Origin of the sequence: Antarctobacter aquimaris (assembly GCF_900184945.1) — a bacterium.
GTDB lineage: Bacteria > Pseudomonadota > Alphaproteobacteria > Rhodobacterales > Rhodobacteraceae > Maliponia > Maliponia aquimaris.
This window is the reverse complement of the sequence record NZ_FXYF01000009.1, coordinates 1-110,977: the sequence shown is the minus strand read 5'-3', so window position 1 is coordinate 110,977 and position 110,977 is coordinate 1. Positions and strand designations below refer to the sequence as shown.

The following is a 110,977-nucleotide window of genomic DNA, read 5'->3' as shown; positions in this document are numbered from 1 at the left end:
CAGGTTGCCGTCGCAGGAGCCACCGCCGCCATCCGCGATGCCGAACTTGACGGTGTTGACCGCGCCCCGGATGAGCGCTGCCGTCAGCGCGACGGAGAACCCGGCACTGACCGGGTTCAGGGACACTTCGAACGGGACCACGCCCTGCATCGCCAGCGTGTTACCCTCCGGCACGAGGGTCTCCTTGCCGACGACAGCATCAAGGGTCCGCTGCCCGGAATCCTCGGTCAGAGTTTCATCGCCTGACGTTTTGTGCACGGTCCTCGTGCCGGCGGCGGCATTGACCTTTGCCAGGCCGCTGGTGCCTCTCATCGCCTTGCCGGTGGACAGGATGACAGCGCTGTCCGAAGGCGTCGGATCCGGCGCGACGGTGCCTCCTTGGCTCTGGATGGCATAAGCCGACCCAATACCGGAGTCGTTGGCCGAAACGCCCTCGAAACCGCTGCGGACCATGGTCTCGGTCTAGTTCTTTGCCGCGGCGGTGGTGTCCACTTGGAGTTTGCCTGCCATGGTTCGGACCTTTGCGCCGTTCTGGCGCGCGCTTGGCACGAACCGTCGAGGAAAGGTTTGTGAGCCGTGGTTATCTCGTTGGCCAATTTCGCCGATCCCGGGGGTCTTTCCGATCGCGGGGTCTATGGCATGTCCACCGATCAAGGCGCGTCATCCTCCAGACCGGTGGCCCGCCGGCAAACCGCGTTGGTCTGCGCACAAAGGCTTCGTGGGGCGGAACGGGTGGTGCAACGGGTCCTGCGAATGGTCCTGTCACCAACGCGCAGACCCGGGTGCTGTAGGAAGCGCGCATTTCGAGACCGCTTGGGGCTGGGCGATGTGAACCGCGACCGAGGTGCAAAGCCGCAGGAAAATGACGCCAGACCAAAGGTTGGTTGGCGTCTCCAACCGCGATGCATTTCTCCCGTTCCGGTATGCCTGCATCCCCCGGGTCAAGACGCGACGCAGTTGTCGGCTTGGCGAGCAGATAGGATATGTCGCGCGATCCACGCGCGCGAAGGCACGGCCAAGGTCTTGATCCGGAAAGCGAATGCGCTCGGTTCGCCGCGCGGCGTCAATGGCTTGGGGACGCACCTCGTCTTGGGACAACGCCACGTTTTTTCGCCTTGTATTTCCAAGGATCGGGCAGGTATACCGATCAGCGGAGACGTGGCCGAGTGGTCGAAGGCACACCCCTGCTAAGGGTGCAGACGGGAAACCGTCTCGAGGGTTCGAATCCCTTCGTCTCCGCCACTTGCCCTCGCGAAAGCGTTCTCCCGATCCGGATGCGGCCAGATTTTCCCGTTGTTTTCGAGGGTTATGCGGGACGGGCAGTTAACCGGCCCCGGTGCCAAGAGCCTCGGAAGCAGTCTCTCAGGGCCAATATTCTCCGGACCTATTAACCGCGCGAGGTTCGGTTCAGAGCGCCATGCTACTGAAATCATTAGGCTTAGAGTGGGGGCTCACTGGGCGGGGTTCGCAGTTCCGTTCGCTAAGCCGCTGGAACCCGGATCGAACGATCAGCGAACGGCCCTAGGCCGCCTGCGCGAAGCCACCGTTCACGGCCTGCTGCCACACATGGGCGTAGACGCTTGCCGCAAGCGCTTTCTTTTCATCGGGCGTGAACGGCGGTGACGGCAAACTTGCGAAGACTTCGTCCAAGATGAAGACCTCGACGTCTGCCTTGGTCTGTTCCTTCTCCCAGAAGCGATCGAGCTCAGCCAGGCGCGCCTTTATGGATGCCAAGAGGTCGCGGCTCGCCTGCTTCACCCGCTCACGAGACGTCTTGTCCAGGTTATCCTTGAGCAGCAGGTCGAAGAGCGCGAGTTCATCCTCGCCAAGCCCCTCCTTCGTTGCGCGCTTCTGTTCCTCGTCCAGACTGTTCACGAGCTCGACCAGTCGACGGAATGTCTCCTCGATGGTGGTTCGGTCTTTCTCCCGATTGTAGTCGGCGATGATTGCCTCGTACTTCACCTGATAGTCCATTCTTGCGGGATTGCGCGCCAGCATCTCGGCGAGTTTCTGTTCGACGATGTCTCGAATGTCCTGAAGCGCGGTCGCTTTGCGTCTGACCTTCTTTGCGAATTCATCACGCAGCTTCTCAAGATCGATCTGACTGAGGTCGAAGGTCAGTCCCTCGGCTTGGTCGTCTCCTGGCGCCTGCGTCCGGATGGCTTCGTTGACGATCCGGTGCAACTCCTTCAACAGCTCTGTCACGTCAGCCGTGTCGCGCCGCTCGGTCAGCTTCTTGTAGATTGCTTCGATGTTGTCGTGTCGTTCGGCGTATGCCCAAGCGCTGGGTTCCATCAGCAGCGCCTTGAAGCGAATGAACACCTGCCGTGCGAGAATCTCGAAGCGCCGCTTGGACTCATCCGTCGAATAGACGGCTTCCACGGCGTCCTTCAGACCCCTGATGCGCACAAAGCCCTTCGAGCCGAGCAGAACGCTTGGGTCGAAGCCGAGGCTCCTCAGATGCGCCTCGGTCGCCTCGATAGCTTCGAGCAGTGCCTGCACCCTCTCCTCGATGGGGGCGATGATCTCTTCTCCGCCTGTGCCATCATCACCGAGCGCGTACTGCGCGAGCGCTGCTCGCAGGCTGGCGAGCATTCCATTGTAGTCGACAATCAGGCCGAAATCCTTTCCAGGATACACCCTGTTCGCGCGCGCTATGGCCTGCATCAGCGTGTGGGCCTTCATCGGCTTGTCGATATAGAGCGTCGACAGGCATTCCACGTCGAAGCCGGTCAGCCACATCGCACAGACGATTGCGACGCGGAACGGGTGCTTGGGGTTCTTAAATGCCGTCTCGACATCGATCCGTTCGCCATTCCCGGTATCGAAACCCTGCTTCATCAGGGCACGGTGCGGGATGATGTCGAACCCCCATTTCTTGAAGTCCGCGACCTCGTTCTGCGCTTCGCTAATGATGATCTCGACGATGGTTTCCTGGAGCCACGTTGCCTGCGCATCCAGTACTTGCGCCTCCTCCGCGAGGACAGCGCGCATGGTTTCGTCGGCCGTGGTATCCGCCTCGGCTTGCTTGGCATCGGCTGCCGCCCTGACTTCTGCAGCCTTCGCCTGCCATCGCGGTATGATCATCTGGTGCATCCGGGCGCAGGTGATCTTGTCGATACAAACGAAGAGGGATTTTCCGGATTCCCACCTCGTTGCGCAGTGGTCCACGAAATCGGCTGCGATCTTGTCGAGCCGCTCATCAGCGGTGATGACCTCGTAATCCTTTCCGAGCAGCTTATCGAGGAGCGCCGCCTGATCCGGGTCGAGTTCCGCCTCCTCGATCTTCTCGGCGATCCGGTCGTTCAGATCCGTCTTGGCGACACCCAGCTTCTCGCCCCGGTTCTCGTAGACCAGCTTGACGGTAGCGCCGTCCTCCTCGGATCGCTTGAAGTCGTAGCGCGAGACATATTCGCCGAAGATGCGCTTGGTGATTTCGTCCTGCTTGAACAGCGGCGTGCCGGTGAAGCCGATGAAGGCGGCATTGGGCAGCGCAAGGCGCATGTTGCGGGCCAACCGCCCTGCCTGCGTGCGGTGCGCCTCGTCCGAGATCACGATGATGTCGTCGCGCTCGCTGTAGGGCTTCTTCGGGTCCACGTCCTTGTTGAACTTGTGGATCAGGCTGAAGACGTACTGGTTGTTCTCCTTCAGGATCCGTTCCAGATCATCGCCGGAGGCCGCGCGCGGGGTATCGTTCCCGGCAATGCCGCAGCCCACGAAGGTCTTGTAGATCTGGCTGTCGAGATCGTTCCGGTCGGTCATCAGCAGGAAGGTGAAATTACCCGGCACCTTGCGCCGCACCTTCTCGGCGAAGAAGGCCATGGAATAGGACTTGCCGCTGCCCTGCGTGTGCCAGAACACGCCCAACCGGCCGAGGTCGGGGTGCGCCCGCTCGATTATGTCGACCGGACCTTCGGGGATGAAAGACGGCAGCGCCGTTTCCGCCGTCACAAGCGCCTGCTCGCCTTTCCTGCGCTTCGTCGGCGCTTTTCGCTCCAGCGGCAACTCGACAACGCGGTGCCGCAGGCGTTCTCCGGGCGGGATGTCGGCCTTGATCGCCTCCTGCCGTGCGACCGAGGCCACGGCACGGTTAACGCCCAGCACCTGATGGTTCCTCGCCACCACCTTGCGCGCGGCGCCCGCCTTGCTTTCGTCGAACAGGATGAAGTTTTCGACCAGATCGAGCAGACGGTCATGCGCCAGCATGCCATTCAGCAGACGCTCCGCATCGACGCTGCCTTCATCCGCCTCCTCGAGCCGCTTCCATTCGTTGAAATGCTCCCACGCGCTGGTGATCGAGCCGTAGCGGGCGCGGTCGCCGTTCGACACGATCAGGAAGGCGTTGTGATGGAACGCATGGGCGATCACGTTTTCGTCCATGTAGTCGCGCAGGTTGCCGTCGAACCCCGCCCGGATGTTCTTGTAGACGGCCTTCAGCTCGATGAAGACCAGCGGCAGGCCGTTCACGAAGCAGACCAGATCGGCGCGGCGGTTGTAGTTGGGCGTCCGGATCCCGGTCAGCTTCAACTCGCGCACGGCGAGGAAGCGGTTGGCCCCGGGGGCATTGTCGAAGTCGATCACCCTGGCGCGGGCGGATTTCTGGCGTCCTTGCGCGTCGCGATAGGTGACGGGCACGCCGCCGCGCAGCATTCGGTAGAAATCGCGGTTGTGCTGCACCATGGAGCGGCTGACGTCGTAGACGGTCAGCGCGCGGATCGCGTCTTCGATGGCTGGTTCCGGCAAGTCGGGGTTGAGTCGGTGGAGGCCCGCGCGCAGGTCGCGCGTCAGGACCGCCTCGGTCGTGTCCTTGCGCCCCAGCGTGCCCTCCGGCCCGAGCACCTCCTGATTGTAGGCGTAGACGTTTTCCCAGCCCAGCACCGTTTCGAGATGCTCGGCGAAGGTGGCCTGAACCAGTCGATCCTCGCTGTTTATCCCCGTTACCGCCATCCAATGTCCCTCATCAAATCACCCGCCACGCTCCTTCAAATACCGGCCAGTGCCGTCGATGATGCCGTCGACCGTAGTCACGCAGTGGGTGCAGAACTGTGGCGACATGTAAAACAGCCATGGCTTGTCGTTCCTCTCCGCGATCTCGAACCAGCCTTCCGGCCATTTCGATCTCTCGGCCGCAAAGCTCTCGATCTTGCCATCAGGCCACTCAAAGCCGTTGTGGAACATGTTGTTGCGGTAGCGGAAAAGCGCTTCCAGCGTCATCTCGGTTTGGGGTGGCAGGTGCGGCTCGAGGCCCGTCGCCTCCGACAACTGCATGATCCCTTTCAGCAGGTCGGTCCGGGCAGCCTTACTGCCTTGATAGATCCGCGGATTCCAGTGCTCTTTCTCGTTCAGGGTCAAGCGCGGGTGGCCGGCCGGAAGCGCCACCCGGTCCCTCAATCCGGCGAAGATCGCAACGAACAGGGACTCGATGAATGGGGCGAGCATCCCCACAGCCGACATGCTGTGCGCGGACGCCTGGAACGTCAGGTGCCAGAACGCCTCCTCACGCCGCGCCTCCAGCCCGCCGTCGAACTCCCCTCTCCAGCGCGGGTCCGTATCCAGAATTTCGAACTGGTGGCCTGTCCCCTCCCGCTCGGCTTCGTGATTGCGCACAACCGCCTTGATGGCGTCGAGCTGCTGGTCGAGCAGGGTGTGGCGGAGCAGCTTCTTCGTGCGGTCTCGGGGCGTTGTCATGGCCGCCAACCCGGCCTTCAGGGCGGCAGGGTCGAAATCGCGGGGACCTTTGAAGAAGCCGCCTGTCACACCGCGATCTCCCCGTTCATCAAGCGCGGCAGGAGGAGGTCGCGGGCTTGGGCGAGCTTCTGGTTCTGCTGATCGAGGTTGCCGATCTGGGCGAACATGCCACCCACCGCCTCGTCAAACAGCGTCGAGAGGACTTGAGGCGGGATTGGCACAAGATAACGGTCGAAGCAGCTCGGCTGGACGCGCTGCCTTCCCGATGAGCCGATCATGCTTCGAATCGCGTTCTCCCTGAAATCATGTTGTCGCGCGGTCAGATAGACGATGTAGTTGCTGACGCGCCGGCCACGCAGGACGATGAATTCGGTCGAGCCACAGGCAACCTCGTCTTCCGCGAGGAGCTGCACATATCCCGTTTTGCCATTCTCAAGGCACGGGGTGATGCGGGCGAGCAGAGTGTCGCCGTTCCGGAACCGGACGCTCGTGGATTTATCGCGGTCTTCCACTGGCCCGCGGTCGATGACCATTCCTGTCTCTGACAGCGCGGACATCGGTATATAGCGGATTACACCGTCGTCATTTCGGCTGGTCTTCGGATTTACTTCAAAGGCTTCTGCCGCTGGCACCCGCTCCCAGCCCTCGGGGAGGCCGTCGGTGAGAGGGGCGTGTTCATGGCCGGGGAAGCGGAAGTGGACGAACCACTCCCGGTAGAGCAGCAGCGCCGCCTCCTCCAGCAGCGCAATGCGTCGCCGGTTGTTCTCGATCAGGTCATCATAGGCGGAGAGGATGTCGGCGATTGCCGCCTGCTCGTTTTCACCGGGTAGCCTGAACTTGAACGCCTTGATCTGCGCGCCGCTAATGTGCGGGACATTCGTGCCGCCCATGATGTTTCGGACATAATCGGAGAACTGCGTAGAGGCGATCACATAGGTGAGATAATCTTGGCGCATGCCCGGTTTAGCTCGAAGCCGCGCCACCCGTTGCACTAGCAGGCTCGGCGGATCGTGTGGCCTGAGGCGCGCCCACTTCAAGCCCGCCGTGATCCAAGGCCGGTCCATTGCTAAGACGATGTCGCCTGCGCCGAGGCCGAACCGTTCGTAGCCCTCTGTGTCGTTTGCGGGCCAATACTTCGACTTGTCCCAAGCAATGTAGCCTTGGGCGACGTTCTCGCCCTTTATCAAGGGCACGTCGGAAGGATTGTCCGTGAATTGCGCGCTCTTGAACGCGGGGCCGCTGACGACTTCCACGCACTCGCCGATTTCAGCAGTGCGTGCCATCACACCCCCAACTCCTCAAAGTTCCGGGCGATCCGCGCCGCCAGCGCCTCGGCCTCCTCGTTCAGCCCCTTCAGGTCGATGTGGATCGATCGCAGCGCCTCCTCGAAATCGAAATCCTCGTCCACCTCCTCGGGTGCCACGCCGACATAGCGGCCGGGCGTCAGGCTGTGGTCCTGGGCCGCGATCTCGGCGCGGCTGATTCGTTTCACCAGCCCCTCGACATCGCGCAGCACGGCATCGGGGAACCGCTCCTGCAGCCAGTCGGCCTGTTTCACGAAGTACCGCGCTGACCGCAGCGCCTCGACCGCCGCGGCCCGCGCGCCCTCTAGCGCCTTGCGGGCGCGCGTCACCTCGGCATTGGGCCAGAGGGTATGGTCGCGGGCGTCCAGTTCTTTGATGGCTGTATCCACCACCCGCCCGGCCAGCTTGGCGGCTAGGTCTATCTGCTTGGTCATGTCACGACAGCGGTCCGCCATGGGGTGCAGCCCGGTGCGCGCCGTATGCAGCCCGGCATTGTCGCGGGCGGCACCCAGCCAGCCCGCTGCCCGCGCCGCCACCTCGGCGTCAAACCCGGCGATATCCCCCGCCAGCGTTGCCCGCGCGCCGGTCAGTTCGCCCCAGGTCTCCGCCAGCGGATCCGGATCGCGCTTTTCGGTGACGAAGGGCTGCACCAGATCGATCAGCTTGCCGAGCGCCTGTTCATAGTCTGCCAACGGTTCCGCCGCCGCCTCGCCCTCGGCGATGGCCTGCGCGATGTAGCTTTCGACGAGTTTCAGGAAGCGGTCCGTCTGGCCGCGATAGAGCCAGACGATGGCGGCGATATTCTTCTGTTGCTCGGGCGCGAAGTCATAGATGGCCCGCGACACCTTGCGGTAGATGTTGCGCGCATCGAGCATCAAGACGTGATCGGCGCGCTCGGGGTCACGCTCCATCGCCCGGTCGAAGAACCACAGCTGACAGGGCACGGTGCGCGTGTAGAAGAAGTTGCCGCGGATATCGATCATCACGTCGACGGCGCCGGTCTCGACCAGCTTCTGGCGCACCACCGCCTCGTCCCGCCCGGCGCTGGATGCCTGGCTGGACATGACGACCCCGGCGCGGCCGTTCTCGTTCAGGTAGCTGTAGAAGTATGACATCCACAGGTAGTTGGCGTTCGAGACCTTCTTGGCCTTGTTCACGCCCGGCAGGCCGAAGGGAAGCCGCTTGTCACCCTTGACCTTGTCGGCGTCGACCTCGTCCACGTTGAAGGGCGGATTGGCCATGACGAAGTCGCACTTGCCGACGAGTTCGTGCGGGTCCTTGTAGTAGGTGATCGCTTCATTCCCGGCTCGGATCGTACCCTGCAAGCCGTGAACAGCCAGGTTGATCTGGGCGAGCTTGGCAGTCGTCTCGTTCTTTTCGTGGCCGTAGAAGGTGACGCGCTTCATCGTGTCCTGGCCCGCGTCCTCGATGAAGTGGCTGGACTGCACGAACATGCCGCCCGAGCCGCACGCTGGGTCGAAAACGATGCCGTGGTCTGGCTCGATCACATTGACGATGGTCTGGACGATGGAGGGCGGCGTGAAGAATTCGCCGTTGTCGTGCGCGCCTTGCTTGGAGAACTCGGCGAGGAAGTATTCATAGATGCGGCCGAAGACGTCGCCGGAAGCATTGCGCAGGGCCTCGGTGTCGAACTTGCGCATCATGCTTTCGAGCAGGTCATCGTCGAAGCGCTCGTAGTCCTTCGGCAACTGGCCAGCGAGCGGCGGGAAATGCTTCTCCACCTCCTCCATGGCGGCGGTGAGCGCAGCGCCAAGCTGACCGCCCTTGGGCATGTCGAGGATCACGTCGTAACGTGCCGCCTCGGGCAGCAGCATTGCGCGGCGGCGGCGGAAGTCGGCGTCGACCAGCGGTCGATCCGGCATCTTGCCGGCGGCCTTGTCCGCCTCGATCGCAGCGAGAGCAGCATAGTAGCGGTTCGTGGCTTGGCGCAGGAAAAGGAGCCCCATGATTGGCATGAAGTACTCGTTCGATGCGAGACCGGAGTTGGCCCGCAGGTCGTCGGCCATCTTCCATAGGTCCGCGCCAAACTGTTCGATTCCGGTCAGGTGGTCTGCAATCATTCGCTCGTTTTCTTTCCTGCGTTTTGTTCACCCGGACTGATGCCAGGCTTGTCCAGCGCCTTCAGCCGCTCGTATTCCTCGACTGCCAGCACGACGACAACGGGGCGTCCATGCTTCGCCACCGCGACAGGCTCGGCTCGGGCGAGATCAATCAGCCGCCCGAAGCCGTACTTCGCGTCTTTCGCGGTCAGGATCTGCATCTGACTCTCCGCTCTTGCATGGCTTACTTTGGCCAAATTGGCTAAAAAGCACAAGCCATCCATCGAGTCAGGCGTGTTCACCAAGTGCTTGCGGAATTCAAAGTCGCAGCAATGCGCGCTGACTGTTCCAATCCATGGGAAACTGCGCCCGCAGCGACTCAAGCGTCAGGTCGGGCGGCTGTCTTCCCTCAAGGATGGCCTCGACAATCTCCGGTGAAAGCTGGGTGAGACGCAGGAGCCGGGTCAAGTAAGGGGCTGCGATGCGTTCGTGTGCTGCCAAGTCGGCAATGGTGGCGAACTCGCCCGAGTCGAGCAACCGCTGCCATCGAAATGCACGCGCTATGGCTTTGATCATGGTGTTGTCGAAACGCGCACGGGGGGCCGACTCTCCCGAAGGCAGTTGCATCTCCTTCCGCCCGCCGCGCTTCACGATACGGAACGGGACATGGAGCGTCACGGTCTCGGGGATTGGAGTCCCTCGGGTCATGCGGCAGCCTCGATTCCGCCGGCCAGCATCTCGCGCGCGAGGCTGCCGAGGCCATCGACGCGCAGGCGCACGTTGAGCCCGTCCGTGCCGATGTCGACGCGTTCGACCAGCAGCGCAACGATGCGCGCCTGCTCGGCAGGGAACAGCTCGTCCCACAACGGGTCGAGCTGCTGCAGGGCCGCGCGGGCGTCGGCCTCAGTGATGTCGTCGACGTGGACGCGTGCTGCTTTCCACGTCCCCGCCACGATCTCGGGCTGGCGAAACACCGCCCGCAGCTGGTCGATGACGGCGGCCTCGATCTCGCCCGCGGGTACGCGGCCGACCGGGCAGGACCCGGCGCCGTGTTTCAGCACCGTCTGGCTGACGTAGTAGCGGTACAGCCGGTCGCCCTTACGCGTATGGGTCGGCGAGAACGCCGCGCCGTCGGGTCCGTACAACAGGCCCTTCAGCAGCGCGGGCGTGTCGGCGCGTGTGCGGGCCGCGCGCTTGCGCGGGCTCTCCTGCAGGATGGCGTGGACTCGGTCCCACATCTCGCGGTCGATGATGGCGTCGTGTTCGCCGGGATAGCTCTCGCCCTTGTGGACCGCCTCGCCGATGTAGGCGCGGTTGCTGAGCATCCGGTAGATGTATTTCTTGTCGATCCTGTTCCCGCGCGGCGTGCGGATGCCGCGTGCGCCAACCTCTCGTGCCAGCTCCGTGCAGGACCCAATCTCGAGGAAGCGGGCGAAGATCCAGCGGACACGCGCGGCGATGTCTTCGTCGACCAACAGCTTCCGGTTCTCGACCCGGTAGCCGTAGGGCGGGACGCCTCCCATCCACATCCCCTTCTTCCGGCTGGCGGCGACCTTGTCGCGGATGCGCTCGGCCGTCACCTCGCGTTCGAACTGGGCGAACGAGAGCAGAATGTTCAGCGTCAGCCGCCCCATCGACGTGGTCGTGTTGAACGACTGGGTGACGGAGACGAACGTCACCCCGTTACGGTCGAACACCTCCACCAGCTTTGCGAAGTCGGCCAGCGAGCGGCTAAGGCGGTCGATCTTGTAGACGACGACCACGTCGACGAGCCCGTCCTCGATGTCCTCCAGCAGTCGCTTCAGGCCGGCCCGTTCCAGAGTCCCACCCGAGATCCCGCCGTCGTCATATTGATCGCGGACCTGCACCCAGCCCTCGGAGCGCTGGCTGGCGATGAATGCTTCGCAGGCCTCGCGCTGGGCGTGGAGCGAGTTGAACTCCTGCTCAAGCCCTTCCTCGGACGACTTGCGCGTGTAGATCGCGCAGCGCTGTTTCCGGATCATTCCTGGTTTCGAGGGGGCCTTCGTCATGTCCGCGCCCTCCGGTTCTTCAGCCCAAAGAACACCCATCCGTTCCAGCGCGTGCCGGTGATGGCGCGGGCAATGGCCGACAGCGACTTGTAGGGCCGCCCCTGCCATTCAAAGCCGTCGGCGGCGACGGTGACGACATGTTCGACGCCCTGCCACTCGCGGATCAGCCGCGTGCCGGCGATGGGCATGGCGTCCGCGCGGATCCGGCTCTTCTTCCGGTCGCCGCCGTCGAGTTCCTCGCCCAGCCGCTCCAGCCGCCGGATCGTCTCGGGCTTCAGCCCACCGTAGGCCAGTTCCTGGATGCGGTAGGCCAGCCGGCTCTCGAGGTAGCGGCGGTTGAACGGCGGCGGGTCGCTGTCGAACAGGTCGCGCCATTGCGCCTTCAGCTCCGGCGTCGTCGCGGTCTTCAGCGCGGCCAGGCGCGCGGGAATTGGATCGTGGGTCGTCATGCGGTTCTCCGGTGAGTTGGAGTTGCATGACGGCATTGGTCGGCCGGAGAGTGTAGGAGAATTTCTCCAGTTTCGTCAGCAGGTTCGCCGCGCTCGCGCAGTCGCATCCGGACCAGCCCCAGCGCCAGCAGGTCGCACAACTCTGCGCGGCGCTCGGCAGGAGTCATCTGGTCGGGTGGCAGCGGGTTCGATCCCAGCCGCGGATATGTCGGCGCGTTTCGCATGGGAGAAACGCTATCCGCGCGCGCCCCGAAAACAATTACTTTCAGATGCTTATGGGACTTCTGCGTAAGCCTGCGGTCTTCTTGGGATGCGCTATCCTAAGCGATGGACGACGAACAGCTCCTCGAAGAATGACTTCACAAGCTTGTCGACAGATTCCTGCATCGAACCCTTGGGGTTAGAGAATTCCGAGCCCCCGAACCGAAACACCTCGTAGCCGCGAAGGCGAAGGTTGCGATCAGCCGCAACCATTTCCGCGTACAGGCCGGGATCGGCGCGCTCGCCTTTCGCATAGTGGTGCTTGCCGTCAATCTCGAGGACGACCCTCTGTCGGCCCGGCAACAGCACCAGGAAGTCCATGCGCTGCCGGAACAGAATTCGTTTGTCAGGGAGACGCCTCGCGATCTCCGGATCATAGTGCAGGTAGACCTGCGGGATGAGCGCCGGCAGCCGGTCTCCAAGTCGTTCAGCGAAATTGCGGAAGTACGCCTTGAAGAACTCCTGCTCAGGGCCGTCGTCAAGCGAGGCAAGTAGACGCCGCCCGAGGCTGGTGCGTGCTTCGGCGAGGTCGGCGATCCCTCTCTGATCCATCCACCAACGGACCAGGTCGAGCCATGACAATCCATTGCCGATGGGGCGCTCGTAAACGAGGCAGCTGTCGGCATGCTCTAGCACGACGACTTCGTTGTCGATCGCATCCGAGAACCCGAGCCTCGGCTTTGGTCCGTTGGACGCGAAGATCAGATTCTTCGGCCGCCCATCCACGCCGCGGCGAATGGGGCGTACCGAGAACGTTGCGCGGCCCGAGACCTCTCCTGTCTGAGCAACCTCGTAGCCATCGAGTTGCAGGATGCGGGTCAAGTCCGCTGCCAGCATGGTCTGTTCGTCGGCATCGCGAAACCGAGGATCCAGAGCGGTCTCGATCAGCTGCGCGAACCTCCTCGAAGGACATTTTATTGCCCCGATGGCTTCGAAAACATCCTTCGCGTTCCACAACGGGGCCGCGCCAGTCGCGTGTTGTCGGAGCTCTTCGATCTTGGTGGGGCTATCGAAGAAGTCGGCAGGCGAACTCAGATCGAAAAGCCCCTCGATCACGCCCAGACGAATGCCTTGTCCATGGATCCCGGCACCAAGGCGATCGGCCACTCGGTCGCGAGTGATCGCAGAGATCTCCGGTTGGTCCTTGTCTTGCAGGAGGTAAACCCTGTCCTGCAGGCCGATATTCCGCCGTTCTCGTGCAAACTCGAGGACCAGATCCAGCGCCTTTGCTCGCGAAAGGCTTGCGAGCGTATTCTGGGCAACCGTCTTCTTGCTGGTCCCTTCTGCAAGTGGGATGTCGCGTCTGGAGAAGAACGCCTCGATATCGACGGCCCTCATGGCATCCCGAAAGCAGCAGCCCGCCAGCTCGAGAAGATCGTCCAACTCCTCTTCAGCCGCCACTACTAAATCTCCCGTGCGAACCAGCGGATACGGCCGACGATGTGGATCTCGTCGGCCGTTCTTTCGTATTCGGGGTAGTGCTTGTTGTCGGAGATGACGCGCACCCCGGGCGGGTCGCTGTTGGGGATGTGCTCGAGCCGCTTGGCGACCAGCCCCATCCCGTCGTCCAGCACGAAGATGCCGGGCGGGTTGGGCGCGCGGCGGGTCATGTCGACCAGCACCGCGTCACCGCTCAGGAGCGTCGGCGCCATGCTGTCGCCCTCGACGTGCATGATGCGCAGCTGCGACGGGCTGGCCTTCAGGCTGTTCCGGATCCAGGAGCGGCGGAAGTGATAGACGCGGCCGGGCGTGTCGCCGTCCTCTGTCACGACCGCGCCGCCGCCCATTGCCGGGCGCGGGGTGGCGTGGGCGATGGCCACAAAGGCGTCGTCAGGATTGTCCAAGAAGGGGGGCTTCCCTTCCACCTCGCCGATGCCATGGATCAGCCAGTCGCGATCCACCTTCAGCACGCGGGCGACCTCGGCCAGCCGGTCTATACCAGGGCGGGCTGAACGGCCACGGAGGATGTCGTAGACGAACGAACGGTTCACGCCGGCCATCTCGGCGACGTGGGCGGGACTGATGCCGAGCTGGTTGGCCCGGGCTCTGAGGCGGTCGGAAAGCGTGTGGTGCTCGGTCATGTCATCCCCACCCATCTGTGGATGAAATAGGATAAAATCGGATTGATCGAAGCCGGTCAAGCGAATAAGAACAGAAGGTAAACATCTTACACGGGAATCGGCGCGGAGGGCAGTGAATGCACATCGACAAATTGTACTTCACGCTCCCCGAGATCCTTGAGCGGTGGCAGATCACCGAGGCCGACCTGATCTACCTCGCGGAGAACGACAAGCTGCGTCTGTCCGTGCGCGTGTTCGGCGCGCCCATGGAGTTCGGCGACATCGAGGAGGACGATCGAGGCGAGCCATACAAGGTGCCATGGGAGCAAGGCTACCATAGCGGTCTGCTCGATCTCCACGCCCGCGATGTGTTCCAGCTCTTCCGGTGTGGTGAGGTTCATCTCGCGAGTTTTCGGACGCCGAGCGCCGACTACGCGGAGACCTGGGGCGATGCGCAGCCCGTCCTCGTCATGATCGGCGACCTGCTGCTAAGGCGCGATGAACGCGACCGTTTCGAGGTCGAGACCGGGTTCTCGCCCGGCGGCCAGCCGATGGAGGAAGCCACCTTCATCCACTCGGCCGACTATTTCGAGGTCCGCTGCAACGGATGCCGGTTCAAGCTGGGCCCGATCCAGGCGGAAGTCGTGCGCGCGCTGCACGAGGCGGTGCAGGCAGGCGCGCCCTGGCAGAACGGCAAGGCGATCCTGTCGCGCGCCGGCTCCAAGAGCCTGCGAATGGCCGACGTCTTCAAGTCGCAGAAGGACTGGCGACAGCTGATCCGGTCCGACCGCCGAGGCGGCTACCGTCTGAATCTCGACTGACCGATCCCCTTCCGCCCCATCCGTGTGGGATCGGGAGGGGGATGGGTGATGGATGGTGGGGGATGATGGTGCCCCACCCGCGGTCAGAACCCTGTCCCGCAAGGGCCGACTGATCCCCCTCCGCATCCCCCGCCAGTCCCCACGACATCCCACACCGTAATTGCGCACTGTCTCCTCGACGACGACACGAGAGGAGACACCGATGCTGCAGAGGCATTGCCTGAACCAGAAGGAGCTGGCCCGGCGCTGGGGGATCTCCCACCGGACGCTGGAACGCTGGCGCTACAACGGCCAGGGACCGGCCTTCCTCAAGCTCGGCGGACGCGTGCTCTACCGGCTCGCCGATATCGAAGCCTTCGAGCAGAGCCAGCTGCAGCGTGCCCTGAAAATCAGCGAGGCGGTCGCGCGCGTCGGTCATTCGCCCCGTCGGCTGACCGCGGACCCCGCGCGGGCCGCACGGGTATGCTGATGGTCGCCGCAACCCCGATCGTCGCCCGCGTGGCGACGCCGAAGCTCACCGATGTCGAGCTCTACGCCTGGATCGCACAGGCCGAGGCTGGCGCCCGGATCGAGTATCACCGCGGCTTTCTCGGGATCGACGTCACGCCGGTGATCTCGACCCTGCCGGAGCCCGAGCGCCGCCAGCTCGCCGACCTCGGTCAGGCCGCGCTGGGCGCCTTTGAGAAGGGCCTCGTCCACCTCGTGCAGGAGCGCGTGGGCCCCGACCGCTTCGCCTACATCGCCGTCGCCCGGCCCAGACCCAGAGCCGCCAACGCCTCGCTCTCGGCGCTGCTCCTCGAAGAGCGCGCCGCGTGATGGCTTTGCCATTCCCTTCCAACGGAGACCCCGCCATGCCGCACCCCGACAATGCCCCCCGCCTCATTGATCTCGAAGGTCTCGCCCTCGGCGACATCGCGGCGCTGCCGCCTGAGATGCTGCTGGATCTGCAGACGACGGCGCTCGCCGAGACCGCCCGCGTGAAGCGGCTGCGGGACCGGCTCGAGGCCGGCATCGCGCAGCGCTACGAGGCCGCCGCCGCGGCCGAGCGGGCCGCGCAGGGCAAGACCAGCGGCACCGTGCGGGTCGAGGACGAGGGCGTCGTCATCGTCGCCGACCTGCCGAAGAAGGTCTCCTGGGATCAGGACCGCCTCGCCGCGATGGCCGAGCGCATCCGCGCCGCCGGCGACGATCCGACCGAGTATCTCGAGGTCGCCTACCGCGTGCCCGAGCGGCGCTTCGGCGCCTGGCCCGCGGCGATGCGCGAGGGCTTCGCGGACGCGCGCAGCGAGACCACCGGCAAACCTGTCTTCCGGCTCGAGGCTCGAGACCGGTGACGCGCGGCGGCGGGACGCCCGGTCGGCAACGCCGGGCAGGTTCCCCTTCGGCACCCGGTCACCCCCGCCGCCGCGCACCCTGAACGCAACTTCCGGAGAACCCCATGGCCTTCCGCATCATCACCGCCGACGAACGGCTCTCGGCTGCCGAGAACAAGACGTCCCTCGCCATCTTCGGCCCGCCCGGCGTCGGCAAGACGACGCTCCTGAAGACGCTGCCCGCCGAGGAGACGGTCTGCCTCGACCTCGAGGCCGGCATGAAGTCGGTGCAGGACTGGCGCGGGGACTCGATCCCGGTGCGCAGCTTCACCGATTTCCGCGACCTCGCCGTACTGATCGGCGGGCACGATCCGGCCCAGCATCCGAAGTCCTGGTACGGCGCCGAGTATCACGCCTGGCTGCAGCAGCAGTATCTCGGCACCGGCATCGAGGACTTTCTCGCCCGGAAACGGATCGTCTTCGTCGACTCGATCACCGACCTGACGCGGCAGGCCATGGCCTATGCCCGCCAGCAGCCCGAGGCCTTCTCAGAGCGGACCGGCAAGCCGGATGTCCGCGGCGCCTACGGGCTCCTGGGCCGCGAGGTGATCCAGGCGCTGAAGCACCTGCAGCACGCCCGCGGCAAGACGGTGATCTTCGTCGGAGTGCTCGAGAAGGTGACCGACGAGTTCGGCACGGCGACCTGGCAGCCGCAGATGGAGGGCACCAAGGCCGGGCGCGAGTTGCCGGGCATCGTCGATCAGGTGGTCTCGATGCAACTCTTCGGCCGCGACGCCAAGGGCGACTGGACGCTCGACGAAAACTCCGCCGAGCGACGCCTCGTTTGCCGCTCCGGCAATCCCTGGGGCGTTCCCGCCAAGGACCGCTCCGGCCGCCTCGATGTGACCGAGGCGCCCGATCTCGGCGCGCTGATCGCCAAGATCGACGGCCGTGCACCCGCCCACACCGCCACCCCTTCCTGATCCAGACGCAAAGGACAGATCCATGAGCTACGATCTTAACGACGCCCAGCCGCAGATGGCCCCCATCGGCGAGCTGATCCCCGACGGCACCTTCGCCAAGGTCCGCCTGACCGTGCGCCCCGGCGGCGTGGACGGCGCCACCCCGATGGACGCGAAGCTCCTGAAGGCATCGCAGTCGAGCGACGCGAAGATGCTGGACTGCGAGTTCACCATCCTCGAGGGGCCCCATGCCCGGCGGAAGTTCTGGCAGAGCTTCACCGTTGCGGGCGGCAAGGTCGACGAGAAGGGCCAGTCGATCGGTTGGAAGATCTCGAAATCCACCTTTCGGGCGATGGTCGACAGCGCTCTCGGGCTCGATCCCAGGGACGAAAGCCCCGACGCCAAGGCCAAGCGGGTGCTGCCTGGTCTCAAGCATCTCGACGGCATCGTCTTCGCCGCGCGGATCATGGTGGAACCCGCCTCCAACCCGCAATACCGCGACCAGAACCGGATCGCGAACGTCGTTCTGCCCGACGAACCGCAGCACGCTCCGATCATGCGTGGCGAAACCGTTCCCTCGGAGCCCGTCAACGCCCCGCCGCGCAAGGCCGCGAGCGCGCCGGCACCGGGCTGGCAGGCACCCACGCCGGCATGGGGCGCGCAGCCGCAAGCGCCGTCCGCTGCCCCGGCCTGGGGCGCGCAGGCGCCGGCTCCGCAGCAACCGCCCGCCCAGCAGCCGCCCGCCGCCCAGCAACCGGCAGCGGCCCCGCCGTCCCCGCCGAGCGGGGCGCCGGCGACCGGCATGCCCGCCTGGCTCAATGGGTGAGGCGCGGTCGGCAGCGCGGCGGCGGAGGTTAACCCGGCCTTCGCCACCGTCCGAGGCCCGGCGCGATCCTGCCGGGCCGATGACCCCGGATGAATGGCAGGCGCACGTGACGCGCGAGGCGGCGCTGGAGATCGGACGATGGCTCGAGGCCCGAGGAAGACTGCACGCCCCCATCGCAAGCCTCGGCCTCGGCGACCTCGAAGCCATGGCCAGCAACGCGATCTCGCGCTGGATCGTGCTGCAGTCCGAAAAGCTCCAGAGGGCGGGCTGGCCGCCCGAGGACCCGATCGGGACCTTCTTGCTCGGGTAGCGCTCTGCGCCGTCTGCGCCCGCGAGGCGCGCGGCTTCGGTTACTGCCACGGCCTCCGCTGGGATCGCCACCCCTACCACCGCTTCTGCTCGCGCCGCTGTCAGGACGTGGGCAGCGCCATCGCCCAAAGGAACAACGGCATGATCGACAGGACCGCGCGCGAGCGCCAAGCGATCCGCGAAGCGCGGACGCTCTTCGCCGAAGCGCTCACGGACCTGGGGCTCATGGAGCCCTTCTTCCACCGCAGCGCCGAGGACATCGACCGCCTGATCGAGGCGGCGGTCACCGGCTACATCGACAGCATGCAGGATCAGGCCGCGCGCAAGGAGCGCACCGGCACGGTCCTCGACGACCCCATTCCGTTCTGAGGGGGCGCCCGATGATCGACCTGAACGACGACACCGTGTCCTGCAGCTGGAAGCACCTGCTCGAGGCGGCCACCGAGAACGCCGTCACCGATTTCGAGATCGAGTTCTGCGACAGCCTCCGCGAGAAGCTCGCGCGGTTCGGCGACAGCGCCCGGCTGACGGACGCGCAGTTCCACAAGCTGACCTGCATCGCACAGGCCGGCGGGTTCTGGGAGCGCGAGCGATGATCGACCTCAACCACGGCTCGGGCTTCCTCTACGGCGCCGGCGCCCCGCGCCCGCCCATCGCGGAGGCGGTTTCTGCCGCCATCGACACGGCGCTGTCCGCGCGCCACCGCGCTGAGCGTCCGCGTACCTATGTCAGTTCCTCGGGTCTCGGCCGCGACTGCCTGCGCCAGATCCAGTACGACTTCCTCGCGGTCCCGAAGGACGAGGGCCAGGAATTCGCGCCGCGGACGCTGCGCATCTTCGAGGCGGGCCACCGGGCCGAGGACATCGTCGCGGGCTGGTTCCGGATCGCCGGTTTCGACCTGCGCACCGAGCGCCCGGACGGCCGCCAGTTCGGGTTTGAGGCCCTCGGCGGGCGCTTCAAGGGCCATATCGACGGCTGCCTCGTCTCGGGTCCCGTCGCGATGGACTATCCCGCGCTCTGGGAAAACAAGGCGCTCGGCGCGGCCAGCTGGAAGGACGTGGTCAAGCGCGGCGTCAGCCTGGCGCGGCCGGTCTATGCCGCCCAGATCGCGCTCTATCAGGCCTACATGGAGCTGCCGGCCCCGGCGCTTTTCACCGCGCTGAACCGCGACACGATGGAGCTGCACGCCGAGCTCGTGCCCTTCGATGCGCATCTCGCGCAGGAAATGTCAGATCGCGCCGTCGCCGTGGTTCGGGCCTCCGAGGCCGGGGAATGGCTGCCGCGCGCCGCGGCTGAGTCCAACGCAGTCCTGTGCCGAGGCGGCATGGCGGCCGGCAAGTGGCACGCGCCCTGCGCCTGGGCGACACGGTGCTGGGGAGAGAGGCCATGATCCCCGACGCCTACGAGCTCAAGCGGATCGTGCGCGCGCATTGCGAGCGGTTCTGGTGCTCCGACCTGCTCGGAGCGGCGGAGTTCGCGCCGATCTATTTCTTCGACGATCAGGCCGCCTTCGATGGCGATATCGTCGACCGCGCGATGACCCGGGTCTTTACCGGTCCGCTTCGGCTGCCGCATCCGTCCGTGATCTTCGAGGTGCGCGAGCAGCGCGCGTCTCCCTCGGGCCTGATTGTCTGCGCCCGCGCCGACGGCGACATCGTCGAGGCCACGTTCCTCATGCGCAAGCGGGCGCCGCGCGGCTGGACGGATTGCCTGGTGCGGGTCTGGATGCATCCGGACGGCAAGGCGGAGATCGAGGGCAACCCGGCCGAGCTGAGCGACGAGACGGTCCGCGGTCACGGCGAAGTCGCCGCCGGCATCGTCTGGCGCGCGCTGACCATCCTCGGCGCCTCACCTGAAATCCGCGACCGCAAGGTGTCGCTTGCGAAACGGTCCCGCCTGTCCCGTGAGGGCGTACGCGGTTGGGTCTGGCGTCAGGTCGCCATCGATCCCGCTCGCCTTCAGGCAGCGACACCGCCGCAGGGCGGCAGTCACGCCAGCCCGCGCTGGCATATCCGACGCGGTCACTGGCGGCAGCTCGCCGACGGGCGCCGGGTCTTCGTCCGTCCGTGCGAGGTGGGCGATCCGACCCGCGGCGGGATCGTCAAGGATTACGCAGTGGAGGCACCCCATTCATGACCGAGTTCACCCCATCCGCCACGCAGGCCACCGCGATCCGCGAGATCAAGGAGTGGTTCGAGACCCGAACCGAGCAGCAGCAGGTATTCCGCCTCTTCGGCTATGCCGGGTCGGGCAAGAGCACCGTCCTGAAGTTCGCGCTCGACGAGCTCGGCCTCTCGCCCCACCGCAGCGCGCGGGACGGCCGATGCGTGCCCGGCGTGGTCACCGCCACCTTCACCGGCAAGGCCGCGCTGGTGCTGACCCGCAAGGGCACGCCCGCGCGCACCATTCACAGCCTGATCTACTCGGTGATCGAGTCGACCGAGGAGGAGATCGAGGAGGCCGCCCGAAAGATCGCGCTGGCCGAACGCGACGCCCTCCGTCTCACCGGGTTCGCGCGCACCACGGCCGATGCCGCGATCGAGGCGATGCGCCAGGGGCTCTCGGCGATGAAGCACCCGCGCTTCGCCCTGAACCCGCAGAGCGACGCGGCCGACGCCCGGCTGATCGTGCTCGACGAGGTGTCGATGGTCGGCGAGGAAATGGCGCGCGACCTGATGAGCTTCGGCAAGCCGATCCTCGTCCTCGGAGATCCGGGCCAGTTGCCGCCGATCCGGGGCGAAGGCGCCTTCACTCGCGACGAGCCGGACGTGATGCTGACCGAGATCCACCGCCAGGCGGCCGAGAGCGCGATCATCCGCCTCGCCACCATGGCGCGCGAAGGCCGGCCCATCGGCTTCGGCGTCTACGACGATCATGTCGCGAAGCTCCGCAAGGGCGACATCACGCCGGAACAGGCGCTGCGCGGCGGCCAGCTGATCTGCGGGCTGAACGCCACGCGGCTGCAGATCAACAACGCCATGCGCGCGGCCGCCGGTCTCGGCGGGACCTGGCTACCCACGGGGCCGGCCGAGAAGATCATCTGTCTCAAGAACCAGAACGATCTGGGGCTGATCAACGGCATGTTCGTGACGCTCGAGGACATCGTCGACGAGGGCAGCCTTTACTTCTCCGCAGTCGTCCACGACGAGGACGGGCGCCGCATCGGCGAGCCCTATGAGGACGGGCGTCCGGGCCGGCTGCGCATCTACAAGGGGCATTTCGAGGACCACGTCGCCTACGACGACAAGCGTCATGACCGCGACTACAAGGAGAAGCGCCTGTTGACCGAGGCGACCTTCGGCTGGGCGATCACCGCTCACAAGGCGCAGGAGTCGCAGTGGGAGAGCGTGATCGTCTGGGACGACGGGCTGGGCCGCAGCGAGATCGACCGGCGCCGCTGGCTCTACACCGCGATCACCCGCGCCGAGCGCGGGCTCGTCCTGCTGGCCTGAGGGGCGCGATGATCGACCTCAACGACATCGCGGTCCCGAAGACCCGGCACGATCTGGCGGCGGTGAAGGAGCGGCTGGCCTGCACGGCCGCCGACTGGCTGCCGGGGCTCTTCCCGGAGGCCCGGCTGGCGCGCGACCGTCGTTCCTTGCGCTGCGCCGACCTCTCCGGGCGCCCGCCACGGAAGGAGGGCTCCTGCACCATCCATCTCGACGGGCCCTATGCCGGCTGGGGCTTCGACTACGCCACAGGCGAGCGGGCCGGTCCCATCGACCTGATCGCCCAGGCGACCGGCCTTTGCGATGGCGCGCTCTTCGACGAGGCGGCGCGGCTCGCGGGTATGGACCATCCAGCGCCGCGGCCTGCGCCGGCGGCGCCCTTGCGCGCGCGCCCGGATCATTCTTCCGAGATCGCACGTCTCGTCGACGGGGCCGTTCCACTCGCGGGTACGCCTGGCGAGACCTATCTGCGCGCCCGCGGGGTCTCGGATCCCGGATCGCCCGACCTGCTGTTCCATCCCGATCTTCCGGACTTCGACAGCTGCCGCGGCTGGCCCGGCCTGATCGCGATCCTGCGGCTGCCGGACGCGGAGCGCGCGCCGGGCATCCATCGCACCTTCCTGCTCGACGACGGCAGCGCCAAGGCGCCTCCCGGCAAGAAGATGCTCGGCAGCGTGAAGGACGCCGTGGTTCGCCTGTTCCCGATGCCGGAGGACGGACACATCGGAATCGCCGAGGGCATCGAGACGGCGCTCGCCGCGCAGGCGCTCTTCGGCACACCGGTCTGGGCAGCGCTGTCGGCCGACGGTCTGGCGCGGTTCCAGTGGCCCGAGGGCACCCGGCGCGTCACCATCTATGCCGATGCCGGAGACGCGGGCTGCCAGGCGGCTGCGACGCTCTCGGACCGCCTGAACCGGGCCGACATCCCGAACGAGATCGTCGCGCCGCTCCACGGCGACGACTTCAACGACGATCTGCAGCGCGGCGCTCGCGCCGAGGATTACGCGCACGAGACAGATACCGCAGCCGAGCCGCAGGCCGGAGATACGGTCGACCCTGAAACGGTCACACCCGTCGTCGCCTCCGCAGACGATCCCGCGACCCTGATCGCCGCTGCCGAGGCGCTGACCAATCCGCCCGAGTTCGAAGCCCTGTCCACGCTGCTCGGGCGCATCGCGTTGGCAAGGCTCGACCCGCTGCCCGAACGGCAGGTCATCGCGCGGATCAAGTCCGCGACCGGGATCGGCATGTCGGTCCTGACGAAGCAGCTGGCCGAGCTCCGCCGCCGCGTGAACGCCACCGGCGATCCAAACGCGCCGATCCCGAAGCCTTCCTGGTTCAGGCGCCTGCGGCTCGACCTCGCGGGTGCGCCCGAGCGCAACGAGGCCAACGTCATCGTCGCACTGACCTCCGATCCGGCCTTTGCCGGCGTGCTCGCCTTCGATGAGTTCGGGCAGGAGATCGTGGTGCGCCAGCCGCTGCCGTGGGACGCCGGAATCGCCCCCCTCCCGCGCCCCTGGGAGGACGCCGACGACATCCGCACCGCCGAATGGCTGCAACTCCGCGGCATCAACGTCGCCCCGGTGGTCGTGAGCCGCGCTGTCGGCGCCATCGCCCGCGAGCTGCGCATCCATCCCGTCCGCGACTGGCTCGACACCCTGAAATGGGACGGCACGCCCCGGATCGAGACGTGGACGAGCGCCTATCTCGGCGCCGAGCCCACGGCGTTCAACCACACCATCGGCGCGCTCTGGCTGATCTCGGCCATCGCCCGCATCTACCGGCCCGGCGTGAAGGCCGACCACATGCTGATCCTCGAGGGGCCGCAGGGCGCGCGCAAGTCCACGGCGATCAAGGTGCTGGCCGGTGAGGAATGGTTCACCGACGAACTGCCCGAGCTCGGGTCGAAGGACGCCGCGCTGCACATGCAGGGCGTCTGGATCGTGGAGATCGCCGAACTCGATGCCATTGGTCGCGCCGAAGTCTCGCGCATCAAGGCCTTCCTGACCCGCACCACCGACCGCTTCCGTCCGCCCTATGGCCGCTACACCGTCGAGGTGCCCCGACAGTGCGTGTTTGCCGGCACCGTGAACCCCGACACCTACCTTCGCGACGAGACCGGCAATCGTCGTTTCTGGCCGTTGCGCTGCGGCGCCATAGACATCGCTGCGCTCGCGCGTGACCGGGACCAGCTCTGGGCGGAGGCCGTCCACCGCTTCCGCGCCGGCGCAATCTGGTGGATCGACGACCCGGCGCTGCTGGAGGAAGCCCGCGAGGAACAGGACCGCCGCTACCAGTCGGACGCCTGGGACGACCTGATCGAACACTGGCTGACGCACGAGATCCGCACCGTCTCCGATGGCTTCCCCGACTACGACAACTCCCGCACCGAGAGCGTGCCGCGCCCGGAGCCGCTGAGAGATGTGTCGGTCGGCGAGATCCTCGAGGAGGCCATCGGGCTCGAACCGGCCCGCTGGACGCGCGGCGATCAGATGCGGGTCTCGGCCTACCTCAAGGCGAACGGCTGGGAGCGGTACCGCCGCCGCGACGAGGGCGGGCGCGAAGCGCCGCGGGAGTGGCGGTATCGACGAGACATTGCGGCCTGATGATCGTCCCTACGTCGAAGCAATTAACAATTCAGAAGCTCTCCAATGGATTATCTTCAGACTGCCAGGCGCAACTGCTGTGGGGCTTCTGCCCACTTCGAAGCCCGGTACTTTGACCATTCACGTTCTGCCATTGCGACATCCGAGATGACCAACGGTGCCTCGAGCTTAAGGACGTATGGGGCAGCTAATTCGCAATGGAAAGCTATCGGATAGATCGCGCCAGATTCCTCACGCGCAGGGTCGATGCTCACTACGGCGGTCACCTGAGAGGACCCTACAGGGTTTCCGGTCTTCACATTCCTCAGCGCCCCGATGGAGACCCATTCGGGCGATGCCAAGGACCGAAGCGGCTGCTGCGATTGGCAGACGAGCGCATAGTGCCTTGTCTTGCCGGGCGTATACCGGCTCATGACCATCGAGCCCGATGGAATCTGGAAAGGCTCGCCATTTGCGCCGGTGGCTCGCGTCCACACAGCGATCTGATCGGGGCTCTCATCGTGTGCTTGCGCACGCGACTTGATTGGACTGAACGCGAGCATCGGCCGGCGGACCCGTTCGAACAGCGACGGCAGCGATGGAGCCACGTTGTTGCCAATGCCCCAGAGGAACACGCCACCATTCTGTCGTCGCTCTTGCTCCTTGCGAGCCAGGATTGCTTCGAAATCCTGCCCAGCTTCGGCACCGAACCTCGTCCAGCAAAACGCCCCAGGCAAAGGCATGGTCACCTCCCTCTTGGTTTCGTTCATTATTCATGTATATTCATCTTCATGCAAGACCTGCGGGAAGCACTGGGCGATTTCATGCGAGAGCGCGGCTACACGCAGTCGGAAGTCGCACGTGCGCTCGGAGTGAGTCAGCCAAGTATTTCAAGGGCCTTGAAGACAGGATCGGTCAGGTTTGGTCCAGCGGCCAAGAAGATTCGCCAAGGTTTGTTGGCGGCGGCTTCTGCCCCGGAGTCCACCAAGCCTCATCCTGAATATTCATCTATTCAGGATAAGCGGGCTGGACTGAAGCGCATCACGGAACGGCTTCGGTCGCTTCCCGACATGGAGGCGGTTGCGCTGGACAAGATGCTGGCGGCGCTTGATGATTTTCTTGACCAATGGACTGGGGGTGACGCTTGAAGAGGACAGCTGAGAAGTTCAGGCAAGACCTTCGGACACTGGGTATATCCGGGCAGGCAGTCGATGCTGTTTGGCCAAGCTGGTGGAGCGATGAGGCGGAGCAGTCGAACTCGGCCCAGGTAGAGTTGCGCTTTACCGTTGCGCGCCGTCTGGGGCTTTCGCCGAAGTCGCTCCTCGGGGAGGAAGAACCGACTTTCGTCTGGAGGCACGAAGCAAAATTCAAGGGCCTTTCGACTTATGGAAGCAAGGAGCAGGCGGCCCTGTCGTCTTTCGGCATTTCCCTCGCGCGGATCCTGTCCAAGGGCGTCCGAGCGACTTTCGACGAGAGGGTAATTGGTCTTGATCCGCTTCGCCTTAGAGGAACCTTGCTCAGTGCATCACCCTTTGTGCGACTCCAGGATATTTGCGCGGCCTCGTGGGGGCTTGGCATACCGGTAATCCATCTCAGGGTGTTTCCACTTTCCGCCAAGCACATGGTGGCGATGTCAGTCCGACATGGCGATCATTTCGCGATACTGGTCGGCAAGGACGCGAAGTACCCAGCACCGACGGCCTACCACGTCGCGCACGAACTGGGCCATATTGCCAGCGGCCATCTCGCGCCGAACGCGGCTCTGGTCGACATGTCCGAGCCGCTTGAGGAGAAAAGCCCGGACTCTGAAGAGCTCGAGGCCGACAGCTTTGCTCTACGTCTGCTGACAGGCCAAGCCTCACCGCAGATCGAATTCGACCAAGGGCCGGCCAACGGCGCAGTGTTGGCGGCAGCGGTCATGCGCGCGGCTGAGGACTCGAGGATCGAGCCCGGTACACTCGCCATGTGCTACGGCTACCAAGCGTCGGACTGGGCAACGACCTACGCAGCTCTTGCCAGGATCTACGAGCGACCCGACGATGTCTGGCGATTTCTTAACAGGATCGCGACACGCGAACTGGACTGGGAGGCGTATTCGGACGACGAAACGGAGTATCTGCGGGCTGTGATGGGGGGCGTCGAGCTTGGCTAACGCCCTTGTGGACAATGACCTCGTTGAAAAGATGGCCCGGTGGCAGTGTCTTGATCACCTTCCGCCATCCCTTTCTGTAGAACACGAGGCCGTCCTGGTCCTCGGCGCCTTGCGGTATGTCGTGGGTGCGAGGCTCAGCAGGACCCACGGCGAGCCTGTGTGCAGACCGCTCATGGAATTTCTCGACTTGGTGTCCGTTCTGGAGCCCACGGAGGACGAAATATCGCTGGCAGCGTCAATCGAGGAAATCTCGCTGGCGGAAGACCTGGACATCGACGTCGGTGAGAGCCAGCTCTTCGCCGTGGCCATGATGCGCGCGGAAACGATGGTCGCCACGGGGGATAAGCGGGCCGTATGTAGCTGCGCCGGGATAGAGCCGGATTTCCCTGAGATTGCAGGGCTGCGGGGCCGGATAATCAGCACCGAGCAAGTGCTCGCGCGACTTCTCGGCCTCCTCGACCATAGAGCCGTTCGCGCACGGGTCTGCGCAGACAAGAGCGCTGACAAGACCGCCGAAATCTGCTTCTCCTGCTCCAGAGAAGATGTGCCAGTCGCGGACGTGCTATCGGCGCTCGAAAGCTACCAGAAGGACCTCGCCAAGCGATCGAAGCACTACACCTTGGCGAGCCTAGACATCTGAACGAAGAAAAACGGCGTACGGCTCGCAGAGCTCCGCGGTCAGCTTGATGCTGATCGTCTTCTCTTGGCTCAGGTCGTTCATACGGAGCACCTCGTCGCGAACATTCAGGCAGGCCTTATCGACGCGGCCCTTGATGTATTGGTTGCCAAGCCGGCCGGCACTGCGGCCTACCGCAACTTCTGTCGCCGACAGAGGCAGTTCGAAGTCCGTCAGTGAAAGATCCTTGATGCAAAGAGCATATCGGGAGCCGACGGCATTGATGCCGGCTGGAACATCCTCCCAGAGAATACCGTCCCGCGAGAACTGACTCGCTCGTATCTGTTCGGCGAAGTGCTTGGATTCCATTGGCTGCATGCAGAGTACGATAGGCAAGCCGGCACTTGCATGCTCCTCCGCAAAGGGTTGGACCATCGTCATAGGGTGGCAAGTGTTGCCTCCATAGCCCCACAGCGCATAGCCTTCGTCATCAATTTCCTTCTGCTTGCGCTTGATGATGTCCTCCAGCGGCTCGTTCGCGTGCGTGCCGACCTTCATGAACAGGATGCCAGCTCCGGGCTTGAGGATCTCGTTCACTCTTTCCCCTCCAACAACTCTAGTTTGTATTCCGACTCTTGGGCTTCTCCATAATTCAGAGCCTTCAGCTCCCGTACATACCGTACACGCGGGATCTTCGCACGACCGTAGAAGTTCTCCAACCGCTGCTGGTCTGTCACCGGCCGGCTGTCACGTTCCGACGAATTGCGCGGCCTTGAGCGAAAGAGCAGATTGCACGACTTTAGGTCCGGCGCATCGTCTAGGTGGTAGACATGCAACTCGGGCTGCATTCGCGCAACGAAGAAGCCGCGCCTGGACGCGTGCTGCTGCACCTCGGCTAACACCTCCTGCGGCCAATCAAGATCACTGTCGTCGGCGATTACAACGAGCCCTTCGCCGCAATTGCTGATTGCCTCCACACCTCGGTCGACGAAAAGGTTTATGCTTTCGCCGCTGTTGTACTGTCCCCACGGTGGATTGGTATAGAAGCAGTCGAAATCAGGTAACCTGTCCGGGATTGCGTCCAACACATTGTACAATTGCGCGTCGAGATTTTCGATACGCTCATTGTCGGCAAACCGTTTAATGGCATTGACAATCCTTTCGTCGAAATCGAGGACCACGGTTTTCGATGGACCATAGGAAAGCACGCCGCGGCTGTGCATGTAGGCGACACACACGCTGATGGCGTCACCGTCTCCGATGAATACAAGCCGCTTTCCATCCGCCCACCTAGCTACAAATTCGCTCTGCATGACCATGTCGCCGGCCTTCATATAGATTTGGTCAAACTGTCGGATCGGCCGTGGTCGGTTCCGAATGACGTCAGACACGGCATTTAGAGCGCGCTTCAGGTCGATTTCCGGCATTCGTGACTCGCTAAAGTATCTGTGTTGTGAAACTGCAGACCATGATGCACGCGGGCTTGCCTTGGGCAAGTGGCCAGCCAGCAAAGAAGACGTCCGGTCGGTCGAAGCTCCTCACCGTGCCCAGCCAAGTGCGTAACCTGCCGCCTTCATCTGCGCTACTACAGCTTGTGGTCCCAACCTCCCCGTGGTCCCAACCCAGTCCCAACCTCCCGAGGGGGTTGGGGACACGAAAAGCTGTGCAAAAACAATGGTGTCCCCAACCTCACCCCGTGGTCCCAACCTTTTGCTACACATTCGTGTGGGAGAACGGAAAAGGTCGGGAACATGTGTTTCTATACGAAAAGAGAAGAACCCCCGTTGGGGACACCGAGGTTGGGACCACATCCGGTCAAGCCATTGGTGTAAAACGATAAAAGGCTGTCCCAACCCCCTCGAAGGTTGGGACCACGCGTTCGGAGGTTGGGACCGGGGCGTTCGGAGCGTCGATCGTCGTCCGTCGCCGCCTCGACGGTCGTTTTCGCTTTGGCCGAGGACCGCCGGATGCTACATCTTGCGGTGACCGAAGCCGAAGGCCCACAGCTTGTGAGCCTTCACGATGAACACACCGATCCCCGCGCAGGACGTCCGCCCCGAGCCGGGCGCTATCTCCCGGTCCTGCATCCTCGCGCTCGACCTCGGTACGACGACCGGCTGGGCGCTCCGCAGCCATGACGGACTGACCACCAGCGGCACGGTCAGCTTTCGCCCCGGACGCTTCGACGGCGGCGGCATGCGCTACCTGCGCTTCACCAACTGGCTGACCGAACTCGACCGTCTGTCCGGCCCCATCGCCGCGATCTGGTTCGAGGAAGTCCGCCGTCACGCCGGCACCGACGCAGCCCACATTTACGGCGGGCTGATGGCTACCCTGACCTCGTGGGCCGAACTGCGCGGCGTGCCCTACGAGGGCGTCCCGGTCGGCACGATCAAGCGCCACGCCGCGGGCAAGGGCAACGCCGACAAGGCCGCCATGGTCGCCGCCGTCCGCGCCCGCGGCTTCAGCCCGGCCGACGACAACGAGGCCGACGCCATCGCCATCCTGCTCTGGGCGATCGAGACGAACGGGGGCCTGGGATGAGGTGGTACCCGAAAGGCTACGGCGGCACGCGCCGGGATCCGGATCAGGTGAAGCGCGATGGCTGGCATGACGAAGGCGTGCTCGCCGTCTCCGTCGACGACGACCGGCTGACCTGGCCGGAGCGTGAGCTGGTCCGTCAGCTCGGGGAGAAGCTGTATGGACCTCGGGCGGGCGGCCGGGAGGCGGCGAATGGCTGAGTGGACGCCCACCATGGTCGAGGACCGGCTCGAGAGCGCGGCCGACGTGTTCCGGTCGCTGCCCGAGGTGAAGCCGCAGGGCTACTTCAACGCGTGGCCCGAGTACTTCCACAGCTTCGCCGACCACGTCGGCCAGGAGCCACGAACCCGCCGGCCGAAGCCCGGACCGCGCGACATCACGCAGGCCGAGGATGCTCTGCTCTGGCTGCGCTTGCTCGACCCTGCCGATGCGCGCCTGCTCTGGCTCCGGGCGAACCGGAAGCCGTGGAAGCCGATCTGCTGGGAGCTCGGCATCAGCCGCGCCACCGCGAACCGGCGCTGGCAATACGGCATCGCGGTGATCGTGTGGCGGCTGAACGGGAGGCAGGTGCCGAGGAAGCGGTCGATGCAGTTTGTTGTTCGTGGGACGGGCGCCTGAACCGGCAAGGCAAGCGCATAAGGCTATGGTCGGACGCCACAAGCGTGCTACACGCTTGTTCGAAACGGGGGATGTTTTGTGAACGCGCTGGTCGGCATCGGCATCTATGACATCCGGGACGCACACCGGCTCACGCAGGCGCCGCGGCAGACCATCCGCCGGTGGCTAACCGGTTACACTTCGAGCACCGGAGTTCATCACCCACCCATGTGGGACCCGGATATCGAGCAATCCGATGCTGTAGCGCTTTCCTTTAGAGACCTCATCGAATTGCGTGCAATCTATGCTTTCCGCAAGCGCAAAGTGAGCGCTCAGCTTCTCCGCAAAGCGGTGTCGCGAGCGTCAGAAATCATCGGGGCGGATCATCCGTTTTCATCTGCTCGCTTCCGGACTGACGGTGCGTCAATCCTGCTACAATTGGATCGAGAACAGGGTGAGCCCGAGTTGGTGAACATTTTCACCAATCAGCGGGAAATGAAGACGATCATTGAGCAAAGCCTTCGGGACGTCGAGTACGATGGTTTGACGCCGAATGTTTGGCGGCCGATGGGGCGCGCGAGCGGCGTGGTGCTCGACCCATCTCGTTCGTTCGGGCAGCCCATTGAAGAGGACACGGCCATTCCAACAGCCACGCTGGCTGCAGCAGCGAAGGCCGAAGGCAGTGTCGCGCGCGCCGCGGCTCTTTATGAAGTGCCGAGGCACGCCGTTTCTCGAGCCGTCAAGTTCGAGGAGTGGCTCAGCAAAGCGGCATGAACCGCTTCAACGTGTTCTTCGATCATAACTGCCCGCCCGCTATGGCGAGGATGATGGCAGGGTTTCTTTCATCCGAGAAACCGCAGCCTCGATCCGTAGCACTAAGCGACGTGATGGATCGTAGAGCCACAGACGTCGAATGGATCAGCTGGGTTCGTGATCAGCCTGGCGACTGGATCGTTGCGACGGAGAACCACCGGATCCTGCGCGTGCCCGATGAGCGGCGCGCTTTCATGGCCGCAGGTCTTCGCATGTTGGTGATGCCGAAGAGCGTTTTGTCGCTGCCTCACGAGAAGCGCTGTGCCCTCATTCTATGGCAGTGGCCACGCATCACACGCACGATGAGCGAATTTGACCCTCCGCTGGCATTCGAAATGTCTCCGAAGCGCGAGGGAAAGCTCCGGCAGATCGGGCTTTGACTGTGGACCTCTTAGTCGGTGTCAACGCCGACAAACGGGCTTCGGAGGTCGGTCAAGCCCAGAAACATCCTTGAGACAATTTCCGGCGAGACACCGGACGGCGAGACGGATCGCCCTTCTGACGGTATCCATGACGATATACTCGGGGTCGTGCGCTCGGGCGAACCGACGCTCATCCCGAGTTGGACACCGGGGGTGGCTTCCGGGGTCCAGTCAGAGTCCAGGCCGCCAAGTCGTTGTTTTCCGGTTCCTTTCCGGGCCGAAACGTATGCTGGCGGGCTTGGCTCGGCATTTCGCCAGCGACAGGGCCAGATTTTTGGGAAGCCACCGGAGTCTAGCGTCCACCCGCGACGCCACGAAACCCTCGTGAATTCAAGCATCTGACCCGCCGCGCGGGGTGGATACCCCGCGGATGCCGGAGTCCAGCCGGAAGCCGGCGGACCCCATCGCGCCGGAGTCCAGCCCGGCGGATGCCGACCTATCATCGACAGGAACCTGCATGAACCTCGCCTTCGCCCCCGAGCGGATCGAGATGTGGCCGCTTGCGCGCCTCCAACCCTACGCGAAGAACGCGAAGGTGCACGGGCCCGACCAGGTCGCAAAAATCGCCGCCAGCATGGCCGAGTTCGGCTGGACCGTGCCCTGCCTCGTCGGCGAGGACGGCGAGTTGATCGCGGGCCACGGCCGCGTGCTGGCCGCCACGCAGCTCGGGCTGACCGAAGCGCCGGTGATCGTTCTGGGCCACCTGACCGAAGCGCAGCGGCGGGCGTACCGGATCGCGGACAACAAGCTGACGGAACTCTCAAGCTGGGACGAAGCGCTGCTGTCGGCCGAGCTACAGGACCTGCTCGCTGACGACTACGACCTGTCGCTGGTCGGCTTCTCGGACGGCGAACTCGACAATCTGCTGGCCTACGTCGCGGAAGACGACGGTGAAGAAGGTGGCGCCGGGGGCTCCGTGCCGCCGGTGACCATCCCCGAGCCGCCCCGCAATCCGGCGTCGCAGACGGGGGATCTGTGGAACCTCGGCGATCATCGGCTGCTCTGCGGCGACAGCACAAGCGCGGTCGATGTGCGCCGCCTGATGAATAGCGAGCGGGCGATCCTGTTCGCGACCGACCCACCGTATCTCGTCGATTACGACGGCTCCAACCATCCGACCCGCAACAAGGACTGGTCGGCCTCCTACGGCACCACCTGGGACGACAGTTCGCAGGGGGCGGAGCTTTACGACGGGTTCATCGCCGCCGCCGTGGCTGAGGCGATCACCGAGGATGCGGCCTGGTACTGCTGGCACGCCTCCCGCCGACAGGCGATGCTGGAAGCCTGCTGGGAAAAGGCGGGCGCCTTCGTCCATCAGCAGATCATCTGGGTGAAAGACCGAGGGGTACTCACGCGGTCGCACTATCTATGGAAGCATGAGCCCTGCTTCATGGGCTGGCGCCGTCCGAACCGCCCGCCGAAGGTGGCCGAGGAAACGCTGCCTTCGACATGGGCGCTGCCCAGCTTCGCCAAGGACGACCGGCCCGACCACCCGACGCCGAAACCGCTCGATGCCTTCGGCATTCCGATGCGCCAGCACGTAGCGCGGGGCGGGCTCTGCTACGAGCCGTTCTGCGGCTCCGGATCGCAGATCATGGCGGGCGAAGCGAATGGCCGCCGCGTCTTCGCGATGGAGATCAGCGCAGCCTACGTCGATGTCGCCGTGGAGCGGTGGCAGGTCGACACCGGCAAGGACGCGATCCTAGACGGGGATGGCCGAACCTTCGCCGAGGTGAGAAACGAGCGGCTTGGTGACGACGCCCCGGCCGATACGCCGGACATGGACGCCGCCCCCGAACCCGCGCGAAAGCGCAAGACCGCCGCGTGACATGCATGACCTGGCTCTACCTTCCTCCGGAGACGCTTCCGGAGCCGGAGACGCATGCCTCTTCGGCCTCTCCATCTGCTCTGGCGCGGGCGGGCTCGACCTCGGGCTCGCCATCGCCCTCCCCGGATATCGTGCTGTGGGCCATGTCGAACGGGAAACCTTTGCCGCAGCCACTCTCGTGGCGCGGATGGAAGACGCGTCCCTGGATCAGGCTGTTGTCTGGGACGACGTTGCCACCTTCGACGGCCGCCCTTGGCGCGGCGCAGTGGACATCGTCACTGCGGGCTATCCGTGCCAGCCGTTCTCCGTCGCGGGCAAGCGGCGGGGCGCGGACGACCCGCGCCATCTCTGGCCGCATGTCGCCCGGATCATTGGAGAGGTCGAGCCGCCGTTCGTGTTCCTCGAGAATGTCGCCCATCATCTCCGCCTCGGCTTCCCCGAAGTCGCCGCAGGACTGGTCGGCATGGGCTACCGCCTTGCGGCAGGCCTCTTCACGGCGGCGGAAGTCGGCGCGCCCCACAAGCGCGAGCGGCTGTTCATCCTCGCCATCCGGGAGGGGGATGACTTGGCCGACCCCGCGCGCCTGCTCTGGCACCCGGTCAAGTGGCGGGAACCGGACGGAGATGCTGCGGCTCTGGCCGACGCCGAGGGCCAGCGCGAACGAGAACCGGCAGACGAAGCCGACGCCGTCGCAGGAAGCGGGCCAGCACGGGATGAATCTGGCGACGACGGCCGCGATGTGGCCGACGCCGCAGATCGACAGCTTTCGAAGCCGGGGCGGCGACCGGCGCGACGAGAAGGGCCTGGACCAGATGGCGCGGGATTGGCCGACCCCGATGGCAACGGACGGAAACAAGCCGAGCGCGGGCAATCGGAAGACAGCCGATCTGACCCATGCCAGTCAGATGTGGATGACGCCGACGGCATGCGATCACAAGGACGGGGCGACGAGCCTTGCGAACACGCCTGTGAACGGCCTGCTTGGCCGCCAGGTCCTGGTGACGCCGATGGCTGGGCGCGATACCTCCGATGCGCGCCGGACCTTGAACCCGCTGTTCGTCGAGGCGCTGATGGGCTGGCCCACCGGGTGGACCGGCTTCGCCTCTGTGGGAACGGCGTGGTCCCGCTGGTTGCGGCGCATGCGCTGCGAACTCTGGCGGCTGAACTGCTGGCCGATGAGTGAGGCGGCGACATGAAGCAGTCCCGCCTCATGTCGCTGGTCGAGTCCGTCGTCAACGTGATCGTCGGCTACGGCGTCGCGGTGGTCACGCAGATCTTGATCTTCCCGATCTTCGGACTGCACACGACGCTGGCGCAGAACCTGAAGATGGGCGCCATCTTCACCATCGTGTCGATCGCCCGTTCCTTCGCCTTGCGGCGGGTATTCGAGGCGATCCGGATGCGGAGCGCCAAATGATCGACCGCCGCCCCGGCGGGACGGCGGCCATCAACTTGTTGGGGTCTGGTGCGTCAGGCTGCGGGGAGTTTGTACACGCGCCCCCGGTTCTCGACCTTCTCCGAGGTCACTTCGAGCCCGAGCTTCTTCTTGAGCGCGCCGGACATCGCGCCGCGAACCGTATGCGACTGCCAGTTTGTGGCGGCCATGATCTCCTCGATGGTCGCGCCGTCCGGCGCGCGCAGCATGGCGATCAGGGTGGCCTGCTTCGTTCCCTCGCGCGGTGTGCGCGTCTTGGGCGCGGCCTTCGGTTCGGTGGGGGTGTCCGGCGCGGGCTCCTCGGTCGGCGCGTCCGTCGCGCCCGCAGGCGCGGTTTTCCCGTCCTCGGTCTCGATGCCGATGGCGGCGAGGCCCGCGTCGGTGGCGACCAGCGTGACGCCGTGGCCGTCGCCGGTCTCGCGCCAGACGGGCTCGCCATTGCGCATGTCGGCGTCGACCTCCTGCAGGAAGTTCTTCGCGAGCATCGCGCCGACCACCTTGGCAGCGGCGCCGCCGCGCAGGCTCTCGGGCAGCGGCAGGGCGATGCGGTCCTCGCGCTGTGCGGCGGCGCTGAGGATGATGGCTTGGGTGTCGGAAAGTTTGGTCATTGTCGTCTCCCGTATCGGGGCGCGCGGGATGCGGGCCCTTCTACGAGGTCGAGCCCGCCAGTCGGCGGGCGGGACCGGGGACGGGTCGTTTCACTCGGCGTGTTCGCCTTCGCTGAATGCCATGTCGGTGATCTCGCGCAGCTTGGCGCGGTAGTGGTCCAGGGTGCCGACATGGCCCCAGTTGATCTCGTCGGGGCTGCTCTCGAAATGGTCCGCGCTGAGGGCGGCGAGCCGCTCCAGCATCGCGTCGATCTCGGTCTTCGCGGCGATGAAGGCGTCGAGGGCTTTGTTCGACCGCTCCCTCGAACCGGTGGCGGGAGCGGTCTCACTGTCAGTCGCGCGGGTGGTCATCGTGGTGGCTCCGTGGTGAGTTGCATCGTCCTTCTTGAGACACGTTCCCTCTGTCCGCGCCGCCTATCAACTCGATAAGCGCATGATTTCGAATGATAATCGGAGCCGTCGATGCAGGGCATGAGCGAGCGCCAGTACGCCGCCCATGTCGGGCTGTCGCGGGGCGCGATCCAGAAAGCGAAGACGGCCGAGCGGCTGGTTCTCTATCCGGACGGCAGCATCAACACGGCGGCCAGCGACGCCCGGCGCGCCGAGACGACGGACCCGTCCAAGACGAGAAAGCCGCCCGCGCCGAAGCTGAAGCCCGTCCCCGAGGCGGCGGTGGCCGCTGTCGGCGACACGCTGCGCGAACAGGGTCTCGCGGTCCCGACCGTCGGCGGCGGCACGACCTTCCTGCAGGCGAAGACCGCGAACGAGGTGCTGAAGGCGCAGGAGCGGCGCATCCGGCTCCAGAAGCTGAAGGGGGAACTGGTCGACCGCGCCCGGGCGGAGACGCTGATGTTCCGGCTCGCGCGCGACGAACGCGACGCCTGGGTGACGTGGCCCGCGCGGGTTGCTGCGCTGATGGCCTCGGAGCTTACCGCGGCGCTGGGGGACGGGTGCGAGGTGGAGGCGGCGCTGATGCAGAAGGTTCTGGAGGCCCATGTCCGCGCCCAGCTCGACAGCCTCGCGGAGATCCGACCCGGGCTTGGATAACGATGTCATCGGGTTCGACGGCGCCGCCGCGCTGATCCGCGCCTGGTCGCGGGGCCTGCGTCCCGACCCGGATCTGACCGTCTCCAGCTGGGCGGACCTTCACCGGAAACTCGCCTCGCGGGCCTCGGCCGAGCCGGGGCAGTACCGGACCGCGCGCACGCCCTACATGCGCGAGATCATGGACCGGCTCTCGCCCGGCGATCCGACCCAGCGCATCGTGTTCATGAAGGCCGCGCAGGTTGGCGCGACCGAGGCCGGCAACAACTGGATCGGCTTCGTGATCCACCAGGCGCCGGGGCCGATGCTCGCGGTCCAGCCGACCGTGGAACTGGCCAAGCGCAACTCGCGCCAGCGGATCGATCCGCTGATCGACGAGAGCCCGGACCTGCGGGAGCGGGTGAAGCCCGCCCGCTCGCGGGATGCGGGCAACACGATGCTATCGAAGGAGTTTGCCGGCGGCATCCTGATCATGACCGGCGCCAACTCGGCGGTCGGGCTGCGGTCCACCCCGGCGCGCTACATCTTCCTCGACGAGGTCGACGCCTATCCGGCCTCGGCCGACGAGGAAGGCGACCCGGTAACGCTGGCGGAAGCGCGGTCGCTGACCTTCGCCCATCGGCGCAAGGTGTTCCTGGTCTCGACGCCCACCATCCGGGGGCTGAGCCGGATCGAGCGCGAGTACGAGGCCAGCGACCAGCGCCGGTTCTTCGTGCCGTGCCCGCACTGTGGCCATGCGCAATGGCTCAAGTTCGAACGGCTGCGCTGGCAGAAGGGTCGTCCGGAGACGGCGGAATATCACTGCGAGGGCTGCGAGCGGCCCATCGCGGAGCACAACAAGACGCGGATGCTCGAGCGCGGCGAGTGGCGGGCGACCGCCACCGCCGCCGATCCGACCACGGTCGGCTACCATCTGTCGGCGCTCTACTCGCCGGTCGGGTGGCTCAGCTGGCAGCGGATCGCGCGGGCACATGAGGCGGCACGGGGCAGCGACGAGGCGATGCGGGCTTTCCGGAACACCATCCTCGGCGAGACCTGGATGGAGACCGGCGAGGCCCCCGACTGGCAGCGGCTGGCGGACCGGCGCGAGGCGTGGGCTCCAGGCACGGTACCAGAACGGGGGCTGTTCCTGACCGCGGGCGTTGACGTGCAGAAGGACCGCATCGAGGTCGATGTCTGGGCCTGGGGCCGCGGGTTGGAAAGCTGGCTCGTGGACCACCTCGTGCTCGACGGCGGTCCCGGCGATCCGGCCTGCTGGCAGCAGCTGACGGGCCTGCTCGGCCAGACATGGGCACACGCCTCCGGTCAGCCGATGACGCTGGCACGGTTGGCGATCGACACCGGCTACGAGACCAGCGCCGTCTACGCCTGGTCGCGCCAGGTGGGCTTCGCGCAGGTGGCGCCGGTGAAGGGCGTGGAGGGGTTCACCCGGACAAGCCCGGTGACCGGGCCGACCTATGTCGATGCGACAGTCGCCGGCAAACGGCTGCGGCGCGGTGCCCGGCTCTGGACGGTGGCGACCTCGACCTTCAAGGCCGAGACCTATCGCTTCCTGCGGCAGGACCGGCCGACGAGGGAGGACCAGGCGGCGGGCGCGCTGTGTCCGCCCGGCACGATCCACCTGCCGGACTGGGCGGACGGCGAATGGCTGAAGCAGCTGACCGCCGAGCAACTGGTGACGGTGAAGGGCAAGCGTGGCTTCACGCGGCTCGAATGGCAGAAGCTCCGTGAGCGCAACGAGGCGCTGGACACCCGGGTCTATGCCCGCGCGGCCGCGTGGATCCTTGGGGCGGATCGCTGGCCCGAGGCGCGGTGGGCCGATCTGGAGGCACAACTCGGTGTGGCGAAGCAGGACGGGCCCGAGGCCGGCGCGGCAGCGGCGCCGTCCGTCCCAACCCGAACGACGCCGCGCCGACGCACGGTGCGCTCGAGCTACATGAGGTGATCCATGGCCACGGCCGCAGAGCTCCGCGCCCGCCGCGACGCGCTGACCGCGCAGCGGTCCTCGGGGGTGGCGCGGGTCAGCTATGACGGCAAGACCGTGGATTATCGCAGCGTCGCCGAGATCGACCGCGCCATCGAGGCGCTGGATCGCGAGATCGCCGCAGCCGAGGGGCGTCGGATCGTCCGGCATGTCCGCGTGACGACGGCGAAGGGGCTCTGACCCCATGGGCCTCTTCGACCGTTTCCGCCGCCGGTCCACCGGCGGCCCGGCGGCCGTACGCGCCCGTCTCGAAGGCGCCATGGCGAAGCGGCGGCTGCGCGGGTGGAACCCGCCGCTCGAGAACATCAACGCGCTGGTCGCCTCGGGCGGCCCGCGGCTTCTGGCGCGGTCCCGCGAACTGGTCGTGACCAATGGGTACGCCGCCAACGCCTGCGAAGCCTTCGCGGCGAACCTGGTCGGGGACGGGATCAAGCCCTCGTCGCTGATCGGGGACGCCGCCCTGCGCGATCGGGTTCAGCGGCTCTGGCTCGCCTGGACCGACGAGGCCGATGCGGACGGGCTGACCGACTTCTACGGCCTGCAGGCCATGGTCGCCCGGGAGATGTTCGTCGCGGGTGAGTGCTTCGTCCGGCTGCGCCCGCGCCGGGCCGAGGACGGGCTGCTGGTCCCGCTCCAGCTGCAACTTCTGCAGTCGGAAATGCTGCCCTTCGAGAAGACGGAGACCGCAGCCAATGGCAACCGCATCCGCTGCGGGATCGAGTTCGACGCGATCGGGCGGCGCGTGGCCTATCACTTCCGACGCCGCCATCCAGGCGACAGTACCGATCAGGGCGCGGCGATCCCGGAAACGGTGCGCGTGCCGGCGGTGGACGTGCTGCACATCTATCGGCCCATCGATGCGGGCCAGATCCGGGGCCTGCCGCATATCGCCCCGGCGATGGTGCGGCTGTTTCTGCTCGACCAGTACGACGACGCCGAGCTCGACCGGAAGAAGACCGCGGCGATGTTTGCGGGCTTCATCACCAAGACCGCTCCGGAAGAGCCCATGATGGGAGAGGCCGAGGCGGATCTCGACGGCGCGGCCATCGCGAGCCTCGAGCCCGGCACGATGCAGGTGCTGCTGCCGGGCGAGGACGTGAAGTTCTCGTCGCCGGCCGATGTCGGCAGCAGCTACGAGGCGTTCCAGTATCGGACGCTGCTCTCGGTCGCGGCCTCGCTGGGGCTGCCCTATCACCTCGTCACCGGCGATGTCCGGCAGGCGAACTACTCGAGCCTCAGGGCCGAACTCGTCGAGTTCCGCCGCCGCATCGGCCAGCTGCAGCATGGCGTCATCGTGCACCAGCTCTGTCGCGCGGTGTGGCAGCGCTGGCTGGAGACGGCGGTGCTCGCTGGCGCGCTCGATACCGATCTCGCGACGGTGCGACCGGTGCAATGGATCCCGCCGCGCTGGGACTGGGTCGATCCGCTGAAGGACATCCAGGCGCAGGTGCTGGCAATGGAGGCGGGCATCACCTCGCGGCGCAAGGTGGTCGAGGCGACCGGTTACGACGTCGAGGAAGTGGACCGCGAGAACGCCGCCGACGCCGCGCGCGCGACAGGTCTCGGCCTGCGCTACCGCACGAGTCCCGGCGAGACGCAGGGCGCCCGCGCGACGCCTGCAACGCGGGCCGAGCCCAACAATGGCGCCGGCAACGATACGGACGACGGCGCCGCGGCGACCGATCCGGCCACCGAACAGGAGTGACGACATGGCAAGCTGGTATGCGATCCGCGCCCGGGGGACCGGTGCGGAAGTGGCGATCTATGACGAGATCGGCGCCTACGGGGTCTCGGCGAAGGGTTTTCTGGCCGAACTGGGCGCGCTGCCCGAGGGCACGCCGGTCGATCTGCGGCTCAACAGCCCCGGCGGCTCGGTCTTCGATGCCGTGGCGATCCACAACGCGCTGAAGCGGCACGAGGGCACGGTCACGGTCTGGATCGACGGCATCGCCGCCTCGGCCGCCTCCTACATCGCGATGGCCGGCGACGAGATCGTCATGCCCGCGAACGCCTTCCTGATGATCCACGACCCGGCCGGTCTCGTGATGGGGACGGCCGAGGACATGCGCGCCATGGCCGAGGCGCTCGACAAGGTGAAGGGCAGCCTCGTCTCGGGCTACGCCGCGAAATCCGGCCGGACGCCGGAGGAGGTCTCCGCTCTGATGGCGTCCGAGACCTGGTTCGACGCGGGCGACGCCGTGGCGCAGGGCTTCGCCGACCGGCTGGTTGAGCCTGTCCGCATCGCAGCAGCCTTCGACATTGGCCGCTTCCGCAACGCGCCGCCAGTGCTGGTCGAGGCCATCGAAGCGGAGCCCGGGTCCGACGACGAGACCGACAGCGCCGGCACGGAGGCCACCGACGAAACGGATCAGGTCGAGGACACCGAAGACGAGCCGGCCGCTGTCTCCGACATCGCTCAGCCGCCGGCCGAGACGCCGCTGGCCAGCGGCGCGCCGCCCGATCCTGCCGCGATCCGCGCGGAGGCCATCGGGCACGCCCAGGCCGTCGTCGATCTCTGCCATCTCGCGGGCCAGCCGCAGATGGCGGGCCGCTTCCTCGAAGAGGACGCGAGCCTCGACGAGGTGCGCACCGCGCTCCTCGCTTTGAGGTCCGAGGCCGAGCCCGAGATCGCACCCCATCACTCGCAGCCCGGCCGGTCCTCTGCCGCGCGCCCCTGGGGCGAGATCGTCGCCCGCACCTTCAAGCTGAAAGGATGACACCATGACCACGCTGGTCGAAGGTACCCACCCGGGCGGCTTCCTCGTCTGGGAAGCCTTCCGCGACTACACCCGCGAGACGATCACCGTCGCCGCGGGCACGCTCGAACCCGGAACGGTGCTGGGCAAGATCACCGCCAGTGGCAAATACACCGCGCACGATCCGGCCGCCGTCGACGGGACCGAGACCGCCGTCGCGGTGCTCTGGGGCAAGGCGGATGCGTCCGGCGGCGATGTCCCGGCCGTCGCGGTCGTCCGCGGCCCCGCCATCGTCAACCGCCACGACATCGTCTTCGCCGGCACACCCAGCGAGGGCGAGATCGCGGCCGCCCATACGGCGCTCCTCGCCGCGGGCATCCTCGTCCGCTGACCCAATCCCCTTATTCACGCGCGCCCGGACGCAAAACCGGCATCCACTTTTGCTGGGCGCGCTCCAGACAGGAGGCATCCTCATGGCCACCATGGACATCTTCGAAGGCGATGCCTTCACCATCGTCGAGCTCACCCGCGCGCTCGAGAACATCCCCTACAAGCCCGCGCTGCTCTCGGGCTCGGCCCTCTTCAGCCCACGCGGCGTGCGTTCCCGCACCGTCGTGATCGAGAGCCGCGACGGCACGCTCTCGCTGATCCCGTTCTCCGAGCGCGGCTCGGCCTACGAGCAGCAGGTTCCCGACCGGCGCGAGATGCGCGCCTTCGTCTGCCGGCAGTTCAAGAAGCAGGACGTCCTCTGGGCCTCCGAGATCCAGTCCGTCCGCGACTTCGGCTCGGAGAGCGCGACCCAGCAGGTGCAGACCGAAGTGGCCTATCGGCTCCGGAAGCTCCGCCAGGACGCCGAGACCACCTTCGAGTACCACCTCCTGAATGGCATCCAGGGGCTGGTTAAGGACCCGAAGGACCACGCGACGGTGGTGAACTACTTCACCGAGTTCGGCATCACGCCCGCCGCCGAGATCGACTTCGACCTCGACAATGCGAGCCCGGCCTCGGGCGCGCTCCGCAAGCGCTGCCAGGCGCTGATCGAGAGCGTCGAGGACTCGATGGGCGGGCTCTCGGCCGGCGCCGTGCAGGTGCGCGCGGAATGCGGCTCGGCCTTCTTCGCCGATCTCGTGGCGCACAAGGAGGTGCGGGAGACCTACCTCAACACCGCCGCCGCGGCCGACCTGCGGGGCCGGGTGGCCGACGAGGTCAGCTTCGGCGGCATCACCTTCCGTCGTTACCGGGGCGGTGTCGGCTTCACCGTGCCGACCGACAAGGCGTTCTTCTATCCCGAAGGGATCGAGGGGCTCTTCGAGATCTACTATGCGCCGGCCGATACCTTCGAGACGGTCAACACGCTGGGTCAGCCGCTCTATGCCCGCACCATCCCCGACCGGGATCGCGACGAGTGGGTGCGGCTCGAGATCGAGAGCAACCCGCTCCCGATCTGCACCCGCCCGCAGGTGCTGCGCAGCGCCCGGCGGACCTGATGACTGCCTTCGCTGCCGCACTCGATGCGCTCTTCGTCGACGCGCATCTCGCGCGCGACGTGGTCTACACCGCGGAGGGCGGTGCGCCATCGCTGGTTCGCGCGATCCTTCGCCAGCCCGACGACGTCACGAACTTCGGCGACGCACGCATCTGGTCGGAGACCACCCGGCTGGACCTGCGCCTTGCCGAGGTGGCGAGCCCGCGCCCCGGCGACCGCATCGAGATCGACGGCGAGGCCTTCCTCATCCAGGGCGAGCCCGTTCGCGACCGCGAGCGGCTCGTCTGGACCGTGGACCTGCGCCCGGCCTGACCATGATGAAGCTGAAGCTCGACAGCACGCCCGATCTCGTCGCCGCGATGGCTGCGGAAGTGAAGGCCGGAGAGAAGGCCGTGACCGCCGCCATGCGCGAGGCAGGCAACGGGCTCAAGACCGCCTGGCGCGGCCAGATCACCGGCGCGGGGCTCGGCCGACGGCTCGCCAACTCGATCCGGAGCCAGACCTATCCGAAGGCCGGCGAGAGCCTCGACGCCGCAGCGCTGGTCTGGTCCAAGGCCCCGGTCATCGTCGGCGCCCACGACACCGGACCGCTGATCCGCTCTAAGGACGGGTTCTGGCTCGCGATCCCGACCGAAGCTGCCGGCCGCGGTCTGCGCGGCGGCAAGATCAGCCCCGGCGAATGGGAGCGGCGCCGCGGCCTGCGCTTGCGGTTTGTCTACCGTCGGCGCGGCCCGAGCCTGCTCGTCGCCGAGGGACGGTTGAACAGTCGGGGGCTCGGGGTTGCGTCCCGCTCCAGGACCGGCCGAGGCCTCGTCACTGCTCCGATCTTTCTGCTGGTACCTCAGGTCAAGCTGCCGAAGCGGCTGAACCTGGACCGACACGCCCAGCGGGCGCTCGACAGCGTGCCGGGGCTGATCGTGGCGAACTGGGTGGATGGGCGGATTTGAACAGTTCGGATCACCAAACGCCGCACCCGGTCCGAGTCCGCGGGATCGGCCTAACCGGCGCAGCAGGACAACTTTGCGACATCCATGTCGAAGGTCTGCGCGGCCAGCTTCAGCCCCTCGACCGTGGTGAGATAGGGGAAGATCGTCTCGCCGAGCGCCCGGGTCGTCATGCCGGCCTTCAGCGCCATCACCAGCGTCTGGATGCTGTCGGCCCCCTCCGGCGCCAGGATCACGCCGCCGAGCAGGCGGTCGGTCCCGGCATCCGCCACGAGCTTGATCAGACCCCGCGTGTCGCGGGCGGCAAGCGCGCGGGGCACGTTCTCGAGCGCGAGCACGCTGGTCTTGACCTCGTGGCCCGCCGCGCGGGCCTGCGCCTCGGTCAGGCCCACCCCCGCCACCTGCGAGTCGGTGAACACCACCCAGGGCATCGCGGCGTTGTCGTAGCGCTCGGCCCCGCCCAGCACAGCGTTGCGCGCCGCCAGCTTGGCGCCATAGGCGGCCATGTAGACGAACTGGTCACGGTCGGTCACATCGCCCGCGGCATAGATGCCGGGGCGCGTCGTGGCCATGTCGGTGCCAACCCGGATCGCGCCGCGCGCGTCGGTCTCTATGCCCATTCCGGCCAGATCCAGCCCCTCGGTGTTGGGCACCCGTCCCGTCGTCAGGACGAGATGGTCCGCCCGCAGGTCGCGTTCGGCGCCGTCCTTGGTTACGGTCAGCACCGCACCGCCCCCGTCGCGCCGCGCGACACCATAGGTCACGCCGTCGAGAATCGTGACACCCTCTTCGCGCAGGATCCCGGCCAGCGCCTCGGACACCTCCGGCTCGGTCTGCGGCAAGAGGCGCGAACGGCAGAGGATGGTGACGCGCACCCCCATCCGCGCCATCATCTGCGCAAGCTCCACGCCGATATAGCCGCCGCCGAGGAAGATCAGGCTTTCGGGGAGGCGCTCCAGGTCGAGCAACTGAGTGCTGTCGAGCGTCGGTACCGCGTCGATCCCGGCAATGGCCGGCACGGCGGGCCGCCCGCCGGTGGCGACAATGACCCTCGGCGCCACGATCCTGCGCCCGCCGACCTCGACCCCGCCGGGGACGAGCCGCGCCGGACCCTCGTCGATATAGGTCACGCCATCATAGCCCGGCAGCAGGTCGGCGTATTTCTTCTGCCTGAGCGTCGCGACAAGATCGTCCTTGGCCGCGACGAGGGCCGACCAGTCGGCAACCTGCGCCTCCCCCCTCAGCCCCGGGAACCGGGATGCCGCGCGGGCGCCGTGCAGGGCCTCGGCGGCGCGGATCATCGTCTTCGAGGGCACGCAGCCCACGTTGACGCAGGTTCCGCCGATGGTGCCATGCCCGATCAGCGCGACGCGCTTGCCGCGCTCGGCGGCGGTGATCGCGGCCGAGAACCCCGCCGATCCGGCGCCGATCACGGCAAGGTCGAAGTCGCCCTTGGGCGCGCAGCAATCGTCTTTCATCCGGTCGTCCTTCCTTTCAGGTGTTCGCTCGCCGCTGTCGCCGCCACACGGCATAGACGGTCAGCGCGGCAAAGAAGCCGAGCGCGGGCAGCAGCACGTAGTCGAGCCAGCCGAGCGCAGCCGACAGGCCGACAGCGCCGAGAAGGACCGCCAGCACCGGAGTGAAGCAGCAGAGCGCCGCGATCACGGTGCCGATGATGCCTGCCTTGAGCAACCTGCCATCGTTCCTGCCGGTCATCGGTTCAGCCCGCGACGCGCGCGGGGTAGCCCGCGCTGGCCGACGCGGCGGCGATGGCCTCGGCGCCGGTCGTGGCCGGGTCGAAGACCACCGTGGCGGTGCGGGCCTCGAAGTCGATCTCGACGCTGCGCACGCCCCCGACGCCTTCCATCGCGCGCTTCACGGTGACCGGGCAGAGCGCGCAGGTCATGTTGTCGATCGTGAAGGTGACGGTCTGTTCGGCGGCGACGGTCTGCGCGGCGGCGGGAATGGTCGTGATCGGCGCAACGGGGGCCAGACCGAACAGGGCACTGAACATTGCGGTGGTTATGATCTTTTTCATGGGCATGTCCTTCCGGGTCAGTAGAGAAGCGGGGCCCACCAGCCGATGGTGAGCGCTCCAAGAACGAGGATGAGGGAGGCCCAGAGCGCCGCCTTGGTGATCCGCGCCGAGGCGGGGCTAGCGCAACAGGAGCCGGGCTCGCAGACCACCGGCCTGCGGAAATAGACCTGCCGGAAGCCCGCCGCGATGAACCCGAGCGCGATGACGGCGAAGACCGGCTTGTAGGGTTCCAGCGCGGTCAGGTTGCCGATCCAGGCGCCGGAGATGCCCAGCGTCAGCAACACCAGGGGTCCGATGCAACAGGCCGAGGCAAGGATGGCGCCCAGCACCCCGCCCGCCGCCAGCCAGCCTTTGCGGGCCGGGAGATCCGTTGGTGAGGTGTCCGTTCTTTGGTCGGCAATGCTCATGTCGCGCCCCTCTCGTCTGTGGCTGACAATGGGTGTAGGGTCTGTAGCGACTACAGGCTCAAGAGGGAATCTGCCCATGACCGATCACGAGCGCGAGAGCGGTTTCACGCGCGGAGACCTGGCACATGCGACCGGGTGCAACATCGAGACGATCCGCTACTACGAGAAGACCGGCCTTCTGCCCGACCCGCCACGGACCGGCGCCGGATACCGCATCTATTCGGCGGCCCATGTGCGGCGTCTGCGTTTCATCCTCCGCGCCCGGGAACTCGGCTTCCCGATGGAGGACATCCGGGGTCTCATCGGGCTGGAGGACGGCACAGCGCCGACCTGCGCCGAGGTCAGGGACCGAACAGAGCGCCACCTCGCCGACGTTCGAGCGCGGATTGTGGATCTGCGCCGCATCGAGAGCGTGCTGGTGGAGACGGCCTCTCGCTGTTCCGGTGCGGACGTGCCTGACTGTGCGGTACTCGACGCCCTGTCCGGGTCGATCGCGTCCTGAGCACGGCGCTCACCGGTCAGGCAGAAGCCGCGGCACCGCCTTGAGGTAGACGAGCACGCCGAGTAGTTCGACGAGCGACTGGAACACGATGACCACGATCGCCAACTGCCATTCCGTTGACAAGGCCAGCGCAAGCGGCAGCACGACGAAGGAATTGCGTGTGCCGAGGCTAAACACCAGCGCGCGCCCGGCACGCGGCGGCAGGCGAAACGCGCGCGCAAGACCGAGCCCCGCGAGAAGGGCCAGCACGAGAAAACCGACGAACACGCCCGCCACTTGCGGCAGGACAGGCAGGGACGACGTGACCGTCTGCACCTGCGATGCGGAAATCAGGAAAACGACTATCGCCAGCAGTGGCACGGGGAACCAGGCAAGACGGTCGATCACCGCGTCCCGGCCGGATCGCGCTTCGGCCCATCTCTCGAGCAGCCATGCTGCCACCAGCGGCGCCGCGATCAGCGTCTGGAAAACGGTTACGATGGGACCGACCGCGAAGATTTCCAGGAAGGCCGATCCCATGAACAGCCAAAGATAAACGGGCAAGAGCCCCATCTGTACGATCAGGTTCACCGGCGTGGCGGCAATCGCCCGGCCGGTGTCGCCGCCGGCCAGATGCGTGAAGGTGATGTACCAGTCCGTGCAGGGCACGAGCAGCACCAGAAGAACGCCCAGTCGGACTGCCGGATCGGCAGGCAGGAAGACAAGCAGCCCCGCCACGATCAACGGGACGACCCCGAAGTTGCCCGCGAGCATCGCCCCCATGAAGCGCCGGTCGCGAAACGCCTCAGGCAGATGGATCAGCCGCACCTGCGTGAAGGTCACGAAGATCAGGATGCCAAGAAGCGGCCAGAGCGCCGCCTCGACATCCGCGGCGGCCCCCGGCAGCAACAGACCCAGGCCCAGCCCTGCCAGGATGGCGGCGAGATAGATCCAGACCTGTCGTCGCTCGAGATCGAGGCGCGTCATTCGGACGTCCTGTCGGTTCGCATCGGTCGAACCGTCGGGTGGGTCGCGGATACGGGGAGATGAAGGTGTTGTAATGATGATCGGCGATCCTCCGAGACAGTTCAACATCTTGGCTCGCGCGGCGGGGGCGGAACGGGAAAAGGATTGAAATGCCTAGCCCCCGCGAAACCATCCTCGTCGCGCTGCACGCGCGGCTCTCGGCGCTGCCCGCCACCGCCCTGCGCGGTGAGGTGCTGCCCGAGCGCGTCCCGGCCGAGGGGCTGCTGATCCTGCGCGATGGCGAGCCAGGCGATCCGGAGGTGACGCTGTCGCCACTGCGCTACCACTACCAGCACCGGGCCGAGATCGAGGCGGTCGTGCAAGGTGCCGACCGTGACGCCGCCTTCGACACGCTGACCGCCAGCATCGGCACTGCACTCACCGCCGACCGCACGCTTGGCGAGCTCTGCGACTGGGTTGAGGCGGAAGCGCCGCGCCCGGTCGATCTGCCGGTCGAGGGCGCGGCCAGCCTGAAGGCCGCCGTGATCCCGGTCGTCCTGCACTATTCCACGGCCGACCAGCTGGCCTGATCCAAACGACCACAGGAGACGATACAATGGCACGAGCCCAGGGGGCGCGGGCGCTGATGGCGCTTGCGTTCGAGACGACCTATGGCACGCCGCCCGTGAGCGGCTTCACCCGCATGCCCTTCGCCAGCACGTCGCTCGGGGCGGAGCAACCGCTGCTGAACTCGGAGCTTCTCGGGTACGGCCGCGATCCGCTGGCGCCGATCAAGGACGCGGTGACGGCGGACGGCGATGTCGTGGTGCCGCTCGACGCCGAGGCCTTCGGCTTCTGGCTGAAGGCGGCCTTCGGGACACCCACGACCACCGGCGCGGAAGCGCCCTACAGCCACGAGTTCCAGTCGGGATCCTGGACGCTGCCCAGCATGTCGATAGAGACCGGCATGCCGGAGGTGCCCCGCTATGCGACGTACTCGGGCTGCGTGCTCGACCAGATCACCTGGCAGATGCAGCGGTCTGGCCTGCTGACCGCAACGGCCCGGCTGGTCGCGCAGGGCGAGACGGTGGGCACGACCACCAGCGCAGGGACACCCGCCGCGCTCGAGCTGAAGCGCTTCGGGCACTTCAACGGCGCGATCACCCGTAACGGGTCCGCGCTCGGCAACGTCGTCTCGGCTGAAATCACCTATGCAAACAACCTCGACCGGATCGAGACGATCCGCTCGGACGGCCGCATCGACGGCGCGGACCCAAGCATCGCGGCGCTCACCGGCCGGATCGAAGTGCGGTTCGCCGACCAGACGCTGGTGACGCAGGCCATCAACGGCGAGGCCTGCGAGCTTGAGTTCGCCTACGTCCTGCCCTCGGGCGAGAGCTTCACCTTCACCGTGCACGCCGTTTATCTGCCGCGCCCGCGCATCGAGATCTCCGGGCCGCAGGGCGTGCAGGCGACCTTCGACTGGCAGGCCGCCCGCGACAGCGTCGTCGGCCGGATGTGCACCGCCACCCTGATCAACGACATCGAGGTGTATTGACGATGCTGACGCTCGACCTGACGAATGAACCGCGCTGGCACGACCTCGCCCCCGGCGTCCGGGTGCAGCTGCGCCCGCTGACAACCGCGCTGATGGTGGCGACGCGCAGCGATCCGGCCGTCGAGGCGGTGCCCGAGGAGGCCTCCGACGAGGAGCGCGCGGTTGCCTTCGCCAAGGCTCTCGCGCGGCGGGCGGTGCTCGCCTGGGAGGGCATTGGCGATGCCGACGGCAATTCCATCGACCCCAGCCCCGAAGCCATCGACGCGCTGCTCGACGTCTGGCCGATCTTCGAAGCTTTCCAGCTGACCTACGTCTCCAAGGGCCTGCTGCTGGAACAGGAAAAAAACGCCTCCGCGCTCTCGCCGAATGGTCCTTCGGCGGGGGCGAGCGCTACTGCGAAGCCTGCGCGCAAGCCTGCCCGGACTGCCCGGCGCGGCTGAATCGCCCGGAAACACCGGAGGGTTGGCAGGTCTGGGACCTCGTCGGCCGCCTCGGCGGCCAGCTGCGTGTCCTGCCCGGCGCGGTGATCGGCTGGGACATGTCGGCGGCGCTGGCGCTCGGTGACGCCCTCGGCGTGCCGCCGCTCGCCATGGCCGAAGTGCTGCCGGTCATCGAAGCGGTGATGGTCGCCAAGCTCAACGAACAGATGGATCACTCCCATGGCTGAGAAGAGGGTCAGCGTCCGCCTCGCGGCCGTGGGCGGGAGGCAGGTGCGCGCCGAGCTGGAAGGCGTGGGTGAAGCTGGATCGCGCGGCTTCGGACGGCTGAGCCGGGAGATGGAAGCGGCGAACACCCGGCTCGCGGCGTTCTCGCGGCCGGTGCGGGTCGCGGCGGCCGCCGCCGTTGCAGCCGCAGCGGCCGCTGGCGTGGCGATGATCCGGTCCGGCCTGCAGACGGTCGATGCACAGGCCAAGCTTGCCCAGTCCCTCGGCACCACGGTCGCTTCGGTCCAGACGCTGGAGCGTGCGGGCGCGCTGGCGGGCGTTTCCATGTCCGGCATCGAGCAGGCGACCAAGGATCTGACGCGCCGTCTCAGCCAGGCGGCCGCCGGGACCGGTCCCGCCGCCGATGCGCTGGACCGGCTCGGGCTTTCCGCCAACGAGCTGATCGCATTGCCGTTGGACCAGCGTGTGGGCGCGATCAACGCCGCCATCGAGAGCTTCGTGCCCGCTGCAGAGCGCGCCGCCGTCGCGGGCCAGCTCTTCGGTGAGGAAGGCTCCATCGCCATGTCGCGGATCGACACCGCGACGCTGCGCCAGGCGACGGAGGACGTGCTCGCTTTCGGGGTCGTGGTCTCCGAGCAGGACGCCGATCAGATCGAGCGCACGAACGACGCGATCTCGCGTCTCGGGCTGATCTGGCGCGGGCTGTCGAACCAGCTGGCCGTCGCTGCAGCCCCCGCGCTGGAGGCGGTCGCCAACGCCATGGCGGCTGTGGCCAGCAGGACTGGTCCGCTCGGTGTCGCGATCCGGAGCCTCTTCGACAACATCGGCCGCCTGACGACCTATGCCGCCACCTTCGCGGCCTTCCTCGCGGGACGGTGGGTTGCTGGCATGGCCGCTGCGGCGCTCTCGGTTCGTGGGTTCGCCACGGCGCTGGTCGTCCTGCGTGGGGCGCTGATCCGCACCGGCATCGGCGCGCTCATCGTGGGCGCGGGCGAGCTCGTCTACCAGTTCACCCGCCTCGTCTCCGGTGCGGGCGGCTTCGGCGAGGCGATGTCGCTCCTGAAGGACCTCGCGGTCGAGGTCTGGGAGCGGATCAAGACGGGCGCCGCTGCGGCGGGCGCGGCCGCCACGACGATGTTCTTCGACCTGAAGGCCGACGCCGCCTCCGGGATGCAAAGCGCCATCGACAGCGTCGTCGGTTTCGGCAACACCGCCGCGAACACCTTCGAAGGCGCCTATGAGGCGATCAAGGCGATCTGGGGCCTGTTGCCCGCCGCCATCGGGGATCTGGCGTTCCAGGCGGCCAACAGCCTGGTCGACGGGGTCGAGGCGATGCTCAACGGCGTGGTCTCGCGCATCAACGGCTTCATCGGCGGGATCAACCAAGGGCTCGAAGCCCTCGGGTCGGAGCGCCGCATCTCGCTGGTGCCCGACCTCGACCTTGGCGAGATCGAGAACCGCTTCGAGGGCGCGGCCAGTGCTGCCACGACGGCGGCGCAGGCGGCGTTCGACCGGGCCTTCGAGGACAACCCGCTGACCGCGCCCGATCTCGGCCTGACCGACGCGGCGAACCGGGCGCTCGAGTCCGCGAACCTCTATCACGGGGCCGCGCGCGATCTGGCCGAAGGGGCCCGCGCGCCCGTCGAAAGCTGGCAGGCGCTCCGCGACGCTGTGCGCGGCACCGACGAGGCCAGTGCCGATGCGCTGACCGAGGCCACTGGTGCTGCCGAGCGGCTGGAGACGGCGCTTGGTGAAGCCGGACGCGCCGCCACAGGTGCAGGCGCGGCGACCGGAGCTGCCGCCGCTGCCGCGGAGCCCGCGACCGAGGCCGCCGTCACCGGGTGGCAGGCGGTCACGGCAGCGCTGTCGGATTACGCCAGCAAGGCGCGCGAGATTGGCGGCGACATCGGCCAGAGCCTCGTCGGCGCCTTCCAGTCCGCCGAGAACGCGGTGGGCCAGTTCGTGAAGACCGGCAAGCTGAACTTCCGCGACCTCGTCACCTCGCTGCTCGCCGATCTCGCCCAGCTGGCTGCGCGGCGCTTCATCCTCGGGCCGATCGCCAATGCGCTCTCCGGCGTGTTCTCCGGGGCGGGCGGGATCTTCGCCAACGTCCTGCATGCGGGCGGGATGGTGGGGTCCGCGGGGCCCTCGCGCATGGTCCCGGCCATCGCTTTTGCTGCCGCGCCGCGAATGCATGGCGGCGGCATGGCCGGGCTTCGTCACGACGAGGTGCCCGCGATCCTGCAACGCGGCGAACGGGTGCTGTCGCGGCGCGAGGCGCAGAGCTACGGCGCGGGCGGCGGCGTCAACGTCACTATCATGGCCCGCGACGCCGAGAGCTTCAGGCAGTCCCGCACACAGGTCGCGGCCGACATCGCCCGTGCCGTGTCGCTCGGGCGGAGGGGCATGTGATGGCGTTTCACGAGGTCCGGTTTCCCGACAATATCAGCCGCGGCGCGCGGGGCGGACCCGAGCGGCGCACGCAGATCGTCGAGCTCGCCTCGGGCGACGAGGAGCGCAACGCCAGCTGGGCGAACAGCCGCCGCCGCTACGATGTCGCCTACGGCATCCGCCGCGCCGACGATCTCGCCGCCGTCGTCGCCTTCTTCGAGGCGCGCAACGGTCGGCTGCATGGCTTCCGGTTCAAGGACTGGGGCGACCACAAGTCCTGCCTGCCTTCGGGCACGCCATCGCCCGCCGACCAGGCGATCGGCACCGGCGACGGCGCGACGACCGCCTTCCAGCTGGTGAAGCGCTACGCCTCCGGTGTGCAATCCTGGACGCGCGCCATCGCGAAGCCGGTGGCGGGCAGCGTGCGCATCGCGCTCGGCGGGATCGAGCAGCTCGGCGGCTGGTCGGTCGACACGACCACCGGCTTCGTCACCTTCAGCGCCGCCCCGGGTATCGGCGTCGTAATCAGTGCAGGCTTTGAGTTCGACGTGCCCGTCCGTTTCGACACCGATGTTCTCGACGTGACGCTCGACCTCGAGCGGCTCGGTTCGATCACCTCCATTCCGCTGCTGGAACTGCGCCGATGAAGACCCTCGATCCTTTGCTGCAGGCCCATCTCGACGAGGGTGCGACGACGCTCGCCTGGTGCTGGCGGATCATGCGCGCCGATGGCGTCACCTTCGGCTTCACCGACCATGACCGGACGCTGAGCTTCGACGGCACCGACTTCGAGCCCGAGAGCGGGCTGACCGCCTCCGAGGTCCGTTCTGGTTCGGACCTGTCGGTCGATGCGCAGGATGCGGAGGGCGTGCTGACCTCGGACCGGATCACCGAGACCGACATTCTCGACGGCCGCTGGGACAACGCCGAGATCGAGGTCTGGCGGGTGAACTGGTCTGATCCCGGCCAGCGCGTGTTGATGCGGCGGGGCGCCATCGGTCAGATCCGGCGCGGGCGACTCGCCTTCGTCGCCGAGGTCCGCTCGCTCGCTCATGTGTTGGGCCAGACGGTGGGACGGACCTTCCAGGCGACCTGCGACGCCGCGCTCGGCGATGCACGCTGCAGCGTCGATCTGGAGAACCCGACGTACAAAGGCACGGGCGCCGTCATCGATCTCCTGCGGGACCGGGCCTTCACCGCCTCGGGGCTGGGCGGCTTCACCTCCGGCTGGTTCACCTTCGGTACGCTGGACTGGACCAGCGGCGCGAACGCGGGTCGGCGCACCGAGGTGCTCGGCCATGACGTCACGGACGGCGTGGCGATCCTGACCCTGCTCGAAGCGCCGGTGCGCGCGATCGCCGAGGGCGACGGCTTCACCATCCGTGCGGGCTGCGACAAGCGGATGGAGACCTGCGGGGCGAAGTTCGCGAACACCGCCAACTTCCGCGGTTTCCCGCACATCCCCGGCCAGGACGCGGTGCTGCGCTATGCCACGAAGGACGGTGGGCACGAGGGAGGCGTGCTGTGACCTCCGCCGATCCCCTGGGCGTCATCGCCATCGCACGGTCCTGGCTCGGCACGCCGTACCACGACCAGGCGAGCCTGCGCGGTGTCGGCTGCGATTGCCTCGGGCTCGCCCGGGGCATCTGGCGCGAGATCGTCGGCCCCGAACCGTTCCCGATCCCGCCCTACAGCCGGGACTGGGGCGAGACCGGACCGCGCGAGGTTCTGGCCGAGGGCGCGCGGCGGATGCTGATTGAGGTGCTGCCCGCCGAGGCCGATCCCGGCGCGCTGGTCCTCTTCCGCATGAAGCCCCGTGCCATCGCGAAGCATGTAGGGATCCTGACCGCGCCCGACAGCTTCCTCCACGCCTATGAGCGGCTCGGCGTGATCGAGGAACCGCTCATCCCATCCTGGCGGCGGCGCATCGCCTTCGCCTTCCTGTTCCCGCAACGCTGAGACCCCGACATGGCAACGCTTGTTCTCGGTGCCGCCGGCGCCGCCATTGGCGGTTCGATCGGTGGCGCGATCCTCGGCGTCAGCGCCGCCACCATCGGCGGATTCATCGGCTCCAGCATCGGCTCGGTCGTCGACAGCTGGATCATCTCGTCGCTTGCGCCCACCCAGCGCATCGAGGGCGCGCGGCTCGACACGCTGCGCATTACCTCGGCCACCGAAGGCGCGGTCATCCCGCGGCTCTATGGTCGGATGCGCATGGGCGGCAACATCATCTGGGCGACGGATTTCCGCGAGGAGACGAAGACCACCACCCAAGGGGGCGGCAAGGGCGGCGGGGGCGGCAAGGTCAAGACCACCGAGTATCTCTACTACGCCTCCTTCGCCGTGGCGCTCTGCGAAGGCCCGATCACCGGCATTGGCGGCGTCTGGGCCGACGGCAAGCCGATGGACCTCTCCGGCGTCACCTGGCGCTGGTATCCCGGCGACGAGGTGCAGAGCCCCGATCCGTTCATCGCGGCGAAGATGGGCGCCGCCAACACGCCCGCCTATCGCGGCACCGCCTATGTGGTCTTCGAAGAGCTGGCGCTCTCGACCTACGGCAACCGCCTGCCGCAGCTGTCCTTCGAGGTGTTCCGGCCGCTCGCCGATCCCGACACCGCCGAGGGGCTGACCCGCGCCGTCACCATGATCCCAGCCTCGGGCGAGTTCACCTACGCGACGCAAGCGATCCGCAAGACCGATGGCGGCACGACGGTGCCCGAGAACCTGAACGCGCTGCCGGATGCAACGGACATGGTGGAGTCACTGGACCGGCTTCAGGCCATGGCCCCGGCGGTCGAGAGCGTCAGTCTCGTCGTAGCCTGGTTCGGCGACGATCTGCGCGCGGGCACCTGCAAGGTGCGGCCGGGCGTCGAGGTGTCGGCCAAATCGACCACCCCCGCCAGCTGGTCGGTGAACGGCGTGAGCCGCGCCAGCGCCTTCCTCGTGAGCCGCGACGACGAGGACCGTCCGGTCTATGGCGGCACGCCCTCCGACTTCGCGGTGGTGCAGGCGATCCAGGAGATGAAGGCCCGCGGGCTGCGCGTCACCTTCTACCCGTTCATCCTGATGGATGTGCCGCCCGGCAACACGCTGCCGAACCCGTATTCCGACAACGCCGCGGAGACCGGCCAGCCTGCCTTCCCCTGGCGGGGGCGGATCACCTGTTCTCCTGCGGCGGGGTTCGCCGGGACCGTGGACAAGACCGCCACGGCGGCGAGCCAGGTCGTGGCGCTGTTCGGCGCGGCCACGCCCGCCAGCTTCAGCGTCTCGGGTCAGTCGGTTTCGTGGACCGGCCCCTCCGGCGATTGGGGCCTGCGGCGCATGGTGTTGCACTACGCCCATCTCTGCGCGGCGGCGGGCGGGGTCGACTCCTTCCTGATCGGCACCGAGATGCCGGGGCTGACGACGATCCGCTCTGGGGCCAGTACCTATCCGGCGGTGCAGGCGTATCGGGACCTGCTTGCGGATGTCCGCTCGATCCTCGGGTCCGGGACGAAGATCGGCTATGCCGCCGACTGGTCGGAGTATTTCGGACACCAGCCGGGCGACGGCTCGGGCGACGTGTACTTCCATCTCGATCCGCTCTGGGCCGATCCGGAGATCGATTTCGTCGGGATCGACAACTACATGCCGCTGTCGGACTGGCGCGACGGCTTCGAGCATGCGGACGCGGCCGAGGGCTGGCCCGCGATCTACGACCGCGCCTACCTGCAGGGGAACATCGCGGGCGGCGAAGGCTTCGACTGGTTCTATGCCAGCGCGGTGGATCGCACCGCGCAGGTGCGGACCCCTATCACGGACGGCGCGGCGGCCAAGCCATGGGTCTTCCGCTACAAGGATCTGCGCGCCTGGTGGTCGAACGAGCACTACGACCGCCCGGGCGGGGTGGAGAGCGGCACGCCGACGGCGTGGGTGCCGGAGTCCAAGCCCATCTGGTTCACCGAGCTCGGCTGTCCCGCCATCGACCGGGGCACCAACCAGCCCAACGTCTTCTTCGATTCGAAGTCCTCCGAGAGCTTCACGCCGCATTTCTCGCGGGGCTGGCGCGACGACGCGATCCAGCGGGCCTATCTCGAGGCGACGTATCTCTGGTGGGGCGAGGCCGCGAACAACCCGCTGTCCTCGGGTTACGGCGGCCGGATGGTGCACGTCCCCGAATGCGCGGCCTGGACCTGGGATGCGCGGCCCTATCCGTTCTTTCCGGCGCTGACCGACGTCTGGACGGACGGTGCGAACTGGCGGCTCGGGCATTGGTTGACCGGGCGGCTCGGCGCAGTGTCGCTGGCCGCACTCGTCCGGCACCTCTGCCTGCGGACCGGGATGCCCGAGTCGAGGATCGACGTCTCCGGGCTCTGGGGTGCGGTCGAGGGTTACGCCATCACGGCGCTCGAAAGCCCGCGCGCCTCGATCACCACGCTGTCGCGCCACTTCGGCTTCGACGCGGTCGAGACCGAGGGCGTGATCCGTTTCGTGATGCGCGGCCGGGCCTCCGTCGCGACCCTCGCGCCTGACGGACTGGTCGCCGCTCGCGAGGGCGACGTGCTGGAGCTGACCCGCGGTCAGGAGACCGAACTGCCGCAGGCGCTGAAGTGGCAGGTCGCCCGCGCCGACGAGGATTATGACGCCGCCCTCGTCGAGGCCCGGCGCATCACGGTGGACACCACGCGCATCGCCTCCGAGTCCTTCCCGATGGCCGTGCCGCCAGAGGAGGCCGAGCGGCGCTGCCGCCGCGCGCTGATGGAGGCGTGGGTCGGTCGCGAGACGGCGGTGTTCCGTCTGCCGCCCTCGCGGCTCGCGCTGGACCCGGCCGATGCGATCCAGCTCGCGCATGACGGGCGGCTGGTCGATCTGCGGCTCGTCTCCATCGCCGACGCCGAGGCGCGGGGCATCGAGGCGGTCCGCCAGGACCGCGCGACCTACGACCTGCCGCCCGGCGATCCCCGCGCGGCGTCGCTGACGCGGGCGGTCGTGTTCGGCGCGCCGGATGCGGTGCTGATGGACCTGCCGCAGCTGACCGAGGATCAGCCCGCACATCGGCCGCTGGTCGCGGCGCACGCGGTTCCCTGGCCGGGTGAGATGGCTGTGTTCCGCAGCCCCTCGACCGATGGCTTCGAGCTGCTGACCACCTTCGGCAGTCGCGCCCGGATCGGGGCTCTGGTCACCGACTTCTATCCGGGCCCCAGCTCGCGTTTCGATCTCGGAAACGCGCTGGTGGTCGATCTGCTCACCGGCACCTTGGAAAGTGTCACCGACCTGACCCTGTTCGGAGGGGCCAACGCGCTGGGAGTGGAAACCGCGCCCGGCACCTGGGAGATCGTGCAGGCGGGCGCGGCCGAGCTTCTGGCACCTGGCCGCTATAGTCTGACCCGGCTCCTGCGCGGCCAGCGGGGCACCGAAGGCGCGATGGGCAACCCGGCTCCGGCAGGCGCGCGGGTCGTGGTGCTGGACACCGCGCTGGCGTCTCTGCCGATCGCCGAGGCCGATCTCGGATTGCCGTGGAACTGGCGCATCGGCCCGGCGAGCCGTCTCGTCAGCGACGAGACCTATGTGGCGCAATCCTTCACGCCTGCGGGCGTAGGGCTTCGTCCGTTCTCCGTGGCCCATGTGGAGCAGCCGTGGCGTCGCCCCCGCACTCCCGGCGATCTCACCATCCGCTGGACGCGTCGGTCCCGGTCGCTCGCGGCCGACAACTGGGGCGCGGCCGAGGCGGCTCTCGCAGAGGAAACCGAGGCCTACGAGGTCGAGATCCTCGACGGCACGACCGTGAAGCGGGTGCTGAGCACCGCCACCACCAGCGCAGTCTACAGCAGCGCCGACCAGACCGCCGACTGGGGCGCGCCGCTCGGCCCCGGCGACACGCTCGACATCCGCATCTTCCAGCTCTCCGCCCTCATCGGGCGGGGCGCACCCAAGACCGTCACGCTCTTGTTCTGAAGGCCATCCCATGTCCGACGCCACGACCCATCTCCTGCTGCCCTACATCCTCGCGGCGCAGGCCCAGAAGCATGTCACCCACAACGAGGCGCTGAGGATCCTCGACGGGCTCGTCCAGCTCTCCGTCCTCGACCGGGATCTGACGGCACCGCCCGGTTCTCCCGCCGATGGCGACCGCTACATCGTCGGCTCGGGCGCGACGGGCGACTGGGCGGGCTGGGACCTGAACGTCGCGCTCTGGACCGACGGCGCCTGGCTGCGACTTCCGCCGCGGACCGGCTGGCGCGCGTGGGTCGAGGACGAAGGCCTGCTCTTGGTCTATGACGGCGCAAACTGGGTCGGCACCACGCCGACGGCGCTGCAGAACCTTGAGCTCTTGGGACTGGGCACGGCAGCCGACGCTGCGAACCCGTTCTCTGCCAAGCTGAACGCGGCGCTCTGGACGGCGAAGACCGTGGCCGAGGGCGGCACGGGCGATCTCTTCTACACCATGAACAAGGAGGCTGCGGGCGACGATCTCGGCCTGACGCTCCAGACCGGCTTCGTGACCAAGGCGCTGGTCGGCCTCTTCGGCTCTGACCGATTCCGGATCGCGGTCTCGGCCGACGGCAGCACCTTCTTCGACGGGCTCAGCGTCGACAACGCCACCGGCATTGTGGACCAGCCCCGGCTGCCCCGCTTCAAGGCCTGGACGAACTACGACAACTACGTGGGCGTCGGGACCTGGACGAAGATCGGCCTCAACAACACCGACACCAACGACCAGGGCGCCTTCGACGCTGCGAACAACCACTTCGTCGCCCCCGTGGACGGCACCTACCTCTTCGGCGCGACGCTGCTCTACAAGATCAACGCCAGCGCCACGGCCCGCATGCGCGGGCGGCTGGTCCTGAACGGCACCACTGAAATCCGCGGCTCCCTCGGCGAAATCTCCGCCACCCACGTCTCGCTCGCCACCGCGATCTGGCTGCAGACCATGGTGCCGCTGACTGCAGGCGACACCGTCGAGCTGCAGGGATATTTCCGGGTCGCGGACGGCTACTTCGCCGCCGACCACACGTCCTTCTGGGGCTGCAAGGTCGGCTGAGCGGCGGAAGGAGGATCCGATGAACCCACCCCGATCCGAGGGCTTCGTGCGCATGCCCGACGCCGAGTTCGAGGCCATCCTGACCCGCGCGGCCGAGGAAGGCGCGAAACGCGCGCTGGCTGATGTTGGTCTCGACGGCGACGAGGCCGCGCTCGACATCCGCGATCTACGCTCCCTCGTGGATTGCATCCGTATGGTGCGGCGCACCGCGATGCAGACCGCCGTCCGCATGATCACCACCGGCGTCATGCTGGCGCTGCTCGCCGGCATCGCCATCAAGCTCAAGATCTTCGGCGGCAGCCCGTAGTCGCTCCCTATCCCCATCCATCAGCCCGCAATGACCCGCCCTCGAGGCGGGTTATTCGTTTTCGGAGGACCCGATGACCACGACTTTCCACCGCCACTGGCGCGACGTGCCTGAGGGCACCTGGCGCTGGCCGAATTTCTCGCCCGCCGAGATCGCCTGCCGGGGCACCGGCAAGCTGCTAATCAACGAACCGGCCCTCGACAGGCTGCAGGCGCTGCGCGACCGGCTGGGCAAGCCGCTGATCGTCCGTTCCGCCTATCGCAGCCCCGAGCACAACCGTGCTGTCGGCGGCGCGACCCGGTCGAAACACCTCGACGGTGCGGCCTTCGACATCGCGATGGCAAACCACGATCCGGTGGCGTTCGAGGCCGCGGCGCGCGAGGTCGGATTCCTCGGTTTCGGGTTCTACCCGCGATCGGGCTTCATCCATGTCGATCTCGGGCCCGCAAGGCAGTGGGGCAAGCGGTTCCCGGTCCGGGCGACGGAATTTGCAGCCGAGACGCCGCCCGCACGCGAAGTGCTTGCCGACAGCCGCACCATGAAAGGTGGCGGGGCGGCCGGCGTAGCGACGCTGGGTGCTGCGGGTGTCGAGGTGGCGCAGGGCGTCCTTGCCGAGACCCAGACCGCCATCCTGCCGCTCGTGCCGTATCTCGACACGTTGCGCCTGGTGTTCATCGCGGTGGCGCTCGTGGGCATCGCAATCACCATCTACGCACGGCTCGACGACTGGCACCGGGGGCGGCGGTGATCGGCGGGCTTCTCGCAAAGCTCGCCAGATCAGCTTGGGCGCGCACGGCGCTCCGCTACGGCGTCACCGCGCTCGCGATCCTTCTGTTCCTGCTGGCCTTGCGCCGCTCCGGCGAGCGCGTCGGGCGGCTGGTCGAGCAGCTCGAGACCATGGAGAAGGCCAATGATGTCCAACGGCGGATGCTCGAGGCTGCGGCGCGTCGCCCCCGTTCTCGCGACGATCTGGCTGAGCGGCTGCGCGGCGGGCGCTTCTAACGGTGGTGGGCTCGGGGTCTGTCCACCGGTCGTCGAATACAGCCGGGAGTTCCAGGCGCGTGCGGCCGAGGAACTGGCTTTGTTGCCGGAGGGATCCGTGATCGAGGAGATACTCAGTGACTATGCTGTGATGCGGGAGCAGGCGCGGGCCTGTGACTCTTAGTGATGCTTGTTGGTCCTAAGACGGGAGCGGGCAATGCTTCGGTTCCGGCGCATGCGAAGTTTGCAGAAGTCCGCATCCGTCCACGCCTCCGTCACGAACCACTTCAACACAGAACGTAGCCTCTCCACCTGAGCCTTCCTTAAGTTAAACTCGCCGCCGCTCTCGCCGAATGGTGTGGCCTCTGCGCGGCATAAAGGACAGGGTTTCTGTCCCAGCTGAGAATATTTCGATTAGTCTGATGGTGTGGACGGCTCCACCCCGACGGCATCGCATTGTGCCATGTTGGTGCTGGGTGACAGCCAACAAAGGAAGGAGCCGACCACATGGAGATTACAACACTCGGGATCGATCTCGCCAAGTCTGTCTTTCAGCTGCATGGCGTTGACAGGGATGGCGCCATTGTCCTGCAGAAGAAGGTGCGCCGCGGGGCGCTTCTCGACATTCTCTCGAGGCTCGAGCCCTGCCTGATCGGCATGGAAGCCTGCCCGAGCTCTCACTTCTGGGCGCGGGAGATCGCGGCTCTCGGCCATGACGTGCGGCTGATCCCGCCCGCATATGTGAAGCCCTACGTGAAGCGTCAGAAGAATGATGCGGCCGATGCCGAGGTGATTTGCGAGGCCGTGACACGACCGAACATGCGCTTCGTGCCGGTGAAGACCGAAGATCAACAGGCGGTCCTCGTCCTGCACCGGTCGCGCGACCTGCTGATGCGGCAGCGCACGATGATCCTCAACGCCATCCGAGCACATCTGGCGGAGTTCGGGATGATCACCGCGCAGGGACCACGGAAGGTTGTCGAGCTCGCCCGACGCCTCAGCGACCCGGACGACGGGCTGGACCTGCCAGCCGTTGCTCGGTCGGCGCTTCTGTCGCTGGCCGCGCAGCTCGAGAGCCTGGCGGACGAGATCGGCAAGATCGAACGCCATCTCATGGCGTGGCACCGGCAGAACCAGGCAAGCCAGCGGCTTGAGACGATCCCGGGTGTAGGCATCATCACCGCCACGGCCCTCGCGGCCAGTGTGCCGGATCCGTCCGTCTTCAAATCGGGCCGTCAGTTCGCGGCCTGGCTTGGGCTCGTGCCGCGACAGAACTCCTCCGGCGGGAAGGATCGGCTCGGTCATGTCTCGAAGATGGGGAACGGGTATCTGCGCCGATTGCTGGTCGTCGGCGCGACCTCGGTAACCCGGCGCGCGCCAACCACCGACAGCCGGACCGGGGCCTGGGTCAGATCCCTGCTTGAGCGCAAGCCAACGCGGCTCGTGACCGTGGCGATTGCCAACAAGACCGCGCGCACCGCCTGGGCGCTGCTTGCGAAGGGAGAGAGCTACAGGGCCGCACCGGCCATCTGAACGAAGGAGGACATGGCGGCGCTCCGAAGGCACCGCGACGAAATGCAAGGGCAGACGTGAGTGATGATGATCGAACGGGACCGCTGCCGGGATACCCCGAGGTGCTGGAAGGGCGTTACAGCTCGATAGTCTGATTGGGACCAGGCATGCGGACTTCATCAGGGCCAGCGGTCAGAAGCACCGCGCGCACAGGCTGGACACATGACCGCACCCCGCGACGATCATTCCCAGCTCAAATCAACCCTTGCGCAAACGGAGCCGTCCACACATGTCAGCACCCTGAAACCTAACAGCCCGCCGGGCGGCGACATCTCGGGAACTTCGGAAACGGTGAGGTTCGGCGTCGAGCGCAATCTACATCGCAGCGATCAACAGCTTATGACCCGCGGCATGGTAGCGCTCCCGATCTTCCTCGGCCAGTCCTTCGTCGGTAATTATCAAGTCGATATCTTCAATGGGGGCCGTCTTGTAGAGAGCTCGTGCAGCGAAGCGGACACTGTCGGCGATCAGCACCACGGTGCTCGCCGACTGGATCATTGCCCGCTTCTGCTGCACGAGGTCCAGGTTCGTCTCCGACGCACACTCCTCGTCGATAGCCTGCGTGGACATGAAGAAAATCTCACACCGAATGTCCGACAGAAAACTCAATCCGGGCTCCCCGAGCAGGCTGTATGAGCCATACCGACATGTTCCCCCTGGCACGATCAGCTTGATGTTCTCTCGATAAGTCAACGCGTTGGCGACATAAAGATCGTTTGTAACGACCGTCAGCGGCATATCGAGGAGCGCAATCTGGTCGGCGAGGATGTGCGCGATCACGCCGCCAGTGTCGATCAGCAGGCTTTGCTCCGGCTCAATCAACTTCATTGCCTCGCGCACGATAGCCTGCTTTTCTTCGACCGCCACGCGACGCGATTGATCGGTGGACAACTCGAACGTCGATCGGGATCGGATCCGAACTGCGCCGCCGTGGGTTCGCCGCACTAGGCCCTCCGACGCAAGGAGGTCGAGGTCGCGGCGTATTGTCGAGACCGATACGCTAAACATCTGCGCGAGATCTTGGCTCGATCCGGCTGCATTGTCGCGGAACCAGTCGATAAGACGCTGCCGCCGCTCGGCCGGCAGCATCTCATCGGAAAGGATGTCGTCCTGCTCGATCATCACATTTTTCCTGCTCTTGTTTCCCGCGTCATCAAAGTAGCCCGGGAAGCCAGAGCACAATACCTGGGAAAAAGGCAATCAGCACGGTGCCGAGACAAAGCAACAAGAAAAAAGGCAACGCCGCGCGGATCGTGCGCCCCATATCCTCGCCGGTAAGCCCCTGAAGGATGTAGAGGTTTAGTCCCACGGGCGGCGTCAGCGCGCTCATCTCGATCATTATGACGAGATATATCCCGAACCAGAGAGGATCGAACCCGGCGCTCACGATCAGGGGAACGGCGATGGGAACCGTCATTACCGTCATCGATGTGCCGTCAAGAAACATCCCGAGCACGATGTAGACCAGCGCGAGGATCAGCAAGAGGCCGTACGGCGAAAGGTCCAGGGCCGCAATTCCCTCAGTGAGTTGTGCGGGCAGATGCAGGAATGCGATCGCAGCAGAAAGGAAGGATGAGGCCGCTATCAGCATGAGGATCATGGCGGACACCCTCAAGGTACCAAGTAGACTCTCGCGCATCATCGCGATGCTGAACTGACGAGTCGCGATGGTGATCAAGACGGCTCCAAGCACGCCCACTGCTGCCGCTTCCGACGGGGTAGCAATGCCGCTGTAGATCGATCCCAGCACAATGGTCATGAGAATCAGGATTGGTATCAGTTCGGCAAAGCCTTGAAGCACAACTTTCACGGACAGTCGGCCATCGAAAGCAGGAGCGATAGTAGGGTCGATCAAGGCTCGAATGGCGAGATAACCGGAATAGAGACCCGCTATCATCAGGCCCGGCACAACACCCGCCGCGAACAGCTTGGCGATCGATACCTCGGCCAGCACGCCGTAGACGATCAACGCGATGGACGGAGGAATCAGCAGACCTAATGTTCCGGCACCCGCCAACGACCCGGACGCGAGTTGAAGGTCGTAGCCGCGTCGGGACAGTTCGGGGATGGTGATCTTGCCCACGGTTGCCGTTGTGGCCGTCGAAGACCCTGAAATCGCGGCGAATATCGTGCAGCCCAGAACATTCGTATGCAAAAGAGCGCCCGGAATCGGCGCGACCAGCGGCGCAAGTCCGCGAAACAGCCGCTGTGCAATATCTGTACGAAATATGATGTCACCCATCCACATGAAGATGGGGATGGCCGCAAGCTCCCAGGATACGGCCGACGACGATATGACCTGCGAAGCGATGGTACCTATTCGTGTCCAACTATAGTCGAGGATCACGTTCAGGGCGACGGCCCCGACTAAGGTCAGCCCGGCGAAGATCCAGACGCCGGCTCCCAGGAACAGCACCAACAGGCCGAGTACGATTAGAGACGAAAGCGCAAGCGACATGGGGTGGACTCCGCCTAAAGGGACAGGGGGCGTTCGTCGCTATGGCCGACGGCGATCAACCGAAGGCCTCGGACGATGACCTGGCCAGTCAGCAAGACAAGCCCTGAGAGAAAAAGCGCCTCGGGGATCCACAGCGGGATAGGGAAGAAGTGCTGAGATACCGAGCCTCTTGTATAAAGCCGCGATACCGTACTCCACTGATGGATAAGGAGGAGCGCGAGCAGCGCGCCGACCGACAAGATCGTGAAAGCCTCTGCGATGAATCTCGCGCGGGGCGGGAGCAGATTCGTGACCACCGAGACGCGGATCATTGCGCCGTCTTCAAGCGCCCAGGCCGCAGCGAGGAATGTCAGGCCAGCAACACCATAACCCACGAGAGCATCGGCCATGAAGGTCGACTTACCGAAGAGTCGCATCGCGATCTCGACGAGGATGAGCGCTGTCATGGCAATCAGGAGCATTGCCGCCACTGCTGCAGCGGCACGGTTTGCCCACGTTGACACGTGCGCTAACGCGACAAGCCATGACGGATCATCCGTCACGTCGGGATGTTCTGGTGCCTCGATCTCGGCCAGTTCCGGGGGGCGAGTGTTGTCCAAGTCGAACCTCCGGTCTCGAATGTGTGGCGGCGGGTAGCCCGGTGGGCGCCCCGCCGCGATATCCACTTCTGTCAGCTTGAACGCGATGCTTCGTAGGCTTCAAGTATTACCGCGCCCCGATCCCCGGTCTGCGCCAGCCATTCCTCATGTACTGGCGCGCTCGCCTCGCGCAGGAAGGCAAAGACCTCGGCCGGCACTTCGTCGTCCATGGTGATCGTCATGCCGTTCTCGCGCATGACGCTATATGCTGCCTCGATGCTGGCCACCATGTTTTCCCAGTTGAACAGATCGCAGGACTCGACCGAGTCGAGCATCGCGGCTCGCACTTCCTCTGGCAGGGCATCGAACTCATCTTTGTTCACGTGGCAGACAAACAGACCCATCGCGTAGTTCAGTTCGGTGAAGTCGGTAACGTAGTCCCAGAGCGAGAGTTGCTTGGCTCCGTCAGCTGAAGTTAGGACAGCATTGATTCCTCCGGTCGAGAGCTGCGGGATCAGGTCTGCCCACGCGATTTGCAGCGGCGCGGCACCGGCGTTGATCAGGGTTTTCGTGCCATTGACGTCGTAGGTGCGGATGCGCAGTCCGGCGAGAGACTCACGCGTGGTAATAGGCACGGGCGCATTCACTCCAGAGGGCGGGTTGGGCATCGCCCAGAGCAGAACCATGCCGTTCTCCTCGAAGACTTTCGCATACTCGGCTCGCGCGGCTTGCCACAGCTTGTAGGCGTCTTCGGGGGAATTAGCGATGAACGGCAGCGACGAGAGATTGAACAGCGGGTCGATCCCGCCCAGCTGCGTGAGCAGTGTCACAGCAGCTTGGACGGCGCCGCTCGACACCGCGTCGAAATGGTCGGCCGACTTATAGCCAAGAGCGCCGCCGCCTTGGTATGTGATCTGTACTGCATCACCGATCCGGCGCTGTAGTTCTGCGATGAAGAAGTTCGCGGCCTGCCCGGACAGCGCTTGCGCACCATATTCATCTGCCATGTCCCAACGAACGGACTGTGCCATCGTGGGGCGTCCGACCAGCGTGGCCAAGCTGGCCACGGCGGTCGTGCCCAACATCCTGCGACGGGTGAGGTTCATCTGCATTCTCCCTTCTTCGGTCGCGATATGTGGCTGCCGACCGCGCGTCGAGCAAACCATCGCTACCTGCGCGTTTGTTTGAACGTTCTAGCGCGCGGCTGCACCATCATAGCCACATGGTGGGAGCTTTTGTCAAGAAAAGGTCGCATCTCCGCATGTCGACCTGCCAAAAAGGCCAGTCAGGCCTCCCCGCAGTACCTGTGGGCCATGGCGATCGCAGAAAAAAGCTCCTCAGTAGCTTGACAAGCAAGTAGCTTTCACAAAACATCATAAACGCGCATCGATAGCCAGGACTCTGGGCGAATCGTTGGCAAAAAAAGGAAAGCTTTCATGCAAAAAAGCGAGCACCTGGGGCCGGTCGTGATGATTTCGGGCGCGAACCGCGGAATCGGTGCCGAGATTGCGCACCATCTTGGGGATCTTGGGTACCGTCTCTCGCTCGGTGCGCGCAACGAAGCGTCGCTCGATGCAGAGCACGGGGCCTGCGATGACGGACGTATTCACGTTCGTTTCGACGCCTTTGATCGGACCAGCGCAAGCACGTGGGTAGACAAGACTGTGGAGCGCTTTGGCGGCATAGACGTGCTGGTGAATAACGCTGGAAACGGCGAGCATGTCCATCTCCTGGATGACGACGAGGACGCGCTGGACCGGCTCTGGACGGTGAATGTGAAGGCGCCGGCGCGACTTATCAGGCTGTGCTTTCCGCATCTTGAGCGAAGCGGGCGCGGCCGGATCGTGAACATCGTCTCTCTCTCGGGAAAGCGGGTTCGCAATTCGCTTGTCGGCTACAACATGACGAAGTTCGCCATGATGGGTCTGCACCACACCACCCGACAAGTCGGCTGGGACAAGGGCATTCGCGCCACCGCTATCTGCCCGAGTTTCGTGCACACGTCGATGAGCGCCTACACCGACAAGGTCCGCCCCGAGGACATGATCCAGCCCGAGACTATCGCGGAACTCGTTCGGACCGCGATCGAACTACCGAACAATGCCGCCGTAGCCGAGATGCTGGTCAACTGCCGGCTCGAAGACACGCTTTGAGGGAGGCATCATGCCGATTCCGTCATTGGACAAGATCGGAGCTTCGGATCCGGTGCCCGACGCAAGCGAGGTGGTTGTCGTTGGCGGCGGCATCGCGGGTGTGACTGCCGCGCTTTTTCTTGCCGAGGCGGGGGTTCAGGTCTCCCTCTTCGAGAAGGGCCAGATCGCGGCCGAACAAAGCTCGCGGAACTGGGGTTGGGTGCGGCAGATGGGTCGGGATGCCGCAGAAGTTCCTCTCGCAATCGAAAGCCTGGCGCTATGGCGGGGGATTGATCGGCATTTCAGCATAGACACCGGTTTCCGGGAAACCGGCATCACCTACGTCTGCCGCACTCCTCGAGAGATCAAAGAGTTTTCCTCTTGGGCAGAAACCGCCGCAAAGTCGGGGGTGCCGACACAGATCATCGAAGGCTCCGCGCTGGCCCGCCTCCTGCCCGGAATTCATGGCAGTTACCGGATGGCCCTGCATACAGCGAACGATGGCCGTGCCGAACCCGGGCAAGCCGTTCCGGCCATGGCCAGAGCCGCCCGGCGGCTGGGCGCACGCATCGTCGAGAATTGCGCTGTCCGGGGAATCGAGACCTCGGCCGGCCGCGTCAGCTCAGTCGTGACCGAACGGGGCACGGTTCGGACGTCCCAAGTGGTTCTGGCGGGCGGCGTCTGGTCACGGCTGTTCCTAGGCAACGTCGGGGTGGACTTCCCGCAATTGCGCATTCTGGGCACGGCCGCGCGGGTGGATGGAGTCGAAGGAGTTCCCGACATGCCGGTTGGCGGCGGCGACTTGGCCTTTCGCAGGCGGCTTGACGGAGGCTACACGGTGGCCTTGCGCAACGCCAATGTGGCTCCGATAACACCAGACAGTTTCCGCCTGTTCTTTGACTTTCTCCCGACCCTCGTGCGTAGTTGGCGCGAGCTGAAGTTGCGTGTCGGAGGCCAGTTCGTCACCGAGCTGCGGATGCCGCGAAGCTGGTCTCTCGACCAGACAACGCCGTTCGAAGAGATTCGCGTGCTGGATCCCGTCCCGCACGAACCCTTTAATCGACAGAGCCTGATCCGCCTGCGGCAAGCGTTTGCCGCCTTTGAAACGGCTCGAATCACACACAGCTGGGCCGGCATGATCGACGCCACGCCCGACGCGATACCGGTCATCGGGGCCGTCGAGGCAGTACCGGGGCTATTCCTGTCCGCCGGTTATTCCGGCCATGGCTTTGGAATCGGGCCGGGGGGCGGGCGACTGATGTCGGAGATCGTCCGCGGCGTTACGCCCTGCGTCGATCCGACCCCGTTTCGCCTGTCCCGTTTCGGGCGGGCCAAATTGGTCGTCGCCGGCGCGGCGGCCTAGATCTGGAGGGTAGCGACTGCGATGGCGTGGAGAATCGGCGTAGATTCCGGAGGCACATTCACCGACGTGTGCCTCTTCGATGACGTGACGCGGCGGCTCGAGATCTGGAAGGTCCCTTCCACGCCGGACGACCCGTCGCGCGGGATTGCAGACGGCCTAGTCGAGGGTCTGGCCCAAGTCGGCGCGGCTCCAGGGGAGCTGTCCTTTATGGGGCACGGCACCACAGTCGCCACAAATGCGCTCATCGAGGGGCGGGGCGTGCGGACTGGGCTCATCGTGACGGACGGCTTCCGGGACCTACTCGAGATCGGTCGGCAGCGGCGCCCAAATCTCTACGACATGGCGGCCGAGAAGCCCGCCGAACTCGTCGCCCGCGATCTGCGCCAAGAGGTACCTGAACGCATCCGGCACGATGGATCCGTTGAACTGGCCCTTGACGAATCTGCACTTCGCAGCCGCATCCGCGATCTCAAGAAGTCTGAGGTCAAAGCCGTCGCCATCTGCTTCCTTTACGGTTTCCTCAACACCGAACACGAGGCAGCCGCCCGGCGTATCCTTGCCGAGGAGCTTCCGGATGTCTTCGTTTCCGTGTCGCATGAGGTTGCTCCCGAATTCCGCGAGTTCGAGCGCCTGTCCACTACGGTCGTTAACGCCTACCTCGGCCCCGTGATGAGCCGTTATATCCATCGCCTGAAGGAACGGCTTCGCGACATCGGGCTTCCTGTGCCGCCGCAGCTGACCCAGTCCAATGGCGGGGTGATCGGGTTTGATGCCGCAGCCAGCCTGCCAGTGCGCACCGTGCTGTCCGGCCCGTCAACGGGCGTGGTGGCGGCGCAGGCGATCGGGCAAATGGCTGGATTCGGCAATGTCATCACCTTCGACGTCGGAGGCACGTCCTCTGATGTGGCACTTCTGACAGGGGGCCAATGCAATCTGACGGGCCAGGCCGAGGTGCACGGCTATCCCATCAAGGCGCCGATGCTGGATATCCACACTGTTGGCGCAGGCGGCGGATCAATTGCACATGTCGATTCTGGCGGGCTTCTGAAGGTGGGGCCGCGGTCTGCCGGAGCGTATCCCGGACCGGTTTGCTATGGGCTCGGCAACAGCGAACCCACTGTGACGGACGCAAACATCGTACTGCAGACCCTGAACCCCGTTGAGCTCCTGGGCGGGCGGATGAAGGTCCGCCGCGACATGGCGGTGGCCGCGGTCCAGAGCCTAGCCGATCGGCTGGGCTTGGGCCTGATGGAGACGGCGCAGGGCATCGTCTCGGTGGTTACTGCAAACATGGCGAAGGCGATCCGCGTCATCAGCGTCCAGCGTGGGTACGATCCCCGGGACTATGCCCTCATGGCCTTTGGCGGGGCAGGGCCGTTACATGCCGCACGTCTGGCGCGCGACCTCGACATCGCAAAGGTCATTGTCCCGCCGACACCGGGCACGCTTTGCGCCTTGGGGCTTCTCCTGACCGATCTTCGCGCAGATTTTGCGGTGTCGAGGCTGTTGGATCTGACGTCAGAAGGTACGTCCGGTGTCGAGGAGGGTTTTGCCGCACTGGCCGTGCAGGCCGCGAATTGGTTCACCGCGGAGTCGATCAGCCCTCAACGGCAGGTGCTCATCCGCACTGCCGATCTGCGCTATCGCGGCCAGAATTACGAGTTGCAGGTATCGGTGCCCGATGGCCCAATCACCGAAAGCAGTTTTGAATTGCTTGGCCAGCGTTTCGAGGCCGCGCACCGCCAGCGGTTTGGCTTCGTCGCGGAGGGTGAAACGATCCAGCTCGTGACCTTACGGATTGAGGCAGCGGGTGTGGTGGACAAGGCAGAGTTTCGGGCAGAGCCCGTCGGCGCCCCCGACGCGTCCGCGGCAGAGATAGGGCGCCGCGACGTCTGGCTACCGGAGGCTCAAGGCTTTGTCGATTGCCCGGTCCTGTCCCGTGACAAGTTGCGATCAGGCCATGTCGTCACCGGGCCCGCTATCGTCGAACAGATGGACACCACCACGGTGATCCTTCCAGGCATGACGGCGACCGTGGATCCCTACCGCAACCTCATCCTGGAGACCAAGGCATGACCACGATCGACCCAATTACCGTCGAGGTTATCGGATCGGCTCTGATGTCGATTGTCGAGGAAATGGGCGAGGCACTGGTGCGCGCCTCTTACTCCACCAACATCAAGGAAAGGCGGGACTGCTCCACAGCCCTGTTCGACCATCGCGGCAACACGCTGTGCCAAGCCGAGCACATTCCGATGCATCTCGGATCCTTTCTTGGCGTCATCGAACACATTACCCGCCGGCATGCCCTTCAGGATATCCGGCCGGGCGATGTGTTCATCGCCAACGACGCCTATGAAGGCGGTGCCACCCATCTGCCCGACATCGTTCTGGCGGAGCCGATCTTCGTTGACGGCGTGCTGATCGCTTGGGCGGTCAACACGGCCCACCATTCGGATTTTGCGGATCGCGGGCACGACCACATCTACCAGGAAGGTCTGCGGATTCCGCCTGTGCGCTTGTATCGCGAGGGAATCCTTAATTCCGACTTGCAGGACATGTTCCTGCTCAACTGCCAGGTGCCGCGCGAACGCCTGTCTGACCTGCGGGCGCAGATGGCCGCGAACCGGCTGTGCGTGCAACGGATGCAGGACCTTTGCAAAAAGTACGGCACGGACATCGTTCTGGCGGCCGGTGATGCACTTCAGGACTATGCCGAACGCAAGATGCGCGCGGGCATCCGGGCGATCCCCGACGGAACCTACAGTTTTTCCGACAGCTTCGACAGCAACCAGCGGGATGGATCCATGATCTTCTCGGTCAAGGTTACCGTAGCGGAGGACGAGATGCGTCTCGATTTCGATGGTCCACCGCAGGTGCGTGCTGGCCTGAACCTGATCTACACGTCGCTCTTGGCCGCGACCTTCTTCACAGTGAAGTCCGTGGTCGATCCGTCGATCCTGCCCAATGCAGGCCTTTCGCGGCCCCTGACCGTCACCGCGCCCAAAGGATCCATCCTGAATTGTACCCATCCGGCCGCCGTCGACGGGCGCATCGCCGCCGCCCAGCGCGTATGCGACGTGATATATGGCGCGCTTGCAAAGGCGCTTCCTGGCCGGGTCATGGCCGCAGGCAACGGATGCTGCACAGGAGCGATCTTTAACGGCACGCGCAGAGACGGGTCGCTTTGGGTCTATCTTGAGACCATCGGCGGCGGGGGAGGCGCCCGGCCTTGGGCGGACGGCCTTTCTGGCATCCATGTCAGCCTGACCAACACCTCCAACCTGCCTGTCGAGGCCCTTGAGGGCGAGTATCCCTTGACGCTTCTGCGCTACGAGCTGGTCGATGGATCGGGAGGAGATGGCACATTCCGCGGAGGTCTTGGCATCCGCCGTGTCTACCGTGCCGAGGCGGCCTGCCGCTTCACCGTTGAGGGTTCCCGCGTTGCATCGCATCCGTGGGGACTGGACGGTGGGCGCGAAGCCTCTGGCACACGGCTCGATTTCGGAGATGGCCGCACCCGGTTCGATGGCATGGTCGATCTGCAGCCGGGACAGGTGGTCGCGATCGTGACGCCAGGCGGCGGCGGCTACGGCCCGCCGGAGCGGCGCGATCCCGCACGGGTCGCCCGGGATCTCGCCGAAGGCCGCATCACCGCTGCCACCGCCCGCGAGATCTACGGCTTAAACGCCTGACGGCCCGACCGTCCCGATACCGAACATCCCGTAGAGAACGAATTGGCGGGGCACCTTACCACAACCCACGAAAGGAAAGCGAATGGTCAAAATCACCAAGGTCAAATCCGGCTCGATCTTCGAAACAAAAGAAAGCTACTCACGCATCGTCGCCGTCGACAACTGGATTTTCGTTTCCAACACCGCCGGCAGGAATTACCGGACACGGGAGATGTCAGACGACCCGGTCGAGCAGGCCCGCCAGTGTTTTCACAACATCGAGGGCGCCCTGAAGTCGGTTGGCTCCTGCATTGAAGATGTTGTGCAATCCCGCATCTTCATTCCGAATGTCGCCGATGCCCGCGCTGTCATGGATTATGTCGGTGAAAGATTTCACGGTATAGATCCGCAGCGCACAGTAACTTGTTCGCCACTGGGGGCCCCGGAATTCAAGGTGGAGATAGAAGTTACCGCATATCGTGGCGCATCAAAGGCAGAAGTCGAGCACATCGAGATCTCACTCTGAGGAAGCAGTCTGAGCTATTCGAATCGGCTTCGTACGATGAACTCGGCCGCGTCATTTAGAGGGCGCGGTCGACGCATGAGATTAATCGCTAACAGACTACTTCTGTGGTTGCCGCGCTCGGTGCAAGTGGTTTCTGCGCGGGGCGGACGAGGCGAGCGGTCGCTGTTCAGCGATGTGGACCTGGAGGCGCGGATCTCCGCACGGGCAGTGTCAGAAGAACCCGGCTTGAGGCGGGGCAGGGGGCTGACCAGCGTTCCGCCATGACCGCAGTCAGCCCCTTCTTGTACTTCAAGACGTCACCCAAGATCATCCGCCCGGCGGTGATGCTATATGTCCGGCTCCCGCTCTCGCTCAAGAAGGTCAATGGTTTGCTCCACGTGCATCGGGCAGTACGCGAGAAAACAATGGCTTAGGGTGGAGAAGGTTCGAGGTCAGACCCTCCCGCTCCGCCACTTGCCCTCGCGAACGCGTTCTCCCGATCCGGCTGCGGCCGGATTTTCTCGTTGTATTCGAGGGTTATGCGGGATGGGCTGAGCACCGGCACCTGCGTCGGGAGGCTTGGAAGCGGTCTCTCAGGGCCGATATTCTCCGGACCTGATGACTGCACGGATCCGGTGAATTCTCTATAAGATGTTGAAAATAAATCAGAAAAATCTTCGGCGTTTGTTGCCCAGTTATGAAAAACACTTGGATGGCGGATGGTACTGGGATCGGAATTCAACGTCGGTAGGCTGACAGCGCCGGAAATGCTGGACTGCCAGGCGTCCAAAACTCAACGCTATCGGAGTGCATTTCATAAAATTCACGGTCAACCGTTACACGTACAGCGTTCGGCAGAAAGCCGTCGATCAGTCGATAATCCTTCTCGTTAAGGTGAACAGCCTCTGTGCCGAGCGGGAGAAGGATAGGTCGATCCAGAACTGCCCGAAGATCAGCAAGGGAGATTGCGGGGTCGGGGCGTGCTGGCACCTCGATATCTTCATCAGCAAACTCATCTAGGTTCAGCGCTGATCCTTCCCCCGCTGCTATCGCGTTGTCGAGCGCCTGCAGTGCGTCGTCCCGCTTGGCTTCAGGCGCCGTCGATTTCGACAAAACGGACTCTTCGATTAGCCGAGGTAGACGCGTAAGGATCGGCTGAAGCCCGCCAACTACCCTTTCGAAGATCGAGATGCGGCTCCTGAGAGCGCGATACACGTCTGCCTCCACTGTGTCTTCATAGTGCAGATTGATAATTCGGATATCTGAGAAACGCTGGCCGAGACGATCGATACGCCCGATGCGCTGTTCAACCCGCATAGGATTCCATGGCATATCGTAGTTCACCAAGGCGCCGCAGAATTGGAAGTTCAGTCCCTCGGCGGCTGCATCTGTACAAACCAGAACCTCTGACCGACCTTCCTTGAAGCGTCTCTTGACTTCGTCACGCGTGATCATACTCCATGTGCCATCAGTATTGTGCACTTCGCCGCCGCGCCCAGAGAAACACATCACAGACTTTCCTGACCCGACGAGCAAGTCTCTCAGGTAGTCCATGGTATCTGTGAACTGGGTGAACACCATCACCTGCGGATAGCCGTTGCCCTTTAGTTCACTAAGAACCTTCGTGAGTTCGATGGCCTTTGTATCGGTTGGCAGGCGCCCGATGTCATGAACGATGGTCTCGATCGTCGCGATCTCTTCGAACGCGAGAGCCCGACGTTCGTCCTCCGACACGGTTTCAATATCAATCTCTTCCCCCGCTTCGACCTGGTCGGCGATATTCTCATCAATCCGAGCTTCATCCGCCGCGGAAAGAAGTCCGCCGACCCCGCCTTTTCGTTTCTCCATCGTTTGACGAAGGGCGTGGAAGCTGGAAGCCAAACGCCGCCGATAGATGGTCATTACGAAACCCACAGCATTGCGAGCATCGGGTGCGGCACCGTTGTATGTATCAGAAATGTAAGTTTCGACCTGGCTGTAGAGATCACCCTCTTCGTTAGACAGTGGAATGAACCTGTCTTCGACTTGCCGCGTGGCGACAGCCGTGGAAAGCTTTCCCGCCTTGAAGTATTTCCGAAGCAGTTCACGGGTATGCCGCGACACGAGCGCGCTGACTGGAGTTGATCTCTTGATGATCATAATTGCCGCTCGTCGCTCTTCCGGAGACAGCTGACGGCGCGGAATAGACACTGGATCGCGCAGGGCCTGAAGAACCTTCCGGCATTTTAACCCACTCAGACGTGTGTGCCGCTCAGCATCCGCCCGCGCCATCTCGCCAAAATGCGCCTCGTTTGCACGGAAGAGCGCAGAGAGCCAATCGAGGCTCTCGTTCGTAACCGGTTCCTTGGCGACTTCGGAAAAGAAGCGAACGAAAGCATCCGGTGTCCATTCCGGGGGCATTCCGAGTAGGTCGAGCAAATCCCAGAGTTCAGTTGCGTGGACTTGCAATGGAGTCGCTGTCAAAAGGATCAGCCCATCTGTTCGGCGACGCAGCGAACGCATCAACTGCAAAAGACGGTTTGGGCCCTTGGCCTGAGGCGTTCCCGCTCCCTTGGTCCGGGCGTGGTGCGCTTCATCAAGTACGACAAGGTCCCATGGATCGGCTGCGTCAAGGATCTCGCGTTGCCGATCTTGGCGGCGTGCCAGATGACTTGACATGATCACGAAGGGCTCTTGATGCCAGCCTTCGCGTGATACGGGTTTCTCAAAGTCATGATTGCGCGCCGGTGATCTGTACCATGTCAGCTTCTGACCATCGTAAATCGGCCAATTCAGGTTAAACTTTTCACGCAATTCAATCTGCCATTGCTTGCAGACGTTCTTAGGCGCAAGGACGAGGATGCGCTTCAGCTTGCCGGCCAGCCATCCCTGCCGAAGTAGCAGCCCGGCCTGCACTGTCTTTCCCAGCCCTACTTCATCGGCGATCAACAGCTTCGGCGGCCAGTTGTTGTAGAGACGGTGATAAGCCCGGATCTGATGGGGCCATGGGACAACGGCAGCGGTCGCCTCCCCTACACGATCTCCTCCAACCGGCTGAACGGCCGCATTCGCTATTCTCTCCCATACGGACTGACGTTCTTCATCGATAGAAGCGACAGGCTCCGGGGCAACCGCACCGGGGTCTCTTGCCGTTTCACGTCCAGGTTTAGGTCTGCGTGCAAATTGTTCTTTGCCTTCGTCGTCATGTTCGACAAGGCGCTTAGGTAGCCTTTCGGGATCCGGCAGGAACGTCAGGAGTTGAGCCCGAAGCGCTGTCGGCACATCTAGCGTAATTGCTCGCCGCGCTTTGTCGGCCCACAATTTCGCAAAGCTCGCCTCCTCTTCATCTACGCGAGGGCCGTCATTCCACGACGTAAAGGCGTTGAAGCTTTCCCAGTTCCGCGTCCAACCGTACTCGGTTTCGTTGATGCTGCCATTGAAGGCGAGCCGATCACCGGTCTTGTCCTCGATGATGCCCGTCTTCTCGTGGAAGATGCTGTCATCTTGAATGGGGCGCCGGTTGGCATCGCAGGGGACAGCCAGCTTAACGTCAAGATAGCCTTGGGCCACCATCCACGCGACAAGTTCTAGGGCATCGACGGTACGGGGATCGCCCGTCAAGGGTGGCATCTTCTGGATCGTTCGCTCAACGGCATCTCGCAGAGATTCACCACGCTCGATCGCCTTGACATCCTCCTCGCCCAGCGTGCAGCCCACGATCAGCCGCATTTTGCCGTTGTTGAGAACCAGCCCTTCGATGCCCCGCGCCGCTAATGCGAGGGCGCGAGACGAAAAATAGCCCGTCAGCCGGTCATAGCGCGTCGCTGATCGGAGAGCCGGAACGTAGAACAGGCGGACGAGGTCACCATCGTCCGGCGTGTACTTCAGGCGCCAAGCGGTGTCGCGCAGCAGGCTCAAACGGCCTCCTCCGCGAACAGTGATAGCTGCTGGGGTTCATCCACCTGGTCCGAGAACGCAAGGCGCCGCAGCTTTTCAAGCGAGTCGAAGTCATCAGCGGCAGATTTGGCATCGCCAGTTGCCACGTCGAACCCGACAAAGCTCCGCGACGGCGGCAGCACTTCCAAAACGGCCTCAAGCGAGGCCAGGAACTGCGGATCATTCTCCAGCCCTGCGTCCTTCAGCAGATCCAGCGCGCCTTCCAGCGTGCGTGTCCGGCCGCGGTGGGCGGCGTGGTGGATCGCGTCGATCATCGCTCGTGTTCCATCGGCCGGGCCAAGGCCGCTTTTCGCAGCCCGGGTCGCGCTGTCCCACAGGACGATGTCTGAACCCTTCTTTTCGCAGATCTTGCCGATCAACTGGCCTTCGAGATCAGCACCGACGGCTCGCGCCAAGCGCAGCCCTTCGTCAAAGCTGAACTTGGGCGCTTTGAAGGCATCCCAGGCCAGCACGAACCACGAGGTCGTCGGATCCAGATCGGCGCGGCCCTTGGTGTGGGTCAGCTGGTTCAGGCGCCATGTCTTCACCTCGCGCCGAGCGGCGTCGAGTGCGTCTTCCGGCGTCACGGCGTAGGGATCGAACTCTTCTTCGAACAGTTCCGCCTGCTTGCGCCGCTTTTTCGCCAGAGGCTCCGCCCGCGGCGTGCCGCGCTTCAGCGGCCAGTGGCGCGAGAACTCTTCCAGCGCTGGGCCGAAAGAGGCGAGGTATAGGTCAACGCCGCCGATCCCGGCTTTCTGGAATTCTTCCACCCGAGTGCGGACGGCCTTGGCCACCAAGGGTTCGACGTCTTCCCAATAGGTCGTCTCGTCGCTCTGCCCGGCTAGGCGCGGGCGACAGACGAGGAAGATCGTGGAGTTTGCGGCGGCCTTGTCCTTGATGTGGAGCGAGCCTTCCGCTTCGGTGTTCACCGGCCACGAGGCGGTGATGATGAACCCGGCTTCGATCAGGCCAGTAGTCAGCGCGTCCCAGGCGCTGGTTTCCTTGTGGGTGAACATAACGGTCATGATGCCGTTCGGCTTCAGGACACGGCGGCATTCCGCGAAGATCGCGGCCATCTTCTCTTGATAGTCTCGGTTGGCGAGCGCATCAGCACCCTTTTTGCCTTTGAAATGCGCCTTGTTTGCGACAGCTTCGCTCGACTTATCGGTCAGATATCTGGTGAAAAGCTCTGGGAAAACCAACCCCGCTGTCCGCTTTAGCCAGACGTAGAAGAAGTCCGACAACTCAGCGTACATGACATTCGCGCCATATGGTGGGTCCATAACTACGGCGTCCACGGTTCCATCAGAAATATGGTCGAGACTTCCCGCAGACTTGCAACTTACTGTAATTCCGGCATGGTCTTCTTCATCTTCTGCCAATGCGAACAGCGTTCCCGCATCCGCGCCCGCTCTGTCAACAAGCCTACAAATTCTTGTTAAGCTTTCCTCGGTTTGGCTTACAACCCAGTCGAAACCGAAACCTTCCAAAGCAATCGCCATCTCCGCATATGCCCACTTCATAGCAAAGTTGTGACTATCGAAGGTGTTAACCATAACTTCGCGCTGAACATGCCAGCGAGTCTGGCGGGAGTTGTAGTCCCTGAACTTGTCCAAGCTAAACGCCAAGTATACGTAAGCCGCTTTTCGGATCTCCGTCAAAGTGCCCGCTTCTTGGTCAGCTTCAACTAGCGCACGGAACTGATCTGATGCGGTCGCGTGTACAAGAAACTGCCGCGGATTAAACAGGTCCTTCCACTCGGACATGCCGTACATTCGGTGCCCACGATCATAGTTCGAGATGTCGTCAATTGGCTCAGTTGGAATTGAGCCTGCCGCAAGCCAGTCGGGCATCTTCGAATCGACCAAACGGACAATCTCTTCCAGATTATCATCTGACTTATCGGGTATTCTGTAATGCCGCTCCCACGCCTCGCGTGCTTTTCCGGTCTTCGTCAAACGTGTAACACGGCGCTTCGCTGCGATGGCAAACAGCTGTTCGCCCATTTCGCGAGCCTGTGCTTGCTTCTTAACCTCATCTCCGTCGATTACTCGGCCGCAGTCAGAAAATGGGCAGGTCGCATCGCCATTCGACACTGTGCCTTCCGACTGTTCCTCGACCGAATGCACCACCTCAAATTCGCAAACTCTCCCGACGTCATGCGGACCGGCTCCAAGCGTAGGGACCAGCCTTATACCGACATCGTTTGGACCAAGCCGCCAATTCGGAGCAAGCGGAACTCGGCCTGAACAATAGGGACAAGTTATTGTTCGCGCCCACAAGAATGCGTCAACCCTGCCATCTTCCTTTGGGTAGACGCCCTTCAGCTCAGAGTTAAGGCGATCCCCAAGCCTAGCCGCAACAATGCGGAACTCATCAATAAGCGCATCGCCAAATCGTTCAGGAAACTCAATCGTGGCGCGAAGAATGGTAGCCGCAACGGGGTTGAGATCATTGGCAAACGTCTCAAGCCGAAGTCGTGTCGCCTCAAACGGAATACTGCCTCCTCCGGCTGTCGGATCAAGCACAACTGGGCGCTCTTGGTCGAATAGACCGGTCTTCCGTAGTTCTGCCTTAGTGGGCACATATGTGTAAGCACGCCCGTAGCCATATGGGTCCGGACCAAGATCAGCTCCGGTTTTCTTCGCCATATCTATTTTCCGGCGAACCTTAACAGGGTCACCGTGAACACCGATTGCTCTTAGAAAGTCTTGATGATCGGTCGTCGCCGGAACAAGTGACGCAAGAATTGCTGCCCTTGATGCAATAAGAGGCCGTCGCGCCCACCAAACGTGAAGAAAGTTGATCGGCGGAAGCGCTGTTGCCATACGCCGCTCCCTGACGCTCTCCTCACTCAGCTCCGCCATTGGCAGCCAGCGCTCAATCAGGCGAACATCGGACATAGGCTTTTCTTCTTTCGTTACTTCGCCGGATCGGTCAGCAGGATGCGCAGGGCGGTCAGCACCCGGCGCGGGTTCTTCCGATGGACAGACATGCCCAGCCAGTACCCCGCCTCTTCCTTGCCCATTGCCTCGATCCCGTCGGCGACCAGTCGCATGTTGTCACGGTTGCGCATCGGCGCGAGTGTGCGGAACAATAGCGCCAGGCGCAGCGCCGTTTCCTCGCTCAGAGCCGATCCCATCCCCTCGATCGGCAACAGGTCCAGCCTGATCCCGCTTTCCTTCAACCGCCGCAACACGCGGTGTTCGGTCAGTTCCAGATTGCGCCCGCGCAACCCGGCCAGCCGGAGCGGGTTTACGATCTGTGGCGTGGCAAGGGAGGGAAGCTGCCAGATCTCGATCTCGGTATCCCCGGGCCCGTGGCGCCGTGCACGCAATTCATACAGCGGTTGGGTTCGCGAGGTCATGGAGAAGTCGTCCTTCCGGCTTGGCACGCGCATCACTTCACCTCAGCTGTTGCTTCGACATAAGCGGCTGCGCTAGCGAAGCGTGTCAGCTTTTCTATGAACTTGTCCGCGGCATCTCCATCCAGCGCGAGCCCACTGTCGAAATCAAACAGAATACTTGCCTTGAGGTCGGTCACTTTGGCGGCCCGAAACTGTGGCTCGAGGTAGTCCTTGATCGTTGAAGCATCCTGAGCGTCGCCCTTGAACTCGAACATCATCTCGCTGTCCTGGGCGGTCGTGTATCCGCCCTCCAGCGTGACCGAGCGCTTCGTTCCAGCGATGGAGTTGGCGATCGGGATCAGCTTGAAAGCGTCGCCATATTCGAACAGCCTGATCGCCACTCGATCGACCTTTTCGAGCTTCGCGGTCCTGGCTTGTTCGATCACCTTGCGCAGCGCTTCCTTCAACACGCCTTCGGCGGTGAAGACCTTTGCACCAGCCGCAATGGAGCCGCCTGGTGGCCTCTCGCCAGAGCCTGGCCCGGTGCTTTCACTACCGACCGATCCTCCACCGATCGGCGGCAAGGGGTCACTAGTGGTTGAAGCGTCTCCGCCGGTCGCCGCCGGCTGCGCCGCAGGCTGGGGTGCTGGCCGCGGCCAAATCCCCTTATCCTTGGCGAAATCCATCGTGAAGATCGTCGTCTCTTCGTCGATGTTAATTGACGGCATCGGATCGCCAGGGCCAGCGAGAAGATCACCGCGCTTGTAGATATAAACGCCTTCTTCAATTCCTTTACGGATCGCTTTGCGAAATACGTCATCGGACAAGAGGATCGACAGGGACGGATCGCGGCGGAACTCATCTCGGAGATCGCGAGTAGTCATTTGGCCCTTCTTCAAGGGCGTCCGATCACGGATATACGAGGGAGAATCTGGCGAATCCGAAGCGTCGCGGATCTTGTTTTGGCTTTGCAGCTGACGAACAACCTGAAGCTGGCCCGATCCGGGGCGCTCGGATGCATTCTGAATATCGATGACCGAATGCGCGAGCTGCACCGATCCGGCGCCGCCGAGGGCATTGCGCGACGGGTAGAGGATGTGGCGGTAACACTGCTGTATCGCGATCGCCGCCTCGGTTTCAGACTTCTTTTCAAGCTCAAGAACCTTGGCTTGTTGGTGCTCAGCAAGTTCCTTTACTCGCTCTGGGCGCTTCAGCTCTTGGAGGGCGAGACGGCGCACGATCGCGCGCTTCATCTCGTTGACCTTGGTTTCGTCTGCAACGACGAAGAGGAGGTTGTTGCGAAGCGACCTAAGGCCGTTGCCATCTGCTCCCTTCCGTTCGAACATGCGTGCAACGATTTCAGGGATCTCCTGCAAATCGGCTCCGATTTCGAGCGCGTCATGTGAGAGCAGGACCAGACGAGGCTTGCCGTCGGATGCGTCGTCGGGAACGTCCCAGGGACCGCCAGGGAAAGGAGCAAGATCGAGAGAGGCCCCCCCAAAGATGGTTTTGATCCGATCCGCGAGCTGTGTCCGGGCCTCGCCTGGATCGATGTTCTTCTCCTCGCGCCCAATCACCTGTGTGAGGTTGGCTTCTGCGTTGAAGCGCAGCGGTGCAGTGGGGCGGTCGTCGAGATAGGCTGACTCTGAGCGGAACTTGGTTTTGGCGTCGTCGATGAACGATAGGTCCGCCGCTGGGCTCAGGACCGAATAGCGCAGGTGGTCGGCTGAAAGACCTCTGAGGTCGTTGTTGAATGCGAGCGTGTGAACGAAGATCGTGCGGGCGACATAGGTGCCGTAAGGCAGAAGGCCCTTGAAGTGCTTTGCGTCAAGCTCTTGAGCGAGAGCGGGCTTTTCAGGCGGTCCTGAAATGTCGTTTAGAATTGCCGGAACAAAGGCGCCTTGCTGAAGGCGGGTCGTGAATTCTCGACGAACAACATCCGAACCCAAATCGATATGATGCAGATGAATTGCTGAAGCATCGGCAGGTCGGTTGGCCCAGACGGTCGCAACAGTTTTCGCGAGTATTCGCAGCATACCGCGCACGCGCTGAAAGCCGCCGAGTGTGGCTGTCTTTCCTGTTAGAGTGTCCAGCACGTCTGGATGAAACGGGTAGGTCTGGGCGAATTCAGCGATTGTGGTTGAGCGCCGCGCTTCTTCCGAAAGACTGTCGCGGTGGGTGGCCCAAAGCTCTCGATAGGCGTTGATGACTTCAGATGCGCGAGAATCATCTATTGATGCAAAAAGTCTCCGCCTTATTACCTTGGCCGTTTCATCATCCCGTGTCGGGTTAAGATTTGTAGCCTTTCGTCCGGAAACGCTTTCGAGCTCTGACATGGCACTCGCGAGAAACTCGTTCTCGTCCGCGAAGGCATCGATTCCTTTGCCGTCTGATCTAACCGCCAGCGTGTAGACAACGGCTGCATTGGGGGTGCTTTCGACGGCTGTGAGCAGGGCCTTCAGGAAAGCCGTCAACTGGTCGCGGCCGCCCATCCCCTGAACGCGCCGCAGATATTCACCAAGTTCGTCTAGTACGACGAGAACAGGATCGGACCCAAACAACTCCTTGATCGTGTCGGCACCGGGGGCAATCCGCTGTTCATCTGAACGCCGGACGATTTCATACCCAGCCTTTCCAGCAAGCTGATAAGCGATCTCTCCCCATGGCGTGTGTGCCCGAACGCCTTCACCCATTGGCCTGCCATTTGCTGGATCGGCATTCTCACCGTCGAACGCGGCGACCCGAACAGACCGGTTTGGCACCAAGGACGGATCCAGGAACTCGGCTACGTTCGTTACGCCTTTCATTCCAGCTGCAGCGTGGATGAGTGCAATTAGGCCGTGCGTCTTACCGCCGCCAAATGAGGTATCGAGGCGAAATACCGCAGAGACGCTTTCACCTCGGCCCGACAAGCGTCCGCAAACGTTCACAAGAAGTTCTTTAAGTCCCTCGGTGGGATATGTGTTTGTAAAAAATGTTGGCGCATCAGTATAGTCACGTGACGCTCTTCCATTCAGAACGTTTGCGAGGTTCGCCGCATAGTCACTTTCCGCAATCGAGCCCTTGGCCACGTCATCACGCGGCTTGCAAAGTTCAAATATGTTTGGCTGCGCCATACCCACATCCCAATTTTTCGCCGCCGGACGCGGCCGCAAGATTACGTCCCGCGAAGCCCGTTCTTTTTGAGCCATGCGTCGATGGCCTCATTTGCGATAGCCGACGCGGAACACTCGCGATCGACAGCCGCCTTCTTCAGATCCTTGATCACATCGCTGTCGAGATGAAGCAGCATCTGCCGCCTCTCTTTGTCGGTCGGCTTCTTCGATCCGGGCTTCCGCCGTTCGTTCATCCGCGTCCACCGCGCCGTGATAGGAACCTATCACATACAGCTAGACTGAATTACTTTGTGAAACAACTGCGAAGGCGCTGCTTCTGCCACTCAAACGGCAACGGCTTAAGGAGTCGGCCCAGTGTCACCTCCGGTCCCTGCGAGCCGTCCAGGATCGCGTCCGTGATGTCGGGCGCAAGCAGCGTGAGGCGAAGGACGCGAGTGATATAGGAGGGCGCGATGCCCTCACGGTCTGCCAACTCGCCGACCGTGGTGAATTCCCCCGATTCGAGCATACGCTGCCACCGGTAGGCGCGCGCCAGCGCCTTGACCAGCGTGTTGTCGATCCGCCGCGATTGTGCGGCGCCCTCCGGCGTGTTGCCGGGCAACACCATCACTTTCCGCCCGCCGCGCTTCACGACGCGGAACGGGACGTGGAGCGTCACTGTCTCAGGAACCGGCGTGCCGCGGGTCATGCTGCCGCTCCCATGTCTCCGGCCAGCATCTCGCGCGCGAGCCCTCCGAGGCCGTCCATCCGGAGCCGGAGGTTGAGCCCGTTCGTGCCGATATCGACGCGCTCGACCAACATCGTGACAACGCGTGCCTGCTCGGCAGGGAAGAGTTCGTCCCACAGCGGGTCGAGTTGCTGCAACGCCGCGCGGGCGTCGGCCTCGGAGACGTCGTCGACGTGGGCACGCGCCGCCTTCCAAGTCCCCGCAACAATCTCCGGCTGGCGGAACACGGCGCGAAGCTGGTCGATGACCGCGGCCTCGATCTCCCCCGCTGGCACGCGTCCCACGGGGCAAGCCCCGGCGCCGTGCTTCAACACGGTCTGGCTGACATAGTAGCGGTAGAGCCTGTCGCCCTTGCGGGTGTGGGTCGGCGAGAAGGCGGCGCCATCAGGACCGAACAGCAGCCCCTTCAGCAGCGCGGGCGTGTCGGCGCGGGTGCGGGCCGCGCGCTTGCGCGGGCTTTCTTGAAGAATGGCGTGGACACGGTCCCATGTCTCTTGGTCGATGATGGCGTGGTGCTCGCCGGGGTAGCTCTCGCCCTTGTGGACCGCCTGGCCGATGTAGGCGCGGTTGCTGAGAATCCGGTAGATGTATTTCTTGTCGATCCGGTTGCCGCGCGGTGTCCGGATGCCGCGTGCGCCGACTTCTCGCGCCAGTTCCGTGCAGGATCCGATCGCGAGGAAGCGGGCGAAGATCCAGCGCACATGCGTGGCGCTGTCCTCGTCGACGAGCAGCTTCCGGTTCTCGACGCGGTAGCCGTAGGGCGGCACCCCGCCCATCCACATGCCCTTCCGGCGAGATGCCGCGACCTTGTCGCGGATGCGCTCGGCGGTCACCTCGCGCTCGAACTGGGCGAAGCTGAGCAGGATGTTCAGTGTCAGCCGCCCCATGGACGTGGTCGTGTTGAACGACTGCGTGACCGAGACGAAGGTTACGCCATTCCGGTCGAACACCTCGACCAGTTTTGCGAAATCCGCCAGCGAGCGGCTGAGGCGGTCGATCTTGTAGACCACCACAACATCGACCAGTCCGTCCTCGATATCCTCCAGCAGCCGCTTCAGGCCAGGGCGTTCCAGCGTGCCGCCCGAGATGCCGCCATCGTCGTACTGATCGCGGACCAGCACCCAGCCCTCAGACCGCTGGCTGGCGATGTATGCCTCGCAGGCCTCACGCTGGGCGTGGAGCGAGTTGAACTCCTGCTCCAGCCCTTCCTCGGAGGATTTCCGGGTGTAGATCGCACAGCGCAGCTTGCGGACGACCTTCGATTTCTCGAGCGGCTTCGTCATCTCCGCCCCCTGTGGTTCTTGAGGCCGAAGAAGGTCCACCCGTTCCAGCGCGTGCCGGTGATGGCGCGCGCGATGGCGGACAGCGACTTGTAGGGCCGCCCCTGCCATTCGAACCCGTCGGCGGTGACCGTGACGATCTGCTCGACGCCCTGCCACTCGCGCAGCAGCCGCGTGCCGGTGATCGGGCGGTCGCGATCGGCGCGGATGCCGCGCTTGGATCGGTCGCCGCCGTCCAGTTCTTCGCCGAGCCGTTCGAGGCGCCGGATCGTCTCGGGTTTGAGCCCGCCATAGGCCAGTTCCTGGATGCGGTAGGCCAGCCGGCTCTCGAGGTAGCGGCGGTTGAACGGTGGCGGCTCGCTGTCGAACAGGTCGCGCCACTGCGCCTTCAATTCCGGCGTGGTCGCGGTCTTCAGCGCGGCCAGGCGCGCGGGGATGAGGTGGCACCCCCACGGCTACGGCGGCCGGCGCCGGGATCCCGAGCAGGTCAAGCGCGAGGGCTGGCGGGAACAGGGCGTCCTCGCGGTCTCCGCCGATGACGACCGCCTCACCTGGCCCGAGCGTGAACTGGTCCGCCAGCTCGGCGAGAAGCTCTACGGCCCGCGCCCTTCCGACAGGGAGGCGCGCCATGGCTGATCGCGAATGGACCGCCGACTGCGTCGCCGATCATTTCGAGGAGGCGTTCCGCACCCTGCGCAAGCTGCCGCCTGTGAAGGCACAGGGCTACTTCAACACCTGGCCCGACATCGTGCGGACCAGCCGCGAGATCGCGGCGATGGAACCCCAGCCGATGCGGGTCTGGCCCTCGGCAGCCGCAATCACCCGGCTCGAGCAGACCTTCGACTGGGTGCTCTGGATCGAGGAGGGGGAGCGCAAGCTGGTCTGGTCTCGTGCCGCCCGCGTGCCGTGGAAGCAGATCAGCGGCGAGCTGGGGTGCGACCGCACGACCGCCTGGCGGCGCTGGCAGCTGGCGCTGACCAAGATCGCTGCACGCCTGAATGCGCAGTGACTCCAATGTGTTGCAACACTTTTCCCTTCGACATCTGCAACATATCCGTGCTATTCCGAAGGCAAGATGGGGAGAGTGCGCTGGAAAGCCCGCTCTCCCCTTTGCTTTGACGGGGGCCGTCTGGACCCCGGTATCCAGCAAGGGTCCGGCCGGGGTCCAGCCCACGGCAGTTTCCGGTTCCTTCCTGGCGATATTCGTATGCTGGCGGGCGAAGCGCGGGACATCGCCAGCGACAGGGCCGGATTTTTGGGAAGCCACCCGGAAGCCGGAGCCACGCGCGCCCCGCGCAAACACCAATGAACGCTGGCCTTCCGACCGGACACCGCTGGTAGCCGCTGGACCCCGTGTGGAGTCCGGCCCGGCAACCGGAGTCCGGAAGCCACCGGCATCCACCCGACCGAGGAACCTTGCCCACCATGACGCTGAGCTTCGCCCCGGACGCGATCGAGACGTGGCCGCTGTCGCGCCTCCAGCCCTACGCGAAGAACGCGAAGGCGCACGGGCCGGACCAGGTCGCCAAGATCGCCGCCAGCATGTCCGAGTTCGGCTGGACCGTCCCGTGCCTCGTGGCCGAGGACGGCGAGCTCATCGCGGGCCATGGCCGCGTGCTGGCAGCGACGCAGCTCGGTCTGACGGAAGCGCCGGTGATCGTTCTCGGGCATCTGACCGAGGCGCAGCGCCGGGCTTACCGGATCGCGGACAACAAGCTGACGGAACTCGGCACCTGGGACGAGGCGCTTCTATCGGCGGAACTGAACGATCTTCTGGCCGAGGATTTCGATCTGTCATTGGTCGGCTTTTCGGACGGCGAGTTGGACAAGCTGCTGGCCTTCGTGCCGGAGGGGGTCGGTGAAGAAGGTGGCGCCGGGGGCTCCGTGCCGCCGGTGACCATCCCCGAGCCGCCGCGCAACCCGGCCTCGCGCACCGGCGATCTGTGGATCCTCGGCGACCACCGGCTGCTCTGCGGTGACAGCACCAGCGCGGCCGACGTGCGCCGTCTGATGAATGGCGAGCGGGCGATCCTGTTCGCGACCGATCCGCCGTATCTCGTCGATTACGACGGCTCGAACCACCCGACCCGGAACAAGGATTGGTCGGCGTCCTACGGCACGACCTGGGACGACAGTTCTCAAGGCGCGGAACTCTACGACGGCTTCATCGCCGCCGCCGTCGCCGAGGCGATCACCGAGGACGCGGCATGGTACTGCTGGCACGCCTCGCGCCGCCAGGCGATGCTCGAAGCCTGCTGGGAGAAGGCGGGCGCTTTCGTGCACCAGCAGATCATCTGGGTGAAGGATCGTGGGGTTCTCACCCGCTCGCATTACCTCTGGAAGCATGAGCCCTGCTTCATGGGCTGGCGTCGTCCGAACCGCCCGCCGAAGGTCGCCGAGCAAACGCTGCCCTCGACGTGGGAGATGCCATCCTTCGCCAAGGACGAGCGCCCTGATCACCCGACGCCGAAACCGCTCGACGCCTTCGGCATCCCGATGCGCCAGCATGTTGCGCGCGGTGGGCTTTGCTACGAGCCATTCTCTGGCTCCGGCTCGCAGATCATGGCGGGCGAAGCCAACGGCCGCCGCGTCTTCGCGATGGAAATCAGCCCGGCCTATGTCGATGTCGCCGTTGAACGCTGGCAGGCCGAAACCGGCAAGGACGCGATCCTCGACGGCGATGGCCGGACCTTCACGCAGGTGAGAACCGAGCGGCTGTGCGGCGACGCCGAACCACCAGCCGAGACGCTGGACACGGACGCCGAACCCGAACCCGCGCGAAGGCGCAAGTCCGCCGCATGAAGCAGTCACGCCTCATGTCTCTGGTCGAGTCCGTCGCCAATGTGATCGTCGGCTACGGCGTCGCGGTCATGACGCAGACACCCGCACAGTCGAGGTCGTCTGGTCGGCGGGCGCGCGCGTCCGGCGCGCGACCTTCTTCGGCGAGCCCTATGACGAGGAACTGAGCCTCGACCCCGCCCATGTCCGGCTCGACCGGCTGAACGCGGGCGCGCCATTCCTGAAGGTGCACGAGCTCGACACGCTCGATGCGGTGATCGGCTCTGTCGTGCCGGGCTCGGCGCGGATCGAGAACGGCCGGGGGATCGCGCTGGTGCGGATCAGCGAGCGGGCCGATGTCGAGCCGATCTGGCGCGACATCCAGGCCGGGCACATCCGCGCGGTCTCCATCGGCTACCAGGTCCACCGCTTCGAGGTCTCGAAACCCGAGGCCGCGCGCGAGCTTTGGCGGGCGGTGGACTGGACGCCGTTCGAGGTCTCCGCCGTCGCGGTCGGCGCAGACCCCGCCGCGGGCTTCCGCGCCCAGCATCCCCTTCACGACTGCGTCCTTCACCGCCGGGACGCCCCCACACCGCGAGGAGCATCCCAGATGACGGACAAGACCAAGACCCCGGCGAGCGACGCCGCAACACCCGCCACCACCCAGCCGACCGAGCCGGTCGAAACCGAGGACACGACCATGACCGAGCCGAAAGCGGCTGCGCCCGAACCCAAGGTTGCGACCAGCGAGACACGCAGCCAGCCGAAGACGCAGGCAACTCCCGCGCCCGACACCGAAGCTGTCGCCACCCGCGCCCGCGAGGCCGAGCGCGATCGCGTCTCCACCATCTACGATCTGGCGGGCCGCCTGAACCTCGAGCGCGGCTTCGCCGAGGATCTGGTGAAACGCGGCGTCAGCGTCGACGAGTCCCGCCGCCTGATCCTCGATCAGGTCGCCGCCAAGTCCGACGAGACCCGGACCTTCGGCCATGTCTCCGTGCCGCTCGGCGGCCGGGACGAGCGCATCACCCGCCGCGATGCGGTGGCGAACGCGCTGCTGCACCGCTACAGCCCGACGCTGTTCCAGTTGGAGGACGCCGCCCGACAGTATCGCGGCATGACGCTGCTGGAACTGGCCCGCGAAAGCCTCGGCAATGCCGGGGTCAACACGCGCGGCCTGTCGCGTGACGAGGTGGCGACGCGCGCGCTGCACTCGACCTCGGACTTCCCCGAGATCCTGTCCGCCGTCACCAACAAGACGCTGCGGCAGGCCTACGAGGCCTATCCCCGCACCTTCATGCTGTTCTGCCGCCAGGTGCTCGCCACCGACTTCAAGGCGATGCACCGGGTCCAGCTCGGCGAGGCGCCGCAGCTGCTCGAGGTCGGCGAGAGCGGCGAGTTCAAGCGCGGCACGCTCGGCGAGAGCAAGGAGAGCTACAAGGTCAAGACCTATGGCCGGGTGGTCGCGATCACCCGCCAGACCCTGATCAACGACGATCTCGACGCGTTCACGCGCATCCCGGCGATGTACGGCAACTCCATCGCCCAGCTGGAGTCGGACGTCGTCTGGGGGATCATCACCGCCAACCCGGCCATGGCCGACGGCAACGCGCTCTTCCACACCACGCACAAGAACCTCGCGGGCACCGGCGCGGCGCTTGATGTGGGCAGCGTGGGCGCGGCGCGGGCGGCGATGGCCAAGCAGACGGGGCTCGACAAGAAGACGGTGCTGAACGTCCGACCCGCCTTCCTGATCGTGCCCGCCTCGCTGGAGCTGAAGGCCGAGCAGCTGGTCGCCCAGAACCTCGTGCCCGCCGCGACGTCCAGCGTTGTGCCGCAGTCGATCCGCACGCTCGCGCCGATCAGCGAGCCCCGGCTGGACGCCGCCAGCGAGACCGCCTGGTATCTGGCGGCCAGCCCGAACCAGATCGACACCATCGAGTACGCCTATCTCGAGGGTCAGCAGGGCGCCTACATCGAGACCCGCAACGGCTTCGACGTCGATGGGGTCGAGATCAAGTGCCGCCTCGACTTCGGCGCCAAGGCGATCGACTGGCGCGGCCTCTACAAGAACCCGGGCGCGTAAGGCGCGCTCCATCCTGAACCCTGACACACGGGCGGTCCAATCGGGCCGCCCTTCGACTTTCCACGAGGATCCCCATCATGAAAACCTACGTCCAGCCCGGCAACACCATCACCCTGACCGCGCCCTATACCGCTGGTCATAGGCCACGAAGCGATGCTTCTCTGCGACGCGGTCGCGGATGCCGCCCCAGACGCGATGGTCGCTCACCGCGCCATGCACGAACAGGACCACCGGGCCGCTGCCAGCCTCCTCGTAAGTCAGCATGGTTTCCCCTACGGCGAGTTCATCGCCGATGACCGGCAAAGCCGGCAGCACCAGTGCGGCGGCGGCGAGGCCGGCGCATGCGTGGATTTTCATGATGTTGTCGAGCGACATTTTCTTGGCCCTTCCTGTGTTGCTGTGAGGAAAAGCAGAGCCGGACGTGTCCTGAATGTCCTGACGGGCATCTGAATTCTTTCTGAATCGGCGCTCAGGCGGTAGAAAGGTCTGAACTGGAGAGCGTCATGAACCTTGGCGATCATGAGTTTGACCCGGAGAGCGGCGACCTTGCGACGTGCGACGGACAACCTGTCCCGCTGAAGCGACAGGCGCGTGCGCTGATGCAGGTCCTTGCCGCCGCGGAAGGTCGTGTCGTGTCCAAGGATCGGTTGATGGATGTCGTCTGGCCGGATGTGACGGTCAGCGAGGATTCGCTGTATCAGGCCGTCGCCGAAGCAAGGCGGGCACTTGGAGCAAACGGAGCCGAGATCATCAGGTCGGTGCCGCGTCAGGGCTATCTTCTGGATGCGACCGGTGTCGCGCCGGACAAGATCAGGCGTTGGCCTGTCGTGGTCGGGCTGACGTTGGCAGTTGTACTTGGCGCCCTGGCGGTCTGGTCGCAAATGCAGGTGCCGCGCGGCGAAGCTCGGCGCCCGGTGATCGCCGTCCTGCCATTCGAATCCCTGACCGGTGAAGGGACCTGGCAGCGCCGTGGCGCAGGGCTGTCGGCCGAGATCGCCACGGAGCTTGCGCGCAATGACTGGCTGGATGTTGTCGCGCCAGAGGCGACCGGGACACTGGCGGGGTCCAGTTTGTTGCCAGCGGGCGAATCCCTTGGGGCGCGTTTTCTTCTGGGTGGCGCGCTGGCGGCAGAGGACGGCGTACTGCGGGTGTCCGCGCGAATGATGGATACCGACACCGGCAAGCTGATCTGGTCCGATCGCTGGAGTCGCGACGAACCGGGGTTCCTCGATCTCGAGGCGGACGTTCTGAACCGGATCGCAGGTCCTCTGGGCGGTGCGTTGACTGGCGAGATCGCCCGGGCCGAACTGGCAAGTTCGCAGGCAAGGCGACCCAGCTCCCTCGATGCCTATGATCATTTCCTGCTGGGGCTCGAGGCGAAGCATCACTGGAACCGCGAGGGCTTCAGGCTTGCGGAGACGCATTTCAAGCAGGCCATCGCGCTTGATCCGGAATACGCGAAGGCCTGGTCGTTCCTGTCGCTCAATCTCAGCTTTCTGGCACTGGAAGCGGCGTCGCAGGACGAACGCCAGACGCTGTGGCGAGAGGCCCGGGACGCGGCCGAGCGCGCCTATGCGCTGGATCCGGACGATCCGGAGGTCCTGTGGCGCGTTGCGCGAGAGCGGGGTGCGCAGGGCGACTTCGAAAACGCGCGGAGAATGCTGCGCCGCTCGGTGGAGCTGGCACCCGGCAATGCAGATGTGCTGATGGTGGCCGCATGGACCAGTCACTATGCCGGGGTGCGGGGCGACGATCCGCTGACCTGGGCGCGACGGGCACATGAGCTGACGCCAATACGGCCCGCGAAGTATACCATCAGCCTCGGACTCGCGGCGTTTTCTGCCAAGGACTATCAGCTGTGCGTGGCGACACTGCGGAACGCTCCGCGCTCGCCCGAGGTCCTGGCACATCTGGCCGCCGCAGAGGCGCTTCTGGGAAATGTCTCCAAGGCCAGAGAGGTTGCCAGACTGCTTCGGGAGGTGCGTCCCGACTTCGTGATCGATGATATGTTCGGGCCGGTCGGGCTGGACGGATTTGGCGATCTGGAAGATCTTCGGCAAGGCGCGGCGCTCGCCGGCGTGCCTGTCAGTCGCGCAGAAGGCATCTGATATTCCGGGACAGACTTTCTCTACCCGCACGATACCAACGAGCCATGCCCACCCCTCGCGAAACCATCCTCGCCGCGCTGCACGCGCGGCTCTCGGCGCTGCCCGCCACAGCCCTGCGCGGCGACGTGCTGCCCGAACGCGTGCCCGCAGAGGGCCTGCTGATCCTGCGCGACGGCGAGCCGGGGGAGCCGGAGGTCACGCTGTCGCCGCTGCGCTATCACTACCAGCACCGCGCCGAAGTCGAGGCTGTCGTTCAGGGCGCTGAACGTGACACCGCCTTCGACGCGCTGACCGCCAGCATCGGCTTGGCGCTCGCCGCCGACCGAACGCTGGGCGGGCTCTGCGACTGGATCGAGGCAGAAGCGCCACGGCCCGTGGACCTTCCGGTCGAAGGCGCGGCGAGCCTGAAGGCCGCCGTCATCCCAGTGATACTGCACTATTCCACGGCCGACGCTCTGGCCTGACCCCGACAACCCGAGGAGAACACCATGGCACGAGCCCAGGGGGCGCGGGCGCTGATGGCGCTTGCGTTCGAGACAACCTATGGAACGCCGCCCGTGAGCGGCTTCACCCGAATGCCCTTCGCAAGCACCTCGCTGGGGGCAGAACAGCCGCTGCTGAACTCGGAGCTTCTGGGCTACGGCCGCGATCCGCTGGCGCCGATCAAGGACGCGGTCACGGCCGACGGCGATGTCGTCGTGCCGCTCGATGCCGAGGCCTACGGCTTCTGGCTGAAGGCGGCGTTCGGCACGCCCACGACCACGGGTGCCGAAGCGCCCTACACCCATGAGTTCCAGTCGGGGTCCTGGACGCTGCCCTCGATGTCGATCGAGACCGGCATGCCCGAGGTGCCGCGCTATGCGATGTATTCAGGCTGCGTGCTCGACCAGCTGACCTGGCAGATGCAGCGCTCGGGGCTGCTGACCGCTACCGCCCGGCTGGTGGCGCAGGGCGAGACGGTGGGCACTACCACCAGCGCCGGAACTCCCGCCGCGCTGGAGTTGAAGCGTTTCGGCCATTTCAACGGGGCGATCACCCGAAACGGCTCGGCTCTCGGCAACGTGGTCTCGGCCGAGATCACCTACGCCAACAATCTCGACCGGATCGAGACCATCCGCTCGGACGGCCGCATCGACGGGGCGGACCCGTCCATCGCCGCGCTGACCGGCCGGATCGAGGTCCGCTTCGCCGACCAGACGCTGGTGACGCAGGCGATCAACGGCGAGGCCTGCGAGATGGAGTTCGCCTACGTCCTGCCCTCGGGCGAGAGCTTCACTTTCACCGTGCACGCCGTCTACCTGCCGCGCCCGCGCATCGAGATCTCCGGGCCGCAGGGCGTGCAAGCTACCTTTGACTGGCAGGCCGCGCGCGACAGCACGGTCGGCCGGATGTGCACCGCCACCCTCGTGAACGATGTGGAGTCGTACTGATGCTCACGCTCGATCTGACGAACGCCCCCCGCTGGCACGATCTCGCGCCCGGCGTCCGGGTGCAGCTGCGCCCGCTGACCACCGCGCTGATGGTGGCGACGCGCAGCGATCCCGCTGTTGAAGCCATCCCCGAAGATGCCTCCGACGAGGAACGCGCCGTCGCCTTCGCCAAGGCGCTGGCGCGCCGCGCGGTGTTCGCCTGGGAGGGCATCGGCGATGCCGACGGCAACCCCATCGAACCGGGCCCCGAGGCCATCGACGCGCTGCTCGACGTCTGGCCGATCTTCGAGGCCTTCCAGCTGACCTACGTCTCGAAGGGTCTGCTGCTGGAAAAGGAAAAAAACGCCTCCGCGCTCTCGCCGAATGGTCCTTCGGCGGGGGCGAGCGCTACTGCGAAGCCTGCGCGCAAGCCTGCCCGGACTGCCCGGCGCGGCTGAACCGGCCGCTCACCCATGAGGGTTGGCAGGTCTGGGACCTTGTCGGCCGCCTAGGTGGGCAGCTGCGCGTGCTGCCGGGCGCTGTGATCGGCTGGGACATGTCGGCGGCGCTGGCGCTCGGTGACGCGCTCGGCGTGCCGCCGCTCGCGGCGGCCGAACTTCTGCCCGGCATCGAAGCGGTGATGGTCGCAAAACTCAACGAACAGATGGATCACTCCCATGGCGGAAAAACGGGTTAGCGTCCGCCTTGCGGCCGTGGGCGGACGGCAGGTGCGCGCCGAACTGGAAGGTGTCGGTGAGGCCGGGTCGCGTGGCTTCGGACGGCTGAGCCGCGAGATGGAAGCGGCGAACGCCCGGCTGGCGGCGTTTTCTCGCCGTGTCGCTGTGGCTGCCGCTGCTGCCGTGGCAGCCGCTGCCGCCGCTGGCGTGGCGATGATCCGCTCTGGGCTGCAGACCGTCGATGCGCAGGCAAAGCTGGCGCAGTCGCTCGGTACCACGGTCGCCTCGATCCAGACGCTTGAGCGGGCGGGCGAGTTGGCCGGTGTGTCGATGTCCGGCATCGAGCAGGCGACCAAGGATCTGACGCGCCGCCTCAGCCAGGCGGCCGCCGGGACCGGCCCTGCTGCCGATGCGCTGGACCGGCTGGGGCTCTCGGCCAACGAGCTGATCGCGCTGCCGCTGGATCAGCGCGTCGGCGCCATCAACGCAGCAATCGAGAGCTTCGTGCCTGCCGCCGAGCGCGCGGCCGTCGCGGGTCAGCTCTTCGGCGAGGAAGGCTCGATCGCCATGTCGCGGATCGATACCGCGACGCTGCGCCAGGCGACCGAGGACGTCCTCGCCTTCGGGGTCGTGGTCTCGGAACAGGATGCCGACCAGATCGAGCGGACAAACGACGCCATCTCCCGGCTCGGGCTGATCTGGCGCGGGCTGTCGAACCAGCTGGCGGTTGCTGCCGCGCCTGCGTTGGAAGCGGTCGCGAATGCCATGGCGGCAGTCGCCAACCGCACCGGGCCGCTCGGCATCGCGATCCGCGGCCTCTTCGACAACATCGGTCGCCTGACCACCTACGCCGCGACCTTCGCGGCCTTCCTCGCGGGCCGCTGGGTCGCCGGCATGGCCGCTGCTGCCCTTTCTGTCCGTGGTCTCGCCACGGCGCTGGTCCTCCTGCGCGGCGCGCTGATCCGGACCGGCATCGGGGCGCTGATCGTCGGCGCGGGCGAGCTCGTCTACCAGTTCACCCGCCTCGTCTCCGGCGCGGGCGGCTTCGGCGAAGCCATGTCGCTTCTGAAGGACCTCGCGGTCGAGGTCTGGGAGCGTATCAGGATGGACGAAGATTGGCCTAAACAACACCGACGACAACGACCAAGGCGCGTTCGACGCCGCGAATAACCACTTCGTGGCGCCCGTGGACGGGACCTACCTCTTCGGCGCCACGCTGCTCTACAAGGTCAATTCCAGCACGACCGCGCGTATGCGGGGGCGGCTCGTTCTGAACGGCACAACCGAAATCCGCGGCTCCTTCGGGGAGATCTCCGCCACCCACGTCTCGCTCGCCACCGCGATCTGGCTGCAGACCATGGTCCCGCTGACGGCAGGCGATACCGTCGAGCTGCAGGGATATTTCCGGGTCGCGGACGGCTACTTCGCCGCCGATCACACCTCCTTCTGGGGCTGCAAGATCGGCTGACCGGCGGAAGGAGGATCCCGATGAACCCACCCCGATCCGAGGGTTTCGTGCGCATGCCCGACGCCGAGTTCGAGGCGATCCTGACCCGGGCGGCCGAGGAAGGCGCGAAGCGTGCGCTCGCCGATGTCGGCCTCGACGGTGACGAAGCCGCGCTCGACATCCGCGATCTGCGCTCCCTGGTCGACTGCATCCGGCTGGTGCGCCGCACCGCCATGCAGACCGCCGTCCGCATGATCACCACCGGCGTCATGCTGGCGCTGCTCGCGGGCATCGCCATCAAGCTCAAGATCTTCGGCGGCAGCCCGTAACCGCGCCCCATCCCCATTCATCAGCCCGCAATGACCCGCCCTCGAGGCGGGGTGAGCCGTGGTCTGCCTGACAGGCAGACGGGAAGGTCCGGTGGACCTTCCCGAGCGGCGAACGCACCGAGCCCCAGCGAGGGGCCGGAAACTCGTTTTCGGAGGACCCCCATGACGACGACCTTCCACCGCCATTGGCGCGATGTGCCTGAAAGCACTTGGCCTTGGCCGAACTTCAGCCCGGCCGAGATCGCTTGCCGGGGCACCGGCAAGCTGCTCATCAACGAACCGGCGCTCGACAAGCTGCAGGCGCTGCGCGACCGGCTGGGCAAACCGATGATCGTCCGCTCCGCCTATCGCAGCCCCGAGCACAACCGCGCCATGGGCGGCGCGACCCGCTCCAAGCACCTCGACGGCGCCGCCTTTGACATCGCCATGGCGAACCACGACCCGGTGGCGTTCGAGGCCGCGGCGCGGGAGGTCGGGTTCCTCGGCTTCGGGTTCTATCCGCGCTCGGGGTTCATCCATGTCGATCTCGGGCCCGCACGGCAGTGGGGCGAGCGGTTCCCGGTCCGGGCGACCGCCTTCGCCGAAGAAGCCCCTCCAGCGCGCGAAGTGCTGGCCGAGAGCCGCACCATGAAGGCGGGTGGTGCGGCAGGCGTGGCGACGCTGGGCGCAGCTGGGGTCGAGGTGGCGCAGAGCGTCCTCGCCGAGACCCAATCCGCAATCCTGCCGCTTGTGCCGTATCTCGATACCCTGCGCTGGGTGTTCATCGCCGTGGCTCTCGGCGGTATCGCGGTCACGATCTACGCCCGGCTCGACGACTGGAAGAGGGGGCGACGGTGATCGCCGGGCTGCTCACCGGGAGCGCCGGATCGGCATGGGCGCGCATTGGGCTCCGCTACGGCGTCATCGCACTCGCGATCCTGCTGTTCCTGCTTTCCCTGCGCCGCTCCGGCGAGCGCGCCGGCCGACTGACCGAGCAGCTCGAAACCATGGAGAAAACCTATGACGCCCAGAAGCGAATGCTCGAGGCAGCGGCGCGCCGTCCTCGTTCTCGCGACGATCTGGCTGAGCGGCTGCGCGACGGTCGGTTCTGACGGTAGCGGGCCAGGGGCGTGTCCGCCGGTCGTCGAGTACAGTAGGAAGTTCCAGGCGCGAGCGGCAGGGGAGCTGGACCTCCTGCCGGAGGGCTCGGCGATCGCAGAGATGATGAGCGACTATGCGGTGTTGCGGGAACAGGCGCGGGTGTGCTGATCCTCCGGCACTTGTCGCGGATTACGCGTCGCGCCCGGCGCCGAACCTGGGGCTATCGGTCGGCAAGATGAGTGATGCCTCTAAGCCGGAGGTTGCGCCAGGTCGCGGCGATTTCAGAACGAGCGAGCTTCCGATCCGGTTGGCGATGGCGGCGACGATGGCGAGGCCAAGCCCGCTGCCATCGGTGCTTGCGTTCGCCCGTTCGAAACGTGCCGTCAGGCGGTCGAGCATCTCGCGCGGCACCACGGGACCATCGTTAGCGACAACGAGGCGGCCGTCCGCCGTCAGCGTCACCTCGACTGCCAGATTCTCCGCCCCGTGACGGAGGGCGTTCTCCACAAGGTTCCGGCACAGGATGGCGAAGGCATCGGGGTCGATGTCCGACTGGACAGCCGCGTCGGGAAGAGTGAGCCCAATGCGGCCAGGCGCGGTCGCGCGTCCGAGATCGTCCACCACCACACGGGCGACCGCCCTCAGGTCGGCGCTCCGGTCCATCCGCAGCCGCCCGCCTTCGGCCCGCGCAAGCTGCATGAGGCGTTCGGAAAGCCGGGTCAGGCGCTTGAGCGTCGCCTCAATTTCGGCGGCACGCACTTCGGTGGCCGGCTCGTGCGTCTCCGCCCTCAGCCGCTGCGCCTGAGCGATTGCTCCGGCCAGCGGCGTTCTCAACTCGTGGGCCGCGTTCGCGGCAAAACTGCGCTCGGCCTCGAACGCCGCGCGCAAGCGGGCCAGAAGGCCGTTGAGCGTCTTGGCCAGTGGACCAATCTCCGTCGGCAGATCGCTGGCAGGAACCTCCGACAGGTCGCGGGCGCCGCGCGCCTCCAGCCGAGCACGGAACCGACGCAGCGGATCGAGGCTGAAGCGAACGGCAAGAATGATCGCCACCAGCGCGATCGGCAGCACGATGAGCAGCGGCAGGCCGAGGCCCATCTGGATCTCCCGCGCAACCGACGCGCGATGGGCCAGCGGCTCGGCCACGGTGATCCGGATCGTGTCCTGAAGCGCTGCATCGCTGTAGAACCGGTGGGTGGCGGTCTGACGGAAACCGGGTCCGTCCCAAGGCGGGAACACGGCAGGGTCGGCCGCATGAGATTGCAGCAGGATGCGCCCCTCGCCATCGCGCACGAGGTAGGTGAAGAACTCGTCGTGCTCCCGGATGGGCGCGAGCCGCTGCGTCACGCCCTGATCTTCGCGGCCCACGATATCGGTCACCGCCAGCGGGAGGATGCGTTCCGCTGTCTCCTGCAGGGCGCTGTCAAAGACCTCGTCCAGCTCGCCCCGGACGATTACGGCCGTCACCGTCGCAGCGAGCAGCCACAGCACCGTCAGCGCCAGGCCGAGCGACAGGCCGAGTCGGCCCTGAAGGCTCGCGGGCCATCTCATGATTTGCCGAGCCTGTAGCCCATGCCGCGCTCGGTCTCGATGACCGAAGCCCCGAGCTTCTTGCGCAGGCGGCTCACATGGACCTCGATGGTGTTGCTCTCCACCTCCGCGTCGAAGGCGTAAAGCTTCTCCTCCAGCTGTGCCTTTGACAGCAGCTGACCGGGGCGCGCGAGAAAGGCTTCGAACAGCGCCCATTCCCTTGCGGTCAGTTGCACCGGCTTGCCGTCGCGGTGAACGCTGCGGGCGGCAAGATCGATTTCCAGCGGCCCGTGGGTGACGATGGGGTTCGGGTTGCCGCTGTAGCGTCGAGCGACAGACCCGATCCGCGCGGACAACTCAGCGAGATCGAAGGGCTTCACGAGATAATCGTCGGCGCCCGCGTTCAGCCCCTCGATCCGGTCCGACACCTGGTCGAGCGCGGTCAGGATGATGACCGGCGTCACGTCGCCCTGCGCGCGCAAGCCTTTGAGGAACCCGATCCCGCGACCGTCCGGCAGCATCAGGTCGAGCAGGATCAGGTCGTAAGACGTGGATTTCGCAGCGCCGCCGGCCGCATCGAGGCGCATCACCCAATCGACCGACTGCCCATCGGCCGTGATCTGGTCGCGCACCGCCGCGCCAAGCACCGTGTCGTCCTCGATCAGCAGGATGCGCATCCTCGTCCCCGTCCTCTTCCGATGACCCTCCATGATCCGTCTGGCTGACAAGAAGCTGAAGCGGGTGGCTGCGTCCCTTCAGGCTGCCGTCAGCTTCGCCGCGCATGAATTTCGTCAAGATGGCCGCAGCGAGGAGTTTGGCCCATGAAGAAGACATTGACAATTCTCGGCTTTCTCGCGGTCTTTCCGGCCGGTGCCGCGCTGGCGGACGACGACTGCTTCGTGCCGATGGCCGACTGGCAGCCGCGCGACGCCGTCGCCCGGTTGGCCGAGGAGAACGGCTGGACGGTGCGCCGGATCAAGATCGACGACGGCTGCTACGAAATCGACGGCCGCGACGCCGAGGGGCGCCGGATCGAGGTGACCGTTCATCCGGCGACGCTCCAGGTGATCGAGTTCGAATACGAGGACAAGGACGACGGCGATCGCCCCCGCCGGGATCGCGAAGCAGGCGACGATGACTGACGCAATCTCACACCAGGCGCCAGAGATGAACACGGCGCCGAGCAGCAAGGTCCGTGTCTGGGATCCGCTGGTCCGGGTTTTCCATTGGGGTCTGGTCGCGGCCTTCGCGACCGCATGGCTGACTGCGGACGAGCTGCAACCTGTCCACGAGGTCGCAGGCTATACCGTCGCCGGACTTGTGGCCTTCCGGCTGGTCTGGGGCCTCATCGGCAGTCGCTACGCGCGCTTCGCCCAGTTCCTGAAAGGCCCCCGCGAGACGCTGGCCTATCTCGGGGACATGACCCGCGGACGCGAGCGGCGCCACCTCGGCCACAACCCGGCGGGCGCGGCGATGGTCGTGGCGCTGCTGGTCACGCTGTCCGGGACGGCTTTCACCGGCTGGCTCATGGAGGATGAGGCCCGTCTGGCGATACTTCCGTCCATGCCCGCAATTGTGGCGCTCGCCTGGGCCGACGACGACGGCGACGAGCGGGAATACGGCGGGCGGGGCGAGATCGAGGGACCGCTGAAGGAGGTCCACGAGACGCTCGCCAACCTGATGCTGCTGCTTGCCGCGCTGCATGTTGGCGGCGTCGTCCTAGCCTCCTTCAGGCACCACGAGAACCTGGCGCGCGCCATGGTGACGGGCGACAAGCGCGGCGCCGGTCCCGGCGACATCGCCTGACGGCACCTAACCCCAAGGCCGACCGTCCCTTCGGTCCCGCCTGGCCTCGCCCTCACGGGCGGGGCCTTTTTCGTCCGAAGCCGCTCTCTTCCTGACGGCAAGCTGAAGCGGGAATCGCCGACGCGTCAGGAAGCCCTCAGGTCGTGTCTCCAGATTGTCCTCAGCAGATGACAAGGAGACCCTGCCATGAAGAAGACCCTGACACTTCTGGTTGCGTCCACGGCGCTGACCGCCGCGATCGGCGTCCCCGCCTGGAGCGCGATGCAATCCCCGCCCGGCGTCCTTCGGCCCGTCGCCGCTCTCTTCGATGACGCCCCGCAAGCGATGCCGCTCGTTCTCGCAAGCGACGATGACGACGACGATGACGACCGCTGGCGGGACGGTTCTCGTCGCGGCCACGACGACGACGACGATGACGACGATGACGACGATGACTGCGACGACGATGATGACGACGACGATTGTCAGGGCGGCGCTCGCAATCCCGCGCCCGCCGGCACGGTCGCCCCTCCGCAGAACGGCCTCTTCGGCAACGGTGCGCCGCCGCAGGTTCAGGTGAACTGAACCGCTCCGAAGTTCCTCTCCGAACAAGGATCCATACGATGAAATCGCTTCTCGCCACGCTCGCGCTGACCACGGCGCTGACGCTCCCCGGCCTCGCCATGGCGCGTCCGGTGACGCTCACCACGATCCTCAACAATTACGGCGGCGACGGGGCCTATCTCGCGCTCTACGTCACCGACACCTCGGGCGCCTATGTCGGCAGTCTCTGGATGGCTGGCGGCAAGTCCAAGTACTACGAGCACCTCAGCGACTGGTACCGCGCCACCGGCGGCGACACCGCGCAGGTGAACGGCATCACCGGCGCCAGCGTCGGCGCGGGCCGCACGCTCGAGATCACGCTCGACCTGGCCGACGCGCTCTTCGACGCGGGCTACACGCTCCACATCGACGCGGCCGTCGAGGACATGCGCGACAGCCCGAACGAGGTGGCCGTCCCGCTCACGACCGACGGCGCCGGCACGCCGGTGCAGGGCCGCCGCTACATCGCCAGCTTCGCCTACGACATGTGAGGAGCGGGGCCATGATCCGTGCACTCCATCGCTGGCCGGGTCTTCTGGCCCTTGCGCTCGTCACCATCCTGAGTCTGAGCGGCGCGGCGCTGTCGGTCTTCCCAGCGGCCGAACGGCTTGCCGCACCGCAGGCGGAAGCCGGACTGACCGTCGCCGCCCTCGCGGACCGCATCCAGACGGTCTATCCGGGCGTCGAGCAGATCCGCCGATCACCCTCGGGCCGGATCACCGCCTACTGGTTCGACCAGGGCGCGCCGGGCGCTGCCGTGATTGACCCGGTGACCGGTGAGGGCGTGGCCTCGGCCGACCCGAACCAGGCCGAACGCTGGCTCACCAACCTGCACCGGTCGCTGTTCCTCGGGGACGGCGGGCGCATATTCGGGCCAGAAGGCGGTGCTGGAAGGCGGCGGCCGGACCTTCGTCGACATCGCGGCGGACCGGCTGGAGCCGGCGACATGAGCCAGTCACGCGGCCTGTCTGCCCTCGAGGCCATGGCAAATGTGCTGGTCGGCTGGTGCACGGCCTTCGTCACGCAGTTGGTGGTCTTCCCCGCCGTGGGTCTGCAGGCAGGGCTCGGGCAGCATGTCACGCTGAGCCTGGTCTTCACCGCCGTCTCCTTTGCCCGCAGCTACCTGCTGCGGCGGCTCTTCGTGCGGCAAAGCTGATGGCCAGGAAACACAAGCCGAAGCCGCACACGCTGGCGAAGACACGCCTCTCGGCGCTGCCGCGCTGCCCTGACCATCTCTCGGACGTGGCGCGCAAGGAGTGGCGGCGGCTGGCCACGCCGATGGTCGAGGCGGGTCTGCTGACGCTGGCGGACCGGGCCGCGTTGGCGGCCTATTGCCAGGCCTATGGGCGCTGGGTCGAGGCCGAGGAGCGGCTGAAGGAGACGCCGGCCCTGCTCAAGTCACCCAGCGGTTATGTCCAGCAATCGCCCTGGCTGACGGTCGCCAACAAGCAGCTGGAGCTCATGGGCCGCTTCATGTCCGAGCTTGGCCTGACGCCGGTGGCGCGGACCCGTGTTGCGCACAATGCCACGACCGATCCGGATCGGCCGACGACGATCATTCTGCGCACCATCGTCAACCCGGGCGACGATACGGGTGACGCCCCGATCGAGCACGTCAAGAGCCTGACCCTGCCCGGGAAAGACGACTGAGCGAGGCCTCTGCCGACTACACTAACTCCCTGATCCGATGTACAAACCTGCCAAACGAAGGTTGCGCAGGTGTGGACATGGGACCGGCCAGGATCATCGCCTACGAGCGCGTCTCGACCGCGCGGCAGGGACGCTCCGGCCTCGGCCTTGAGGCGCAGCGCACCGCCATCGACACCTTCGCGGCCTCGCGCCGTGCCGAGGTTTTGGCACGCTTCACCGAGGTCGAGAGCGGCGGCAGGAACGACCGCCCGGAACTGGAGAAGGCCCTAACGCTGGCCCGCCTGACCGGCGCCACGCTGGTGATCGCCAAGCTTGACAGGCTCAGCCGCAACGCCGCCTTCCTGCTCACCCTGCAGGGCAGTGGGGTTTCCTTCCTCGCCTGCGACATGCCCGAGGCCAACGACCTGACCGTCGGCATCATGGCACTCGTCGCCCAGGCCGAGCGCGAGGCGATCTCGAAACGCACAAAAGAGGCGCTGGCGGCGGCCAAGGCCCGAGGGGTGAAGCTTGGCAACCCCAACGGGGCAGCGGCGCTCAAACGGGCCGGCAAGGGCGGTACGGCACTGCAGCAGACTGTCTGCCGCAACGCCGATCATTTCGCCGAGGACCTGCGTCCAGTCATCGAGGCGATCCGTGCCGAGGGCCACACCACCCTGCGCGCCTTGGCGGAGCAGCTGAACGCGCGCGGCATCCGGACCCGCCGCGGCAGGCGCTGGCATGTTTCCAACGTCAGGAACCTGCTGGGGCGGATCGAGCGGCTCGAACAGGCGACTTGACCCGGCAACCAAGGGGCGTCTCGCCGACGGACAGGCCGTACGCAGCGCCTTCCGGATGTCGCCAATCCTTACAGCACGAAATCCGTCGCCGTCAGACCGATGACATTGGCCACCCGGATCTCGGCGTCGACGGTGCCGTTTCCATCCAGGTCGAACTGCACGATGGTCGAGCCGGTGGCCGTCTCGAACAGGCGCAGTTCCGGGTTGCCGGAGGGGGCAAAGGCGCTGGTGCCGCGGAACTCGAAGACACCCGGATGCAGGCCCGCCACCACGATGATGTCGGCGCCCTGTTCGAAGTCGAGGATCTGATCACGTGTTGCGCCCACCGCGGTGTCCAGGAACGAGCGAAAGACGAAACTGTCCGCGCCCTGTCCGCCGGTCAGCAGGTCAAAGCCCTCGCCCCCCGCCAGCGCATCGTCGCCGTTGCCGCCGCGCAGGATGTCGTTGCCAGCCTCGCCTTCCAGCAGGTCTTCGCCGTCCTGCCCGTTCAGGGTGTCGTTGTCGGCTCCGCCGAACATCGCGTCCGACCCGGCGCCGCCGGTCATGGCATCGTTGCCCCCGTCGCCCAGCAGGGTGTCGTCGCCGTCCTGGCCGTTCAGCACGTCGTCCTGCGTGCCACTGATAAGGCTGTCGTTCCCGGCGCCGCCAATGAGCGTGTCGTTGTTGACACCGCCGAACAGCGTGTCGTCGCCACCGTGCCCGACCAGCAGGTCCTCACCGGCGAACCCGGCGAAATTGTCGTCGCCGTTGGCGCCGATCAGGGAGTCGTTGCCGATCTCCCCGATCACCCGCCCTGTCACGACCCCGTCGCCGGTGGCGCGGAACAGGTCGTTGTCCGCCCCCAGGTTGACCTCCCCGATCACAGTGCCGCCGTTCACCATGACGTCGTTCCCGCCGGCCAGCAGGACGTTGCCCTCGATGCTGCCGAGGTTGGTCACGCGGTCGACCTTGGTGGCGCCGGTGGTCAGTGCGACCCCGGCGCCGCCGATGATGACGCCCGAGTTGAACAGGCTGAGGGCGGAGTCGTAGAAGTTCGAGACCGCTGCGGACTGATCCGAGGTCAGCGTCCCGGTGTTGCGTACCACCAGCGGGGTGAGGGCATCGACGAAGGAGTCGACAGCCGCTCTGCTGCCGCCGCTGATCGTGCCTGTATTGTTGATCACCATCGCGGGCGAGGGGTTGATGTAAGAGAAGAGTTGCAGACCGGAGAGTGCACCATGGATTTCGCCGGAGTTGATCACGCGGCCCGGCGCCAGAAAGGTGACCGCGTACTCTGCGGTCAGGGTGCCGCTGTTGATCAGGGTTGCGCCTGAATTGGCCAGGTAGACCGCATACCCCAAGCGACCTAGGTCTATCTTGCCCGTATTGGTGACCGACGTGTTCAGGCCGTCGCTCAGGATTCCGGTTGACGGCGCGGCGATCACGCCGTCGTTGCCAAGGGTCACGGAGTCAGCGCCCGGCAGGAGCTGGATGCCATAGGCCGTGGACTCGATCCGCCCGGAATTCGACAGGGTGCTGCCGAATGCGGTCGCGCCAAGCTGGACGCCGTTGCCAATCAGACCTGCGTTGGTGATCCTGTCGCCACCGCCGCCGACGATCTCGACCTGCCCGGTGATGACGCCGCTGCCCGAATTGGCCAGCCTGCCCATCCCGGCCTGGTAGACGACGTCGCCAAGGACGGTGCCGGAATTGGTGAAGACATTGGTGCCCGAGACGAAAACGACCGTCTGGCCCCCTTCGGACGACAGGGTGCCGCTGTTGTCCAGGACGCTGTTGCTCACATAGACGGCAGCACTTGTCGCAACTTCGCCGTCGCCGCTGATCGCGCCGGAGTTCAGGATGTGGGTGCCCGAACCGTTGGCAAAGATCCCGTTCCCTGTCACGCCGGCGATGTGCCCGTGATTTTCCACATACGCATTGGTGGAGCCGCCATCGAAAAAAACGCCGCTGGTGGTGCCGTGGATCGTGCCCTCGTTCAGGACTTTGTTGCCATCGCCATCCTGGAAAGCGACGCCGAAAGCGTCCGCCAGGACGCTGCCGTCCTTTCCGACCCGCACGGTGATGTTGTTTGCCCCTCCGACATCATCCAGAAGGGCGAAAGCGTTCACACCGATGTTGGCGGCGATGACGGACCCGAGGATGTTGACCGTGGCAGCGGTATAGCTGGCGTCGATGAAGAAAATGGCATCGGAAGAGCTGCTGAGCGTGCCGCCCGCGGTGAGGGTGAAGAAATCGGTGTTGCCGACGTTCTGCGTCGTGGTTCCGCTGCTGATGACGGTAAAAGCCATGATTGAAATCTCCGATTTGGTCTGGCGCAACGCCGGCATTGTATTAACGCTGCGTTAACCTTCGGGACGCTCAGTTTTTTTTCAAGGATTAATTGCCCTGGCCTTGCAACTCACCGCGCGACGGTCGGCTGCTGCGGAGACGCGCGTCCGCAAAGGAAACGCCCCCGAAAGGGGGGCGCTTTGGGTCATCTGGCCGCGCAGGGCGGCCGGGCGGGCCGATGCAGTCCCGGCCTTGCCGATCTGATTTCCCGGACCCTAAAGCACGAAATCGTCCGCCGTCAGTCCGGTGACGCCGGCCACCCGGATCTCGGCGTCGATTGAGCCGTTTCCGTCTGCGTCAAACTGCACGATGGTCGATCCGGTCGCGGTCTCGAACAGCCGCAGCTCGGGATTGCCGGAGGGGGCGAAAGCCGCCGTGCCGCGGAATTCGAACACACCCGGCGACAGGCCTGCCACCACGATGATGTCCTGGCCCTGCTGGAAATCGAGGATCTGGTCGCGGCTCGCGCCCGCCACCGTCTCTGTCAGGGCCCGGAACACGAAACTGTCCGCCCCCTGGCCGCCGGTCAGCAAGTCGAACCCGAGGCCCCCCGCCAAGGCGTCGTCGTCGTTGCCGCCGCGCAGGATGTCGTTGCCGGCATCGCCCTCCAGCAGGTCTTCGCCGTCCTGGCCGTTCATCGTGTCGTTGTCCGCACCGCCGCGCATCTCGTCCGCCCCGGCGCCGCCAGTCATGGCATCGTTGCCGGTATCGCCCAGCAGGGTGTCGTCGCCATCCTGACCGTTCATCGTGTCGTTGTCGGCGCCGCCGATCATCGAGTCGTTGCCCGCGCCGCCCAGGATGACGTCGTTGCCCGCCTCGCCGGTCAGCACGTCGTCGCCGCCGCGCCCGATGATCAGATCGTTGTCGTTGCCGCCGTTCAGCCTGTCGGCGGTCTCGCCGCCGGCCAAGGTGTCATCGCCGTCCCCGCCAAGGACCGTGCCGCTGACGAACCCGGCGCCCAGCCCCTCGTACCGGTCGGTGCCGAGGTTCAGGTTGACGTTCCCGAAGATCGCGCCGGAGTTGGCCACGGTGTCGTTGCCGGCCTGGACCTGGATATCGCCGTTCAGGGTGCCGTGATTGTTGACCACGTTGTTGCCGTCCTGCAGGTCGATGTTGCCGTTCACCGACCCGAAGTTGCCAATGATGTCGGGGTTGCCGCTGTCGCCGTCGATAGCGATGCCGCCAAGTCCGTTCAGGGTGCCGTAATTGGTGAAGATCACCGGGCTGGTCGGGTCATCAGAGCGGAAGATGTCGACGGCCTGGGGCCCTGTGATGGTGCCGTAGTTGGTGCCGCGCCCGGTGAGGTTGGCCTCCACGCCATGATTGCCGTATCCGGTGATGTCGCCGTGGTTCACGAACGAGAACGAGGCAGCGGCGTCAGGCAGGTTCCAATTCACGCCATTGAAGCTGCCGACGATGGTGCCGTGGTTCACCAGGGTCGTTAACCCATTGATTCCGTTGATGGCAGTTCCAGCCGTCCCAAGGACCACACCTGTCTCGCCGATAAAGATCCGGGTTTCGCCGGTCCCCATCGAAGCCAAATTGATCCCGGACGTTCCTCCGACAAAGCCATGGATCGCGACCCGCAGCAAGGCGGGCACCGTCGACACGGTCGTCATTGCGGTGCCGCTGGTTGCGAAGATGGACCCGGTGGCCGTGACCACCACGTCGTTGCTGGTTGTCAGGTTGAAGGTATTGGAGGCCGCCGACAGGGCGGAAGTCACGAATACGGGCATGAAAGTCCCCTCTTTTTGATCAATTTTCAGTACGGATCAAGGGTCGCACAGGTCCCGCAGTCCGGCAAGCGGCATCCAAACTCCGGGACAACGCAGGGTCGACATCGGGGCCGCAAACACGACGGGCAGGGCGCGCGTCACGCCCTGCCGATGGCGTGACGCCTCTGCGGCGGGGTCTCAGAGCACGAAGTCCTCCGCCGTCAGCCCGGTGACGTTGGCCACGCGGATCTCGGCGTCGACGGAGCCGTTTCCATCCGCGTCGAACTGCACGATGGTCGATCCGGTCGCCGTCTCGAACAGCCGCAGTTCGGGGTTGCCGGAGGGGGCAAAACCCGCCGTCCCGCGGAATTCGAACACGCCCGGAGACAGACCCGCGACCACGATGATGTCGACCCCCTGCTGAAAGTCCATGATCTGGTCTCGGCTGGCTCCTGCCACGGTCTCGGTCAGGGCACGAAAGACGAAACTGTCCGCCCCCTGGCCACCGGTCAGCAGGTCGAACCCGAGGCCCCCGGCCAGCGCGTCGTCGCCGTTGCCGCCGCGCAGGATATCGTCGCCAGACTCGCCCTCCAGGACGTCCTCGCCATCCTGGCCGTTCATGGTGTCGTTGTCGGCGCCGCCACGCATTTCGTCGGCCCCCGCACCGCCGGTCATCGCGTCGTTGCCCCCGTCGCCGAACAACGTGTCGTCGCCGTCCTGGCCGTTCATGGTGTCGTTGTCATCGCCACCGGTGATCGAGTCGTTGCCCGCGCCGCCCAGCATCAGGTCGTTGCCAAAGCCGCCGTCCAGGCTGTCGTCGCCTCCGCGGCCGAGGATCAGGTCGTCGTTACCATCGCCCGACAGGGTGTCGGCGCTGTCGCCGCCGGCCAAGGTGTCGTTGCCGGCGCCGCCAAGAACCACGCCCTGAACTACGCCGCTGGCCGCGCTTTGGAACAGGTCGGCCCCGGACTCCAGTTCAACGTTGCCCACGATCAGGCCCGAATTCACCAAGACGTCCGCGTTGATCGAGGTCCGGATCACCACGCCGCTCCCGGCGCCGTCCGTATCGAGGATCTGGCCCGAGTTGTTGATCCGCACCGTGCTTGCGGAAATGGCAAAGATGGCCGTGGTCTGGATGGTCCCGGAGTTGCTGAGGATGGCATTCACGCTGGCATCCAGGTTCAGGTTCTGTCCCTGCATCACACCGGTGTTCTGGACCGTCACGTTGAGCGCGGAGCCGAACGAGGAGATGAGTGCGCTATTCCTCGAGAGCATCAGGCCGTTGTTGACCACGACCAAGCTGTAGGTAAAGCTGGAATCGACGTCGATCACTTCCTGCTCGGCGATGATATCGCCGTTGTTGTAAATGCGGTGAGTGCCCGATCCCGCCTGATGGTTGAGGTTGATCCCGTCACCGAGGGACTCGATCGTCCCATGGTTGACCACGGCGCTGCTTCCCGCAAACACGTCGACGCCGTTGATCTGGCCAATGACGGTGCCGTGGTTGTGGAAATCCGTCGAGTTGAAGCCAGTCTGCAGCTCCACCCCGTCGGTGATGCTGGCGATGATCTGTCCTGGCAAGAGAAATGTCGTGTCCCCGTTTGCGACGTTGACCTGTGTGCCGCTGCCAGTGATGAAATTAATTGCCATTGTACGCTTCCTCTCGAAAATGGAGAGCGCCCTGCGCCCTGAAAAAAGTTAACAGCGGAACCGTGGGCGCAGGCAACAGGGTAATCCCCTGCGTGGCTCTTCCCTTGTCCGGATGCGGCTTACAACACGAAGTCCTCGGCGGTCAGCCCGGTGACGTTGGCGACGCGAATTTCGGCGTCGATGCTGCCGTTGCCGTCGGCGTCGAACTGCACGATGGTCGAACCGGTGGGCGTCTCGAAGAGGCGCAACTCGGGGTTGCCGGAAGGGGCGAAGGCCGCGGTGCCGCGGAATTCGAAGACGCCCGGGCTGAGGCCCGCCACAACGATGAGGTCCACCCCCTGTTCGAAGTCGAGGATCTGGTCGCGCAGCGCACCGACCGCGGTCTCGCTCAGCGCACGGAAGACGAAACTGTCGGCCCCCTGTCCCCCGGTCAGCAGGTCCAGGCCCAGCCCGCCGGCCAGGTCGTCCTCACCTTCGCGGCCGCGCAAGATGTCGTTGCCGCTGCCGCCCTCGAGGATGTCGTTGCCCGCGCCGCCATCCATGGTGTCGTTGTCGGCCCCGCCGTCGAGCGAATCCGACCCGTCCTGGCCGACGAGCAGGTCCTCGCCCGCATTGCCCAGCAGGGTGTCGTCGCCGGCGTTGCCGTTCAGGGTGTCGGCCTCGGTGCCGCCATCCATCGCGTCGTTGCCGTCGCCTCCCAGCAGCAGGTCGCTGCCCGCGTCGCCGGCGATGTCGTCGTCGCCGCCGCGGCCCAGCAGCGTGTCGGCGTCGGCCCCCCCGCTGATCGAATCGGATGCCGCGCCGCCGGCGATCGTGTCGTTGCCGTCCTCGCCGGAGATCAGGCCGATCACGCTGCCCGGGCCGCCCTCGTAGCGGTCGGGGCCGCCGTCCAGGTCCACGGTGCCCAGCATGGTCCCGGCGTTGTAGACGATGTTGACGCCGTCGCCGCCGCCATAGCTGATCGTGTTGCCCGCGATGGTCCCGCTGTTCTTGAGATACGAGGTCCCGGTCGAGGTGCCGGCGGTGTTGGCCAGCATCCCCGCCCCGTTCCGGCCCTGGATGATGCCAGAATTGACCAGCCAGGCCGATGCGGTGCCGGAGTCGAGCCAGGTCGCGGTGTCGCCAAGGATGGTCCCGCTGTTGGAGAAGAAGACATTGAGGAAAGAGGCGTTGGGCGCGATGCGCACCGCCACGTTCGAGTTCGACAGCACGGTGCCGGCGTTGGTGAAGTCCACGAAGGCGCTGCCGCCGAGGTCGAAGGTGTAGCCGGCGGCGCTGCCGACATAGCCGTCCGGGCCGATGCCGATGCTGGCGGAGTTGCCGATCGAGGTGACGGCCTTGTCTACGGTGCTGGTGCCGGAAGCGATCAGCGTGCCGTTGACCAGCAGGTGGTTGACCACGATGCTGGTGCTGTTGGTCATCTGGACGGCAACCCCGCCCGGGACGATCAGCGAGGCGTTGGCCGGGGCGATGACGCCGCTTTCGCCCCCCGCCAGGGTGCGTCCGATGGTGCTGCTGCCGGTGATGGTGAAACTGGCCATGGAATCCTCCTCCGGGCCGCTGGCCGCGGCCATTGATCCATCATGGCGGCAAGGCAGCACCGCCGCCTTGCGCGAGGTCAATTCACGCCGCGCGCCTTACAGCACGAAGTCCTCCGCCGTCAGCCCGGTGACGTTCGCCACCCGGATCTCGGCATCAATGGTGCCGTTGCCGTCGGCGTCCATCTGTACGATGGTCGATCCGGTTGGCGTCTCGAAGAGGCGCAGCTCGGGGTTGCCGGAAGGTGCGAAACCGGCGGTGCCGCGGAACTCGAAGACCCCCGGGCTCAGGCCCGCGACGATGATCAGGTCGAGGCCCTGCTGGAAATCCAGGATCTGGTCGCGGGCCGCACCCGCCGCCGTCTCGCTCAGCGCGCGAAAGACGAAACTGTCCGCCCCCTGTCCGCCGGTCAGCAGATCCAGGCCCAGCCCCCCGGCCAGGTCGTCCTCACCGTCGCGGCCGCGCAGGATGTCGTTCCCGCTGCCGCCTTCCAGCACGTCGTCGCCGCTGCCGCCGTCCAGCACATCATCGTTGGCGCCACCGTCGAGGTAATCACTGCCGTCCTGGCCGACGAGGAGATCATTCCCAGCACCGCCCAAGATCGTGTCGTCTCCCGCGTTGGCGTTCAGCACGTCGTTCTGGTCGCCCCCGGAGAGATTGTCGTTGCCATCGCCGCCAAAGGCCGTGTCGTTCCCTTCGCCGCCGATCAGCGTATCGTCACCGCCG

113 protein-coding genes, 1 tRNA gene and 6 pseudogenes (1 of these 120 cut by a window edge) are annotated in these 110,977 nt (G+C 65.5%); 79 read left to right on the top strand and 41 right to left on the bottom strand.

The window, feature by feature from the left end; all coding sequences use genetic code 11:
- Nucleotides 1–453 carry the 5' portion of a hypothetical protein gene (locus MAA8898_RS16380; protein WP_094022105.1) on the bottom strand. The gene continues 75 nt to the left of window position 1, outside the view, so only the first 453 of its 528 coding nucleotides appear in the window; its start codon is at nt 451–453; the stop codon falls past the left edge of the window.
- 699 nt (nt 454–1,152) lie between these two features.
- Between MAA8898_RS16380 and MAA8898_RS16375 the strand changes: the two genes are divergently transcribed.
- Nucleotides 1,153–1,242: transfer RNA gene (locus MAA8898_RS16375), tRNA-Ser, on the top strand.
- Nucleotides 1,243–1,521: 279 nt separating this feature from the next.
- On the opposite strand, the gene MAA8898_RS16370 is transcribed toward MAA8898_RS16375, so the two are convergent.
- From MAA8898_RS16370 to MAA8898_RS16320, 10 genes are all read right to left on the bottom strand, one after another.
- Nucleotides 1,522–4,947, bottom strand: coding sequence for a type I restriction endonuclease subunit R (locus tag MAA8898_RS16370; protein ID WP_094022104.1), 3,426 nt, complete (start codon nt 4,945–4,947; stop codon nt 1,522–1,524).
- Nucleotides 4,948–4,965: 18 nt separating this feature from the next.
- Complete coding sequence (locus tag MAA8898_RS16365; RefSeq protein WP_094022103.1) at nt 4,966–5,757, bottom strand: hypothetical protein; 792 nt, start codon at nt 5,755–5,757, stop codon at nt 4,966–4,968.
- Nucleotides 5,754–6,971 (bottom strand): restriction endonuclease subunit S, encoded by a 1,218-nt coding sequence (locus MAA8898_RS16360; RefSeq protein ID WP_094022102.1) that lies wholly within the window; start codon nt 6,969–6,971, stop codon nt 5,754–5,756. Before MAA8898_RS16360 ends, MAA8898_RS16365 begins: the two co-directional genes overlap by 4 nt.
- Entirely contained in the window at nt 6,971–9,073 is a 2,103-nt protein-coding gene (locus MAA8898_RS16355; protein WP_094022101.1) for a class I SAM-dependent DNA methyltransferase, read from the bottom strand. The genes MAA8898_RS16360 and MAA8898_RS16355 overlap by 1 nt, the downstream gene beginning before the upstream one ends.
- On the bottom strand, nt 9,070–9,273 hold the full coding sequence (locus tag MAA8898_RS16350; RefSeq protein ID WP_094022100.1) for a type II toxin-antitoxin system Phd/YefM family antitoxin: 204 nt from the start codon (nt 9,271–9,273) through the stop codon (nt 9,070–9,072). The genes MAA8898_RS16355 and MAA8898_RS16350 overlap by 4 nt, the downstream gene beginning before the upstream one ends.
- Before the next feature lie 97 nt (nt 9,274–9,370).
- Nucleotides 9,371–9,730, bottom strand: a complete 360-nt coding sequence (locus tag MAA8898_RS16345) for a hypothetical protein (protein WP_370738628.1) — start codon at nt 9,728–9,730, stop codon at nt 9,371–9,373.
- Between the two features lie 26 nt (nt 9,731–9,756).
- Nucleotides 9,757–11,055: a recombinase family protein gene (locus tag MAA8898_RS16340; RefSeq protein ID WP_370738627.1), complete on the bottom strand. Its 1,299-nt coding sequence runs from the start codon at nt 11,053–11,055 to the stop codon at nt 9,757–9,759.
- A gap of 23 nt (nt 11,056–11,078) precedes the next feature.
- Nucleotides 11,079–11,531 (bottom strand): DUF2924 domain-containing protein, encoded by a 453-nt coding sequence (locus MAA8898_RS16335; protein ID WP_094022097.1) that lies wholly within the window; start codon nt 11,529–11,531, stop codon nt 11,079–11,081.
- A gap of 315 nt (nt 11,532–11,846) precedes the next feature.
- The gene (locus MAA8898_RS16325; RefSeq protein ID WP_094022095.1) at nt 11,847–13,193 is read right to left on the bottom strand and encodes an AbiJ-related protein; all 1,347 of its coding nucleotides are present in this window, start codon (nt 13,191–13,193) and stop codon (nt 11,847–11,849) included.
- Between the two features lie 2 nt (nt 13,194–13,195).
- Nucleotides 13,196–13,873, bottom strand: coding sequence for a LexA family transcriptional regulator (locus tag MAA8898_RS16320; protein WP_094022094.1), 678 nt, complete (start codon nt 13,871–13,873; stop codon nt 13,196–13,198).
- Between the two features lie 116 nt (nt 13,874–13,989).
- On the opposite strand from MAA8898_RS16320, the gene MAA8898_RS16315 reads away from it, so the two are divergent.
- The 13 genes from MAA8898_RS16315 (at nt 13,990) to MAA8898_RS16255 (ending at nt 24,138) form a co-directional block, all read left to right on the top strand.
- Entirely contained in the window at nt 13,990–14,673 is a 684-nt protein-coding gene (locus MAA8898_RS16315) for a hypothetical protein (RefSeq protein WP_094022093.1), read from the top strand.
- 202 nt (nt 14,674–14,875) lie between these two features.
- A complete protein-coding gene (locus MAA8898_RS16310) occupies nt 14,876–15,142 on the top strand; it encodes a helix-turn-helix transcriptional regulator (RefSeq protein WP_094022092.1) in 267 nt (88 codons plus the stop codon).
- Complete coding sequence (locus MAA8898_RS16305; RefSeq protein ID WP_094022091.1) at nt 15,136–15,489, top strand: hypothetical protein; 354 nt, start codon at nt 15,136–15,138, stop codon at nt 15,487–15,489. The genes MAA8898_RS16310 and MAA8898_RS16305 overlap by 7 nt, the downstream gene beginning before the upstream one ends.
- Before the next feature lie 35 nt (nt 15,490–15,524).
- Entirely contained in the window at nt 15,525–16,007 is a 483-nt protein-coding gene (locus MAA8898_RS16300) for a hypothetical protein (RefSeq protein WP_094022090.1), read from the top strand.
- A 104-nt stretch (nt 16,008–16,111) separates the two neighbouring features.
- Nucleotides 16,112–16,969 carry an ATP-binding protein gene (locus MAA8898_RS16295; RefSeq protein WP_094022089.1) on the top strand — a complete coding sequence of 286 codons (858 nt, stop codon included), beginning with the start codon at nt 16,112–16,114 and terminating at the stop codon, nt 16,967–16,969.
- A 22-nt stretch (nt 16,970–16,991) separates the two neighbouring features.
- Complete coding sequence (locus MAA8898_RS16290) at nt 16,992–17,774, top strand: hypothetical protein (RefSeq protein WP_094022088.1); 783 nt, start codon at nt 16,992–16,994, stop codon at nt 17,772–17,774.
- 79 nt (nt 17,775–17,853) lie between these two features.
- The gene (locus tag MAA8898_RS16285) at nt 17,854–18,084 is read left to right on the top strand and encodes a hypothetical protein (RefSeq protein WP_094022087.1); all 231 of its coding nucleotides are present in this window, start codon (nt 17,854–17,856) and stop codon (nt 18,082–18,084) included.
- 140 nt (nt 18,085–18,224) lie between these two features.
- A complete protein-coding gene (locus MAA8898_RS16280; RefSeq protein WP_094022086.1) occupies nt 18,225–18,452 on the top strand; it encodes a DUF6511 domain-containing protein in 228 nt (75 codons plus the stop codon).
- Between the two features lie 11 nt (nt 18,453–18,463).
- On the top strand, nt 18,464–18,679 hold the full coding sequence (locus MAA8898_RS16275; protein WP_094022085.1) for a hypothetical protein: 216 nt from the start codon (nt 18,464–18,466) through the stop codon (nt 18,677–18,679).
- Nucleotides 18,676–19,473: a hypothetical protein gene (locus MAA8898_RS26800; RefSeq protein ID WP_094022084.1), complete on the top strand. Its 798-nt coding sequence runs from the start codon at nt 18,676–18,678 to the stop codon at nt 19,471–19,473. Before MAA8898_RS16275 ends, MAA8898_RS26800 begins: the two co-directional genes overlap by 4 nt.
- Complete coding sequence (locus MAA8898_RS16265) at nt 19,470–20,219, top strand: hypothetical protein (RefSeq protein ID WP_141194879.1); 750 nt, start codon at nt 19,470–19,472, stop codon at nt 20,217–20,219. The genes MAA8898_RS26800 and MAA8898_RS16265 overlap by 4 nt, the downstream gene beginning before the upstream one ends.
- On the top strand, nt 20,216–21,535 hold the full coding sequence (locus MAA8898_RS16260) for an ATP-dependent DNA helicase (protein WP_094022082.1): 1,320 nt from the start codon (nt 20,216–20,218) through the stop codon (nt 21,533–21,535). Before MAA8898_RS16265 ends, MAA8898_RS16260 begins: the two co-directional genes overlap by 4 nt.
- A gap of 8 nt (nt 21,536–21,543) precedes the next feature.
- Nucleotides 21,544–24,138 (top strand): VapE domain-containing protein, encoded by a 2,595-nt coding sequence (locus MAA8898_RS16255; protein ID WP_094022081.1) that lies wholly within the window; start codon nt 21,544–21,546, stop codon nt 24,136–24,138.
- Nucleotides 24,139–24,194: 56 nt separating this feature from the next.
- Here the strand turns inward: MAA8898_RS16255 and MAA8898_RS16250 are convergent, their stop codons facing one another.
- The gene (locus MAA8898_RS16250; protein ID WP_094022080.1) at nt 24,195–24,887 is read right to left on the bottom strand and encodes a hypothetical protein; all 693 of its coding nucleotides are present in this window, start codon (nt 24,885–24,887) and stop codon (nt 24,195–24,197) included.
- A gap of 21 nt (nt 24,888–24,908) precedes the next feature.
- Between MAA8898_RS16250 and MAA8898_RS25860 the strand changes: the two genes are divergently transcribed.
- From MAA8898_RS25860 to MAA8898_RS16240, 3 genes are all read left to right on the top strand, one after another.
- A complete protein-coding gene (locus MAA8898_RS25860; protein WP_141194878.1) occupies nt 24,909–25,265 on the top strand; it encodes a Cro/CI family transcriptional regulator in 357 nt (118 codons plus the stop codon).
- A 125-nt stretch (nt 25,266–25,390) separates the two neighbouring features.
- Nucleotides 25,391–26,269: an ImmA/IrrE family metallo-endopeptidase gene (locus tag MAA8898_RS16245; RefSeq protein WP_141194877.1), complete on the top strand. Its 879-nt coding sequence runs from the start codon at nt 25,391–25,393 to the stop codon at nt 26,267–26,269.
- Entirely contained in the window at nt 26,262–26,909 is a 648-nt protein-coding gene (locus tag MAA8898_RS16240) for a hypothetical protein (protein WP_094022078.1), read from the top strand. Before MAA8898_RS16245 ends, MAA8898_RS16240 begins: the two co-directional genes overlap by 8 nt.
- On the opposite strand, the gene MAA8898_RS16235 is transcribed toward MAA8898_RS16240, so the two are convergent.
- Nucleotides 26,898–27,482: a hypothetical protein gene (locus MAA8898_RS16235; protein WP_094022077.1), complete on the bottom strand. Its 585-nt coding sequence runs from the start codon at nt 27,480–27,482 to the stop codon at nt 26,898–26,900. The two genes, MAA8898_RS16240 and MAA8898_RS16235, sit on opposite strands and share 12 nt — an antisense overlap.
- Nucleotides 27,479–28,312, bottom strand: a complete 834-nt coding sequence (locus tag MAA8898_RS16230; protein WP_094022076.1) for a bis-aminopropyl spermidine synthase family protein — start codon at nt 28,310–28,312, stop codon at nt 27,479–27,481. Before MAA8898_RS16230 ends, MAA8898_RS16235 begins: the two co-directional genes overlap by 4 nt.
- 595 nt (nt 28,313–28,907) lie before the next feature.
- Between MAA8898_RS16230 and MAA8898_RS16225 the strand changes: the two genes are divergently transcribed.
- From MAA8898_RS16225 to MAA8898_RS16190, 9 genes and pseudogenes are all read left to right on the top strand, one after another.
- Nucleotides 28,908–29,429, top strand: coding sequence for a hypothetical protein (locus MAA8898_RS16225; RefSeq protein WP_094022075.1), 522 nt, complete (start codon nt 28,908–28,910; stop codon nt 29,427–29,429).
- Entirely contained in the window at nt 29,426–29,626 is a 201-nt protein-coding gene (locus MAA8898_RS16220; protein WP_094022074.1) for a hypothetical protein, read from the top strand. Before MAA8898_RS16225 ends, MAA8898_RS16220 begins: the two co-directional genes overlap by 4 nt.
- Entirely contained in the window at nt 29,619–30,044 is a 426-nt protein-coding gene (locus tag MAA8898_RS16215) for a DUF6362 family protein (protein ID WP_094022073.1), read from the top strand. The genes MAA8898_RS16220 and MAA8898_RS16215 overlap by 8 nt, the downstream gene beginning before the upstream one ends.
- A 78-nt stretch (nt 30,045–30,122) precedes the next feature.
- Complete coding sequence (locus MAA8898_RS16210; RefSeq protein ID WP_094022072.1) at nt 30,123–30,797, top strand: hypothetical protein; 675 nt, start codon at nt 30,123–30,125, stop codon at nt 30,795–30,797.
- The gene (locus tag MAA8898_RS16205) at nt 30,794–31,216 is read left to right on the top strand and encodes a PIN-like domain-containing protein (RefSeq protein ID WP_094022071.1); all 423 of its coding nucleotides are present in this window, start codon (nt 30,794–30,796) and stop codon (nt 31,214–31,216) included. The genes MAA8898_RS16210 and MAA8898_RS16205 overlap by 4 nt, the downstream gene beginning before the upstream one ends.
- Before the next feature lie 499 nt (nt 31,217–31,715).
- Nucleotides 31,716–33,086, top strand: a complete 1,371-nt coding sequence (locus MAA8898_RS16200; RefSeq protein WP_094022070.1) for a site-specific DNA-methyltransferase — start codon at nt 31,716–31,718, stop codon at nt 33,084–33,086.
- A 1-nt stretch (nt 33,087) separates the two neighbouring features.
- Nucleotides 33,088–33,594 (top strand): annotated as a pseudogene (locus MAA8898_RS26795) (DNA cytosine methyltransferase); the annotation flags it as partial.
- Nucleotides 33,595–33,709: 115 nt separating this feature from the next.
- Nucleotides 33,710–34,282, top strand: a complete 573-nt coding sequence (locus MAA8898_RS26790; RefSeq protein ID WP_245853442.1) for a hypothetical protein — start codon at nt 33,710–33,712, stop codon at nt 34,280–34,282.
- Nucleotides 34,279–34,503, top strand: coding sequence for a DUF7220 family protein (locus tag MAA8898_RS16190; RefSeq protein ID WP_094022068.1), 225 nt, complete (start codon nt 34,279–34,281; stop codon nt 34,501–34,503). The genes MAA8898_RS26790 and MAA8898_RS16190 overlap by 4 nt, the downstream gene beginning before the upstream one ends.
- A gap of 53 nt (nt 34,504–34,556) precedes the next feature.
- Here MAA8898_RS16190 and MAA8898_RS16185 read toward each other — a convergent pair whose 3' ends face one another.
- Both MAA8898_RS16185 and MAA8898_RS16180 read right to left on the bottom strand, forming a co-directional pair.
- Nucleotides 34,557–35,129 carry a DUF3489 domain-containing protein gene (locus tag MAA8898_RS16185; protein ID WP_094022067.1) on the bottom strand — a complete coding sequence of 191 codons (573 nt, stop codon included), beginning with the start codon at nt 35,127–35,129 and terminating at the stop codon, nt 34,557–34,559.
- Between the two features lie 90 nt (nt 35,130–35,219).
- Nucleotides 35,220–35,480, bottom strand: coding sequence for a hypothetical protein (locus tag MAA8898_RS16180; protein WP_094022066.1), 261 nt, complete (start codon nt 35,478–35,480; stop codon nt 35,220–35,222).
- Nucleotides 35,481–35,591: 111 nt separating this feature from the next.
- On the opposite strand from MAA8898_RS16180, the gene MAA8898_RS16175 reads away from it, so the two are divergent.
- The 9 genes from MAA8898_RS16175 (at nt 35,592) to MAA8898_RS16135 (ending at nt 43,286) form a co-directional block, all read left to right on the top strand.
- The gene (locus MAA8898_RS16175; protein ID WP_094022065.1) at nt 35,592–36,176 is read left to right on the top strand and encodes a hypothetical protein; all 585 of its coding nucleotides are present in this window, start codon (nt 35,592–35,594) and stop codon (nt 36,174–36,176) included.
- Entirely contained in the window at nt 36,124–38,118 is a 1,995-nt protein-coding gene (locus MAA8898_RS16170) for a phage terminase large subunit family protein (RefSeq protein ID WP_094022064.1), read from the top strand. The genes MAA8898_RS16175 and MAA8898_RS16170 overlap by 53 nt, the downstream gene beginning before the upstream one ends.
- A 3-nt stretch (nt 38,119–38,121) precedes the next feature.
- On the top strand, nt 38,122–38,337 hold the full coding sequence (locus MAA8898_RS16165) for a phage head-tail joining protein (RefSeq protein ID WP_093359498.1): 216 nt from the start codon (nt 38,122–38,124) through the stop codon (nt 38,335–38,337).
- A gap of 4 nt (nt 38,338–38,341) precedes the next feature.
- The gene (locus MAA8898_RS16160; RefSeq protein WP_245853438.1) at nt 38,342–39,862 is read left to right on the top strand and encodes a phage portal protein; all 1,521 of its coding nucleotides are present in this window, start codon (nt 38,342–38,344) and stop codon (nt 39,860–39,862) included.
- A gap of 4 nt (nt 39,863–39,866) precedes the next feature.
- Nucleotides 39,867–40,874 carry a head maturation protease, ClpP-related gene (locus tag MAA8898_RS16155; RefSeq protein ID WP_176445196.1) on the top strand — a complete coding sequence of 336 codons (1,008 nt, stop codon included), beginning with the start codon at nt 39,867–39,869 and terminating at the stop codon, nt 40,872–40,874.
- A gap of 4 nt (nt 40,875–40,878) precedes the next feature.
- A complete protein-coding gene (locus MAA8898_RS16150; protein ID WP_094022062.1) occupies nt 40,879–41,244 on the top strand; it encodes a head decoration protein in 366 nt (121 codons plus the stop codon).
- Between the two features lie 82 nt (nt 41,245–41,326).
- Complete coding sequence (locus tag MAA8898_RS16145) at nt 41,327–42,340, top strand: major capsid protein (RefSeq protein WP_094022061.1); 1,014 nt, start codon at nt 41,327–41,329, stop codon at nt 42,338–42,340.
- Nucleotides 42,340–42,651 carry a head-tail joining protein gene (locus MAA8898_RS16140; RefSeq protein ID WP_094022060.1) on the top strand — a complete coding sequence of 104 codons (312 nt, stop codon included), beginning with the start codon at nt 42,340–42,342 and terminating at the stop codon, nt 42,649–42,651. The genes MAA8898_RS16145 and MAA8898_RS16140 overlap by 1 nt, the downstream gene beginning before the upstream one ends.
- 5 nt (nt 42,652–42,656) lie before the next feature.
- Nucleotides 42,657–43,286 carry a DUF6441 family protein gene (locus MAA8898_RS16135; RefSeq protein WP_094022180.1) on the top strand — a complete coding sequence of 210 codons (630 nt, stop codon included), beginning with the start codon at nt 42,657–42,659 and terminating at the stop codon, nt 43,284–43,286.
- Nucleotides 43,287–43,336: 50 nt separating this feature from the next.
- Here the strand turns inward: MAA8898_RS16135 and merA are convergent, their stop codons facing one another.
- From merA to MAA8898_RS16115, 4 genes are read right to left on the bottom strand one after another with little or no spacing between them, the layout of a single operon-like run.
- Nucleotides 43,337–44,761 (bottom strand): mercury(II) reductase, encoded by a 1,425-nt coding sequence (merA, locus tag MAA8898_RS16130; protein WP_094022059.1) that lies wholly within the window; start codon nt 44,759–44,761, stop codon nt 43,337–43,339.
- A gap of 16 nt (nt 44,762–44,777) precedes the next feature.
- Nucleotides 44,778–44,999: a mercury resistance system transport protein MerF gene (gene merF, locus MAA8898_RS16125; RefSeq protein WP_094022058.1), complete on the bottom strand. Its 222-nt coding sequence runs from the start codon at nt 44,997–44,999 to the stop codon at nt 44,778–44,780.
- Nucleotides 45,000–45,003: 4 nt separating this feature from the next.
- On the bottom strand, nt 45,004–45,321 hold the full coding sequence (locus tag MAA8898_RS16120; protein WP_094022057.1) for a heavy-metal-associated domain-containing protein: 318 nt from the start codon (nt 45,319–45,321) through the stop codon (nt 45,004–45,006).
- Nucleotides 45,322–45,338: 17 nt separating this feature from the next.
- A complete protein-coding gene (locus MAA8898_RS16115; protein WP_094022056.1) occupies nt 45,339–45,728 on the bottom strand; it encodes a mercuric transporter MerT family protein in 390 nt (129 codons plus the stop codon).
- A 76-nt stretch (nt 45,729–45,804) separates the two neighbouring features.
- On the opposite strand from MAA8898_RS16115, the gene MAA8898_RS16110 reads away from it, so the two are divergent.
- Nucleotides 45,805–46,230, top strand: coding sequence for a MerR family transcriptional regulator (locus MAA8898_RS16110; RefSeq protein WP_094022055.1), 426 nt, complete (start codon nt 45,805–45,807; stop codon nt 46,228–46,230).
- 9 nt (nt 46,231–46,239) lie between these two features.
- Here MAA8898_RS16110 and MAA8898_RS16105 read toward each other — a convergent pair whose 3' ends face one another.
- Nucleotides 46,240–47,196, bottom strand: coding sequence for an arsenic resistance protein (locus MAA8898_RS16105; RefSeq protein ID WP_094022054.1), 957 nt, complete (start codon nt 47,194–47,196; stop codon nt 46,240–46,242).
- A gap of 149 nt (nt 47,197–47,345) precedes the next feature.
- On the opposite strand from MAA8898_RS16105, the gene MAA8898_RS16100 reads away from it, so the two are divergent.
- The 15 genes and pseudogenes from MAA8898_RS16100 to MAA8898_RS16030 all read left to right on the top strand — a co-directional run bounded on the left by MAA8898_RS16100 (nt 47,346) and on the right by MAA8898_RS16030 (nt 61,631).
- A complete protein-coding gene (locus tag MAA8898_RS16100) occupies nt 47,346–47,765 on the top strand; it encodes an acyl-CoA transferase (protein WP_094022053.1) in 420 nt (139 codons plus the stop codon).
- Nucleotides 47,766–47,791: 26 nt separating this feature from the next.
- Nucleotides 47,792–48,733: a phage tail tube protein gene (locus MAA8898_RS16095; protein WP_094022052.1), complete on the top strand. Its 942-nt coding sequence runs from the start codon at nt 47,792–47,794 to the stop codon at nt 48,731–48,733.
- Between the two features lie 2 nt (nt 48,734–48,735).
- A complete protein-coding gene (locus MAA8898_RS16090; protein WP_094022051.1) occupies nt 48,736–49,173 on the top strand; it encodes a phage-derived protein YdaY family protein in 438 nt (145 codons plus the stop codon).
- 83 nt (nt 49,174–49,256) lie between these two features.
- Nucleotides 49,257–49,400 (top strand): DUF7697 family protein, encoded by a 144-nt coding sequence (locus MAA8898_RS26785; RefSeq protein ID WP_176445190.1) that lies wholly within the window; start codon nt 49,257–49,259, stop codon nt 49,398–49,400.
- Nucleotides 49,393–51,810, top strand: a complete 2,418-nt coding sequence (locus MAA8898_RS16085) for a phage tail tape measure C-terminal domain-containing protein (RefSeq protein ID WP_094022050.1) — start codon at nt 49,393–49,395, stop codon at nt 51,808–51,810. The genes MAA8898_RS26785 and MAA8898_RS16085 overlap by 8 nt, the downstream gene beginning before the upstream one ends.
- The gene (locus MAA8898_RS16080) at nt 51,810–52,436 is read left to right on the top strand and encodes a DUF2460 domain-containing protein (protein WP_094022049.1); all 627 of its coding nucleotides are present in this window, start codon (nt 51,810–51,812) and stop codon (nt 52,434–52,436) included. The genes MAA8898_RS16085 and MAA8898_RS16080 overlap by 1 nt, the downstream gene beginning before the upstream one ends.
- Nucleotides 52,433–53,317, top strand: a complete 885-nt coding sequence (locus MAA8898_RS16075) for a phage/gene transfer agent baseplate hub protein (RefSeq protein WP_094022048.1) — start codon at nt 52,433–52,435, stop codon at nt 53,315–53,317. Before MAA8898_RS16080 ends, MAA8898_RS16075 begins: the two co-directional genes overlap by 4 nt.
- Nucleotides 53,314–53,748: a C40 family peptidase gene (locus MAA8898_RS16070; RefSeq protein WP_094022047.1), complete on the top strand. Its 435-nt coding sequence runs from the start codon at nt 53,314–53,316 to the stop codon at nt 53,746–53,748. The genes MAA8898_RS16075 and MAA8898_RS16070 overlap by 4 nt, the downstream gene beginning before the upstream one ends.
- Nucleotides 53,749–53,757: 9 nt before the next feature.
- Complete coding sequence (locus MAA8898_RS16065) at nt 53,758–57,723, top strand: baseplate multidomain protein megatron (protein ID WP_094022046.1); 3,966 nt, start codon at nt 53,758–53,760, stop codon at nt 57,721–57,723.
- Between the two features lie 10 nt (nt 57,724–57,733).
- The gene (locus MAA8898_RS16060) at nt 57,734–58,810 is read left to right on the top strand and encodes a DUF2793 domain-containing protein (RefSeq protein WP_094022045.1); all 1,077 of its coding nucleotides are present in this window, start codon (nt 57,734–57,736) and stop codon (nt 58,808–58,810) included.
- 19 nt (nt 58,811–58,829) lie between these two features.
- Nucleotides 58,830–59,117, top strand: coding sequence for a DUF6127 family protein (locus MAA8898_RS16055; protein WP_094022044.1), 288 nt, complete (start codon nt 58,830–58,832; stop codon nt 59,115–59,117).
- A gap of 73 nt (nt 59,118–59,190) precedes the next feature.
- Nucleotides 59,191–59,865 (top strand): YcbK family protein, encoded by a 675-nt coding sequence (locus tag MAA8898_RS16050; protein WP_094022043.1) that lies wholly within the window; start codon nt 59,191–59,193, stop codon nt 59,863–59,865.
- Nucleotides 59,862–60,119 carry a hypothetical protein gene (locus MAA8898_RS16045; RefSeq protein ID WP_094022042.1) on the top strand — a complete coding sequence of 86 codons (258 nt, stop codon included), beginning with the start codon at nt 59,862–59,864 and terminating at the stop codon, nt 60,117–60,119. Before MAA8898_RS16050 ends, MAA8898_RS16045 begins: the two co-directional genes overlap by 4 nt.
- A gap of 181 nt (nt 60,120–60,300) precedes the next feature.
- A pseudogene (locus MAA8898_RS26775) lies at nt 60,301–60,476 on the top strand (IS6 family transposase); the annotation flags it as partial.
- A 129-nt stretch (nt 60,477–60,605) separates the two neighbouring features.
- Nucleotides 60,606–61,631: an IS110 family RNA-guided transposase gene (locus tag MAA8898_RS16030; RefSeq protein ID WP_094022040.1), complete on the top strand. Its 1,026-nt coding sequence runs from the start codon at nt 60,606–60,608 to the stop codon at nt 61,629–61,631.
- Between the two features lie 354 nt (nt 61,632–61,985).
- On the opposite strand, the gene MAA8898_RS16025 is transcribed toward MAA8898_RS16030, so the two are convergent.
- The 4 genes from MAA8898_RS16025 to MAA8898_RS16010 form a co-directional block, all read right to left on the bottom strand.
- Entirely contained in the window at nt 61,986–62,792 is an 807-nt protein-coding gene (locus tag MAA8898_RS16025) for a DeoR/GlpR family DNA-binding transcription regulator (RefSeq protein WP_094022039.1), read from the bottom strand.
- A gap of 31 nt (nt 62,793–62,823) precedes the next feature.
- Nucleotides 62,824–64,128 (bottom strand): TRAP transporter large permease, encoded by a 1,305-nt coding sequence (locus MAA8898_RS16020; RefSeq protein WP_094022038.1) that lies wholly within the window; start codon nt 64,126–64,128, stop codon nt 62,824–62,826.
- A gap of 14 nt (nt 64,129–64,142) precedes the next feature.
- A complete protein-coding gene (locus MAA8898_RS16015) occupies nt 64,143–64,727 on the bottom strand; it encodes a TRAP transporter small permease (RefSeq protein ID WP_094022037.1) in 585 nt (194 codons plus the stop codon).
- Nucleotides 64,728–64,798: 71 nt separating this feature from the next.
- The gene (locus MAA8898_RS16010) at nt 64,799–65,812 is read right to left on the bottom strand and encodes a TRAP transporter substrate-binding protein (RefSeq protein ID WP_094022179.1); all 1,014 of its coding nucleotides are present in this window, start codon (nt 65,810–65,812) and stop codon (nt 64,799–64,801) included.
- Between the two features lie 330 nt (nt 65,813–66,142).
- Between MAA8898_RS16010 and MAA8898_RS16005 the strand changes: the two genes are divergently transcribed.
- The 6 genes and pseudogenes from MAA8898_RS16005 to MAA8898_RS26770 form a co-directional block, all read left to right on the top strand.
- Nucleotides 66,143–66,859, top strand: coding sequence for an SDR family NAD(P)-dependent oxidoreductase (locus MAA8898_RS16005; RefSeq protein WP_094022036.1), 717 nt, complete (start codon nt 66,143–66,145; stop codon nt 66,857–66,859).
- A 10-nt stretch (nt 66,860–66,869) separates the two neighbouring features.
- Complete coding sequence (locus tag MAA8898_RS16000) at nt 66,870–68,201, top strand: NAD(P)/FAD-dependent oxidoreductase (protein WP_094022035.1); 1,332 nt, start codon at nt 66,870–66,872, stop codon at nt 68,199–68,201.
- Nucleotides 68,202–68,222: 21 nt separating this feature from the next.
- A complete protein-coding gene (locus MAA8898_RS15995) occupies nt 68,223–70,277 on the top strand; it encodes a hydantoinase/oxoprolinase family protein (RefSeq protein ID WP_094022034.1) in 2,055 nt (684 codons plus the stop codon).
- The gene (locus MAA8898_RS15990) at nt 70,274–71,896 is read left to right on the top strand and encodes a hydantoinase B/oxoprolinase family protein (protein WP_094022033.1); all 1,623 of its coding nucleotides are present in this window, start codon (nt 70,274–70,276) and stop codon (nt 71,894–71,896) included. The genes MAA8898_RS15995 and MAA8898_RS15990 overlap by 4 nt, the downstream gene beginning before the upstream one ends.
- Before the next feature lie 82 nt (nt 71,897–71,978).
- Nucleotides 71,979–72,401: a RidA family protein gene (locus MAA8898_RS15985; RefSeq protein WP_094022032.1), complete on the top strand. Its 423-nt coding sequence runs from the start codon at nt 71,979–71,981 to the stop codon at nt 72,399–72,401.
- Between the two features lie 260 nt (nt 72,402–72,661).
- Nucleotides 72,662–72,778: pseudogene (locus MAA8898_RS26770) on the top strand (IS6 family transposase); the annotation flags it as partial.
- Between the two features lie 340 nt (nt 72,779–73,118).
- On the opposite strand, the gene MAA8898_RS15980 reads toward MAA8898_RS26770, so the two are convergent.
- Genes MAA8898_RS15980 through MAA8898_RS15950 form a run of 8 tightly spaced genes read right to left on the bottom strand, consistent with a single transcriptional unit; the run spans nt 73,119 to nt 85,201 of the window.
- On the bottom strand, nt 73,119–76,277 hold the full coding sequence (locus MAA8898_RS15980; protein ID WP_094022031.1) for a DEAD/DEAH box helicase: 3,159 nt from the start codon (nt 76,275–76,277) through the stop codon (nt 73,119–73,121).
- Nucleotides 76,274–79,198: a DUF1156 domain-containing protein gene (locus tag MAA8898_RS15975; RefSeq protein ID WP_094022030.1), complete on the bottom strand. Its 2,925-nt coding sequence runs from the start codon at nt 79,196–79,198 to the stop codon at nt 76,274–76,276. The genes MAA8898_RS15980 and MAA8898_RS15975 overlap by 4 nt, the downstream gene beginning before the upstream one ends.
- 17 nt (nt 79,199–79,215) lie before the next feature.
- Nucleotides 79,216–79,662, bottom strand: coding sequence for a DUF7680 family protein (locus tag MAA8898_RS15970; protein WP_176445195.1), 447 nt, complete (start codon nt 79,660–79,662; stop codon nt 79,216–79,218).
- Between the two features lie 32 nt (nt 79,663–79,694).
- Entirely contained in the window at nt 79,695–82,832 is a 3,138-nt protein-coding gene (locus MAA8898_RS15965) for an ATP-binding protein (RefSeq protein WP_217900503.1), read from the bottom strand.
- The gene (locus tag MAA8898_RS25850) at nt 82,799–82,990 is read right to left on the bottom strand and encodes a hypothetical protein (RefSeq protein ID WP_141194876.1); all 192 of its coding nucleotides are present in this window, start codon (nt 82,988–82,990) and stop codon (nt 82,799–82,801) included. Before MAA8898_RS25850 ends, MAA8898_RS15965 begins: the two co-directional genes overlap by 34 nt.
- Nucleotides 82,991–83,040: 50 nt before the next feature.
- Nucleotides 83,041–83,445 (bottom strand): ParB/RepB/Spo0J family partition protein, encoded by a 405-nt coding sequence (locus MAA8898_RS15960; RefSeq protein ID WP_094022027.1) that lies wholly within the window; start codon nt 83,443–83,445, stop codon nt 83,041–83,043.
- On the bottom strand, nt 83,442–84,767 hold the full coding sequence (locus MAA8898_RS15955) for a recombinase family protein (protein ID WP_094022026.1): 1,326 nt from the start codon (nt 84,765–84,767) through the stop codon (nt 83,442–83,444). The genes MAA8898_RS15960 and MAA8898_RS15955 overlap by 4 nt, the downstream gene beginning before the upstream one ends.
- A complete protein-coding gene (locus tag MAA8898_RS15950) occupies nt 84,764–85,201 on the bottom strand; it encodes a DUF2924 domain-containing protein (protein ID WP_094022025.1) in 438 nt (145 codons plus the stop codon). The genes MAA8898_RS15955 and MAA8898_RS15950 overlap by 4 nt, the downstream gene beginning before the upstream one ends.
- Here MAA8898_RS15950 and MAA8898_RS15945 point away from each other — a divergent pair.
- From MAA8898_RS15945 to MAA8898_RS15930, 5 genes and pseudogenes are all read left to right on the top strand, one after another.
- Nucleotides 85,200–85,400 carry a hypothetical protein gene (locus MAA8898_RS15945; RefSeq protein ID WP_071796301.1) on the top strand — a complete coding sequence of 67 codons (201 nt, stop codon included), beginning with the start codon at nt 85,200–85,202 and terminating at the stop codon, nt 85,398–85,400. The genes MAA8898_RS15950 and MAA8898_RS15945 overlap by 2 nt on opposite strands.
- Nucleotides 85,393–85,773: a DUF6362 family protein gene (locus MAA8898_RS15940; protein ID WP_094022024.1), complete on the top strand. Its 381-nt coding sequence runs from the start codon at nt 85,393–85,395 to the stop codon at nt 85,771–85,773. The genes MAA8898_RS15945 and MAA8898_RS15940 overlap by 8 nt, the downstream gene beginning before the upstream one ends.
- A gap of 416 nt (nt 85,774–86,189) precedes the next feature.
- Nucleotides 86,190–87,566 carry a site-specific DNA-methyltransferase gene (locus MAA8898_RS15935; protein ID WP_094022023.1) on the top strand — a complete coding sequence of 459 codons (1,377 nt, stop codon included), beginning with the start codon at nt 86,190–86,192 and terminating at the stop codon, nt 87,564–87,566.
- Nucleotides 87,563–87,607, top strand: a pseudogene (locus MAA8898_RS27415) (hypothetical protein); the annotation flags it as partial. The gene MAA8898_RS15935 and the pseudogene MAA8898_RS27415, both read left to right, overlap by 4 nt.
- Nucleotides 87,608–87,636: 29 nt before the next feature.
- Nucleotides 87,637–89,628, top strand: a pseudogene (locus tag MAA8898_RS15930) (prohead protease/major capsid protein fusion protein); the annotation flags it as partial.
- Nucleotides 89,629–89,736: 108 nt separating this feature from the next.
- Here MAA8898_RS15930 and MAA8898_RS15925 read toward each other — a convergent pair.
- Nucleotides 89,737–90,003: an alpha/beta fold hydrolase gene (locus MAA8898_RS15925; RefSeq protein ID WP_094022022.1), complete on the bottom strand. Its 267-nt coding sequence runs from the start codon at nt 90,001–90,003 to the stop codon at nt 89,737–89,739.
- 128 nt (nt 90,004–90,131) lie between these two features.
- Here MAA8898_RS15925 and MAA8898_RS15920 point away from each other — a divergent pair, with 128 nt between their 5' ends.
- The 10 genes and pseudogenes from MAA8898_RS15920 to MAA8898_RS15880 all read left to right on the top strand — a co-directional run bounded on the left by MAA8898_RS15920 (nt 90,132) and on the right by MAA8898_RS15880 (nt 96,689).
- Entirely contained in the window at nt 90,132–91,736 is a 1,605-nt protein-coding gene (locus MAA8898_RS15920) for a winged helix-turn-helix domain-containing protein (protein WP_094022021.1), read from the top strand.
- A gap of 44 nt (nt 91,737–91,780) precedes the next feature.
- On the top strand, nt 91,781–92,200 hold the full coding sequence (locus MAA8898_RS15915; RefSeq protein WP_094022020.1) for an acyl-CoA transferase: 420 nt from the start codon (nt 91,781–91,783) through the stop codon (nt 92,198–92,200).
- A 24-nt stretch (nt 92,201–92,224) separates the two neighbouring features.
- Complete coding sequence (locus tag MAA8898_RS15910) at nt 92,225–93,166, top strand: phage tail tube protein (protein WP_094022019.1); 942 nt, start codon at nt 92,225–92,227, stop codon at nt 93,164–93,166.
- The gene (locus MAA8898_RS15905; RefSeq protein WP_094022018.1) at nt 93,166–93,603 is read left to right on the top strand and encodes a hypothetical protein; all 438 of its coding nucleotides are present in this window, start codon (nt 93,166–93,168) and stop codon (nt 93,601–93,603) included. The genes MAA8898_RS15910 and MAA8898_RS15905 overlap by 1 nt, the downstream gene beginning before the upstream one ends.
- A gap of 68 nt (nt 93,604–93,671) precedes the next feature.
- A complete protein-coding gene (locus MAA8898_RS26305) occupies nt 93,672–93,842 on the top strand; it encodes a DUF7697 family protein (RefSeq protein WP_176445189.1) in 171 nt (56 codons plus the stop codon).
- Nucleotides 93,823–94,938, top strand: a pseudogene (locus MAA8898_RS15900) (phage tail tape measure protein); the annotation flags it as partial. The gene MAA8898_RS26305 and the pseudogene MAA8898_RS15900, both read left to right, overlap by 20 nt.
- A 70-nt stretch (nt 94,939–95,008) precedes the next feature.
- Nucleotides 95,009–95,290, top strand: a complete 282-nt coding sequence (locus tag MAA8898_RS15895; protein ID WP_245853436.1) for a hypothetical protein — start codon at nt 95,009–95,011, stop codon at nt 95,288–95,290.
- A 20-nt stretch (nt 95,291–95,310) separates the two neighbouring features.
- The gene (locus MAA8898_RS15890) at nt 95,311–95,598 is read left to right on the top strand and encodes a DUF6127 family protein (protein ID WP_036708271.1); all 288 of its coding nucleotides are present in this window, start codon (nt 95,311–95,313) and stop codon (nt 95,596–95,598) included.
- A 162-nt stretch (nt 95,599–95,760) separates the two neighbouring features.
- Nucleotides 95,761–96,435 (top strand): YcbK family protein, encoded by a 675-nt coding sequence (locus MAA8898_RS15885; protein ID WP_094022016.1) that lies wholly within the window; start codon nt 95,761–95,763, stop codon nt 96,433–96,435.
- Complete coding sequence (locus MAA8898_RS15880) at nt 96,432–96,689, top strand: hypothetical protein (protein WP_094022015.1); 258 nt, start codon at nt 96,432–96,434, stop codon at nt 96,687–96,689. The genes MAA8898_RS15885 and MAA8898_RS15880 overlap by 4 nt, the downstream gene beginning before the upstream one ends.
- A gap of 178 nt (nt 96,690–96,867) precedes the next feature.
- On the opposite strand, the gene MAA8898_RS15870 is transcribed toward MAA8898_RS15880, so the two are convergent.
- Both MAA8898_RS15870 and MAA8898_RS15865 read right to left on the bottom strand, forming a co-directional pair.
- Nucleotides 96,868–98,226 carry an ATP-binding protein gene (locus MAA8898_RS15870; protein ID WP_094022013.1) on the bottom strand — a complete coding sequence of 453 codons (1,359 nt, stop codon included), beginning with the start codon at nt 98,224–98,226 and terminating at the stop codon, nt 96,868–96,870.
- Nucleotides 98,223–98,882: a response regulator transcription factor gene (locus MAA8898_RS15865; protein WP_094022012.1), complete on the bottom strand. Its 660-nt coding sequence runs from the start codon at nt 98,880–98,882 to the stop codon at nt 98,223–98,225. The genes MAA8898_RS15870 and MAA8898_RS15865 overlap by 4 nt, the downstream gene beginning before the upstream one ends.
- Before the next feature lie 144 nt (nt 98,883–99,026).
- Between MAA8898_RS15865 and MAA8898_RS15860 the strand changes: the two genes are divergently transcribed.
- The 7 genes from MAA8898_RS15860 (at nt 99,027) to MAA8898_RS15830 (ending at nt 103,019) form a co-directional block, all read left to right on the top strand.
- Nucleotides 99,027–99,347, top strand: coding sequence for a PepSY domain-containing protein (locus tag MAA8898_RS15860; RefSeq protein ID WP_094022011.1), 321 nt, complete (start codon nt 99,027–99,029; stop codon nt 99,345–99,347).
- Nucleotides 99,340–100,011, top strand: a complete 672-nt coding sequence (locus MAA8898_RS15855; protein ID WP_230377691.1) for a cytochrome b/b6 domain-containing protein — start codon at nt 99,340–99,342, stop codon at nt 100,009–100,011. The genes MAA8898_RS15860 and MAA8898_RS15855 overlap by 8 nt, the downstream gene beginning before the upstream one ends.
- A gap of 186 nt (nt 100,012–100,197) precedes the next feature.
- A complete protein-coding gene (locus MAA8898_RS15850) occupies nt 100,198–100,575 on the top strand; it encodes a hypothetical protein (RefSeq protein WP_094022009.1) in 378 nt (125 codons plus the stop codon).
- A gap of 38 nt (nt 100,576–100,613) precedes the next feature.
- Nucleotides 100,614–101,084: a DUF2271 domain-containing protein gene (locus tag MAA8898_RS15845; RefSeq protein WP_094022008.1), complete on the top strand. Its 471-nt coding sequence runs from the start codon at nt 100,614–100,616 to the stop codon at nt 101,082–101,084.
- Between the two features lie 11 nt (nt 101,085–101,095).
- Nucleotides 101,096–101,749 carry a DUF7220 family protein gene (locus MAA8898_RS27410; protein WP_442403415.1) on the top strand — a complete coding sequence of 218 codons (654 nt, stop codon included), beginning with the start codon at nt 101,096–101,098 and terminating at the stop codon, nt 101,747–101,749.
- Nucleotides 101,749–102,243: a phage terminase small subunit P27 family gene (locus MAA8898_RS15835; RefSeq protein WP_094022178.1), complete on the top strand. Its 495-nt coding sequence runs from the start codon at nt 101,749–101,751 to the stop codon at nt 102,241–102,243. The genes MAA8898_RS27410 and MAA8898_RS15835 overlap by 1 nt, the downstream gene beginning before the upstream one ends.
- Nucleotides 102,244–102,320: 77 nt before the next feature.
- Nucleotides 102,321–103,019: a recombinase family protein gene (locus MAA8898_RS15830; protein WP_094022007.1), complete on the top strand. Its 699-nt coding sequence runs from the start codon at nt 102,321–102,323 to the stop codon at nt 103,017–103,019.
- Nucleotides 103,020–103,087: 68 nt separating this feature from the next.
- Here the strand turns inward: MAA8898_RS15830 and MAA8898_RS15825 are convergent, their stop codons facing one another.
- The 5 genes from MAA8898_RS15825 to MAA8898_RS15805 all read right to left on the bottom strand — a co-directional run.
- Complete coding sequence (locus MAA8898_RS15825; protein WP_176445194.1) at nt 103,088–105,307, bottom strand: calcium-binding protein; 2,220 nt, start codon at nt 105,305–105,307, stop codon at nt 103,088–103,090.
- A 255-nt stretch (nt 105,308–105,562) separates the two neighbouring features.
- Nucleotides 105,563–107,083, bottom strand: coding sequence for a calcium-binding protein (locus MAA8898_RS15820; protein ID WP_094022005.1), 1,521 nt, complete (start codon nt 107,081–107,083; stop codon nt 105,563–105,565).
- A 177-nt stretch (nt 107,084–107,260) separates the two neighbouring features.
- Nucleotides 107,261–108,712, bottom strand: a complete 1,452-nt coding sequence (locus tag MAA8898_RS15815; protein WP_094022004.1) for a calcium-binding protein — start codon at nt 108,710–108,712, stop codon at nt 107,261–107,263.
- Nucleotides 108,713–108,831: 119 nt separating this feature from the next.
- Nucleotides 108,832–110,253, bottom strand: coding sequence for a calcium-binding protein (locus MAA8898_RS15810; RefSeq protein ID WP_176445193.1), 1,422 nt, complete (start codon nt 110,251–110,253; stop codon nt 108,832–108,834).
- A 96-nt stretch (nt 110,254–110,349) separates the two neighbouring features.
- Nucleotides 110,350–110,977, bottom strand: a 628-nt coding sequence (locus tag MAA8898_RS15805; protein WP_176445192.1) for a calcium-binding protein, incomplete at its 5' end; no start/stop codon positions are given.

Excerpts from the sequence above, each read along its gene's own strand:
- MAA8898_RS15885 (WP_094022016.1), top strand. The coding sequence starts at position 95,761 with ATGACGACGACCTTCCACCGCCATTGGCGCGATGTGCCTGAAAGCACT.
- MAA8898_RS16315 (WP_094022093.1), top strand. The coding sequence starts at position 13,990 with ATGCACATCGACAAATTGTACTTCACGCTCCCCGAGATCCTTGAGCGG.
- MAA8898_RS16170 (WP_094022064.1), top strand. The coding sequence starts at position 36,124 with ATGTCCGCGCCCAGCTCGACAGCCTCGCGGAGATCCGACCCGGGCTTG.
- MAA8898_RS16225 (WP_094022075.1), top strand. The coding sequence starts at position 28,908 with ATGAACACACCGATCCCCGCGCAGGACGTCCGCCCCGAGCCGGGCGCT.
- MAA8898_RS15935 (WP_094022023.1), top strand. The coding sequence starts at position 86,190 with ATGACGCTGAGCTTCGCCCCGGACGCGATCGAGACGTGGCCGCTGTCG.
- MAA8898_RS16105 (WP_094022054.1), bottom strand. The coding sequence starts at position 47,196 with ATGACGCGCCTCGATCTCGAGCGACGACAGGTCTGGATCTATCTCGCC.
- MAA8898_RS16080 (WP_094022049.1), top strand. The coding sequence starts at position 51,810 with ATGGCGTTTCACGAGGTCCGGTTTCCCGACAATATCAGCCGCGGCGCG.
- MAA8898_RS25850 (WP_141194876.1), bottom strand. The coding sequence starts at position 82,990 with ATGAACGAACGGCGGAAGCCCGGATCGAAGAAGCCGACCGACAAAGAG.
- MAA8898_RS26790 (WP_245853442.1), top strand. The coding sequence starts at position 33,710 with ATGCTGCGGCTCTGGCCGACGCCGAGGGCCAGCGCGAACGAGAACCGG.
- MAA8898_RS16335 (WP_094022097.1), bottom strand. The coding sequence starts at position 11,531 with ATGACGACCCACGATCCAATTCCCGCGCGCCTGGCCGCGCTGAAGACC.
- MAA8898_RS16275 (WP_094022085.1), top strand. The coding sequence starts at position 18,464 with ATGATCGACCTGAACGACGACACCGTGTCCTGCAGCTGGAAGCACCTG.
- MAA8898_RS15845 (WP_094022008.1), top strand. The coding sequence starts at position 100,614 with ATGAAATCGCTTCTCGCCACGCTCGCGCTGACCACGGCGCTGACGCTC.
- MAA8898_RS16260 (WP_094022082.1), top strand. The coding sequence starts at position 20,216 with ATGACCGAGTTCACCCCATCCGCCACGCAGGCCACCGCGATCCGCGAG.
- MAA8898_RS15995 (WP_094022034.1), top strand. The coding sequence starts at position 68,223 with ATGGCGTGGAGAATCGGCGTAGATTCCGGAGGCACATTCACCGACGTG.
- MAA8898_RS15865 (WP_094022012.1), bottom strand. The coding sequence starts at position 98,882 with ATGCGCATCCTGCTGATCGAGGACGACACGGTGCTTGGCGCGGCGGTG.
- MAA8898_RS16190 (WP_094022068.1), top strand. The coding sequence starts at position 34,279 with ATGAAGCAGTCCCGCCTCATGTCGCTGGTCGAGTCCGTCGTCAACGTG.
- MAA8898_RS16075 (WP_094022048.1), top strand. The coding sequence starts at position 52,433 with ATGAAGACCCTCGATCCTTTGCTGCAGGCCCATCTCGACGAGGGTGCG.
- MAA8898_RS15850 (WP_094022009.1), top strand. The coding sequence starts at position 100,198 with ATGAAGAAGACCCTGACACTTCTGGTTGCGTCCACGGCGCTGACCGCC.
- MAA8898_RS16300 (WP_094022090.1), top strand. The coding sequence starts at position 15,525 with ATGCCGCACCCCGACAATGCCCCCCGCCTCATTGATCTCGAAGGTCTC.
- MAA8898_RS16160 (WP_245853438.1), top strand. The coding sequence starts at position 38,342 with ATGGGCCTCTTCGACCGTTTCCGCCGCCGGTCCACCGGCGGCCCGGCG.
- MAA8898_RS16320 (WP_094022094.1), bottom strand. The coding sequence starts at position 13,873 with ATGACCGAGCACCACACGCTTTCCGACCGCCTCAGAGCCCGGGCCAAC.
- MAA8898_RS16360 (WP_094022102.1), bottom strand. The coding sequence starts at position 6,971 with ATGGCACGCACTGCTGAAATCGGCGAGTGCGTGGAAGTCGTCAGCGGC.
- MAA8898_RS16090 (WP_094022051.1), top strand. The coding sequence starts at position 48,736 with ATGCTGACGCTCGACCTGACGAATGAACCGCGCTGGCACGACCTCGCC.
- MAA8898_RS16255 (WP_094022081.1), top strand. The coding sequence starts at position 21,544 with ATGATCGACCTCAACGACATCGCGGTCCCGAAGACCCGGCACGATCTG.
- MAA8898_RS16155 (WP_176445196.1), top strand. The coding sequence starts at position 39,867 with ATGGCAAGCTGGTATGCGATCCGCGCCCGGGGGACCGGTGCGGAAGTG.
- MAA8898_RS16120 (WP_094022057.1), bottom strand. The coding sequence starts at position 45,321 with ATGAAAAAGATCATAACCACCGCAATGTTCAGTGCCCTGTTCGGTCTG.
- MAA8898_RS16175 (WP_094022065.1), top strand. The coding sequence starts at position 35,592 with ATGCAGGGCATGAGCGAGCGCCAGTACGCCGCCCATGTCGGGCTGTCG.
- MAA8898_RS15905 (WP_094022018.1), top strand. The coding sequence starts at position 93,166 with ATGCTCACGCTCGATCTGACGAACGCCCCCCGCTGGCACGATCTCGCG.
- MAA8898_RS16285 (WP_094022087.1), top strand. The coding sequence starts at position 17,854 with ATGACCCCGGATGAATGGCAGGCGCACGTGACGCGCGAGGCGGCGCTG.
- MAA8898_RS16110 (WP_094022055.1), top strand. The coding sequence starts at position 45,805 with ATGACCGATCACGAGCGCGAGAGCGGTTTCACGCGCGGAGACCTGGCA.
- MAA8898_RS15870 (WP_094022013.1), bottom strand. The coding sequence starts at position 98,226 with ATGAGATGGCCCGCGAGCCTTCAGGGCCGACTCGGCCTGTCGCTCGGC.
- MAA8898_RS25860 (WP_141194878.1), top strand. The coding sequence starts at position 24,909 with ATGCAAGACCTGCGGGAAGCACTGGGCGATTTCATGCGAGAGCGCGGC.
- MAA8898_RS15915 (WP_094022020.1), top strand. The coding sequence starts at position 91,781 with ATGCCCACCCCTCGCGAAACCATCCTCGCCGCGCTGCACGCGCGGCTC.
- MAA8898_RS15945 (WP_071796301.1), top strand. The coding sequence starts at position 85,200 with ATGAGGTGGCACCCCCACGGCTACGGCGGCCGGCGCCGGGATCCCGAG.
- MAA8898_RS16220 (WP_094022074.1), top strand. The coding sequence starts at position 29,426 with ATGAGGTGGTACCCGAAAGGCTACGGCGGCACGCGCCGGGATCCGGAT.
- MAA8898_RS16115 (WP_094022056.1), bottom strand. The coding sequence starts at position 45,728 with ATGAGCATTGCCGACCAAAGAACGGACACCTCACCAACGGATCTCCCG.
- MAA8898_RS15815 (WP_094022004.1), bottom strand. The coding sequence starts at position 108,712 with ATGGCAATTAATTTCATCACTGGCAGCGGCACACAGGTCAACGTCGCA.
- MAA8898_RS16205 (WP_094022071.1), top strand. The coding sequence starts at position 30,794 with ATGAACCGCTTCAACGTGTTCTTCGATCATAACTGCCCGCCCGCTATG.
- MAA8898_RS16280 (WP_094022086.1), top strand. The coding sequence starts at position 18,225 with ATGATCGACAGGACCGCGCGCGAGCGCCAAGCGATCCGCGAAGCGCGG.
- MAA8898_RS15925 (WP_094022022.1), bottom strand. The coding sequence starts at position 90,003 with ATGTCGCTCGACAACATCATGAAAATCCACGCATGCGCCGGCCTCGCC.
- MAA8898_RS16025 (WP_094022039.1), bottom strand. The coding sequence starts at position 62,792 with ATGATCGAGCAGGACGACATCCTTTCCGATGAGATGCTGCCGGCCGAG.
- MAA8898_RS15920 (WP_094022021.1), top strand. The coding sequence starts at position 90,132 with ATGAACCTTGGCGATCATGAGTTTGACCCGGAGAGCGGCGACCTTGCG.
- MAA8898_RS16150 (WP_094022062.1), top strand. The coding sequence starts at position 40,879 with ATGACCACGCTGGTCGAAGGTACCCACCCGGGCGGCTTCCTCGTCTGG.
- MAA8898_RS15810 (WP_176445193.1), bottom strand. The coding sequence starts at position 110,253 with ATGGCCAGTTTCACCATCACCGGCAGCAGCACCATCGGACGCACCCTG.
- MAA8898_RS15830 (WP_094022007.1), top strand. The coding sequence starts at position 102,321 with ATGGGACCGGCCAGGATCATCGCCTACGAGCGCGTCTCGACCGCGCGG.
- MAA8898_RS16370 (WP_094022104.1), bottom strand. The coding sequence starts at position 4,947 with ATGGCGGTAACGGGGATAAACAGCGAGGATCGACTGGTTCAGGCCACC.
- MAA8898_RS16135 (WP_094022180.1), top strand. The coding sequence starts at position 42,657 with ATGAAGCTGAAGCTCGACAGCACGCCCGATCTCGTCGCCGCGATGGCT.
- MAA8898_RS16165 (WP_093359498.1), top strand. The coding sequence starts at position 38,122 with ATGGCCACGGCCGCAGAGCTCCGCGCCCGCCGCGACGCGCTGACCGCG.
- MAA8898_RS16085 (WP_094022050.1), top strand. The coding sequence starts at position 49,393 with ATGGCTGAGAAGAGGGTCAGCGTCCGCCTCGCGGCCGTGGGCGGGAGG.
- MAA8898_RS16230 (WP_094022076.1), bottom strand. The coding sequence starts at position 28,312 with ATGCCGGAAATCGACCTGAAGCGCGCTCTAAATGCCGTGTCTGACGTC.
- MAA8898_RS16200 (WP_094022070.1), top strand. The coding sequence starts at position 31,716 with ATGAACCTCGCCTTCGCCCCCGAGCGGATCGAGATGTGGCCGCTTGCG.
- MAA8898_RS16100 (WP_094022053.1), top strand. The coding sequence starts at position 47,346 with ATGCCTAGCCCCCGCGAAACCATCCTCGTCGCGCTGCACGCGCGGCTC.
- MAA8898_RS15820 (WP_094022005.1), bottom strand. The coding sequence starts at position 107,083 with ATGCCCGTATTCGTGACTTCCGCCCTGTCGGCGGCCTCCAATACCTTC.
- merA (WP_094022059.1), bottom strand. The coding sequence starts at position 44,761 with ATGAAAGACGATTGCTGCGCGCCCAAGGGCGACTTCGACCTTGCCGTG.
- MAA8898_RS15835 (WP_094022178.1), top strand. The coding sequence starts at position 101,749 with ATGGCCAGGAAACACAAGCCGAAGCCGCACACGCTGGCGAAGACACGC.
- MAA8898_RS16180 (WP_094022066.1), bottom strand. The coding sequence starts at position 35,480 with ATGACCACCCGCGCGACTGACAGTGAGACCGCTCCCGCCACCGGTTCG.
- MAA8898_RS16030 (WP_094022040.1), top strand. The coding sequence starts at position 60,606 with ATGGAGATTACAACACTCGGGATCGATCTCGCCAAGTCTGTCTTTCAG.
- merF (WP_094022058.1), bottom strand. The coding sequence starts at position 44,999 with ATGACCGGCAGGAACGATGGCAGGTTGCTCAAGGCAGGCATCATCGGC.
- MAA8898_RS16310 (WP_094022092.1), top strand. The coding sequence starts at position 14,876 with ATGCTGCAGAGGCATTGCCTGAACCAGAAGGAGCTGGCCCGGCGCTGG.
- MAA8898_RS16305 (WP_094022091.1), top strand. The coding sequence starts at position 15,136 with ATGCTGATGGTCGCCGCAACCCCGATCGTCGCCCGCGTGGCGACGCCG.
- MAA8898_RS16290 (WP_094022088.1), top strand. The coding sequence starts at position 16,992 with ATGAGCTACGATCTTAACGACGCCCAGCCGCAGATGGCCCCCATCGGC.
- MAA8898_RS15890 (WP_036708271.1), top strand. The coding sequence starts at position 95,311 with ATGAACCCACCCCGATCCGAGGGTTTCGTGCGCATGCCCGACGCCGAG.
- MAA8898_RS16355 (WP_094022101.1), bottom strand. The coding sequence starts at position 9,073 with ATGATTGCAGACCACCTGACCGGAATCGAACAGTTTGGCGCGGACCTA.
- MAA8898_RS15975 (WP_094022030.1), bottom strand. The coding sequence starts at position 79,198 with ATGTCCGATGTTCGCCTGATTGAGCGCTGGCTGCCAATGGCGGAGCTG.
- MAA8898_RS27410 (WP_442403415.1), top strand. The coding sequence starts at position 101,096 with ATGATCCGTGCACTCCATCGCTGGCCGGGTCTTCTGGCCCTTGCGCTC.
- MAA8898_RS16350 (WP_094022100.1), bottom strand. The coding sequence starts at position 9,273 with ATGCAGATCCTGACCGCGAAAGACGCGAAGTACGGCTTCGGGCGGCTG.
- MAA8898_RS15960 (WP_094022027.1), bottom strand. The coding sequence starts at position 83,445 with ATGACCCGCGGCACGCCGGTTCCTGAGACAGTGACGCTCCACGTCCCG.
- MAA8898_RS16095 (WP_094022052.1), top strand. The coding sequence starts at position 47,792 with ATGGCACGAGCCCAGGGGGCGCGGGCGCTGATGGCGCTTGCGTTCGAG.
- MAA8898_RS15990 (WP_094022033.1), top strand. The coding sequence starts at position 70,274 with ATGACCACGATCGACCCAATTACCGTCGAGGTTATCGGATCGGCTCTG.
- MAA8898_RS16295 (WP_094022089.1), top strand. The coding sequence starts at position 16,112 with ATGGCCTTCCGCATCATCACCGCCGACGAACGGCTCTCGGCTGCCGAG.
- MAA8898_RS15825 (WP_176445194.1), bottom strand. The coding sequence starts at position 105,307 with ATGGCTTTTACCGTCATCAGCAGCGGAACCACGACGCAGAACGTCGGC.
- MAA8898_RS16265 (WP_141194879.1), top strand. The coding sequence starts at position 19,470 with ATGATCCCCGACGCCTACGAGCTCAAGCGGATCGTGCGCGCGCATTGC.
- MAA8898_RS15985 (WP_094022032.1), top strand. The coding sequence starts at position 71,979 with ATGGTCAAAATCACCAAGGTCAAATCCGGCTCGATCTTCGAAACAAAA.
- MAA8898_RS26800 (WP_094022084.1), top strand. The coding sequence starts at position 18,676 with ATGATCGACCTCAACCACGGCTCGGGCTTCCTCTACGGCGCCGGCGCC.
- MAA8898_RS15955 (WP_094022026.1), bottom strand. The coding sequence starts at position 84,767 with ATGACGAAGCCGCTCGAGAAATCGAAGGTCGTCCGCAAGCTGCGCTGT.
- MAA8898_RS16020 (WP_094022038.1), bottom strand. The coding sequence starts at position 64,128 with ATGTCGCTTGCGCTTTCGTCTCTAATCGTACTCGGCCTGTTGGTGCTG.
- MAA8898_RS16250 (WP_094022080.1), bottom strand. The coding sequence starts at position 24,887 with ATGAACGAAACCAAGAGGGAGGTGACCATGCCTTTGCCTGGGGCGTTT.
- MAA8898_RS15855 (WP_230377691.1), top strand. The coding sequence starts at position 99,340 with ATGACTGACGCAATCTCACACCAGGCGCCAGAGATGAACACGGCGCCG.
- MAA8898_RS16215 (WP_094022073.1), top strand. The coding sequence starts at position 29,619 with ATGGCTGAGTGGACGCCCACCATGGTCGAGGACCGGCTCGAGAGCGCG.
- MAA8898_RS15940 (WP_094022024.1), top strand. The coding sequence starts at position 85,393 with ATGGCTGATCGCGAATGGACCGCCGACTGCGTCGCCGATCATTTCGAG.
- MAA8898_RS16005 (WP_094022036.1), top strand. The coding sequence starts at position 66,143 with ATGCAAAAAAGCGAGCACCTGGGGCCGGTCGTGATGATTTCGGGCGCG.
- MAA8898_RS16140 (WP_094022060.1), top strand. The coding sequence starts at position 42,340 with ATGACTGCCTTCGCTGCCGCACTCGATGCGCTCTTCGTCGACGCGCAT.
- MAA8898_RS15860 (WP_094022011.1), top strand. The coding sequence starts at position 99,027 with ATGAAGAAGACATTGACAATTCTCGGCTTTCTCGCGGTCTTTCCGGCC.
- MAA8898_RS15965 (WP_217900503.1), bottom strand. The coding sequence starts at position 82,832 with ATGGCTCAAAAAGAACGGGCTTCGCGGGACGTAATCTTGCGGCCGCGT.
- MAA8898_RS15970 (WP_176445195.1), bottom strand. The coding sequence starts at position 79,662 with ATGACCTCGCGAACCCAACCGCTGTATGAATTGCGTGCACGGCGCCAC.
- MAA8898_RS16060 (WP_094022045.1), top strand. The coding sequence starts at position 57,734 with ATGTCCGACGCCACGACCCATCTCCTGCTGCCCTACATCCTCGCGGCG.
- MAA8898_RS15910 (WP_094022019.1), top strand. The coding sequence starts at position 92,225 with ATGGCACGAGCCCAGGGGGCGCGGGCGCTGATGGCGCTTGCGTTCGAG.
- MAA8898_RS16185 (WP_094022067.1), bottom strand. The coding sequence starts at position 35,129 with ATGACCAAACTTTCCGACACCCAAGCCATCATCCTCAGCGCCGCCGCA.
- MAA8898_RS16145 (WP_094022061.1), top strand. The coding sequence starts at position 41,327 with ATGGCCACCATGGACATCTTCGAAGGCGATGCCTTCACCATCGTCGAG.
- MAA8898_RS16065 (WP_094022046.1), top strand. The coding sequence starts at position 53,758 with ATGGCAACGCTTGTTCTCGGTGCCGCCGGCGCCGCCATTGGCGGTTCG.
- MAA8898_RS16010 (WP_094022179.1), bottom strand. The coding sequence starts at position 65,812 with ATGAACCTCACCCGTCGCAGGATGTTGGGCACGACCGCCGTGGCCAGC.
- MAA8898_RS16340 (WP_370738627.1), bottom strand. The coding sequence starts at position 11,055 with ATGATCCGGAAACAGCGCTGCGCGATCTACACGCGCAAGTCGTCCGAG.
- MAA8898_RS16050 (WP_094022043.1), top strand. The coding sequence starts at position 59,191 with ATGACCACGACTTTCCACCGCCACTGGCGCGACGTGCCTGAGGGCACC.
- MAA8898_RS16055 (WP_094022044.1), top strand. The coding sequence starts at position 58,830 with ATGAACCCACCCCGATCCGAGGGCTTCGTGCGCATGCCCGACGCCGAG.
- MAA8898_RS16000 (WP_094022035.1), top strand. The coding sequence starts at position 66,870 with ATGCCGATTCCGTCATTGGACAAGATCGGAGCTTCGGATCCGGTGCCC.